101 protein-coding genes (1 of these 101 cut by a window edge) are annotated in these 114165 nt (G+C 69.8%); 56 read left to right on the plus strand and 45 right to left on the minus strand.

Annotation, left to right across the window (positions count from 1 at the left end):
* The first annotated feature begins 139 nt into the window (after positions 1–139).
* A complete protein-coding gene (locus ACWGSK_RS09450; RefSeq protein ID WP_452455624.1) occupies positions 140–937 on the plus strand; it encodes a purine-nucleoside phosphorylase in 798 nt (265 codons plus the stop codon).
* An 81-nt stretch (positions 938–1018) separates the two neighbouring features.
* Complete coding sequence (locus tag ACWGSK_RS09455) at positions 1019–2692, plus strand: phospho-sugar mutase (RefSeq protein WP_358516325.1); 1674 nt, start codon at positions 1019–1021, stop codon at positions 2690–2692.
* Between the two features lie 12 nt (positions 2693–2704).
* Here ACWGSK_RS09455 and ACWGSK_RS09460 read toward each other — a convergent pair whose 3' ends face one another.
* Entirely contained in the window at positions 2705–3199 is a 495-nt protein-coding gene (locus ACWGSK_RS09460; RefSeq protein ID WP_452455625.1) for an Lrp/AsnC family transcriptional regulator, read from the minus strand.
* 750 nt (positions 3200–3949) lie between these two features.
* Between ACWGSK_RS09460 and ACWGSK_RS09465 the strand changes: the two genes are divergently transcribed.
* The 10 genes from ACWGSK_RS09465 to ACWGSK_RS09510 all read left to right on the plus strand — a co-directional run bounded on the left by ACWGSK_RS09465 (position 3950) and on the right by ACWGSK_RS09510 (position 15033).
* A complete protein-coding gene (locus ACWGSK_RS09465) occupies positions 3950–4987 on the plus strand; it encodes a thiamine pyrophosphate-dependent dehydrogenase E1 component subunit alpha (RefSeq protein ID WP_452455626.1) in 1038 nt (345 codons plus the stop codon).
* Positions 4984–6006, plus strand: a complete 1023-nt coding sequence (locus ACWGSK_RS09470; protein WP_452455627.1) for an alpha-ketoacid dehydrogenase subunit beta — start codon at positions 4984–4986, stop codon at positions 6004–6006. Before ACWGSK_RS09465 ends, ACWGSK_RS09470 begins: the two co-directional genes overlap by 4 nt.
* 5 nt (positions 6007–6011) lie before the next feature.
* Positions 6012–6353 carry a biotin/lipoyl-containing protein gene (locus tag ACWGSK_RS09475; protein WP_452455628.1) on the plus strand — a complete coding sequence of 114 codons (342 nt, stop codon included), beginning with the start codon at positions 6012–6014 and terminating at the stop codon, positions 6351–6353.
* A gap of 158 nt (positions 6354–6511) precedes the next feature.
* Complete coding sequence (locus tag ACWGSK_RS09480; protein WP_358510851.1) at positions 6512–7243, plus strand: alpha/beta fold hydrolase; 732 nt, start codon at positions 6512–6514, stop codon at positions 7241–7243.
* Between the two features lie 342 nt (positions 7244–7585).
* Positions 7586–8641 (plus strand): BMP family lipoprotein, encoded by a 1056-nt coding sequence (locus ACWGSK_RS09485; protein ID WP_452455629.1) that lies wholly within the window; start codon positions 7586–7588, stop codon positions 8639–8641.
* A gap of 191 nt (positions 8642–8832) precedes the next feature.
* On the plus strand, positions 8833–10434 hold the full coding sequence (locus ACWGSK_RS09490) for an ABC transporter ATP-binding protein (protein WP_358510856.1): 1602 nt from the start codon (positions 8833–8835) through the stop codon (positions 10432–10434).
* A complete protein-coding gene (locus tag ACWGSK_RS09495) occupies positions 10431–12020 on the plus strand; it encodes an ABC transporter permease (RefSeq protein ID WP_452455630.1) in 1590 nt (529 codons plus the stop codon). The genes ACWGSK_RS09490 and ACWGSK_RS09495 overlap by 4 nt, the downstream gene beginning before the upstream one ends.
* Positions 12017–13273, plus strand: coding sequence for an ABC transporter permease (locus ACWGSK_RS09500; RefSeq protein WP_452455631.1), 1257 nt, complete (start codon positions 12017–12019; stop codon positions 13271–13273). The genes ACWGSK_RS09495 and ACWGSK_RS09500 overlap by 4 nt, the downstream gene beginning before the upstream one ends.
* Positions 13252–13671, plus strand: a complete 420-nt coding sequence (locus ACWGSK_RS09505) for a cytidine deaminase (RefSeq protein ID WP_452455632.1) — start codon at positions 13252–13254, stop codon at positions 13669–13671. The genes ACWGSK_RS09500 and ACWGSK_RS09505 overlap by 22 nt, the downstream gene beginning before the upstream one ends.
* Positions 13672–13743: 72 nt before the next feature.
* Complete coding sequence (locus tag ACWGSK_RS09510) at positions 13744–15033, plus strand: thymidine phosphorylase (protein WP_452455633.1); 1290 nt, start codon at positions 13744–13746, stop codon at positions 15031–15033.
* Positions 15034–15101: 68 nt separating this feature from the next.
* On the opposite strand, the gene ACWGSK_RS09515 is transcribed toward ACWGSK_RS09510, so the two are convergent.
* From ACWGSK_RS09515 to ACWGSK_RS09525, 3 genes are all read right to left on the minus strand, one after another.
* Positions 15102–16025, minus strand: a complete 924-nt coding sequence (locus ACWGSK_RS09515) for a GNAT family N-acetyltransferase (RefSeq protein ID WP_452455634.1) — start codon at positions 16023–16025, stop codon at positions 15102–15104.
* Between the two features lie 237 nt (positions 16026–16262).
* Positions 16263–16844: a hypothetical protein gene (locus tag ACWGSK_RS09520; RefSeq protein ID WP_452455635.1), complete on the minus strand. Its 582-nt coding sequence runs from the start codon at positions 16842–16844 to the stop codon at positions 16263–16265.
* Between the two features lie 101 nt (positions 16845–16945).
* Positions 16946–17371 carry a hypothetical protein gene (locus ACWGSK_RS09525; RefSeq protein ID WP_358510873.1) on the minus strand — a complete coding sequence of 142 codons (426 nt, stop codon included), beginning with the start codon at positions 17369–17371 and terminating at the stop codon, positions 16946–16948.
* Between the two features lie 161 nt (positions 17372–17532).
* Here ACWGSK_RS09525 and ACWGSK_RS09530 point away from each other — a divergent pair, with 161 nt between their 5' ends.
* The 7 genes from ACWGSK_RS09530 (at position 17533) to ACWGSK_RS09560 (ending at position 25712) form a co-directional block, all read left to right on the plus strand.
* Positions 17533–19287 (plus strand): acyclic terpene utilization AtuA family protein, encoded by a 1755-nt coding sequence (locus ACWGSK_RS09530; RefSeq protein ID WP_452455636.1) that lies wholly within the window; start codon positions 17533–17535, stop codon positions 19285–19287.
* A complete protein-coding gene (locus tag ACWGSK_RS09535; protein ID WP_358510879.1) occupies positions 19284–20882 on the plus strand; it encodes an acyl-CoA carboxylase subunit beta in 1599 nt (532 codons plus the stop codon). The genes ACWGSK_RS09530 and ACWGSK_RS09535 overlap by 4 nt, the downstream gene beginning before the upstream one ends.
* Before the next feature lie 13 nt (positions 20883–20895).
* A complete protein-coding gene (locus ACWGSK_RS09540; protein ID WP_452455637.1) occupies positions 20896–23007 on the plus strand; it encodes an ATP-binding protein in 2112 nt (703 codons plus the stop codon).
* The gene (locus ACWGSK_RS09545) at positions 23004–24176 is read left to right on the plus strand and encodes an acyl-CoA dehydrogenase family protein (RefSeq protein WP_452455638.1); all 1173 of its coding nucleotides are present in this window, start codon (positions 23004–23006) and stop codon (positions 24174–24176) included. Before ACWGSK_RS09540 ends, ACWGSK_RS09545 begins: the two co-directional genes overlap by 4 nt.
* 21 nt (positions 24177–24197) lie before the next feature.
* Positions 24198–24833, plus strand: coding sequence for a TetR/AcrR family transcriptional regulator (locus ACWGSK_RS09550; protein WP_452455639.1), 636 nt, complete (start codon positions 24198–24200; stop codon positions 24831–24833).
* A gap of 101 nt (positions 24834–24934) precedes the next feature.
* Complete coding sequence (locus ACWGSK_RS09555) at positions 24935–25504, plus strand: hypothetical protein (RefSeq protein ID WP_358510891.1); 570 nt, start codon at positions 24935–24937, stop codon at positions 25502–25504.
* Between the two features lie 22 nt (positions 25505–25526).
* Positions 25527–25712 (plus strand): hypothetical protein, encoded by a 186-nt coding sequence (locus ACWGSK_RS09560; protein WP_358510894.1) that lies wholly within the window; start codon positions 25527–25529, stop codon positions 25710–25712.
* A 6-nt stretch (positions 25713–25718) separates the two neighbouring features.
* On the opposite strand, the gene ACWGSK_RS09565 is transcribed toward ACWGSK_RS09560, so the two are convergent.
* The 3 genes from ACWGSK_RS09565 to ACWGSK_RS09575 form a co-directional block, all read right to left on the minus strand.
* Positions 25719–27011, minus strand: coding sequence for an MFS transporter (locus tag ACWGSK_RS09565; RefSeq protein ID WP_358510897.1), 1293 nt, complete (start codon positions 27009–27011; stop codon positions 25719–25721).
* A 157-nt stretch (positions 27012–27168) separates the two neighbouring features.
* Positions 27169–29136 carry an acyl-CoA dehydrogenase family protein gene (locus ACWGSK_RS09570; protein WP_452455640.1) on the minus strand — a complete coding sequence of 656 codons (1968 nt, stop codon included), beginning with the start codon at positions 29134–29136 and terminating at the stop codon, positions 27169–27171.
* Between the two features lie 197 nt (positions 29137–29333).
* The gene (locus tag ACWGSK_RS09575; protein WP_358510903.1) at positions 29334–29627 is read right to left on the minus strand and encodes a helix-turn-helix transcriptional regulator; all 294 of its coding nucleotides are present in this window, start codon (positions 29625–29627) and stop codon (positions 29334–29336) included.
* 93 nt (positions 29628–29720) lie between these two features.
* On the opposite strand from ACWGSK_RS09575, the gene map (ACWGSK_RS09580) reads away from it, so the two are divergent.
* Positions 29721–30488, plus strand: a complete 768-nt coding sequence (gene map, locus ACWGSK_RS09580) for a type I methionyl aminopeptidase (RefSeq protein ID WP_452455641.1) — start codon at positions 29721–29723, stop codon at positions 30486–30488.
* 20 nt (positions 30489–30508) lie between these two features.
* Here map (ACWGSK_RS09580) and ACWGSK_RS09585 read toward each other — a convergent pair whose 3' ends face one another.
* The 6 genes from ACWGSK_RS09585 to map (ACWGSK_RS09610) form a co-directional block, all read right to left on the minus strand.
* Complete coding sequence (locus ACWGSK_RS09585; RefSeq protein WP_452455701.1) at positions 30509–31480, minus strand: S66 peptidase family protein; 972 nt, start codon at positions 31478–31480, stop codon at positions 30509–30511.
* 60 nt (positions 31481–31540) lie between these two features.
* Positions 31541–32932, minus strand: coding sequence for a M20/M25/M40 family metallo-hydrolase (locus ACWGSK_RS09590; RefSeq protein WP_452455642.1), 1392 nt, complete (start codon positions 32930–32932; stop codon positions 31541–31543).
* 161 nt (positions 32933–33093) lie between these two features.
* Positions 33094–33927 carry a M55 family metallopeptidase gene (locus ACWGSK_RS09595; RefSeq protein WP_358510911.1) on the minus strand — a complete coding sequence of 278 codons (834 nt, stop codon included), beginning with the start codon at positions 33925–33927 and terminating at the stop codon, positions 33094–33096.
* A 58-nt stretch (positions 33928–33985) separates the two neighbouring features.
* Positions 33986–34525, minus strand: coding sequence for a hypothetical protein (locus ACWGSK_RS09600; protein ID WP_452455643.1), 540 nt, complete (start codon positions 34523–34525; stop codon positions 33986–33988).
* A gap of 27 nt (positions 34526–34552) precedes the next feature.
* Entirely contained in the window at positions 34553–34675 is a 123-nt protein-coding gene (locus ACWGSK_RS09605; RefSeq protein ID WP_358510917.1) for a hypothetical protein, read from the minus strand.
* Positions 34676–34806: 131 nt separating this feature from the next.
* Positions 34807–35658, minus strand: a complete 852-nt coding sequence (gene map, locus ACWGSK_RS09610; protein ID WP_452455644.1) for a type I methionyl aminopeptidase — start codon at positions 35656–35658, stop codon at positions 34807–34809.
* 113 nt (positions 35659–35771) lie between these two features.
* Between map (ACWGSK_RS09610) and ACWGSK_RS09615 the strand changes: the two genes are divergently transcribed.
* Complete coding sequence (locus ACWGSK_RS09615; protein WP_358510923.1) at positions 35772–35963, plus strand: hypothetical protein; 192 nt, start codon at positions 35772–35774, stop codon at positions 35961–35963.
* Positions 35964–36014: 51 nt separating this feature from the next.
* On the plus strand, positions 36015–36710 hold the full coding sequence (npdG, locus tag ACWGSK_RS09620) for an NADPH-dependent F420 reductase (protein WP_452455645.1): 696 nt from the start codon (positions 36015–36017) through the stop codon (positions 36708–36710).
* A 409-nt stretch (positions 36711–37119) separates the two neighbouring features.
* Here npdG and ACWGSK_RS09625 read toward each other — a convergent pair whose 3' ends face one another.
* Both ACWGSK_RS09625 and ACWGSK_RS09630 read right to left on the minus strand, forming a co-directional pair.
* The gene (locus ACWGSK_RS09625; protein WP_358510929.1) at positions 37120–37698 is read right to left on the minus strand and encodes a pentapeptide repeat-containing protein; all 579 of its coding nucleotides are present in this window, start codon (positions 37696–37698) and stop codon (positions 37120–37122) included.
* A 106-nt stretch (positions 37699–37804) separates the two neighbouring features.
* On the minus strand, positions 37805–38845 hold the full coding sequence (locus ACWGSK_RS09630) for an LLM class F420-dependent oxidoreductase (protein ID WP_358510932.1): 1041 nt from the start codon (positions 38843–38845) through the stop codon (positions 37805–37807).
* A gap of 195 nt (positions 38846–39040) precedes the next feature.
* On the opposite strand from ACWGSK_RS09630, the gene ACWGSK_RS09635 reads away from it, so the two are divergent.
* Both ACWGSK_RS09635 and ACWGSK_RS09640 read left to right on the plus strand, forming a co-directional pair.
* Positions 39041–39691 carry an ArsR/SmtB family transcription factor gene (locus tag ACWGSK_RS09635; protein WP_358510935.1) on the plus strand — a complete coding sequence of 217 codons (651 nt, stop codon included), beginning with the start codon at positions 39041–39043 and terminating at the stop codon, positions 39689–39691.
* Complete coding sequence (locus tag ACWGSK_RS09640; RefSeq protein WP_452455646.1) at positions 39688–40944, plus strand: MFS transporter; 1257 nt, start codon at positions 39688–39690, stop codon at positions 40942–40944. The genes ACWGSK_RS09635 and ACWGSK_RS09640 overlap by 4 nt, the downstream gene beginning before the upstream one ends.
* Before the next feature lie 17 nt (positions 40945–40961).
* On the opposite strand, the gene ACWGSK_RS09645 is transcribed toward ACWGSK_RS09640, so the two are convergent.
* Positions 40962–41843 carry a sulfurtransferase gene (locus ACWGSK_RS09645; protein WP_358510942.1) on the minus strand — a complete coding sequence of 294 codons (882 nt, stop codon included), beginning with the start codon at positions 41841–41843 and terminating at the stop codon, positions 40962–40964.
* Between the two features lie 163 nt (positions 41844–42006).
* The gene (gene panB, locus ACWGSK_RS09650; protein ID WP_452455647.1) at positions 42007–42861 is read right to left on the minus strand and encodes a 3-methyl-2-oxobutanoate hydroxymethyltransferase; all 855 of its coding nucleotides are present in this window, start codon (positions 42859–42861) and stop codon (positions 42007–42009) included.
* Positions 42862–43326: 465 nt separating this feature from the next.
* On the opposite strand from panB, the gene ACWGSK_RS09655 reads away from it, so the two are divergent.
* From ACWGSK_RS09655 to ACWGSK_RS09670, 4 genes are all read left to right on the plus strand, one after another.
* Positions 43327–44958: an MFS transporter gene (locus ACWGSK_RS09655; protein WP_452455648.1), complete on the plus strand. Its 1632-nt coding sequence runs from the start codon at positions 43327–43329 to the stop codon at positions 44956–44958.
* Between the two features lie 45 nt (positions 44959–45003).
* Positions 45004–45450: an RrF2 family transcriptional regulator gene (locus ACWGSK_RS09660; protein ID WP_452455649.1), complete on the plus strand. Its 447-nt coding sequence runs from the start codon at positions 45004–45006 to the stop codon at positions 45448–45450.
* Positions 45451–45575: 125 nt separating this feature from the next.
* Positions 45576–46781: a globin domain-containing protein gene (locus ACWGSK_RS09665; protein ID WP_452455702.1), complete on the plus strand. Its 1206-nt coding sequence runs from the start codon at positions 45576–45578 to the stop codon at positions 46779–46781.
* A gap of 124 nt (positions 46782–46905) precedes the next feature.
* Positions 46906–49890 carry a helix-turn-helix transcriptional regulator gene (locus tag ACWGSK_RS09670; protein ID WP_452455650.1) on the plus strand — a complete coding sequence of 995 codons (2985 nt, stop codon included), beginning with the start codon at positions 46906–46908 and terminating at the stop codon, positions 49888–49890.
* 22 nt (positions 49891–49912) lie between these two features.
* Here ACWGSK_RS09670 and ACWGSK_RS09675 read toward each other — a convergent pair whose 3' ends face one another.
* Together ACWGSK_RS09675 and ACWGSK_RS09680 are read right to left on the minus strand one after the other, a co-directional pair.
* A complete protein-coding gene (locus ACWGSK_RS09675; protein WP_452455651.1) occupies positions 49913–50401 on the minus strand; it encodes a hypothetical protein in 489 nt (162 codons plus the stop codon).
* A 158-nt stretch (positions 50402–50559) separates the two neighbouring features.
* Positions 50560–50910 carry a hypothetical protein gene (locus ACWGSK_RS09680; RefSeq protein ID WP_452455652.1) on the minus strand — a complete coding sequence of 117 codons (351 nt, stop codon included), beginning with the start codon at positions 50908–50910 and terminating at the stop codon, positions 50560–50562.
* A gap of 98 nt (positions 50911–51008) precedes the next feature.
* On the opposite strand from ACWGSK_RS09680, the gene ACWGSK_RS09685 reads away from it, so the two are divergent.
* The 4 genes from ACWGSK_RS09685 to ACWGSK_RS09700 all read left to right on the plus strand — a co-directional run bounded on the left by ACWGSK_RS09685 (position 51009) and on the right by ACWGSK_RS09700 (position 58080).
* Positions 51009–51800 (plus strand): helix-turn-helix domain-containing protein, encoded by a 792-nt coding sequence (locus ACWGSK_RS09685; protein WP_452455653.1) that lies wholly within the window; start codon positions 51009–51011, stop codon positions 51798–51800.
* Positions 51797–52045: a DUF397 domain-containing protein gene (locus ACWGSK_RS09690; protein WP_452455654.1), complete on the plus strand. Its 249-nt coding sequence runs from the start codon at positions 51797–51799 to the stop codon at positions 52043–52045. Before ACWGSK_RS09685 ends, ACWGSK_RS09690 begins: the two co-directional genes overlap by 4 nt.
* 112 nt (positions 52046–52157) lie before the next feature.
* Positions 52158–55169 (plus strand): helix-turn-helix transcriptional regulator, encoded by a 3012-nt coding sequence (locus ACWGSK_RS09695; RefSeq protein ID WP_452455655.1) that lies wholly within the window; start codon positions 52158–52160, stop codon positions 55167–55169.
* A 40-nt stretch (positions 55170–55209) separates the two neighbouring features.
* Positions 55210–58080, plus strand: coding sequence for a helix-turn-helix transcriptional regulator (locus tag ACWGSK_RS09700; RefSeq protein ID WP_452455656.1), 2871 nt, complete (start codon positions 55210–55212; stop codon positions 58078–58080).
* A gap of 37 nt (positions 58081–58117) precedes the next feature.
* On the opposite strand, the gene ACWGSK_RS09705 is transcribed toward ACWGSK_RS09700, so the two are convergent.
* Positions 58118–59479, minus strand: coding sequence for a glutamine synthetase family protein (locus tag ACWGSK_RS09705; RefSeq protein ID WP_358510974.1), 1362 nt, complete (start codon positions 59477–59479; stop codon positions 58118–58120).
* 243 nt (positions 59480–59722) lie between these two features.
* Positions 59723–60334: a dihydrofolate reductase family protein gene (locus tag ACWGSK_RS09710; RefSeq protein WP_358510977.1), complete on the minus strand. Its 612-nt coding sequence runs from the start codon at positions 60332–60334 to the stop codon at positions 59723–59725.
* Between the two features lie 128 nt (positions 60335–60462).
* Between ACWGSK_RS09710 and ACWGSK_RS09715 the strand changes: the two genes are divergently transcribed.
* Complete coding sequence (locus tag ACWGSK_RS09715) at positions 60463–61047, plus strand: TetR/AcrR family transcriptional regulator (protein ID WP_358510980.1); 585 nt, start codon at positions 60463–60465, stop codon at positions 61045–61047.
* On the opposite strand, the gene ACWGSK_RS09720 is transcribed toward ACWGSK_RS09715, so the two are convergent.
* The 4 genes from ACWGSK_RS09720 to ACWGSK_RS09735 all read right to left on the minus strand — a co-directional run bounded on the left by ACWGSK_RS09720 (position 61044) and on the right by ACWGSK_RS09735 (position 67500).
* On the minus strand, positions 61044–64007 hold the full coding sequence (locus ACWGSK_RS09720; protein ID WP_358510983.1) for a helix-turn-helix transcriptional regulator: 2964 nt from the start codon (positions 64005–64007) through the stop codon (positions 61044–61046). The two genes, ACWGSK_RS09715 and ACWGSK_RS09720, sit on opposite strands and share 4 nt — an antisense overlap.
* 32 nt (positions 64008–64039) lie before the next feature.
* Complete coding sequence (locus ACWGSK_RS09725; protein WP_358510985.1) at positions 64040–64186, minus strand: hypothetical protein; 147 nt, start codon at positions 64184–64186, stop codon at positions 64040–64042.
* 174 nt (positions 64187–64360) lie between these two features.
* Positions 64361–67321, minus strand: coding sequence for an ATP-binding protein (locus ACWGSK_RS09730; RefSeq protein ID WP_358510988.1), 2961 nt, complete (start codon positions 67319–67321; stop codon positions 64361–64363).
* 23 nt (positions 67322–67344) lie between these two features.
* Entirely contained in the window at positions 67345–67500 is a 156-nt protein-coding gene (locus ACWGSK_RS09735; RefSeq protein ID WP_358510991.1) for a hypothetical protein, read from the minus strand.
* A 353-nt stretch (positions 67501–67853) separates the two neighbouring features.
* On the opposite strand from ACWGSK_RS09735, the gene ACWGSK_RS09740 reads away from it, so the two are divergent.
* The 3 genes from ACWGSK_RS09740 (at position 67854) to ACWGSK_RS09750 (ending at position 71016) form a co-directional block, all read left to right on the plus strand.
* On the plus strand, positions 67854–68438 hold the full coding sequence (locus ACWGSK_RS09740) for a hypothetical protein (protein WP_358510993.1): 585 nt from the start codon (positions 67854–67856) through the stop codon (positions 68436–68438).
* 91 nt (positions 68439–68529) lie between these two features.
* The gene (locus ACWGSK_RS09745) at positions 68530–68868 is read left to right on the plus strand and encodes a hypothetical protein (protein WP_358510996.1); all 339 of its coding nucleotides are present in this window, start codon (positions 68530–68532) and stop codon (positions 68866–68868) included.
* A 315-nt stretch (positions 68869–69183) separates the two neighbouring features.
* Positions 69184–71016, plus strand: coding sequence for a carbohydrate-binding module family 20 domain-containing protein (locus tag ACWGSK_RS09750; RefSeq protein ID WP_358510999.1), 1833 nt, complete (start codon positions 69184–69186; stop codon positions 71014–71016).
* A gap of 95 nt (positions 71017–71111) precedes the next feature.
* On the opposite strand, the gene ACWGSK_RS09755 is transcribed toward ACWGSK_RS09750, so the two are convergent.
* Positions 71112–71717: a M15 family metallopeptidase gene (locus ACWGSK_RS09755; protein ID WP_358511002.1), complete on the minus strand. Its 606-nt coding sequence runs from the start codon at positions 71715–71717 to the stop codon at positions 71112–71114.
* Positions 71718–71919: 202 nt separating this feature from the next.
* On the opposite strand from ACWGSK_RS09755, the gene ACWGSK_RS09760 reads away from it, so the two are divergent.
* Complete coding sequence (locus ACWGSK_RS09760) at positions 71920–72594, plus strand: response regulator transcription factor (protein ID WP_358511006.1); 675 nt, start codon at positions 71920–71922, stop codon at positions 72592–72594.
* Entirely contained in the window at positions 72591–73775 is a 1185-nt protein-coding gene (locus ACWGSK_RS09765) for a sensor histidine kinase (RefSeq protein ID WP_358511008.1), read from the plus strand. Before ACWGSK_RS09760 ends, ACWGSK_RS09765 begins: the two co-directional genes overlap by 4 nt.
* Here the strand turns inward: ACWGSK_RS09765 and ACWGSK_RS09770 are convergent.
* Positions 73763–76807 (minus strand): bifunctional [glutamine synthetase] adenylyltransferase/[glutamine synthetase]-adenylyl-L-tyrosine phosphorylase, encoded by a 3045-nt coding sequence (locus tag ACWGSK_RS09770; RefSeq protein ID WP_358511011.1) that lies wholly within the window; start codon positions 76805–76807, stop codon positions 73763–73765. The genes ACWGSK_RS09765 and ACWGSK_RS09770 overlap by 13 nt on opposite strands.
* Positions 76808–76893: 86 nt before the next feature.
* Here ACWGSK_RS09770 and ACWGSK_RS09775 point away from each other — a divergent pair, with 86 nt between their 5' ends.
* The gene (locus tag ACWGSK_RS09775; protein ID WP_452455657.1) at positions 76894–77382 is read left to right on the plus strand and encodes a glutathione peroxidase; all 489 of its coding nucleotides are present in this window, start codon (positions 76894–76896) and stop codon (positions 77380–77382) included.
* 93 nt (positions 77383–77475) lie between these two features.
* Here the strand turns inward: ACWGSK_RS09775 and glnA are convergent, their stop codons facing one another.
* A complete protein-coding gene (glnA, locus tag ACWGSK_RS09780; RefSeq protein WP_452455658.1) occupies positions 77476–78900 on the minus strand; it encodes a type I glutamate--ammonia ligase in 1425 nt (474 codons plus the stop codon).
* 330 nt (positions 78901–79230) lie between these two features.
* On the opposite strand from glnA, the gene ACWGSK_RS09785 reads away from it, so the two are divergent.
* The 5 genes from ACWGSK_RS09785 to ACWGSK_RS09805 all read left to right on the plus strand — a co-directional run bounded on the left by ACWGSK_RS09785 (position 79231) and on the right by ACWGSK_RS09805 (position 83930).
* Positions 79231–79731, plus strand: coding sequence for an RDD family protein (locus ACWGSK_RS09785; RefSeq protein WP_358516367.1), 501 nt, complete (start codon positions 79231–79233; stop codon positions 79729–79731).
* Between the two features lie 153 nt (positions 79732–79884).
* Positions 79885–81318 (plus strand): LCP family protein, encoded by a 1434-nt coding sequence (locus ACWGSK_RS09790; RefSeq protein ID WP_452455659.1) that lies wholly within the window; start codon positions 79885–79887, stop codon positions 81316–81318.
* A gap of 225 nt (positions 81319–81543) precedes the next feature.
* Entirely contained in the window at positions 81544–82914 is a 1371-nt protein-coding gene (locus ACWGSK_RS09795; RefSeq protein ID WP_452455703.1) for an LCP family protein, read from the plus strand.
* 99 nt (positions 82915–83013) lie between these two features.
* On the plus strand, positions 83014–83703 hold the full coding sequence (locus ACWGSK_RS09800) for a DUF2975 domain-containing protein (RefSeq protein WP_358514578.1): 690 nt from the start codon (positions 83014–83016) through the stop codon (positions 83701–83703).
* Complete coding sequence (locus ACWGSK_RS09805; RefSeq protein ID WP_358514576.1) at positions 83703–83930, plus strand: helix-turn-helix domain-containing protein; 228 nt, start codon at positions 83703–83705, stop codon at positions 83928–83930. Before ACWGSK_RS09800 ends, ACWGSK_RS09805 begins: the two co-directional genes overlap by 1 nt.
* A gap of 84 nt (positions 83931–84014) precedes the next feature.
* Here ACWGSK_RS09805 and ACWGSK_RS09810 read toward each other — a convergent pair whose 3' ends face one another.
* From ACWGSK_RS09810 to ACWGSK_RS09855, 10 genes are all read right to left on the minus strand, one after another.
* Positions 84015–84725 carry a DUF4191 domain-containing protein gene (locus ACWGSK_RS09810; protein WP_358514574.1) on the minus strand — a complete coding sequence of 237 codons (711 nt, stop codon included), beginning with the start codon at positions 84723–84725 and terminating at the stop codon, positions 84015–84017.
* A gap of 215 nt (positions 84726–84940) precedes the next feature.
* Complete coding sequence (gene lipA, locus ACWGSK_RS09815) at positions 84941–85894, minus strand: lipoyl synthase (protein WP_067606887.1); 954 nt, start codon at positions 85892–85894, stop codon at positions 84941–84943.
* A gap of 97 nt (positions 85895–85991) precedes the next feature.
* Entirely contained in the window at positions 85992–86696 is a 705-nt protein-coding gene (gene lipB / locus ACWGSK_RS09820; protein ID WP_358514572.1) for a lipoyl(octanoyl) transferase LipB, read from the minus strand.
* Positions 86697–86705: 9 nt separating this feature from the next.
* Positions 86706–87638, minus strand: coding sequence for a TIGR01777 family oxidoreductase (locus ACWGSK_RS09825; RefSeq protein ID WP_358514569.1), 933 nt, complete (start codon positions 87636–87638; stop codon positions 86706–86708).
* A 354-nt stretch (positions 87639–87992) separates the two neighbouring features.
* Positions 87993–88550 carry an NADPH-dependent FMN reductase gene (locus ACWGSK_RS09830; protein ID WP_358514567.1) on the minus strand — a complete coding sequence of 186 codons (558 nt, stop codon included), beginning with the start codon at positions 88548–88550 and terminating at the stop codon, positions 87993–87995.
* A 186-nt stretch (positions 88551–88736) separates the two neighbouring features.
* Positions 88737–90467: a 2-oxoglutarate dehydrogenase, E2 component, dihydrolipoamide succinyltransferase gene (gene sucB / locus ACWGSK_RS09835; RefSeq protein WP_452455704.1), complete on the minus strand. Its 1731-nt coding sequence runs from the start codon at positions 90465–90467 to the stop codon at positions 88737–88739.
* 123 nt (positions 90468–90590) lie between these two features.
* The gene (lpdA, locus tag ACWGSK_RS09840) at positions 90591–91967 is read right to left on the minus strand and encodes a dihydrolipoyl dehydrogenase (protein WP_358514563.1); all 1377 of its coding nucleotides are present in this window, start codon (positions 91965–91967) and stop codon (positions 90591–90593) included.
* A 143-nt stretch (positions 91968–92110) separates the two neighbouring features.
* The gene (locus ACWGSK_RS09845) at positions 92111–93631 is read right to left on the minus strand and encodes a leucyl aminopeptidase (protein ID WP_452455660.1); all 1521 of its coding nucleotides are present in this window, start codon (positions 93629–93631) and stop codon (positions 92111–92113) included.
* Positions 93632–93903: 272 nt separating this feature from the next.
* Complete coding sequence (locus ACWGSK_RS09850; protein ID WP_358514584.1) at positions 93904–94653, minus strand: adenosylcobinamide-GDP ribazoletransferase; 750 nt, start codon at positions 94651–94653, stop codon at positions 93904–93906.
* A 44-nt stretch (positions 94654–94697) separates the two neighbouring features.
* Positions 94698–95690, minus strand: coding sequence for a bifunctional adenosylcobinamide kinase/adenosylcobinamide-phosphate guanylyltransferase (locus ACWGSK_RS09855; RefSeq protein ID WP_358514559.1), 993 nt, complete (start codon positions 95688–95690; stop codon positions 94698–94700).
* 207 nt (positions 95691–95897) lie between these two features.
* Here ACWGSK_RS09855 and ACWGSK_RS09860 point away from each other — a divergent pair, with 207 nt between their 5' ends.
* Entirely contained in the window at positions 95898–96107 is a 210-nt protein-coding gene (locus ACWGSK_RS09860; RefSeq protein WP_358514557.1) for a hypothetical protein, read from the plus strand.
* Between the two features lie 72 nt (positions 96108–96179).
* Here ACWGSK_RS09860 and ACWGSK_RS09865 read toward each other — a convergent pair whose 3' ends face one another.
* Both ACWGSK_RS09865 and ACWGSK_RS09870 read right to left on the minus strand, forming a co-directional pair.
* Positions 96180–97184, minus strand: a complete 1005-nt coding sequence (locus ACWGSK_RS09865) for an aldo/keto reductase family protein (RefSeq protein ID WP_358514555.1) — start codon at positions 97182–97184, stop codon at positions 96180–96182.
* A 161-nt stretch (positions 97185–97345) separates the two neighbouring features.
* Positions 97346–98017: a DUF3043 domain-containing protein gene (locus tag ACWGSK_RS09870; RefSeq protein WP_358514553.1), complete on the minus strand. Its 672-nt coding sequence runs from the start codon at positions 98015–98017 to the stop codon at positions 97346–97348.
* A 96-nt stretch (positions 98018–98113) separates the two neighbouring features.
* Between ACWGSK_RS09870 and ACWGSK_RS09875 the strand changes: the two genes are divergently transcribed.
* The 7 genes from ACWGSK_RS09875 to rpsD all read left to right on the plus strand — a co-directional run bounded on the left by ACWGSK_RS09875 (position 98114) and on the right by rpsD (position 103794).
* Positions 98114–98878 (plus strand): PspA/IM30 family protein, encoded by a 765-nt coding sequence (locus ACWGSK_RS09875; protein WP_358514551.1) that lies wholly within the window; start codon positions 98114–98116, stop codon positions 98876–98878.
* Positions 98875–99153, plus strand: coding sequence for a PspA-associated protein PspAA (gene pspAA, locus ACWGSK_RS09880; RefSeq protein WP_358514549.1), 279 nt, complete (start codon positions 98875–98877; stop codon positions 99151–99153). Before ACWGSK_RS09875 ends, pspAA begins: the two co-directional genes overlap by 4 nt.
* Positions 99154–99437: 284 nt before the next feature.
* Entirely contained in the window at positions 99438–100364 is a 927-nt protein-coding gene (htpX, locus tag ACWGSK_RS09885) for a zinc metalloprotease HtpX (protein WP_358514547.1), read from the plus strand.
* A gap of 49 nt (positions 100365–100413) precedes the next feature.
* Positions 100414–101019 carry a PspA-associated protein PspAB gene (gene pspAB, locus ACWGSK_RS09890; protein ID WP_358514545.1) on the plus strand — a complete coding sequence of 202 codons (606 nt, stop codon included), beginning with the start codon at positions 100414–100416 and terminating at the stop codon, positions 101017–101019.
* A 277-nt stretch (positions 101020–101296) separates the two neighbouring features.
* Entirely contained in the window at positions 101297–101647 is a 351-nt protein-coding gene (locus ACWGSK_RS09895; RefSeq protein ID WP_358514543.1) for a HesB/IscA family protein, read from the plus strand.
* A 233-nt stretch (positions 101648–101880) separates the two neighbouring features.
* Positions 101881–102852: a carbohydrate kinase family protein gene (locus ACWGSK_RS09900; RefSeq protein ID WP_452455661.1), complete on the plus strand. Its 972-nt coding sequence runs from the start codon at positions 101881–101883 to the stop codon at positions 102850–102852.
* A gap of 330 nt (positions 102853–103182) precedes the next feature.
* Positions 103183–103794 carry a 30S ribosomal protein S4 gene (gene rpsD, locus ACWGSK_RS09905; protein ID WP_067606537.1) on the plus strand — a complete coding sequence of 204 codons (612 nt, stop codon included), beginning with the start codon at positions 103183–103185 and terminating at the stop codon, positions 103792–103794.
* 229 nt (positions 103795–104023) lie between these two features.
* Here the strand turns inward: rpsD and ACWGSK_RS09910 are convergent, their stop codons facing one another.
* Positions 104024–104281 (minus strand): sulfurtransferase TusA family protein, encoded by a 258-nt coding sequence (locus ACWGSK_RS09910; RefSeq protein WP_067606539.1) that lies wholly within the window; start codon positions 104279–104281, stop codon positions 104024–104026.
* Between the two features lie 404 nt (positions 104282–104685).
* Here ACWGSK_RS09910 and ctaC point away from each other — a divergent pair, with 404 nt between their 5' ends.
* The 4 genes from ctaC to ACWGSK_RS09930 all read left to right on the plus strand — a co-directional run bounded on the left by ctaC (position 104686) and on the right by ACWGSK_RS09930 (position 109254).
* Positions 104686–105627 (plus strand): aa3-type cytochrome oxidase subunit II, encoded by a 942-nt coding sequence (gene ctaC / locus ACWGSK_RS09915; protein ID WP_452455662.1) that lies wholly within the window; start codon positions 104686–104688, stop codon positions 105625–105627.
* Positions 105627–107309: an aa3-type cytochrome oxidase subunit I gene (gene ctaD, locus ACWGSK_RS09920; protein WP_452455663.1), complete on the plus strand. Its 1683-nt coding sequence runs from the start codon at positions 105627–105629 to the stop codon at positions 107307–107309. Before ctaC ends, ctaD begins: the two co-directional genes overlap by 1 nt.
* A gap of 12 nt (positions 107310–107321) precedes the next feature.
* The gene (locus ACWGSK_RS09925) at positions 107322–107747 is read left to right on the plus strand and encodes a cytochrome c oxidase subunit 4 (RefSeq protein WP_358515442.1); all 426 of its coding nucleotides are present in this window, start codon (positions 107322–107324) and stop codon (positions 107745–107747) included.
* Between the two features lie 244 nt (positions 107748–107991).
* Entirely contained in the window at positions 107992–109254 is a 1263-nt protein-coding gene (locus ACWGSK_RS09930) for an Ig-like domain-containing protein (RefSeq protein ID WP_452455705.1), read from the plus strand.
* Positions 109255–109277: 23 nt separating this feature from the next.
* Here the strand turns inward: ACWGSK_RS09930 and ACWGSK_RS09935 are convergent, their stop codons facing one another.
* From ACWGSK_RS09935 to ACWGSK_RS09950, 4 genes are all read right to left on the minus strand, one after another.
* The gene (locus ACWGSK_RS09935) at positions 109278–110414 is read right to left on the minus strand and encodes a glycosyltransferase family 4 protein (RefSeq protein ID WP_358515436.1); all 1137 of its coding nucleotides are present in this window, start codon (positions 110412–110414) and stop codon (positions 109278–109280) included.
* 100 nt (positions 110415–110514) lie between these two features.
* Positions 110515–111543, minus strand: a complete 1029-nt coding sequence (locus ACWGSK_RS09940) for a C40 family peptidase (protein WP_358515434.1) — start codon at positions 111541–111543, stop codon at positions 110515–110517.
* A gap of 332 nt (positions 111544–111875) precedes the next feature.
* Entirely contained in the window at positions 111876–112868 is a 993-nt protein-coding gene (locus tag ACWGSK_RS09945; protein WP_358515433.1) for a C40 family peptidase, read from the minus strand.
* Between the two features lie 259 nt (positions 112869–113127).
* Positions 113128–114165, minus strand: the 3' portion of a protein-coding gene (locus tag ACWGSK_RS09950; protein WP_358515431.1) for an NYN domain-containing protein. 318 nt of this gene lie beyond the right edge of the window; 1038 of the gene's 1356 nt are visible here — the last part of the coding sequence; the start codon falls outside the window, past its right edge; it ends in the stop codon at positions 113128–113130.

The raw sequence follows: 114165 nt of genomic DNA on the forward strand, positions 1-114165 counted from the left end.
CTCCTGTTGTGGTGGGTTGCCTCTTTTTTTTTTTTCCCCCCCCCCGGGGGGGGGGCCCCCCCCCCCCGGGGGGGGCCCCCCCCCCCCCCCCCGCCCCCCCCCCCCACGCCGCAGACCACCGACGAACGGAGAACCCGCAGTGACTCGCACACCCCAGGCCGCCGCCGAGCAGGCCGCAACCGAATTGCGTGAACGTACCGGTGTGGACGGCTACGACATCGCCCTGGTGATGGGCTCGGGGTGGGCGCCCGCCGCCGACCTGCTCGGCGACGCCGAGCACGAGCTGCCCTCCTCGGAGCTGCACGGTTTCCTGAAACCGGCCGTGGACGGCCACAGCGGCACCATTCGCTCCATCGGTGACGGCGACCGGAACATCCTCGCGTTCTTGGGCCGCACCCACCTGTACGAGGGCCACGGAACCGACTCCGTCGTGCACGGTGTGCGCACCGCCGTCGCCGCCGGGGCCCGCAAGATCGTGCTCACCAACGCCGCGGGCGGCATCAACACCGACTACGCCGTCGGTTCCCCGGTGCTGATCTCCGACCACATCAACATGACCGCGAAGTCGCCGCTGTCCGGCGCCGACTTCGTCGACCTGAGCCGGACCTACAGCCCCGAACTGCGCGCGATCGCCCATGACGTGGTCCCGGACCTGCACGAGGGCGTCTACGCGGCCATGCCCGGCCCGCACTTCGAGACGCCCGCCGAGGTCCGCATGCTCCGGGCCCTGGGCGCCGACCTGGTCGGTATGTCCACCGTGCTGGAGGCCATCGCCGCCCGCGCGGCCGGCGCCCAGGTGCTCGGCCTGTCCCTGGTCACCAACATCGCCGCGGGTCTGGAGGGCGCCAACCTCGACCACCAGGAGGTCCTGGCGACCGGACGCGACTCCGCCCAGGCCGTCGGTCGCGTGCTGGCCGACATCGTCGCCAAGGTCTGACCGAACGATCTCGCCCGCGGCACCGCGGGCGAGATCATCGGCACGCCCCACCATCAGCGGCTCCATCCGGAAGGTTCTGCCTTGACCGCCACCGAACTCCTCGCCCGGGCCCGGGACTGGTACGCCCAGGACCCGGACCCCGTCACCCGGGACGAACTGTCCGACCTGATCGTCCGAGCCGAGACCGGGGACGACGCCGCCCTGGCCGACCTGGGGGACCGGTTCGCCACCAAGCTGGAGTTCGGCACGGCCGGTCTGCGCGGTGAGCTCGGGGCCGGGCCCAACCGGATGAACCGGGTGGTGGTCATGCGCGCCGCCGCGGGCATCGCATCCTGGCTGGGGAAGGGCGGCAAGCACGTGGTGATCGGTTACGACGCCCGGTACCGGTCGGCGGACTTCGCCCACGACAGCGCCGCCGTCCTCACCGGGGCCGGTCACCGCGTGTCCTTGCTGGCGGAGCCGTTGCCCACCCCGGTGCTCGCGTACACCCTGCGCGACCTGGGCGCGGACGCGGGGATCGTGGTCACCGCCAGCCACAACCCGCCCAAGGACAACGGCTACAAGGTGTACGTGGGCGGTCCCGGGGACGACGCCGGCAGCCAGATCGTCTCCCCGGTGGACGCAGAGATCTCCGCCGCCATCGACGCGGTCGGTCCCGTGGGCGACCTGCCGTCGGGGCGGGACTGGACGGTGTTGGGACCCGAGGCGCTGGAGCGCTATCTGGACGCGGTCACCGCGCTGCCCCTGGGCCGGGACCGGGACCTGTCGGTGGTCTATACGGCCATGCACGGTGTGGGCGGCCGGGTGCTGGTGGAGGCGGCCCGTCGCGCCGGGTTCGTCGCCCCCACGGTGGTCGCCGAACAGTTCGAACCCGACCCCGCCTTCCCCACGGTGGACTTCCCCAACCCGGAGGAACCCGGCGCCATGGATCTGGCGTTGGCCCTGGGCGAGCGGACCGGCGCGGACCTGATCGTGGCCAACGACCCCGACGCCGACCGGCTCGCCCTGGGGGTCCCCGGATACGGGATGCTCACCGGCAACGAGGTGGGCGGGCTGCTCGCGCGGTACGTCCTCGACCACACCAACGGTGCCGAACGGGTCGTGGCCACCTCCATCGTCTCCTCCAGCCTGCTGGAGAAGATCGCCCGCGCCCGTGGCGTGCACTACGAGGAGACCCTCACCGGGTTCAAGTGGCTGGCCAGGGCCGGCGCGCCGGGACAGCGGCGGGTGTTCTCCTACGAGGAGGCCCTGGGCTACTGCGTGGGCGGCGACACCGGGAGGCCGGTCGCGGACAAGGACGGGATCGGTGCCGCGCTGATGGCGATGGCCCTGGCCGCGACGGCCAAGCGCGAAGGGCGAACCCTCCTGGACCTGATCGACGAGCAGGCCCGCGAGTTCGGCCTGCACCTGAGTGATCAGCTCTCGGTGCGGGTGCGGGACCTGTCGGAGATCTCCGCGGCGATGCGGCGGTTGCGCGCCGAACCGCCCACCGCGTTCGGCCCCTTGAAGGTGTCGGGGGTCGTCGACTTCGCCGGCGGTCACGAGGGGCTGCCGCCGACGGACGCGCTGCGCTTCGAACTCCAGGGCGCGGTGTGGGGGCGGGTCACGCTGCGCCCCTCGGGTACCGAACCCAAGCTGAAGGCCTACGCCGAGGTGGTGTCGGGGGTCGGGGGCGACGTCGCGGCCATCCGCGCGCAGGGCTCGAAGGTGCTGTCCGAGCTGATGGCCTCGGTCGCCGAAGTGGTCAGGGGATGATCGGGGCGGGGTTCACTCCGTGTCCTCGGTGGGTTCGACGACGGGGCGGTGTACGACCTCGTCTATGACGGTGAGGGTCTGGGTCGAGGTGACTCCGGGGAGCGCTTGGAGCCGGGTCAGGATCAGATCGCGCAACTGGTTGGTGTTGGCGACCCGGACGAGCAGGACGATGTCGGCGGATCCGACCACGTACCAGCAGTACTCGATCTCCGGGTAGGAGGAGAGGATCTCCCGGTTGGCGCGCCAGTCGGGCTGGCTGCCGGAGATGAGCACGAGCGCGGTGACGCCCAGACCCATCTTGGAGTGGTCGGTCACCACGGAGTAGCCGCGGATGACGCCTTCATCGGTGAGCCGCTTGATCCGATTGTAGGCCGTCGCGCGGGAGACGTTGGCCAGTGCGGCGATCTCCGTGATGCCGGTTCGAGCGTCCTTGGCGAGAGCGCTCAGGATGGTCTGGTCGGTCGAGTCCGGCCGCCGGCCGTTCCTGCGCTGGTCGCCCATGGCCATTGCGTGCTCCTCGTGTGCTCTTGTCGTAGTGCTCGGCTCCTTGCTGTCAACGTTGACAGGGAGCTAAGGAAATACCAGGTGAACGTTGTTCTCGTCCATTGAAATCTCAGTCGGCGAGATACGGGCGCGGGTTCGGGCGATGAGGGTCGGGGGACGGGGGATGCGCTCCGGAACTCTTGTGCGAATCACCAAGCGGCGAACGCGTTGGTGGACGATCGACTGTACTCATGGTTGACGCGCGGGATGAGTGGTGGGTTTCCCCCGACTGGTCGGTAACTACACCGCGGTGTCCTGAATCAGACATATTTTCTCGCCGAATCGGCCATTTCGGTGCTATTTGTCGTAACTGTGTGGACATGCAACGACTCCAGTGGGCGGGGTTCCGAAGGTACGGGGCCCGGTGCCGCTCAGGCACCCCTCGTGTTCGGATCGCAACGCGTCGGTGTCCGTTCCGGGGCGAACGGGGTGCCGGCGAGCGGTCGTCGGCCGCCGCGTCGGACGGCCCGCGTCACGGGCGGTTGATCATGATTCGTGATGTTTGGCGTAGCGTGTCGTTTTCCGCTTCTCTGGACCTCAAATCTTGGACATCAGCGAACGATTCTGCTTTCAATGTGCTTGAACGTCTCGACTGTTCGGCTGTATCTAGCGGAACCGTCCAGTCGTGCGGAGAATCTAGGGCAGGAACGTGACCACCCCGAGCCCGGTGGCGTGCCACCGCGCGCCCAAGGGCCATGTTGGGAGCCGCTCGCCATGCCACCCCGAGAGTCGACGGGCCAGGACTCCATCACCGTGGAACACCTGTCACCCGAACTCACCCGCGGTCTCTATCGCGACATGCGCACCGCGAGAGACCTGGACACCGAGGCCATCGCCCTGCAACGCCAGGGCGTCTTCCCCGCCTATGTCTCCGTCCGAGGACAGGAGGCCGCACAGGTCGGCGGGGCCACCGCGCTCGATCCCACCCGCGACTTCGTCTTCCCCACCTACCGAGAGATGGCCGCCGCCCTCGCCTACGGCGTCGAGATGGTCGGCTACATGGCCACCCACCGAGCCCTGTGGCACGGCGGCCTATACGACGTCATGGACTCCCGATTCGGCGCCGTCAACGCGGTCGTGGGCGGACCGGTGCCGCACGCCGTCGGCTGGGCGATCGGCGAAAGACTCCGAGGTGGCGAGGGCGTTGCCATGGCCTACTTCGGCGACGGCGCCAGCTCCGAGGGCGACGTCCACGAGGCCATGAACTTCGCGGGGGTCTTCACGGCGCCCGTCATCTTCTTCTGCCAGAACAACCAGTGGGCGCTGTCGGTGCCCAACCACCGCCAGGTCGCCGGTGGTTCCATCGCGGCGCGCGCCCAGGGCTACGGCATCGAGGGCGTCCTGGTGGACGGCAACGACGTCGGCGCGGTCTACACCGCGACCGCCAAGGCCGTCCAGCGGGCCAGGGAGGGTGGCGGCCCCACCGTCATCGAGGCCCTCACCTACCGGGTCGAACCGCACTCCACCTCCGACGACCCCGGCCGCTACCGGGACGAGGGGGAGGCCGCCCGCTGGCGCGAACGCGATCCCCTCACACTGCTGCGCGCCGCGTTGGTCGAGGCCGGTCACGCCGACGAGGCCGACCTGGACCGGATCGACGCCGAGTCCGCCGAACGGGCCGAGGAGATCCGCGACGGTGTCGCCGAGGCCCCCGAGCCCCACGGCTCCGAACTGTTCACCCACGTGTTCCGGGAGACCACGGAGGAACTCACCCGGCAGCACCGAACCTGGCAGGAAGAGGTCGAGCTGTGACCGAGCTGATCGAGCGCGCCGCCGCCCCGGACCCGCGGGGCGAGGCGGTCGAACTGTCCATGCAGCAGGCCATCAACCGGGCCCTGCACGTCCTGCTCGCCGAGGACCCGAAGGTGCTCGTCTTCGGTGAGGACGTCGGCGCCCTGGGCGGTGTCTTCCGCGTCACCGACGGGCTTCAGAAGGAGTTCGGGGAGCAGCGTGTCTTCGACACCCCCTTGGCCGAGTCCGCCATCATGGGCATGGCGGTCGGCCTGGCCATGAACGGACTGCGGCCCGTCCCCGAGCTCCAGTTCGACGGTTTCGCCTACCCCGCCATCGACCAGATCGTGAACCAGGTGGCGCGCATGAACTACCGCACCCGCGGCGCCGCGCCCATGCCGATCACCCTGCGGCTGCCCTCCTTCGGCGGCATCCAGGCCCCCGAACACCACGGGGAGAGCCTGGAGGCGCTCTTCGCGCACACCCCCGGCCTGAAGGTCGTGGCCCCCTCCGACCCGGGCGAGGCCTACAGCCTGCTGTTGCAGTCGGTGCGCTCCGACGACCCGGTCGTGTACATGGAACCCAAGGCCCGCTACTGGGACCGCCGACCGGTCCGGCTCAGCGAGCCCACCGACCCCATCGGAACCAGTCGGATCGTCCGCCCGGGCCGGCACGCCACCCTCGTCGCCTGGGGCGCCATGGTGCACAAGTGCGTACGGGTGGCCGAACTTGCGGCCGAGGACGGTGTGGAGTTGGAGGTCCTGGACCTTCGCTGGCTCAAGCCCATCGACGCCGCCGGGCTCGTGGCCTCGGTCTCGCGCACCAAGCGCGCCGTGGTCGTCCACGAGGCACCGCTCACCGCGGGGCTCGGAGCGGAGGTCGCCACCCTGATCACCGACGGCTGCTTCCGCGAACTGGCCGCCCCGGTCCAGCGGGTCACCGGCTTCGACGTCCCCTACCCGGCCGGCCCCCTGGAGTCCCAGTACCTGCCGACGATCGACCGCGTCCTGCTCGCGGTCCAGCGAACCCTGGAGTACTAGCCCACATGGCACAAGAGAACATCACCTTCACCCTTCCCGACCTCGGGGAGGGACTGGTCGAGGCGACCGTACTGGAGTGGCAGGTGGCGGTCGGCGACGTGATCGGCCGCAACGAACCGCTGGTCGAGGTGGAGACCACCAAGTCCGCCGTGGTGATCCCCTCGCCCAAGGCCGGGCGCGTGGTGGAGCTGCACGCGGAGGAGGAAGGGATCGTTCCCGTCGGCGACCCACTGGTGACCTTCGCGGTGGAGGTGGAGGAGGCACCGCGGGCCGGCATCGTCGGCAAGGTGCCCACCGAGGAGGCGGCACCGCGACGAAGGGTCCGCCTCAAGCCCCCGACGGACTGACCGACCCATCGGTCCCAAGCCCCATCCTCATCGGAGACCCGTTCGGATGTCGACACGAGTGAGAGCCCTTGTCTCGACCATTCACTCAGAGGAACATCTGAATGGGTCTCCGTTCTCTTTGGTGAAATACCCGAACCGGGAAAGGTGCGGAACGATTCATGACAGCGAATCTCGTCGGAGACGTGACAATAAGCTATGCGGATTTGTCGCCGCAGGCACCGAGTGACTCCGTTCCGGTGCTTCTGTTGCACGGTTTCGGAAGCTCCTTCGACATGAATTGGCGGGCCACCGGTTGGCTCCGAACACTGGAGACCGAGGGGCGCCGGGTGATCGGCCCGGACCTGCGCGGCCACGGGGGCAGTGACAAACCCACCGAAAGCGGGCTTTATCTGCCCGAACACTTCGTCGCCGACCTTCTGCGGCTCCTCGACGAGCTCGGCCTGCCGAGCGTCGACGTAGTCGGTTACTCCATGGGGTCCAGGCTGGCCTGGGCGCTCGCGCTCACCGCCCCCGAGCGCGTACGCCGCCTGGTGTTGGGCGGGTTCGGCCCGGTCGACGCGCTGGCCGGCCTGGGCGAGGGCGAACCCGGAACGGGGGACGCCCCCTTCGATCACGTCTTCCGCGCGGTCGGCGGGCTACCCGGCAACGACCCCGAAGCGCTCGCCGCCTGTGCGCGGGGTCAGGCCGCCGATCCCTTCACCGTCGAACCCCGCCCCGAGGGCGTGCCGATCCTGCTGGTGGCCGGGGTCAAGGACACGGTGGCCGAGGGTGTCACCGACCTGGCCGCCTCCTGCGAGGGCGTCTTCGTGGAGATCCCCGGGCGCGACCACGCCAACGCGGTCTCCTCCCGGGTGTTCAAGCAGGCCGCGGTGGACTTCCTCGCCGGCTGAGCGGTCGGGCCCGATATATTGGGTCAGGCCGGTCTAGACCGGCCGGCTTCCACGTGGGTGTGTGACCAAAGGTGAGGGGCGCGGTACAACCGGTCGTAATCCCGTGTTCTGCCAGGGAAGAGGGGGGTCGAAAACCGAGAAAGGCCGAACGGGCGGCCCCTCCCGGAGCGCCCTCGGCAACTTTCGAGTAAGGCCCCGTGTCACTTGGCTCTCGCCTTCATAACAACTCCGACCCTGGGTTAGGTGTACTTTCCGCAACGGGATATCGTCCGGCTGCAGAACTCAGGCCGGTCCCGCGCGGAATGCGGCACCGCTGAGAGGGCGAAGGGGAGAGTTACCCAAGTGAAGCGTAGTAACGCAGCCAAGTTCGCCGCGGTCGCCGCGGCGGGCATGCTGGCACTCACCGCGTGCGACAGCGCGGTCGAAGACGGCGACAACGGCGGTGCCGAAGGCGGAGACGAGACCTCCGAAGTACGCGTGGGCCTGGCCTACGACGTCGGTGGTCGCGGCGACCGTTCCTTCAACGACTCCGCGTTCCGAGGCCTGGAGCAGGCGGCCGAGGAGCTGGGTGTGGAGACCCAGGACTTCGAGCCGTCCGACGGCGAGCCGGACTCCGCCAAGGAGGAGCGTCTGGCCACCATGGCCGATGAGGGCTATGACGTCGTCATCGCGGTCGGGTTCGCCTATGACGCCGCCATCCAGGCGGTCGCGCCCGAGTACCCGGAGGTCCACTTCGCGATCGTGGACTCCGAGATCGATGGGATCGACAACGTCACCAGCCTGGTCTTCGCCGAGGAGCAGGCCTCCTTCCTGGCCGGCGCCGCCGCGGCGTTGACCACCGAGGAGGACCACGTCGGTTTCGTCGGCGGTGTCGAGACCCCGCTGATCCACAAGTTCGAGGCGGGCTTCAGCGCGGGCGTCGAGCACGTGAACGAGGACGTCAACGTCGAGATCGACTACCTGAGCCAGCCGCCGGACATGAGCGGCTTCAGCGACCCGGCCCGTGGCCGTGAGGTCGCCCAGGCCCAGTACGACCGTGGCGCGGACGTCATCTACCACGCCGCCGGCGCCTCCGGCAACGGCGTCCTGGAGTCGGCCGTGGACAACGACTTCACCTTCATCGGTGTCGACAGCGACCAGTACGAGAACGCCGACGACGAGCAGAAGCCGCACGTGCTGACCTCCGCCATCAAGCAGGTCGACGTCTCGGTGTTCGAGCTCATCAAGGCCGCCACCGAGGACAACGTCGAGGGTGGTATCCAGCGCTTCGACCTCGAACAGGGTGGCGTGGACTACACCACCACCAACGAAGAGGCGATCGCTCCGCTCCAGGAGGAGCTCGACGAGCTCAAGGAGCAGATCATCGCCGGTGACATCGAGGTTCCCACCGAGCCCTGATGGGCACGGGACCCACCACCGAGCGGGCGCCGGGCCCGCGCCGTGACCCACCCCGGTCACGAGGAACGGAGCCGGAGGGGGCGCAGGCCCCCTTCGGCTCCGCCCGGTAGCCGCACCGCGACGAAGGTGTCCGGACGTGGTCGAACCTCGACCCGCCCGCGCCCCGCCGCAAGTTCCCCAAGAGGAGTCTGATGAGCAGCACGCCATCGGGCGGCGGGTCGAATGGACCCGCCGCCGTTGAGCTGCGCGGGATCACCAAGCGTTTTCCCGGCGTCGTGGCCAACCACGACATCGACATCACCGTGGCTCCCGGTACCGTGCACGCCATCGTCGGCGAGAACGGGGCGGGTAAGTCCACGTTGATGAAGACCCTGTACGGCATGCACAAGCCGGACGAGGGCACCATCCACGTTAAGGGTCGAGAGGTGCGGTTCCACTCGCCCTCCGACGCGATCAAGAACGGCATCGGCATGGTGCACCAGCACTTCATGCTCGCCGACAACCTGACCGTCCTGGAGAACGTGGTTCTGGGCGCCGAACGCCGTCATGGCATCGGCAACAAGGCCCGTGAACAGATCCGTGCCCTGTCCGGCCAGTACGGTCTCGGGGTCGAACCCGACCGCCTGATGGAGGACCTGGGCGTCGGCGACCGCCAGCGCGTGGAGATCCTCAAGGTCCTCTACCGAGGCGCCGAGACCATCATCCTGGACGAGCCCACCGCGGTCCTGGTCCCGCAGGAGGTCGACGAACTCTTCGACAACCTGCGCGAACTCAAGCGCGAGGGCCTGACCGTCATCTTCATCTCGCACAAGCTCGACGAGGTCCTGTCGGTCGCCGACGAGATCACCGTCATCCGACGCGGCACCACCGTCGCCACCGCGGACCCGCGCACCACCACCGCGCGGGAACTGGCCACACTGATGGTCGGTGGCGAACTGCCCGTCCCCGAGTTGCGCGAGTCCACCGTCACCGATCACGTGGTCCTGTCCCTGGACGGGATCACCGTGACCTCCGCCGACGGCCGCAAGGTCGTGGACGACGTCTCCGTGGACATCCACAAGGGTGAGATCGTCGGCATCGCGGGCGTCGAGGGCAACGGCCAGTCGGAGCTCATCGAGGCCATCATGGGCATGCGTCGGGTCTCCTCCGGCCACATCCGCCTGGAGGAGGACGACGTCACCTCGTGGTCCACGCTGCGCATCCGTGAGGCGGGCGTCGGCTACATCCCCGAGGACCGACACCGCCACGGTGTGCTGTTGGAGTCCCCGCTGTGGGAGAACCGCGTCCTCGGTCACCAGACCCGCGAACCCAGCGTCCGCGGACCCTGGATCAACAGGGCCGGTGCCAGGCAGGACTCCGAGCGCATCGTCGCCGAGTACGACGTGCGCACCCCCGGCATCGACGTCATCGCGGACGCGCTCTCCGGTGGTAACCAGCAGAAGTTCATCATCGGTCGGGAGATGAGCGGGGAACCGCGTTTCCTGGTCGCCGCGCACCCCACCCGGGGCGTGGACGTGGGCGCCCAGTCCGCGATCTGGGAGCAGCTGCGCGAGGCCCGGGCCGACGGCCTGGCCGTGCTGCTGATCTCGGCGGACCTGGACGAGCTGATCGGCATGTCCGACACGCTGCACGTCATCCTGCGCGGCCGTCTGGTGGCCGAGGCCGACCCGACCGACGTCACCCCCGAACAGCTCGGCTCCGCCATGACCGGCGCCGGCCTGCCGGGCGACCGGGAAAGCGATTCCGGTGCGGGCGACCGTACCGGCGAAGAAGAGAACGAGGGCGGCGCATGAGTAAGCTTCCCCGCCCCGACATGACCATGTCCGGGCCCGTGGCCGCCGCGATCGCGGTCGTCCTGGGCACCGGGGTCACCGTGGGGCTCGACCTGGCGCTGCTGTGGTGGGTGGCGATCATCATCGGCGTGGTGGTGGCCTTCGGCTTCGTGGCCTGGTCCGCCCCACTGGTTTCGGACGCGCGAGACGCCGGATCCGGCGGCGCAGAGGAGGAGGGGACCGCCCTCCACAAGACCCTGGTGGTGCCCACGGCGCTGCTCCTGGCCGTGGTGTCGGGTCTGCTGTCCGCCTGGCTGCTGGACCTGCAACTCCAGGAGTGGGCCGCGGCCCTGATCGGTGCCGCCATCGGCGCGGCGCTGGCGTTCCTGCTGTTCCACCGCCTGTCCACCATGTTGGCGCTGTCCTTCGCCGCGGTGTTCGCCGCGGGGATCCTCGCCATCGCGGTGACCGCGGCGGTGCTGTACTTCAGCGGCATCACGCCGCTGGCCACCTTCGAGCGGATGCTGGAGTACGGCACCAGGCCCAACAGCATGGTGCAGATCATCAACGACGGTGTCACCTACTACCTGGCCGCCGTGGCCGTGGCGATCGGCTTCAAGATGAAGCTGTTCAACATCGGCGTCGACGGTCAGTACCGACTGGCGGCGCTGCTGGCGGCCGCGGTCGGCGGTTACCTGGTCCTGCCGCCGGTGATCAGCCAGTTCGTCGTCATCGTCACCGCGGTCGCGGTCGGTGGCGTGTGGGCGGGCATCGCCGGTTACCTCAAGGTCGCCCGTGGCGTGTCCGAGGTGATCTCCACGATCATGCTCAACTCGATCGCCACCGGCATCACCGCCTACCTCTTGACCGAGGGGCGTCTCGCGGTCGAGATCAGCACCAACAACATCGGTACCCCGCCCATCCCCGAGTCCGGTTGGGTCCCCGGTATCCCGGCGACCTTCCTCGGTTCGGAGCGGGAGATCTTCGGTCTGATCCTCCTCGCCGTCGCGGTCGGCATCGGTTACTGGATCATGCTCAACCGCACCCGGTTCGGCTTCGAGCTGCGGGCCACCGGCCAGTCCAAGACGGCGGCCGAGGCCAGTGGCGTCGACGTCAAGAAGATGGTCTTCCTGTCCATGCTCTTCTCCGGCATGGTCGCGGGACTGGTGGGCCTGCCGCAGCTGCTCGGCAGCTCCCACTACTACGCCCTGGACTTCCCGACCGGGATCGGCTTCATCGGCATCGCCATCGCGCTGCTGGGCCGCAACCACCCGGTGGGCATCGTCTTCGCCTCCCTGTTCTGGGCCTTCCTGAACCAGGCGGCGGGCATCCTGCCCTTCGACGGCATCCCCCAGGAGATCGCGGTCATCGCGCAGGCCACCATCGTCCTCACGGTCGTCGTGGTCTACGAGGTGGTCCACCGCTGGGGCCGTCGCTACGAGCAACAGCAGATCGGCAGGCAGCTCGGTCAGACGATCGAGACCACACCGGAGCCCGCGGCCGTGTCCCACGGCCCGGAGAACGGTTCCGACGAGGGTGACGACAGCGTCCCCGGCCGCTCCAAGGAAGACGGCACCGACGACAAGAGCGGTGGGGAGGCACAGTGAGCCAGGAACTCAACGTGATGGAGTCGGTGACCAAGCGCCGGCCCAAGGGGTGGGCGCGCTGGCGCGTCCTCACCCTGCTGATGGCGGTCTTCGTGTCCCTGGCGGGCCTGCGGGTCATCACCGGCCAGGACATGCTGACCGACGCGGGCACCGTCCGCACCACGCTGACCTTCGCGGTCCCGATCGGTCTGGCCGCCCTCGGTGGTCTGTGGGCCGAACGCGCGGGCATCATCAACATCGGTCTCGAAGGCATGATGATCTTCGGGACCTGGTTCGGGGCCTACTTCGCGTGGAGCTTCGACAACCCGTGGATCGGCCTGCTCGCGGGGACCATGGGCGGCATGCTCGGTGGTCTGATGCACGCGGTGGCCACGGTGACCTTCGCCGTGGACCACATCGTGTCCGGTGTGGCCATCAACATCCTGGCCCTGGGCGCCATGCGCTACATGTCGATCCTGATCTACTCCGACATCCCCGGCGCGGGCGCGGCCCAGTCCCCGGTGGCGCCGTCGTTCCCCACCCTGAACGTTCCGTGGCTCCCCGAGGCCCTCGCTCCCGTCGCCCAGAGCGGGATCTTCCTGATCAGCGACCTGGCGTCGCTGGTCATTGGGCTCACCACCCGCATGTCCGCGCTCACCCTCATCGCCATCCTGCTGATCCCGATCACCTACCTGGTGCTGTGGAAGACCACCTTCGGTCTGCGGTTGCGGTCGGTGGGCGAGAACCCCGACGCCGCGGAGTCCCTCGGCGTGCCGGTGTACACCCTCAAGTACATCGCCGTGGTCGTCTCCGGTGGCCTGGCCGGTATGGGGGGGGTGTTCCTGGCGATCGTCGCCTCGCAGATCTACCAGGAGGGGCAGACCGGCGGCCGCGGCTACATCGGTCTGGCCGCGATGATCTTCGGTAACTGGCGTCCGGGTGGTCTGGCCATGGGCGCGGGCCTGTTCGGCTACACCGACGCCCTCCAGGTGCGCGGCGGCGGCGCGGCCATCCACGCCCTGCTGCTGCTCCTGGCCGTGGTGCTGCTGGTGGTGGCCGTCTGGCAGGTGCGCAAGGACCGCAAGGGCATCGCCATCGCCGGTTTCCTCACCGCGGTCGTGCTGCTGCTGTGGTACTTCAGCACCGACTCGCTGCCGCGCGAGCTGGCCACCTACAGCCCGCACATCGCCACCCTGTTGGTGTTGTCCCTGGCCTCGCAACGGCTGCGGGCACCCGCCGGGGTGGGCAAGCAATGGAGGGCGAGCCGATCATGAGCGGATCCGAGACGAGCGTGGACTGGGCGGCGCTGAGAGAGATCGCCCGGGAGGCCATGACGCGCGCCTACGCGCCCTACTCGAAGTACCCGGTGGGCGCGGCCGCGCTGGTCGACGACGGCCGGGTCGTGAGCGGCTGCAACGTAGAGAACGCCTCCTACGGCGTGGGCCTGTGCGCCGAATGCGGACTCGTCAGCGCCCTGCACGCCACCGGGGGAGGCCGGCTGGTCGCCTTCGCGTGCGTGGACGGACAGGGCGAGGCCCTGATGCCGTGCGGGCGCTGCCGCCAGTTGCTGTACGAACACGGCGGTCCCGAGATGCTCCTGGACACCCCCGAGGGGATCCTCCCCATGGAGCGGGTGTTGCCCCAGGCGTTCGGACCGCACAACCTCACCTGATCAGTCGATCGCAAGGCGTCTCCCCGGCCCCGCCCCGCGTGGCCGGGGAGACGTCATTGGAAGGGACATGACATGGACGTCATCGAGATCATCCGGGCCAAGCGCGACGGGGTGGAGCTCACCCCCGAACAGATCGACTGGGTGATCGCGGCCTACACCCGTGGCGAGATCGCCGAGGAACAGATGTCGGCGCTGGCCATGGCGATCTTCCTCAAGGGGATGAACCGCGCCGAGGTGGCGCGCTGGACCGAGGCCATGTTGGGCTCGGGGGAACGCCTGGACTTCTCCGACCTGGCCCGACCCACCACCGACAAGCACTCCACCGGTGGGGTGGGCGACAAGATCACCCTGCCGCTGACGCCGACCGTGGCGGCCTGTGGAGCGGCCGTGCCTCAGCTCTCCGGACGCGGGCTCGGCCACACCGGCGGCACCCTCGACAAACTGGAGTCGATCCCGGGGTGGAAGGCGTCGCTGTCCACCGAGGAGATGCGGCGGGTCATCGTCGACACCGGCGGGGTGATCTGCGCGGCCGGTGCCGGACTGGCGCCCGCCGACCGCAAGCTCTACGCCCTGCGCGACGTCACCGGCACCGTCGAGTCCATCCCGCTCATCTCCGCCTCCATCATGAGCAAGAAGCTGGCGGAGGGCACCGGCTCGCTGGTGCTCGACGTCAAGGTGGGATCGGGCGCGTTCATGAAGGACCTGACCGCCGCCACCGAGCTGGCCCGCACCATGGTGGACATCGGTAACGACCACGGGGTGCGTACCGTGGCGCTGCTGACCGACATGGAGAGCCCGCTGGGCCGCCAGGTCGGTAACGCCCTGGAGGTGGCCGAGGCGGTGGAGGTGCTCTCCGGTGGCGGACCGGCCGACGTGGTGGAGCTGACCGTGGCCCTGGCCCGGGAGATGCTCGCCGCCGCGGGGCTCACCCCTGGCGAGAACGGGATCAAGGACCCGGCCGAGGCCCTGCGCGACGGCAGCGCCCTGGAGTCCTGGAAGGACCTGATCCGGGCCCAGGGCGGCGACCCGGACGCGCCCCTGCCCGAGGCCGCGGAGAGCCGCGTGGTGCTCGCCCCGGCCACGGGCACGGTCACCCGCCTGGACGCCTACCAGGTCGGCCTGGCCGCCTGGCGACTGGGCGCGGGGCGGGCGCGCAAGGAGGACGCGGTGTCCTTCGGCTCCGGAGTGACCCTGCACGCCAAGCCGGGCGAGGAGGTCGTCGCGGGCGAACCGCTGTTCACCCTGCACACCGACGAGGCCGAGCGTTTCGAGTGGGCCGCCCAGGCGCTGGAGGGCGCCTGCGACATCGGTGGCGCCGACGAGTGGACCCCGAGGCCGCTGGTCATCGACCGCGTGGCCTGAGCAGGCCCGGGTGAGGGGTGGGGCGGGTGCCGGGGTTCGCGGTGCCCGCCCCACTCACTTCGGGGAGGTCACTCCCAGGTGGAGTTGAGAACGTGGGCGAGGGTGGCGTAGCCGGCCCGCTGGAAGGCCGCCGCCATGGGGGTGTTGCCCAGGTCGGTGGCGGCCCGGATCAGGGGAACGCCCTGGCCGGCCAGGAAACGGGTGCCCTCGGCGAGGATTCCGTGGATGTGACCCCGGCCCCGATGTTCGGGCAACACGGCGAGGTAGCCGATGACGGCGTTGTAGTGGTTGTGGCCGGGGGTCACGAACCCCACCGGTTCACCGTCGGGCAGAGTGGCCACCCGCCACCAGCTTCGCGGGCTGGTGTAGCGGGCCAACTCGCCTTCGAAGTGGGCGGTGGCCGCTTCCCGGGGCGACATCCGGGTCAGGTTCTGCGTGCTGTGGGCGTCCAGGGTGCCCTCCAGGACGCGGGTCATCAGGTCGAGGAGCTCCTCGGTGTCGCGCAGGGGCCGAAAACGCAGTCGTCCGTCCCGTTCCGGCAACGGGGTGCCGGGCCGCCACTCCAGACGCAGACGTTCGACGAACAACCGCGCACCGGTCCGTTCCAACGTGGTCAGCACGTCCCGCGTGACCCGGCCGGACGCCTGGCCGGTGCGCCAGTCCGGTGGGGCGTAGCGGATGTGGTTCGGTGGGATGGAGCCCTCCGGCAGGACCCGTTCCATGGCGGTGCGCAGCAACCGCACGCCCACGTCCAGGCGGTCGACGTCGTCGGCCACGTCGAACACGTCGAGCAGGTTCGGCGCGGGTCCGTCACTCCACCAGGCGAGTCGGGCGATGAGACGGTCGCCGCGCAGGGCGACCCACATGAGTTCGGGACGCCGGCGGCCGGCGTCGAGGTCCTCGGCGAGCTCCCCGTTGAGATCGTAGGGGAGCCGGTTGAAGAGGGGCAGTTCGGCGCGTCCGGTGAGCGGACGCAGAATCAGGGAAGGCACAGTTCTCTCCGGTGTGGGCGCTCGCCCCCGGAGTCGGTCAGTGGTCGGCCGTCACCCGGGGGGACGTGAGCTCGGTGGTCGTGGAAACCATGGCTTATCCCTCCCTTTGCCGTTCGTGCCCATCCATCCATGTTGTGGGCGATACCCCGTTCTACCCTGGGCCCGCAGCGGTACGCAACCGCTTTTCCCGGCCGAAACCCGGCCGGGGCCCATGGCGGGCCCCGGCGGATCGGGTGGTCACTCCATGATCGGCGGCATCATCTGCTGCTCGGCCGCCTCGGGGACCATGTAGAAGGCCACCGCCGCGATGATCACGAACAGCAGTCCCACGATCACGGTGGCGGTCGCGCCCCACTTGGCCCACGGGCGGGTTCCCGGGTTGACCAGCGCCAGCGACAGGCCCGCGAAGAGCACCGCGAGCAGTGCCACCGCGCCGCCCATCATCAGCTGGAGCTCGATGTGGCCGATCTGCTCGGGCGCTATGGGCTGGCCGCTCACCAGGATCATGCTGGTGAGCATCTCCAGGAGCTGCCCGGACATGATGGTCACGCCGAGCAGGACCAGGCCGATGATGCCGAAGGTCTCCGCCGAGAAGGCGCCCCCGGGACGCGGATCGGACGTCGCCGCGACGCCGTGCTCCGCGTCGTCGACGTTCGGGTCCCCTTCCCGCTCGGGGTCGTGTCCCCCGTCCGTCTCGTAGGGCGTTTCCTCGTCCGTCGCGGTCGTGGCCCCGGCCGGTTCGAAGTTCGGCCGGGCGGACTCGTCCGTCTCGGTCGTGGTGTTCTCGGATGCTGTGTTGTCTTCCGGTGCGGTACTCACGCGGCCAACGTACCCGCGGGTGCGTATAAGCAGTGCCTAAGAATCGCCTGGTGGGCGTAGGGATCCGGGCCGGAGGGGCCTCCGGCCCGGGGATGGAGGGGTCAGGGGGAGAGCAGGACGTAGGAGGTCACGGTCAGCAGGACCAGCAGCAGACCGACGATGACCGTGGCCGCGGCCAGGTGGCGTGCCCACGGGCGGGTGGTGGGCGCGGCGCGCAGCAATGCCACGGCGGCGCTCACCACGGCCAGGGCGGAGAACAGGCCGGCGCCGGTCAGCTGCCCCTGGACCGCCGCACTCAGGGTGCCCTGCGCGCCGGTCAGGGTGTGCTGGTTGAAGATCGCCACCAGCTCGGTGGACAAGAGGGTGGTGGCCAGTAGCAGGAGCCCGGCCACGCTGAAGGTCTCGGGTCCGAACAGGCCGGCCGGTCGGGGTTCGGGGACACCGGCGACGAAGGCTTCGCCCGCGCCGTCCTCGGCGGCTTCGGAGGTGGGGGTGGTGTCCTTGGTGTCTTCTGAGGAGGTGCTCACCCGCGTCAAAATACCGGCCCCATGTCCCGGAAGACGCCCTCCGTAACGGGATGATCGCGTCCGGTTCCGGCCATTTCATCGGATAGGGGTTCTGAACCGGGCGAATCAGAAACAAGCACAGATGCTTGTTTTTTCCTGTGTCCGGTGTCACCCTCGTTTCCATGACCGCTACAGCAGCCCCCTCCCTGCGGGTCGGCAACGCCTCCGGGTTCTACGGAGACCGCCTCGGCGCGGTGCGCGAGATGCTCACCGAAGGCACGGTGGACGTCCTCACCGGTGACTACCTGGCCGAACTCACCATGGCCATCCTCGGCCGCGACCAACTGACCGACCCCGCCCGGGGCTACGCCAGGACCTTCCTCGAACAGATGAAGGAGTGCCTGGGGCTGCTCATGGAGCGCCGGGTCCGGGTCGTCACCAACGCCGGAGGACTCAACCCCCGAGGTTTGGCCGACAAGCTCACCGAACTCGCCGACGGACTGGGCTTCGAGCCCCGGATCGCCTGCGTCACCGGCGATGACGTCCTGCATCGGGCCGAGGAATTCGAGTTCGGGCACCCGCTCACCGCCAACGCCTACCTCGGCGCCTTCGGCATCGCCCGCTGCCTGGACCTGGGCGCCGACATCGTCGTCACCGGGCGGGTCACCGACGCGTCCCTCGTGGTGGGCCCGGCCGTCTCCCACTTCGGCTGGACCCGTGAGGACCTCGACGCCCTGGCCGGCGCGACCGTGGCCGGACACGTCATCGAGTGCGGCACCCAGGCCACCGGCGGCAACTACGCGCTGATCGACGAGCTCGCCGGCCGCGACCTGGACCACCCCGGCTTCCCCATCGCCGAGATCGCCGCCGACGGCGGCAGCGTCATCACCAAGCACGAGGGTTCGGGGGGCGCGGTCACGGTGGGCACCGTCACCGCCCAACTGGTCTACGAGATCGACGGCGCCCGCTACGCCGGACCCGACGTCACCACTCGACTCGACACCGTCCGCCTCACCCAGGAGGGACCCGACCGGGTGCGGATCGACGGGGTGGTGGGGGAGGACCCGCCGCCCGACGTCAAGGTCGGCCTGACCCGGCTCACGGGCTTTCGCAACGAGGTCGAGTTCCTCATCACCGGACTGGACGCCCAGGCCAAGGCCGCGCGGGCCGAGCGGCAGATGCGCGCCGCCCTCGAACACCGTCCGCCCGCGGAGCTGCGCTTCGAGTTCACCCCCGCCGTCGACCCCCACGGCCGCACCCAGGACGACGCGACCGCACGCCTGAAGGTCGTGGCCCGTGACGGTGATCCGGCCGTCATCGGACGCCGTTTCGGCGCCGCCGCCGTCGAACTCGCCCTCGGCAGCTACGCCGGGTTCCACATCACCGCGCCACCGCGTGACGCGCGCCCCGACGGGGTCACCGCCACGCACGCCCTCGTCCCCGCCACGGAGATCGAGCACACCGTGATCACCCCCGACGGTGATCGGGAATCGGTCGCGCCGCCCGAACGCACCCGCGGGCTCGCCCCCGTACCGGAACCGGACCCGCCCGCGCCGCCGCCCGAGGGCCCCACCCGCACCGTCCCCCTCGGCCTGGTGCTGGGCGCCCGCAGCGGCGACAAGGGCGCCCACGCCAACCTGGGCGTGTGGGCCACCACCGAGGAGGGCTGGCGCTGGCTCGCCCACACCCTCACCGTGGACGTCCTGCGCGAGCTGCTGCCCGAGATCGCGGAGCTGACCGTCACCCGCCACCCGTTGCCGAACCTGCGCGCCGTCGACTTCTGGATCGAGGGGGTCCTCGCCCCCGGCACCGCCCGCCGCGAGGGCCTGGACCCCCAGGCCAAGGGGCTCGGCGAATGGCTGCGCGCGCGCCGCCTCCCCGTTCCGGTGGCCCTGCTGGAACACCTCCCGACCTCGAAGACCGAGGAGAACCCGTGAGCGTCCTGACCTCCAGACTCGACATCCGTGGCCCGGCCTACGCCGAGGCGCGGGAGGAGATGCTCGGCAGGCTCGCCGAGATCGACGCCGAACACGCCAAGGCCCTGGCCGGCGGTGGTGAGAGCTACGTCGAACGCCACCGTTCCCGAGGTGGTCTGCTCGCCCGCGAACGCGTCGAACTCCTCCTCGACGAGGGCAGTCCCTTCCTGGAGCTGTCCACCCTCGCCGCCTGGGGCAGCGACTTCCAGGTGGGCGCGAGCGTCGTCACCGGCGTCGGCGTGGTCTCCGGGGTCGAGTGCGTGATCGTCGCCAACGACCCCACCGTGCGGGGCGGCGCCACCAATCCCTGGTCCCTCAAGAAGTCCGTGCGCGCCGGGGAGATCGCCGAACGCAACCGGATGCCGATGATCAGCCTGGTGGAGTCGGGCGGTGCCGACCTGCCCACCCAGAAGGAGATCTTCATCCCCGGCGGCGGCACCTTCCGCCACCTCACACGCCTGTCGAGGGCCGGTATCCCCACCATCGCCCTGGTGTTCGGCAACTCCACCGCCGGCGGCGCCTACGTCCCCGGGATGAGCGACCACGTGGTCATGGTGCGCGACCGGGCCAAGGTGTTCCTGGGCGGGCCGCCGCTGGTCAAGGCCGCCACCGGTGAGGAGAGCGACGACGAGTCCCTGGGCGGGGCACGCATGCACGCCGAGGTGTCCGGGCTCGCCGACCACCTGGCCGAGGACGAACACGACGCCATCCGGATCGGGCGGCGCATCGTCGCCCGGCTCGACCACACCAAGGCCGGCCCCGCCCCGAGTGCCACCGCACCCGAACCCCTCCACCCGGCCGAGGAACTCCTGGGCGTCATGCCGCCCGACCTCAAGGTCCCCGTCGACCCCCGCGAGGTCATCGCCCGCGTCGTCGACGGCTCCGAGTTCGACGAGTTCAAGCCCTCCTACGGCGCCGGGCTGGTCACCGGTTGGGCACGCCTGCACGGCTACCCGGTCGGCGTCCTGGCCAACGAGAACGGCGTGCTGTTCAGCGAGGAGTCACAGAAGGCCGCCCAGTTCATCCAGCTGGCCAACCGCTCCGACACCCCGCTGATCTTCCTGCACAACACCACCGGCTACATGGTCGGCGCCGAGTACGAGCAGGGCGGCATCATCAAGCACGGATCGATGATGATCAACGCCGTCTCCAACAGCACCGTTCCGCACTTCTCGGTGCTCATCGGCGCCTCCTTCGGGGCCGGGCACTACGGGATGTGCGGTCGCGCCTACGACCCGCGCTTCCTCTTCGCCTGGCCCAGCGCCCGCTCGGCGGTGATGGGCCCCGGACAGCTCGCCGAGGTCATCTCCATCGTCTCTCGGGCCTCGGCCGCCAAGAAGGGGCTGCCCTACGACGAGGAACAGGACCGCGCCATGCGGGAGATGGTCGAGAACCAGATCGAGGCCGAGTCCCTACCGATGTTCCTGTCCGGCCGGGTCTACGACGACGGGGTCATCGACCCCCGCGACACCCGCACGGTCCTGGGACTGTGCCTGTCCTTCGCGCACAACGCGCCCGTCGCCGGCACCGACGCCTTCGGCGTCTTTCGCATGTAGAGGAGGCCAGGACATGACACGGATCGACCCCACCACCGCCGGAACCGTCCGACCCGTCACCGCCCTGCTGGTGGCCAACCGAGGCGAGATCGCCCGCAGGATCATCCGCACCTGCCGAACCCTGGGCCTGACCAGCGTGGCCGTGTACGCGCCGGGAGAGGAGGACGCGGCCCACGTGCGCGAGGCCGACGCGGCCGTCGCGCTGCCCGTCCCCGAGGGTGGCGGCCCCGTGGACGCCTACCTGGACCCCGACGCCCTGGTCGAGGCGGCCCGCACCGCCGGAGCCGACGCGATCCACCCCGGCTACGGATTCCTGTCCGAGAACGCCGGCTTCGCCCGCGCCGTCGTCGAGGCCGGACTCACCTGGGTGGGCCCCTCGGCGCAGGCCGTCGAACAGATGGGTTCCAAGACCCTCGCCAAGAAGGTCGCCCGCGACGCCGGTGTCCCGGTCGCCGACGCCCTCGACCCCACAGAGGTACGCGCCGAACACCTGCCCGTGCTGGTCAAGGCGGTCTCTGGGGGCGGTGGCCGCGGCATGCGGGTGGTCCGCGACCTGGCGGCCCTGTCCACCGAGGTCGAGGCGGCCCGCACCGAGGCGGCCTCCGCCTTCGGCGACCCCGCCGTGTTCTGCGAGCCCTACGTCGAACGCGGCCGCCACGTGGAGGTCCAGGTACTCGCCGACCTGCACGGCACCGTCTGGGCGGTCGGCGAACGCGACTGCTCGGTACAGCGCCGGCACCAGAAGGTCCTGGAGGAGACCCCCGCCCCCGGTCTGCCCGAGGACATCCGGGAACGCCTGCACCGGGCCGCCGAGGACCTGGCCACGGCCATCGGCTACACCGGGGCCGGAACCGCCGAGTTCCTCGTCCCCGTCACCGACGACGGTCTGGGCGAACCCGTCTTCTTGGAGATGAACACACGCCTACAGGTGGAACACCCCGTCACCGAGTGCGTCACCGGGCTCGACCTGGTCGAGTGGCAGTTGCGCGTGGCCGAGGGGGAACCGCTCCCGAAGGAGGGACCACCCGCCCCGCGCGGGCACGCCATCGAGGCCCGCCTGTACGCGGAGGATCCCCGCGAGGACTGGCGACCGCGCACCGGCGTCCTGCACGCGTTCGACGTCCCGGCCACGGACACCTCCTTCACTCCGCTCACCGAACCCGGGGTGCGGCTGGACCACGGGGTGGAGACCGGTGACGAGGTCGGCGTCGACTTCGATCCGATGCTCGCCAAGGTCATCGCCGTGGGCCGCGACCGCCGCGACGCCCTGCGTCGTCTGTCCGCCGCCCTGGCCGGAGCCCGCCTGCACGGCGTCGGCACCAACCGGGACCTGCTGGTGCGCTCCCTGCGTCACCCCCTCATGGCCGGTGCCCAAACCCGACCGGAGGGGTTGCACACCGGGTTCCTCACCGGCGACCGGCTCACCGAACTGGCGTCACCGTTGGCCACCCCCGCCACCGAGGACCTGGCCGCCCTGGCGGCCTCACTCGCCTCGGTCGAGGCCGCCCGCTCCACGGCCACCGTGCCCACCGGGGTCCCCTCCGCCTGGCGCAACGTGCCCTCGGCGCCGCACACCCGAAGGCACACCACCTCCGACGGTCGGGAGGTCACTACGCGGTTCCGGTCGGTGCGCGGTGCCCACCTGCCCGAACAGGAAGGTGTACGGGTGCTGTCGGCCGGGGCGGAAACGGTCGTGTTGGAGTTGCGCGGGGTGCGCCGCGCCTTCGAGATCCACCGGGTCCCCGGGCAACGGCCGGACACGACCGGCTCCGTGTACGTGGAGTCCTCGCTCGGGTCGGTCGCCCTCGTCCCCGTCGATCCGCTGCCCTCACCCGAATCCAGGGTCGACCCCGGCGCACTCCCGGCACCCATGCCGGGCACGGTCACCGCCGTGGACGTCGAGGTCGGCGAACACGTGGCCCAAGGGCGGATCCTGCTGCGGATGGAGGCCATGAAGATGGAACACCGTGTCACCGCCCCCGCCGCCGGGACCGTCCGTGAACTGCCCGTGTCGGCGGGGGAGCGGGTCGGCGCCGGCGCGCCCCTCGCGGTCCTCGACTACGACACGAACGCCGAACCGACCACAGACCCCGCCCCCAACGGCGAGGAAGGAACGAACCCGTGACCGGTGCCATGACCTTCGACGAACCCGCCGAACGCGTCGAGCTGAGGGCCGCCGTCGCGGCCCTGGCCTCCCGATACGGCCCCGAGTACACCAGGGCCAAGGCCGCTGAGGGCGCCTACATGAGCGAACTGTGGCAGGAGGCCGGCGAACTCGGCTACCTGGGCGTCAACCTCCCCCAGGAGTACGGCGGCGGCGGTGGCGGCATCGGCGACCTGGCCGCCGTCATGGAGGAGTTCGGCGCCGCCGGCTGTCCCACCCTGATGATGGTCGTCTCCCCGGCCATCTGCGGCACCGTTCTGTCCCGCTTCGGCACGCCCGAGCAGCGACGAGACCGGCTGCCCGGGTTGGCGAGCGGCGAGACCATCATGGCCTTCGCCATCACCGAACCCGACGCCGGATCCAACTCCCACCGCCTCACCACCACCGCCCGACGCGACGGTGACGAATGGGTGCTCAACGGCCGCAAGACCTTCATCTCCGGGGTCGACGTCGCCGACGCCGTGCTCGTGGTCGGCCGCGTCGAGGACTCCGACACCGGGAAGCTGTCCGCCGCGTTGTTCATCGTCCCCACCGCGACCCCCGGCTTCGAGGCCCGGCGGATCGAGATGGACATCGTCGGCCCCGACCACCAGTTCCAACTGTTCATGGACGACGTGCGCCTCCCCGCCGACGCCCTGGTCGGCGATCCCGAGGCCGGACTCCGACAACTGTTCGCCGGACTCAACCCCGAACGCATCATGGCGGCCGCCTTCTCCACCGGCTTCGCCCGACACGCGCTCGACAAGGCGGTCTCCTACGCCAGGGAACGCGTGGTGTGGCGGGACCGGCCCATCGGCGCCCACCAGGGGTTGGCGCACCCGCTCGCGCAGATCAAGATCGAGATGGAGCAGGCGCGACTGATGACCCACTACGCCGCGCTCCGCTACGATGCCGGCGACGACGCGGGCGCCGGGGAGGCGGCCAACATGGCCAAGTACGCCGCCGCCGAGGCGTGCGTGCGTTCGGTGGACCAGGCCGTGCAGACCCTGGGCGGCAACGGGTTGGCGAGCGAGTACGGATTGGGAGCGATGATCGCCGCCTCCCGGTTGGCCCGGATCGCCCCGGTGAGCCGCGAGATGATCCTCAACTACGTGGCCCAGCAGTCCCTGGGGTTGCCCAAGTCGTACTGACGTTCAAGGGAAGAGGCGCGAGTGGAGACGGCACCGGACCGTGGACCCAGACAGGAACGCAGCCGGCTCACCCGGGCCAGGTTGATGGACGCGGCCGTCGCCTGTCTGGCCGAACGCGGGGTACCCGGCGCGACGGTGAGCGCCGTCGCCGAACGCGCCGGGGTCTCCCGCGGCGCCGCCCAGCACCACTTCCCGACGAGGGAGGAACTACTGCTGGCGGCGCTGCGGCACATGGTCGACAGTCGTAGCGCCGACCTGCGTCGCCGGGCGGCGTCCGTCCAAGCGGGGCCGGGACGCACCGAGGCCGTGGTGCAGATGGTGGTGGACGCCTTCAGCGGCCCTGACTTCGACGCCGCCCTTCAGTTGTGGGCGGCCGCGGCCGGAGAGCCGGCCCTGAGCGCCCAACTCATCCCCCTGGAGGAACAGGTGGGGCGGGAGTTGCACCACGCGGTGGTGGACCTGCTCGACGCCGACGAGTCGGTCCCCGGGACCCGGGAGGCGGTCCAGGCCACCCTGGACCTGGCCCGCGGACTGGGATTGGCCAACCTCCTCACCGATGACCGGGCACGACGCCGCCGTGTCGTCGGTCAGTGGGCCCGCATGCTCGAACACACCCTGCGCGGCGAGGACGTGCCAGAAGCGGATACCAGGCGGTAACCTCCTATCCGCTCCGGCATCGCCGGGATTATGATCGTGAAGCGGGCCGGGCCTCACCTCGGCCCGGCCATGACGGGTTCGATGGACAAGGCGGTGCGTCGGTGAGTGCGGATACGGGCAGGGACCTCCCCGGCCTGGCCAGGCGGGCGGTGGACGCGTTCGCGGAGAGCGCCGCGCGGCGTCGGGACCGTGACGCCCTGATGGACACGGCCTTCGCCCGGCTCTTCGACCTGTACCGGGCCACCGACCGGTCCGAACGCCGGTCCCAGGGCGGACAGAACCTCATCGCCACCCTCTCCGAACTCCTGGTCAGCGGCAGCAACCCCGACAGGATGGGCCTGTACGTGGTGCGGACCCAGACCGCGGCCGACAACGGCAGGCACGAGGGTTACCGCGCGGCGTGCTGGCGCCGCTCCATGCTGCAGATCCTCGGTGACGAGTTCGTTCCGTGGGAACGCTGTATGCGCCCGGGCGACCTGGAGGCGGTTCCGCGCATCGACGACGCCCTGGAGGCGGTGGCGGCCGAGGCCGCGCCGACCAGCGTCGAGGAGATCCCCACCTGGGTGCCACAGACGCACTGGTGGTGGTGGGAACCGGCCCGTCGGCGCGGCGAGGAGGTCGCCGGGCTGTCCCGGTCCGACACCGGTTCGCTGGACGCCGTCACCGAGTGAAGTCCGTGCGAAGGAGCCACGCGTGTCCCCCGAACCCGCCCGACGGCCGCTGTTGAACGCGACCGGACCGGCGGTGATCTCCGCCGTCGTCCTGGTGCCGTTGCGTGCGCTGATGGGGGACACCTGGATCCAGGCGCTCGCCTACGGGGCGCTCTTCGGCGCGTTGTTCTTCGTGATCACCTACGCCTGCCTGCGCTGGGCACGTTGAGGTGGCTCAGCGGACCCCCTTGATCTTCCACACGACGGCCGCGCCGAGCAGGGAGACCAGGCCGCACACGGTGTACAGCACCGGGTATCCGCCCAGGTGCACCACGATCGGGCCGGCCAGCGCCGGGGCGATCACCTGTGGTCCGGAGCTGGCGATGTTGACGATCCCCAAGTCCTTGGCGCGCCCCTCGGCGCTCGGCAGCACCTCGGTGACCAGGGCGTTGTCCACGGACAGGAACACGCCGAAGCCCACGCCCAACACCACCGCGCACACCAGCAGGGTCGGCCAGGTGGGGGAGAGGGCCACCATGAACGCCGGTACGCCCATGACCACGCCCGCCAGGGCGACCATGACGCGACGTCGGCCGATCCGGTCGGAGATCAGGCCCGCCACCACGGTGGTGGCCACCACCGCCGCCGTGTACACCAGGATCAGCGTCAACAGGCCGTCGGTGGCCGCCGACCCGGGGAAGAGCTCCTCATAGCCCACGGCGTCGCGCAGGAAGTACAGCAGGTACAGGATGAACATGGCGTTGCCGGTGCCGATGAGGAAACGGGTCAGGAACGCCCACCCGAAGTCCGGGTGCCGACGGGGCGATACCCACAGCCCGCGCAGCATGCCGCGCCAGGGCGGGCGCGCCGCGCGCGGCAGCGGCGGATCGGGTGAGAGCAGCGCGAACGGAAGCGCGAGCACCAGCGTGAGCACCCCGATGAGCGTGTAACCGGGGGCGATCTCGGTGACCACGATGGTCACCAACACGACGGCGGCGACCACGCCGGCGGACTGGGGGATGCCGATCCACCCGGAGACCGCGCCGCGCTGGCTCCGGGGCACGTGGTCGGGGACCGCGGCGAGCAGGGTCGCGTTCAGGCAGGACAGGGCCGTCTGCACCAACGACCAACCCAGCAGGACGCCCAGGACGGTCTCCTGGGTGCCCAGCACCACCAGTCCCGCGCCGCCGAGCGCCGCTCCGGTCAGTACCCAGGGGCGTCGGCGGCCCAGGCGGCCGGTGGTGCGGTCCGACAGGGCGCCGGCCAGGGGAGTGGCGATGAGGGCCATGGTGGCGCCCACCCCGGTCACCCACGCCAGGACGGTCTCCTTGTCGGCGGGGACGATCCGGCCGATCTGTTCGGGCAACAGCACCTGGAGGGGGCCGAAGAACGCCATCCACATGCCGAGGTTGGCCAGGCTGATCCCGGCCACCCACAGCGCTCGGACGGGGCGGGTGGGCTCGGCCAACGCGGCCGGGACGGGTTGTTCGGGGGAGGAGGGGGTTCCGGGCGCGGGGGGTGTACGCACGTGTGACCTGCCTAACATGAAGATGATTCATGTTAGACGTCCGGGTGGTCCGAGGGAAGGGGAGAGGCGAGGCGGGCGCCCCACGGCCCCAGGTCGCAACCCGGTGGACATGGGGCGCCCGTGCGTTCGTACCGGGGAGTACGACGCGGGTCGGTCCTTATTCGCCCTGGCGGCGGTGTTCGGCGCCCAGCGCGATCGGGGCGCCCAACCACTCGTCGCGCAGACCGAACGCGTCCACCAGTTGGACCGCGTAGGGCCGCAGACCCTGGCACAGGTCGTTGACGGCCGCCGTGACGGCCTTGGAACGAGCGGTGGAGAGCCGCTCGTGCTCCAGGAACCAGCCGTTGTTCTCCTCGATCACCGAGAGCACGTACAGGTCGCACACCCGGTTGAGGAGCTTGGTGGTGGACTTGTCACCACAGCGGTCGATGGCCGCCACGAACGCCTCCAGGACCACCCGGTCCATGTGCGCCCGCCCGGCCGCCAACACGTGGTCCTGGGCCTGGTTGAACACCTGGAAGGCGTCGCCGCCGTCCTTGCGGGAACGGCGCAGACGCGCCGCCAGCCCTTCGAGGACGTGCTTCTCCCGGTCCTCGAACAGCTCCAGGTGCCAGCCCCGGTTGTACAGCCCCGCCTCCTCGCTGCGGCCGGGGGCGGCGGCGATGAGCCGTTCGATCAGCGGGATGGCGGCGGTGCGCTCGATGACGTTCTCGAACACCTTGCCCGCCATGAACCGGGCCAGTCCCATCTGGTCCAGGTCGCCGAAGTTGTCCTTGAAGTTGGTCAGCATCGCCTTGGCCAGCTGCTGCAACAGGACCGTGTTGTCGCCCTCGAACGTGGTGAAGATGTCCGAGTCCGCCTTGAGCTGCGGGATCCGGTTCTCCGCCATGTAGCCCGAGCCACCGCACGCCTCACGGGCGGTCTGGATGGTCGCGGTGGCGTGCCAGGTCGAGATCGCCTTCAGACCGGCCGCGCGCGACTCCAGTTCGCGCTGGGCGTGCTCGTCGCGTTCGGTGTCGCGGGAGAGCTCGTGCAGTCGGGTGACCAGCTCCTCCTGGGCGAAGTGCAGGGCGTAGGTGCGGGCCAGGGCCGGCAGCAGCTTGCGCTGTTGGGCCAGGTAGTCGAGGACCCTCACCTCCTGCTCGGGGTGGTCGTCGGTGGCGGGGCGGGTGAACTGGCGGCGGGTGTCGGAGTAGCGGATCGCGATGGCCAGTGCCGCCTTCGTGGCGGTGCCGGCGCCCCCGGCCACGCTGACCCGACCGCGGATGAGGGTGCCCAACATGGTGAAGAACCGACGGTTGGGGCTCTCGATCGGACTGGAGTAGGTCCCGTCCGCGGCGACGTCGCCGTACCGGTTGAGCAGGTCGGTGCGAGGCACCCGTACCTGGTCGAACCACAGCCGGCCGTTGTCGACCCCGTTGAGACCGGCCTTGGGGCCGCAGTCCTCGACGGTGACTCCGGGCATCGGCCGTCCCTGATCGTCGCGGATCGGCACCATCAGGGCGTGCACGCCGTGCTCGACGAGACCGTCCGGGCCGGGCGTGCGCAGCTGGGCGAAGACCACGGCCGCGCGCCCGTCTCGGGCGGCGTTGCCGATGTAGTCCTTGCGCGCCGACTCGTCGGGCGTGTGGACCACGAACTCCTCGGTGGCCGGGTCGTAGGTGGCGGTGGTGCGCAACCGCTGAACGTCCGAACCGTGACCGGTCTCGGTCATCGCGAAGCAACCGGGCAGCTCCACGCTCATGACGCTCGGCAGGTAGCGCTGATGGTGGTCGTCGGTGCCCAGGGCGCTGATGGCCCCACCGAACAGCCCGAACTGCACACCCATCTTCACCATGAGGGACATGTCGGCGACGAGCATCTCGAACGCGACCACGGAGGCGCCGACGTCGTCGGCGCCGCCGACCGACTTCGGGAAACCGTAGGCGGGCATGCCGGTCGCGGCCAACGCGTGGAGCTGTTCGAGGGTGCGGGCGCGGTGATCCTCCATGGACAGGTCGTGCACCGGGGCGTACACGTCGCCTCGGATGACGTCGCGGGCCCTCTCGCGCACGTTGGCCCAGCGTCCGTCCAACAGACCGCGTAGTTCGGCCTCGTTCGGCTTCAACGGTGCCTGTTCGCTCATGTGCTCCCCCTGTGGTCGTTCTTCGACGCGCACCCGTGTCCCCACGTGACTACCACCAGCGCGTACACCGGCGGACCGAACACGCCCGGGCGCAGGTGTGATGAGTCCAAAGGTAGTAGGTCATCGAGTGCTCCCGATGTCCTGTTTCGGGGTCACCGGGGACGGAGATCATCCGGCCACCGTGGAGGTGAGGGGTTTCAGACCGCGATGTCGCGCAACGGGGTCGCGGGGGCCGTACTGGGGGCGACGGCCGTGTCCGTGCGCCGCAACAGGTCGTCCAAGGACAGGTCCAGGGTCGCGGCGACGGCCGCGACGGTGAAGAAGGCCGGGGTGGGGATGCGTCCGCCCTCGATCTTGCGCAGGGTCTCCACGGAGATCCCGGAACGGCGGGCGACGTCCACCATGGTGCGCTCGGCCCGGGCGGCCCGCAACATGGCGCCCAGGGCACGGCCTCGCTCGATCTGCTCTTCGGTCAGTGGTTCACGAACCATGGGGATGAGTCTAACCCGGAGCCCTTCGGAGACCCGGGAGCGTATGGCATAGTTATACCGGTATATAAATTGGCTCGAAAGGTGCTCGAACCCATGGTCGAACTGAAGACCTCAGAAGAGATCGTCCTCATGCGCGAAGCGGGCCGCGTGGTCGCCCACGCGTTGGAGGCCGCACGCGAGACGGCCGCGCCCGGCCGCACCACCGCCGACCTGGACCGCGTCGCCGCGAAGGTCATCGCCGACGCCGGCGCGGACGCGCTCTTCCTCGGTTATCACCCCGCCTGGGCGCCGATGCCCTTCCCCGGGGTGGCCTGCGTGAGCGTCAACGACGAGATCGTCCACGGTGTCCCCTCCGCCCGACGGCTGGACGACGGCGACCTGGTGACCGTGGACTGCGGCGCCCGCCTGCGCGGCTGGTCCGCCGACGCCGCGATCAGCTTCGTGGTGGGCGAGGCCGACCCCGCCGACCTGGCGTTGATCGAGGCCACGGAGGCCGCCCTGGCCCGGGGCATCGCCGCGGCCCGACCCGACGCCCGTCTGGGCGACGTCGGACACGCCATCGCCAGGGACGCGCGCGCCGCCGGCTACGGGCTCACCGCCGACCACGGCGGACACGGCATCGGCCGCACCATGCACGAGGCCCCCGACGTGTCCAACGACGGTCGCCCCGGACGGGGCCTGAGGTTGCGTCCGGGGCTGACCATCGCCATCGAGCCGATGCTGGTGCGCGGCGGTTCGGACGGCTACGCCCACGCCGACGACGGGTGGACGGTGCTCAGCGACGACGGCACCCGCGCCGCCCACTGCGAGCACACCGTCGCCGTCACCGACGACGGACCCATGGTGCTCACCCTGCCCTGAACAGGCGGCCTGCCCCGGTCTCACTCCAGGCCGGGGACCGCCAGTTCCAAACGGGCGTGTTCGGTGTCCAAGGTGGCCATGACCCCCAGCGGAAGGGTGAGCTGGGCGGCGCAGTGACCGAAATCCAGCCCCCACAGCACCGGAACCCCCAGGTGGGAGAGCCGGTCGCGCATCAGGTCGGCGATCACCTCCGGGTTCGGTGGGCAGTCCGTCCAGGTGCCGATCGCCACCCCCCGCACCCCGTCCAACCAGCCGGTACGCAGCAGGTGGGTGAGCATCCGGTCCACTCGGGCGGCGTCCTCGTTGACGTCCTCCAGGACCAGGATGCCGCCGTTGGTCGCCAGACGGCTGTGCGGCGTGGCCAACCCGTCGTTGAGCAGGCTCAGGTTCCCGCCGAACAGCACACCCTCGGCCCGACCCGGCACCAGCGCGCGCGCCCCCGGTGAGGTGAGCACCATCCGCTTCTCGGGGGTGAACAGGGTGGCGCGCAACTCCGCCTGAGCCACCTCATCACCCACGAAGTAGAGGCTTCCCACCACCGGGCCGTGCACCGTCGTCACGCCCAGTTCGACGGCGAACGCCTCGTGCAGCGCCGTGATGTCGCTGAACCCGATCAGCGCCTTGGGTTCGGCCCGGCGCATCGCCTCGAAGTCCAACAGGTCCAGCATCCGGTGCGCGCCGTCGCCGCCACGGGCACAGAAGACCGCCCGAACGTCCGGGTCGCACCAGGCGTCCTGCAGGTCGGCGGCGCGGTCCCGATCGAGGCCCGCCAGGTAGGGCAGACTCGGATGCCGGTCGCGTACGTGCGGGGCCGATTCGACCTCCAGCCCCCACCCGGTGAGGATCTCCACCGACGCGTCCAACCGGTCGTCCGGTACCGGGCTGCACGGGGCCACCAACCGAACCCGATCGCCCTCACGCAGCCTCGGCGGCCGACGCAGTGTCGTCGGCCCGACCGCCGACGCCCCTCCACCCGTGAATTCCTCGCGCACCTCGGCCACAGACTCACCCACGTCGCTCCCCCACTCCTCTGTCGTCGTCCCCTCCACCGGTCAGGAACGCAGGAAATCGTCCAGCACCCGCACCCCGAACCGCAGACCCTCCAACGGCACCCGCTCGTCCACCCCGTGCAGCAGCCCCGGGTAGTCCACCCCCTCGGGCAGACGCATCGGGGAGAAGCCGTAACAATCGATGCCCAGCCGCGAGAACACCTTCGCGTCCGTACCGCCGGCCAGGCACACCGGGACCACCCGCGCCTCGGGATCGTGGGCGGTCAGCGCGTTCCGAAACGCGTCGAAGGCCAACGAGTCCACCGGCGCGGCCACCGGAGGCGAATCGTGCGCGAACTCCCAGCTCACACCGTCCCCGGTCAGCTCGTCCATGGTGGCGGCGAACGCGTCCTCGCCACCGGGCAGCACCCGGCCGTCCACGCCCGCGGTCGCCTCTCCCGGTACCACGTTCACCTTGTACCCGGCCGAGAGCATCGTGGGGGTGGCGCTGTTGCGCACCGTCGGCCCCACCAGTGACGCGGCTGTGCCCAGACGGGCCACCAGGGCGTCCACCGCCTCGTTGGTGTCGGTGTCGCCCGGGATCCGCTCCGTGCCCAGGGCGTCGGCGATCGAGTCGATCGCCGAGCGCACCACCGGGGTCAGGTGCAGTGGCCAATCGTGCCGGTCGATCCGTGCCACGGCGGCGGCCAGCGCGCCCACGGCGTTGTCCCGCGGCGGTCTGGAACCGTGCCCGGCCGTGCCGTGCGAGCGCAAGGTCAGCCACGCGCTGCCACGCTCGGCCGAACCGATCGGATACAGCCGTACCGGAGCCCCGGCGGCGTCGCGGGTGTGCACCGTGTGGCCACCGCCCTCACCGATCGCCACCGCGCAGCCCTCGAACAGGTCGGCGTGCCCGCGCACCAGGTAGTCCGCCCCGTATGCGGCGCTGTCCTCCTCGTCGGCCACGAACGCCAACACGATGTCGCGGCGCGGTCGCAGCCCCAGCTTCGACCAGTACCGCACCACCGCGGTGACCATACCGATGGTGTTCTTCATGTCCACGGCGCCGCGACCCCACAGAGAAGGCGCGCCGGTGACCGGGCAGTCGGTGATCTCACCGGAGAACGGCGGCACCGACCAGTCGTGGGCGTCGGCGGGCACCACGTCCAGGTGGCCGTGCACCAGCAGGGCGTCGGCGTCCGGGTCGGTGCCGGGGACGCGCACCACCACGTTCGCGCGGCGGTCGGCGGACTCCAGGATCACGGGGGACAGGCCGGCGGCGCCGAGGGCCTCGGCCACGAACTCGGCGGCGGCGCGCTCGTCGCCCTCGCCCTTGCCGTGGTTCGTGGAGTCGCGTCTGATCAGCTCGCGGGTCAGGTGGATGGCGTCCTCGCCTGCCGCGACCAGCGCCTCTTCTCTGGCGCTGTCGGGCAGGGAAGTGTTGGTGTGGCCCACGGGCTCGGCCTTTCTTCGGGGTTTTCGGTGGTGGGAGGTGGTGAACCGTGCTCGGGGCAAGGGTCGGCCGTTACCGGGTCCCGGGCACAGTTCTACCGGTTGTCACGTGAGATTGTCCGGTGAACCGCCCGGAAGTGGGACTTCCGAACGGCCAGGATGGTTCAGCCGTAATCCTTCTCCATGTGGTTGGAGATCATCGTGGTGACGGTCTTGAACGCGCGGATCATCTCGTAGGCGTCGGGGGAGGTGTAACGGACCCTGAGCGCGCCGGTGCGGGTCACCCCCGGCACGATCGCCGCGGCCTGGGCGAGCTGGGCGGAGTCCACCTCGATCTCCATCGCCTTGGACGAGGGGTCGACCGGGTCGATCCGGCCGGCCAGCGTCATCGACCGTTCGGCGGCCTCGCGGATGTCGGCGGCGGTGCGCGCGGGCGGGCGGCAGCGCGCGGCGTACCGACTGACGTGGTCCTTCACCGCGACCGTGCGGGCGAAGGGCGCGTAGGACTCGGCGTCCTCGCAGGCCCGGTCGTCCCCGGTGACCAGGATGACGGGGGTTCCGTACTCGGCGACCACTGCGGCGTTGAGCCGGCCCTCGCTCGCGGGCTCGCCGTCCAGCCATACCCCGGTGATGGCGTTGGGAAGGTAGGTGTGGGCCAGCACCCCGTCGTCCCCGGCCCCACAGTGGTAGCCCAGGAAAACGATCCCGTCCACGTCACCGGTCTGCACACCCTCGATCATGGAGAGTTCCTTGTGCCTGCCGGTGATCATGGAGGCGCGCTCGTCCAGCTCCTCCAACAGGAGGTTGCGCATGGTGGAGTGAGCCTCGTTGACGAGGACCTCGGTGGCGCCGCCGTCGAAGAGTCCGGCGATGGCGGCGTTGACGTCGCTGGTGAACATCCCACGACAACGCTGCCACTGTTCGGTTCCGGGTTCACAGTCCGCGGGCCAGGTGACGCCCGTGGCGCCCTCCATGTCAGCGGAGATCAGGATCTTCATTCGGCAGAGCCTAGAGCCCGATCACCTCGCGGGGCCATAGGGGCGGGGCCGGGTTCGGTCAGTCGCCGCGGACCTGTTCCGGAATGGCCCACTGGAAGTGGAGGAAGACGTCGGGCACGCTGACGGGCGGCTCGGTGGGGAACGGGGGAAGGAAGAGGTCGGGCGGGCCCGTGGGCACCGTGTGGGCGCAGGGTTCGGGGACGAGTGGCCGCGCGCCGGCCCGGCCGACCTCCCGGATGCGTTCCACCTCGCGGCGCAGCACCGGACGGGGCACCACCACCTCCCAGCCACCGGGATCCTCCAGGGACCTGACCACGCGGACCGCCTCCAAGGCGGTGACCCGGCGGGCGTCGCGGTCGTCGAAGTGGCCCACCGTCACCGGCTCGTCGTCCGGGATCCGCACGTCCACCGCGACCATGCCCTGTGGCTCGTGATGGGGTTCCAGCGCGTGCAACCACTGGTGGGTCACCGCGTAGGAGGGAAGCATGGGGAAGCAGAAGACCCCGCGGACGTTCCCCTGTCCGGGGGAGGTGCGCACACCGGACCGTTGGACGAGGGCGATGTTGGCTCGGGGGGTCAGGTGGACGAAGAACGCCATGGGGTGGATCCCTGTCGGTCGGAGGTGTCAGCTGCCGATCTCACGAGCCTTGTACAGGGTTCTCAGTAGTACACGCGGGGCCGGAGACCCTTCGGCGCATGACTCGTACCCGAAGGTACGGGTGCTCTCGACCAGCGCGCTCAGATGCATGATTCAGAATTCTAAGCCCATGCACAGAGGAAGCGCTCCGACACCCCCTGTGAGCACACGCGCCCCAGGTCGTCGCGGAGACGGGTCGGGCCCCGGCGGCGCGGCCGGGGCCCGTGGGCTCGATGGGTCGCCTAGGGAAGGGTGAGGATCTCGGCGCCGGAGTCGGTGATGACCAGGGTGTGCTCGAACTGGGCCGTCCAGGAGCGGTCCGCGGTCACCGCGGTCCAGCCGTCCTCCCACAGGTCGTACTCGACCCCGCCCAGGGTGATCATCGGCTCGATGGTGAACACCATGCCCGGCTCCATGACCGTGGTGGCGCGCGGGTCGTCGTAGTGGGGGATGATCAACCCGGAGTGGAACTCCGGCCCCACGCCGTGGCCGGTGAAGTCGCGGACCACGCCGTAGCCGAACCGCTTGGCGTAGGACTCGATCACCCGGCCGATCACGTTGATCTGGCGCCCCGGACGGCACGCCTTGATGGCGCGCATGGTCGCCTCGTGGGTGCGCTCCACCAGCAGCCGGTTCTCCTCGGCGACGTTCCCCGAAAGGAAGGTGGCGTTGGTGTCGCCGTGCACACCGTCCTTGTAGGCGGTGATGTCGATGTTGACGATGTCGCCGTCGGAGAGCACCGTGTCGTCGGGGATGCCGTGGCAAATGACCTCGTTGAGGGAGGAGCACAGCGACTTCGGGTAGCCCTTGTAGCCCAGGGTGCTCGGGTAGGCGCCGTGGTCCAGCAGGAACTCGTGGCCGATCCGGTCCAGTTCGTCGGTGGTCACGCCCGGCTCGACGCGCTTGCCGATCTCCTCCAGGGCCTGCGCGGCGATCCGGCTCGCCACGCGCACGCGCTCGATCGTCTCGGCGTCGTGGACGTCGCCCAGGACGCCCTCGACCGGATGCTTCTTGCCGACGTACTCCGGGCGGACGATGTGCGAGGGGACCGAACGTTGCGGCGAGATGCGCCCAGGAACCAGCGGAGTAGTCATGGACACTGATTGTATTCGCGGGTGGAACCGGCGGGGCGCGACGACCGGTGTGAGGAGCACCCCAGGTGCGGGTAGATGCCCCACGAGAACGGCTAGAGAAAGGTGGGTCGGCTGTGGCGGACGTTCAGGACGACGGTTGGTGGTTCTGTCTGCGGCACGACGAGGTCGAACATGGGAAGGGCTGCCCCAACAGCCAGCGACTGGGGCCCTACCCGGACCAGGCGACGGCGTCACGGGCGTTGAGCATCGCCGCCGCACGCAACGAGGCCTGGGATGAACAAGAGGAGAACGAGGGTGACCGTTGAGCACGGCCCTGCGCGCTTCGCACCGAACCCCGTTCTGACAGGATCGGCCCCATGAGCGAAGAGAAGGCGCCGCAGGGCGTGGACATCACCGGGAAGACCATCGCCGTGCTCGGTGGCACCGGCGACCAGGGCCGAGGGTTGGCCCGCCGGTTCGCCCTGGCCGGACACACCGTCTACATCGGTTCTCGCAGCGCCGAGCGCGCCGCCAAGACCGCGAACGACCTGGTCGAGGGCGAGTCCGATCAGGTGCGGGTGCACGGGCTGGACAACGGCGAGGCCGCCGCCCAGGGCGACATCGTGATCGTCGCGGTGCCCTGGGACGGTCACCGGGAGTTGCTGGTCGCGTTGGCGGACAAGCTCGCCGGGAAGATCGTGGTGGACTGCGTCAACCCGCTCGGCTTCGACAAGAAGGGGCCGTTCGCGCTGGACGTGCCCGAGGGCAGCGCCGCCCAGCAGGCCGCCGAGGTGCTGCCGGGCAGCCGGGTCACCGCCGCCTTCCACCACGTGTCGGCGAAGCTGCTGCTGGACCCGGAGGTGGCCGAGATCGACCTGGACGTGCTGGTGCTGGGCGAGGACCGCGAGGCCACGGACGTGGTGCGGGCCCTGGCCGAGCGCATCCCCGGGGCGCGTGGCGTGTTCGGTGGCCGGTTGCGCAACGCCCACCAGGTGGAGGCGCTGACCGCCAACCTCATCGCGGTCAACCGCCGCTACAAGACCCACGCCGGTATTCGTATCACCGGCCTGTAGTCGAATACGTGCGGCGCCGCTCATGGGGATTCGGGCGGCGCCGTCGCAGTTCGTGTTTCACAGCGCCTCTTGGTCCTCGGGAAACAGGGTCCTTGGGAAACAGGGCACTTGGGAAAGCGGCGGTGAAGTGTGTGGGGTACCGCCGGTTCAGCCACCTGGGATCGACGCCGGTGAGGGTGAGTGGGCGAAGGACCTCGTTCGCAGCGGCCAATAGGTCTGGGGTGGGGGACTCTCGGGGTTGTTGGGCGTTGTTCGGGTGGGTTGGTGGGGAGCCTCGGGTCGGGGCTCTTCCGGTGGCCTGGCGGGGAAGGAGGGAGAACCCACCCCACCCCGCCCGACAACCCCAAGAGCAGAGACCTCAGGCGCCCCACCTGGAAGAATCACTCCTCGTCCTCCTCAAGCGGTGTGGCTATCGCGATGCTCCAGGCCCGGATTCCAACGGAAGCTCCGTGACGGTGAGTTCGAGGTCACGGATCATCGCCACGCTCAGCTGTCGGATCTGGAACTCGGTCACCTTCGCGCCGTGCAGCGAGGCCAGCCCGGAGAACCCCGACAAATCGCTCCCGCGCAGATCGGTGCCTGACATCTTGGTGCTCTTGATCTCCGCGCCGAAGGCGCAGTCGTCGAACACCGCGCCCCGAAGGTCACTCCGGACGATCCCCGTCTCCTTGAAGGAACAGTCGACGAACGCCACGTCACCGGTGGCCTTGACGTGTTCCCAACTCGCGTAGTCGAACTGGCATCCCTCGAACAGCACGTCGGTCATCGAAACGTACGACAGCGACACCCCCATCAGGCGCGATGCGGTGAACCGGCAACGGTGGAGGTCGACGCCGGTCAGACGGTGCGAGGTCAGGTCCACGGAGGAGAAGTGGGCGTTGGCGATCCGCTCCTCCTCCGGCTCGGAGGGATAGGGCCAGGCCCGCACCGTAGGCTCGTCGTCGCTGGGCAGGAGCACCTTCGCTCCCCGGATCTCGACGGTCTCCACGAACTTCCCTTCTTCGAGTCGTCACATGAGGAATGATCTTGCTCGCAGCGCCATGTTGGGCGCCCAAATGGGCGCTGCGAGCAAGATCATCGGGGGGGGGGAGGGCTCAGGAGGCCCACTCCTTGACCTTCTCGATCAGCTTCGCGGGGTCCTCGCCGACCGGGGTGACGTTGAGGCGGGTGACCCCGGCGGCGCGGAAGGCCTCCACGCGCTCGCGCACGTACGACTCGGGGCCGACCAGGTTGGTCAGCTCCACGAACTCGTCGGGCACCGCCGCCGCGGCCTCGTCCTTCTTCCCGGCCAGGTACAGGTCCTGGATCTTCTCGGCGGCCTCCTCGTAGCCGTAGCGCTGGGCCACCGTGTTGTAGAAGTTCTTGCCCTTGGCGCCCATGCCGCCCACGTACAGGGCGATCATCGGGCGGGTGAACTCCAAGAGCTTCTTGACGTCCTCGCCCTCGCCGATGGCGAGCAGGCCGCCGGCGGAGATGTCGAGTTCGCCGAGGGAGGCGTCGCGCTTGGCCCTGCCCTGCTCCAGGGCCTTGCCCCACACCTTGTCGGCCTTCTCCGGGATGAACAGGTGCGGCAGCCACCCGTCGGCGATCTCGGCGGTCATCTCGACGTTCTTCATACCGAGGGAGGCCACGTAGATCGGGATGCGCGGGCGCACCGGGTGGTTGATGATCTTGAGCGGCTTGCCCAGGCCGGTGCCCTGCTCAGGCGGCAGCGGAAGGGTGAACACACCGCCGTCGTGGGTGAGACGCTCCTCGCGCGCCCAGATCTTGCGGCAGATCTCGATGGTCTCGCGGGTGCGGGCCAGCGGCTTGGTGTAGGGAATGCCGTGGAAACCCTCGATGACCTGTGGTCCGCTGGCGCCCAGGCCGATGATGGCACGGCCGTCGGAGAGGTAGTCGATCCCCGCTCCGGTCATCGCGATGAGGGCGGGGGTCCGGGTGTACATGGGCAGGATGGCCGAACCGATCTCCACGCGTTCGGTCCGGGCGGCCAGGTAACCCATGAGGGTGGGGCTGTCGTAGCCGTAGGCCTCGGCGACCCACACGGTGTCCAGGCCGGCCTTCTCCAGTTCGACGACCTGGTCGACGGCGGCCTTGGGCTCGCCCGCGTACTGGAGCGGCATCGAGATGCGCATCTGCTGTCCTCCCGGTGGGGCCGGGGCCCGGCCCGTGGCGATGGTGGCGATCCTGGTATCGCGTCACTGTACTGCCGAACGGCATTCGGGCCGTGACGCGCCTCACGGCTCCCGGGGGTGCGGGCACCACTGACGCCCAAGACTTCTTGGCCAACAACTCTTGGCCAAGAAGTCTTGGGCGTCTATCGTGGGGTCATGTCCGACTCTCACGACCCCGCCGACCACCGACCCGCCCCGCACGACCCCTTCGAGAACGCCGCGCACCTCGACGCGCGCTCCCTGCGTGGGCTGGCCCACCCCCTGCGCATGCGCGTCTACCAGCTGATCCAGAAGGCGCCCGCCACCGGTAAGGCCATCGCAGAACGGCTCGGCATCTCCTCGGCCTCGGCCAGCTACCACCTGCGCCAACTGGAGACCTACGGGTTCATCGCCGAGGATCCCGACCTCGGCACGAGCCGTGAACGCTGGTGGCGCGCCGCCCACAAGGGCTTCCGCCTGCCCGAACACCTGGACACCGAGGCGCCCGAACTCACCACCACGCTGCGCCACGCCATCGCCGCCCGCTGGTCCGAACGCCTGGCCGCCGCCGTGAATCTGTGGTCCGCCCAACCGGAGGGATGGCGCGAGGCCCAACTCATGGCCGACCGCACCGTCGACCTCACCCTGGACCAGATGGAACGCTTCCGCGTCGAGGTGGTCGAACTTCTGAACCGTTACTCCGACGAGGGCGGACCAGGGGAGCGCACCGTCAACGTCCAGTTCGGCGCCTTCCCCTCACCGGACCCCGACGACGACCGGGCCCCCGAGACCGACTCGCCCCCCGGCTCCGCGGAGGAAACACCATGAGACCCGTGACCGGCCTGGTCGCCGCCCAGGCCTGCGCCTACATCGGCACCCGCCTGGCCATGATCGCCATCCCCTGGTTCGTCCTGGAGACCACCGGCAGCCCCGCCCACATGGGTCTGGTCACCCTGTTCGAGATGGGCGCCTACACCCTGGCCCGGCTGTTCGTCGGCCCCGTCCTGGACCGGGTGGGCCAGCGCGCCGTCAGCATCCGGGTGGACCTGCTAGCGGCCCTCACCCTGGTCACCGTCCCCGTGCTGTTCACCGCGGGCCTGCTCCCCTTCCCGGTCCTGCTCGCCCTGGTCACCGTGATCGGCCTGGCCACGGGCCCCTCCGAGGCCGCGAAGGTGTCGTTGGCGCCGTTCGTGGCCCGCGCCGCCGGCGTACGGGTGGAACGGGTCACCGGACTCACCGGCACCGTCGACCGGCTCTCCACGACGGTCGGACCCATCGCCGCCGGCGCCGTGATCGCCGCTCTCGGCGCGCTCACCGCCCTGTACCTGAACGCCGCACTCATGTTGGCGGCGGCCGGGATCATGGCCGTGATGCTGCGCCGCGACACCGAGACCGCCGGGCACGCGGAGGGACCCGACCCGGAGGCCGACCACGGCTACCTGACCCGGTTGCACGTCGGGTGGCGCGCCATCTGGGACGATCTGCCGCTGCGCACGCTGACGACGATGATCCTGGTGACCAACGTCGTGGACGTCGCGGTGATGAGCCTGGTGCTGCCGATCTGGGCCCACGAAGGGGGTTGGGGGCCCGAGGGGGTCGGGTTGGTGGCGGGAGCGCTCGGCGGCGCCTCGGTGCTCGGCTCCCTGGTCGCCGCCTGGATCGGCCACAGCCTGCCCCGGCGCGCGACCTTCTTCGTGGCCCTGGCCGTCGCCGGCCCGCCCCGCGTCCTCGTGTTGGCCCTTGACGTACCGCTCTGGGGCGTCCTGGTGGTCTGGGGTGTGTCCGGGCTGTTCGGCGGGGTCATCAACCCGATCCTGTCGGCGCTGATCTTCGAACGCCTGCCCGCGAACATGGTGGGCCGGGGCGTGTCGATGGTCGGCGCCCTGACCCGGGTCGGCGCGCCGATCGCCGCACCCGGTATCGGGGTGGCGATCGGCGCACTCGGGGTGGCCCCGGTCCTGATGGCGGGGGCGGCGGTCTACCTGGCGGCCGTCCTGCTGCCCGTCTTCGGCCGCTCCGCCCAAGGACTGACGCGGCCTCCGGAGGAACCGGAGACCGCACCCGAACGCGCCTCACCCTGATCGGGTGGGGCACGTTCCTACTCGGGCTCGTCGCCGGTGACCAGGGGGAGCGACTCGTCGGCCGTCCAAGCCGTCATCGAACCGTCGTAGACCGCCACGTCCTCGCGACCGGCCAGGGCCAGCGCGTGGGCCACACCGGTGGCCGCGATCCCGCCGCCGCAGTAGGTGACGGGCGTGACGCCGGGGTCGAGCAGCCCCTTGGCCGCGAACAGGGTCCGCAGCTCGTCCGCCGACTTGAGCGTTCCGGTGGCGGGGTCGGTGACCTCGCTGACCGGAAGGTTGATGCTGCCGGGGATGTGCCCGGCGCGGGCGTAGCTCTTCTTCTCGCCGCTGTAGGTCTTCGGGTCCAGGACGTTGACCAGGATCGTGTTCGGGTCGCCCATGGCCGCCCGGACCTCCTCGGTGGAACGCAGCAGTTCGGGGCGTCGGCGCGCCTCGAAGGTCCGTGCGGTGGGGGCCGGCGACGCGACGTCGGTGACCGGATGACCGGCCGCCTTCCAGGCGTTCAGCCCGCCGTCCAGGACCTCCACGTCGTCGAAGCCCTCCAACCGCAGGTGCCACCACAGGCGTGTGGCCCAGAAACCGTTGGACTGGTCGTAGACCACCACCCGCGCGCCCGGGCCGATCCCCAGGGCGCCCGCGCTCGCAGCGAACCGTTCCGAGGACGGGACGGTCCACGGCGCCGGGGCGTCGGGGTCGGCGAAGTCGGTCAGCAGGTCCGCGAAGTGGGCGCCTGGGATGTGCTCGGCGCCGAAGGTGGCCCGTCCCGACTCCACGGTGTAGGGGCCCTGCTCGGGCATGCTCAGGTGCGTGGTGGCGTCCAGGAGGACGAGGTCCTCGTCGTTCAGGTGCTCCGCCAACCAGGCCACGCCCACGGTCGGCGCGGTGTTCGGTGCCATGTCCGCAAATCCCCCTTGGTTCTGACAGCTTCGCAGAGCATCAACCTCACGCGGCTCACACTTGTTCCGTCCCCGCGCGTGAGGACCCCCGCACACGAGAACGCCGGCCGGGAGAGACCCGGCCGGCGTTCGTGGAGCGTGGTGTCGGCCCTCCGGCGGAAGGTCAGCTCTTGTAGGTGTGTTCCTCGGCCGGGAAGGCGCCGTTGACGACCTCGTCGGCGTAGGAGGTCGCGGCCTCGCGCAGCGTCTCGCCCAGGTTCGCGTAGGTCTTGACGAACTTGGCCACCCGCGGGCTCAGTCCGGCCATGTCCTGCCAGACCAGTACCTGCGCGTCGGTGCCGGCGCCCGCGCCGATGCCGATGGTGGGGATGGACAGCTGCTCGGTGACCTGTGCGGCCAGGTCCGCGGGGACGGCCTCCAGGACGAGGGCGAACGCACCGGCGCGCTCCAGTTCCTTGGCGTCCTTGAGCAGGGCGGCGGCGGCCTCGCCCCGACCCTGCACCCGGTAGCCGCCCAGGGTGTTGACCGACTGCGGGGTCAGGCCCACGTGCGCCATCACCGGGATGCCGGCGGACACCAGCATCTCCACCTGTGGGGCGACGGAGTGGCCGCCCTCCAGTTTCACGGCCTGGGCGTTGCCCTCCTTCATGAAGCGCGACGCGGTCTCCAACGCCTGCTGGGGGGAGCCCTGGTAGGAGCCGAAGGGGAGGTCGGCCACGATCAGCGAACGCTTGGTGGAGCGGGTCACCGCCGCGGTCAGCGGGATGAGCTCGTCCACCGTCACCGGAACGGTGGACTCGTAGCCGTAGACGACGTTGGCGGCGGAGTCACCGACGAGGAGGACGGGGATGCCGGCCTCGTCGAAGATCCGGGAGGTGAGGGCGTCGTAGGCGGTCAGCATCGGCCAGCGCTCGCCGCGCTCCTTGGCGCGGGCCAGGTCGCGGATGGTGACGCGTCGGTTGGTGACCCCGCCGTACAGGGCGTTCCCGGCGGAGGGGGTCTGGGATGTGGCGCTCATGTTGTTCTTCCTCCGTTGTCTCGAAGCACCGCTGTGGGTGTCCCCGGACGTATGGACGAGAAGGGTTGTCGTGCGCAACCGGTGCGCGGTTGTTCCCCGGAGGGAACGGCGTGCTCGTGCGGGATGTTCCCCACCGCCGCGTCCCCGTGCCCCCCGCCGGAACGGTGGGGTGAGAACAGGCGTGCGAGGGCCGCACGGGAACATCATCCCATGCCGACCCCGTCGATTTCGACCCGGGTCAGGGGGTGAATTCACACCGACGAACAACCGGGGTATCGCCTGTGGGGTAGGGGAAACGGGGTGTCCGTACGGTCTCCGGTCGGGATATCGCGTGAATCCTTGTGATCTCGTTCCCGGATGCCGAGGCGGCTTCCCGGGGCCTCACCGGCTGAGACGTGGCTCACCCCCTCCGACTAGCATGACGGAGCGCCCGGCCGGCGGGCGTCGCGATCGAGAGGTGCCCCCTTGGACCAGCGGACGGCGTACCGGCGCAGATGGGGCGGGCTCGCCGTGCTCATCATCTGCCTGTTGGTGGTCGTGGCCGACAACACGATCCTCAACGTGGCCCTGCGGACCCTGTCGGACCCGGTGGACGGGGTGGGTGCGAGCCAGGCGCAGTTGGCGTGGGCGATCAACTCCTACACGCTGGTGTTCGCCGGGCTGCTGTTCACCTTCGGGGTCCTCGGTGACCGGTGGGGACGCAGACGTTTGCTGGCCTGGGGGTTGGTCGTGTTCGGCGTGGCCTCGGCGTTGTCGGCGTACTCGCAAAGCCCCGAACAGCTGATCGCCTCGCGCGCGGTGATGGGTTTCGGCGCCTCCATGGTGATGCCGCAGACCCTGTCGGTGATCACCAACGTGTTCCCTTCCCAGGAGCGTGGTCGGGCGATCGGGATCTGGGCCGGGGCGGTCGGTCTGGCGATGGCGATCGGGCCGTCGGCGGGCGGGCTGCTGCTGGAGAACTTCTGGTGGGGCTCGATCTTCCTGGTGAACGTGCCGTTCGTGCTGATCGGACTGGCGCTGATGTTCGTGTTGATCCCCGAGTCCCGGGACGAGAACGCCGGTCGCCCGGACGTGGTGGGCGTGCTGCTGTCCATCCCCGGTCTGGTGCTGCTGATCTACGGGATCATCACCGCGGGGGAGCGGGCGTCGCTGGCGGACTGGGACGTTTACGGAGCCCTGTTGCTCGGCGTCGCGGTGATCGTGCTGTTCCTCGTGCACGAGTCGCGGGTGCCCGATCCGTCGTTGGACGTGCGGTTCTTCCGCGACCCGCGGTTCAGCGTGTCCATCGCCACGATCATGGTGCTGTTCTTCAGCATGGCCGGGATCATCTTCTTCCTCAGCTTCTACTGGCAGAGCGTGCGCGAGTTCTCCCCGTTCATCGCGGGGCTGCTGGTGTTGCCCGCCGCCATCGGGCAGATGGTGTTCGCGCCGCTGAGCACCACCCTGGTCCGGTGGGTGGGCGCGCGTACCCTGGCCGCCATCGGTGTCGCGATCGTGTGCTGCAGTTTCCTGTTCTACACGCGGATCGAACAGGACACTCCGCTGCCGCTCATCATCACGTTCTTCTTCCTGCAGACGTCGGCGATGGCCGTGGTGCTCACCCCGGCCACGGACGCGATCATGTCGTCGGTGCCGCCGAGCAAGGCCGGTGCGGCGTCGGCGGTGCAGAACACGGTGCGCCAGATCGCCACGGCCATGGGCGTGGCCGTCCTGGGCGCGGTGATCTCCTTCCACTACAGGTCGGCGATGGCACCCACCCTGCGGCAGGTGGCGGACGAGACCGGTACCGACCCCGGTCGGGTCCGGGTGGCCGGGGAGTCGATCGAGGGCACCATGGCCTTCGCCCGGAGTCTGGGGGAGCCGGGCGCGGTGTTGGTCACACCCGCCAAGGAGGCCTTCCTGGCGGGGCTGCACCTGGCCGCGACGGTCTCGCTGGGCTTCGGGTTGGTGGGCCTGGTGGTGGTGCTGGTGTGGATGCCGCGCGGCGCTCCCGCCCCACGTCGGGGCGATGACGTGAGGCCGGGGCCGGGGTCGGGGCCGGTGCCGGAGGGGGAGGGGGAGGGACGCCCTCGGAGTGACCGTGAGAGCGGTGGGTGAGCCGGATCCGAGCACGGTCGCCGCACACGACCTACCATGGGCGACATGCGTCTGACCGCCTTCACCGACGTCTCCCTGCGCCTGGTCATGCGGCTCGCCGTCGCCCGGGAGGGTGAACTCCTCACCACACGTGACGCCGCGGGCATGTTGCACGTGCCCTACACGCACATGGCCAAGGCCGTGGCGCGCCTGTCGGAAATGGGGCTGGTCGAGGCCCGGCGCGGGCGCGGCGGCGGGCTGCGGCTCACCGATGTCGGCCGGCGTTCCTCGGTGGGCGCGATCGTCCGTGAGCTGGAGGATCCGGGAGATCTGGCCGGTTGCGAGGACGATCCGCCCTGCCCGTTGCGCGCCGCCTGCCGGCTGCGCGTGGCCCTGTGGCAGGCGCGTGAGGCCTTCTACGTCTCCTTGGACGAAGTATCCGTGGAGTCCCTGGTGAGATCGCCCACACGGCAGATGCTCACTTTGCTGCGCGAGGACGGTTCAACGGTCTGAAGCCCGTCTTGACCTGGCCTTTTCCTTAACCTGACCCCGGTGATGGGTGTCTGATTCACGCGTTTAATATGCATTTCAGATACCAATTATCGATGCTGGGACTCAGTCCCGGCTCAGGAGGAAGCGTGCTCTCCAACGAGTCCGCGGCCACGGTCCGCGCCACGATCCCCGCCGTCGCCGGAGCCCTCGACGACATCACCGCCCGGTTCTACGACACGATGCTCGGCGAGCGCCCGGAGCTCCTCGACGGGCTCTTCAACCGCGGCAACCAGGCCAGCGGCGAACAGCGCAAGGCCCTGGCCGGTTCGATCGCCGCCTTCGCCACGATGCTGCTGGAGAACCCGGACGAGCGCCCCGACGCCCTCCTGTCCCGTATCGCGCACAAGCACGTCTCCCTCGGCATCACCGAGGACCAGTACGTGATCGTGCACCACTACCTCTTCGGCGCCATCGCGCACGTCCTCGGCGACGCGGCCACCCCCGAGGTCGTCGCCGCCTGGGACGAGGTGTACTGGCTCATGGCCGGCGCCCTCATCGCCATGGAGGCCGGCCTCTACCAGCAGTCCGGCGGCCGGGACGTGTGGCGCCCCTGGAAGGTGACCGAGCGCCGCGAACAGACCGCCGACGCGGTCACCTTCACCCTGGAGCCCGGTGACGGCGCACCCGCCCCCGACTTCCGTCCCGGCCAGTACGTCAGCGTGCGCGCCCAGATGCCCGACGGCGTCCACCAGGCCCGCCAGTACTCCGTCTCCGGTTGGGACGGCAGCCGGCGACTGATCACCGTCAAGCGTCTGCGCGCGGGGGAGTGGAACCCCGCCGGTGAGGTCTCCACCCTCCTGCACGGCACCGCGGCCCCCGGCGACACCCTCATGGTCTCCACCCCGGCCGGCGACGTCACCCTCTCCGACGGCGACCACCCCCTGGTCCTGGTGTCGGCCGGCATCGGCTGCACCCCGATGGCGGCCATGCTCCGTCACCTGGTCGAACACGGCAGCGACCGTCGGGTGATCGTCCTGCACGCCGACCGCACGCCCGCCGACCACGCCCACCGCGAGGAGCTCAACGAGCTGATCGAGCGGCTGCCCGGCGCCACCGCCCACGTCTGGTACGAACAGGACCACACCGAGGCGGGCGAGCCGACGGACGTCATCGTGCGCCCCGGCACCATGGACCTGGGCCCGATCGAGATCCCCGAGGGGGCCGAGGCCTACCTGTGCGGCCCGCTGCCGTTCATGCGCGGAGTCCGCACCGGGCTGTTGGACGGTGGACTGCCCGCGCGTCGGGTGCACTACGAGGTGTTCGGTCCCGACCTCTGGTTCGGCGAGAACTGACCGTCATGGGGATGGGCGAGCGTCCAGGACCGGGCGCCCGCCTCATCCCGCCAGCGGACGCGACCCCCGATCCACGCGCGGAATACGGTGTCGGGGGCGGCGTCGACCGGACATACTCGACACCATGCGGCTTCACGATCCCCCCACCGTGTTCGTCGGGCGTCGAGCCCAGCTGTCCACCCTGGCCGAGGACGGGCGCCGCACCCGAAGAGAGGGTGCCCGCACCGTCCTCGTCCACGGCGAGGCCGGTGTCGGCAAGACCCGCCTGCTGGAGGAACACCTGCGGGGCCTGCCGTGGGACCGCGTCGCCGTCGGCGGCTGCCTGGAGACCGGCGCCGACGGCCTCCCCTTCGCCCCCTTCACCACCCTGCTGCGCGAACTCCTGCGCTCCGGTGGACCCACCGCCGACCCCGCCGTCGACCTCGGCCGGTTGCTCCCCGAACTGGGCGGGGCGAGCGGACGCACGGACGAGGGACGGGCCCGCCTGTTCGAGTCGGTCCTGACGTTCCTGGAGGAACGTGCCCGCCCCGAAGGACTCACCCTGGTCCTGGAAGACCTGCACTGGGCCGATGCCTCCACCCGTGACCTGTTGGTCTTCCTACTGCGCAACCTCGGTTCGGCCCCCGTCCACCTGTTGGTGAGCGTGCGCACCGACGACCTGCACCGCACCCACCCGCTGCGTCGACTTCTGCCCGAACTGCAACGGTTGCCCAAGGTCATCCGGTTGGACGTGGAACCCCTCTCCCGTCAGGAGGTCGACGCGCAGGCCACCGCGCTGCGTGGAGCCGGCCTCGACCCCGCCGACCTGGACCTGCTCTGGGAACGCAGCGGCGGTAACCCCTTGTTCGTCGAGTCCCTGCTGAACGGTCACGACCCCGCCGGGGCGATGCTTCCCGAGGGTCCCCGCGACCTGCTCCTGGCCTCGGTCGAACCCCTTCCCGGCCCCACCCGACGAGCCCTCGGCCTGGCCGCCACCGCAGGGAGCCGGGTCCCGCACACGCTGCTGGCCGCCGCGGCCCGCCGTGCCGGGACCACGGAAGAGGAGCTGGAGGACGCGCTGCGCCCGGCCATCGACGCCAAGGTCCTGCGCGTCACCGAGGACGGCTACGTGTTCCGGCACGCCCTGCTCGCCGAGGCCGTCCACGCCGACCTGCTGCCCGGGGAACGGGTGCGCGCCCACCGCCGCTACGCTGAGGCGCTCCGACGAGGGGTGCCCCGCATGTCCGAACGCGAACGGGCGGTCCAGCTCGCCCACCACGCCCACGCCGCACACGATCAGCCCCTGGCCCTGGAGACGGCGTGGAGCGCCGCCGACCAGGTCGCCGCCGTCGACGCCTACCCCGAACAGCTGGCCCTGCTCGAACGGGTCCTGGAACTGTGGGAGCAGGTCCCCGACGCCGGTGAACGCACCGGTCTGCAACGCGTGGACGTCCTGGTCCGCGCCGCGCAGGTGTGTCTGGTCGCCGGTTCGGTCCGACGCGCCATCGACTACGCCGACGACGGTCTGGCCGAACTCGGGGTGAGCGGCCTGTTCGGGAAGCGCGCGGAGGAGGACCCGCCCGCCGAGGCCGAACGCATCGGGCTGCTGCGCCACGCGCGGGCCCTCGCCCTCAAGGAGATGGGACTGGACGGGGCACTGGAGGAACTGACGGACGCCTCCCAGCTGCTGCCCGACGACCACCCCGAGGCCGCCGCGATCCTCGCCACCTTCGCCGCCACCCTCATGGTGCGCGGCCATCACCAGCACGCCGAGTTCAGCGCCCGCCGTACCCTCCCCATCGCCCGCGAGCTGGGCGATCGGCACAGCGAGGCCGACGCGCTCATCACCCTGGGCTCCTTGCTGGAGGACAGGGAGAGCGGCAGCGGGCTGAACGTGTTGGGCAACGGCATCCGCATCGCCCGCGAAGCCGGTGGTATCCAGGCCGAGATCCGAGGACTCACCAACCTCGGCGGGGTCCTCACGAACCACGGTCGGTTGGAGGCGAGCGCCGAGGTGGCCCTGGAAGGGCTGCGCCGCTGTCGGGAGCTGGGCCTGACCCGCACCAAGGGCGGCGTCTTCACCTACGGGCTGGCCGTCAGCCGCTTCAACCAGGGCCGGTTCGACGAAGCCGAAGACCTCCTGGACAGGATCGACGACACCTCGATCACCCGGGTTCGCGCACTCGTCCTGCGCATGCACCTGGACCTGTACCGCTGGCGACCCGACGCCGTGCGCGCCGCCACCGACCACTTCCGCCGGCTGCTGCCCGAACGCGACAGCTCCCCGCTGGAACACCTGCCGGTGCGCATGGTCCTGCAACAGCTCGCCCTGCACGAGGGGCGTTTGGAGGACGCCGGGCGGATCTCCCTGACCATGCTCACCAAGGCCCTCGGCGAGCACGGAATCCTCTCCAACACCCACGGCCTGTACCGCTCCACCCTGCCCTGGCACGCCGCCGTCGCCGCCCTGCTCAGGGACGAACCCGAAGAGGAATCCAAGCGGCTGGCCGCGCGGATCGAGGAGACCCTGGACACCCTCCCGCCCGACGCGATCCACTCCGACGCCCTGGCCGCCGACCTGGCCGCGCGCGCCTGGCGCAGCCACGACCCGGTTGCCTCCCTTCACCTGTTCGAACGGGCACTGAGCGAGCTCGCACCCACCGGGATGGTCGTCTCCACCGCCGGATACCACCTGGGCGCCGCCCGCGCGGCCCTGCGAGCCCGGAACCGGGCCGCCGCGATCCGGCACGTGGACCTCCTGCACGGCCTGGCGGTCGAACACGGAATGGTCCTGTTCGAGCGTGAAACGCTGCGCCTGCGCGCCCGCCACGCCCTGCCCGGACCGGGCGAACATCCGGCCACCGGGGCGGCACCCGAACCCGTCGCCCTCACCGGTGGCCCGAGCGGCGGACCCGTGCCGGCCCGGGCCACCATGCCGGCCGGGCTGACCCGGCGAGAGCTGGAGGTCCTGGTCGAGGTCGCCAAGGGATCCAGCAACCGGGAGATCGGCCGGGCGCTGTTCATCTCCGCCAAGACGGTGAGCGTGCACATCACCAACCTGATGAACAAGTTGGAGGTACCCAACCGCACCGCTGCCGCAGCCAAGGGCCGCGAGCTCGGCCTGGTCTGAGTGCGGGCCGGGGCAGGAGAGGTCAGGCGGTGTGGCCGGTACGGGTTCGGATGGCGCGGACGTGCTGCTCATAGGCGCGGTAGTAGGTGCGCACGAGGTCGTCTCGGGCAGTTGCGGCGGAGGGTTCCAACGCGTGCGCATGGCCGTGGGAGAGATGGAAGGTCGGCAACAGTGCCCAGGGCGTGTCCGGGGTCGAGTACATGGTCCGGGAAGAGGCCGGGAGCGGAGTCGGGCGCTGGAGGTCGACGGGGCGGCGGGGGCGGGGGATGAACGGGCCGAACTGGTCCGGGGTCTGTGCGGTGCTCGTGGCCCGGCCGGGGTTGGTGCGTGGTGTGGTGGCTGCCGGACGGGCGGGGGTGTGCTCGGGCAGGGTGTAGCGGCGGACCCGGCGGGATCGGCGCCGGTATTCGGCGGCCAGGGTGCGCAGGTAGCCGGAGGGGTCGGCGTGCAGCCCGCCGCAGGGGCGGAGCAGGCGCACCAGGGTGCACAGGGCGGCGGTAACGTACGTCATGACAGCGCTCCTTAGTGGCGTTGTCCGGGCCCGGGGTGTTACAGCACCGCCGGGCCGCTTCGGTTGTCAGGACCCCGCGTGTCCGTGCGGGGCGGGCCCCGGTGTGGCGGGGGTGGGGCGCTGGTGTTCCTGGGCCAGAGAGGTGTTCCGGTCAGGGGTCAGGGCCTGCGGGGTAGGGGCGGGGCGAACCCGGCGAACTCCTCGACCACCTCGTGCACCAGACGGCGGATCTGAGTCCGGGGGATGTAACGCCAGGTGCGGCCGTCCCGGGACTGGTAGCCCCAGTGGCTGCGGTCCTTGAGACCTAGGGTGACGTTGCCCAGGTAGGCGGGGCCGACCAGGGCGCGTTCGAGGTCGGGGCCGTGCGTCCAGGGGAAGCGCCGCCACTCCACGGTGAAGGTCAGCCCCCGCATCTCCCGGAAGGCGTGCAGGGCCTCGGCCCGAGGGTCGGTGTTCTGGCTCTGAGTGTTTCGGGTGGTCCGCGTCTGCCGCTGTCCAAAAACGTCCATGGACCCAGGGTGCGGGTGAAGCCCAGCGTTCCCTAGTTATAGGTATGTATCGCGAAGGAGATAACACACAGAGGAACACTCCTTCTAATATTGCTCACATGGAGGCACGTTACGATCACAAGCAGGAACAGACATTAGGAGAATATCTCCGCGAAGAGAGGGAAACCGCTGGCCTATCCCTCAGAGACCTGGCGAAAGAGTCTGGGTTGGCAGCGTCAACGCTTTCTCGTTGGGAGAACGACAGGGTTGCCCCTCAGCGCGCGGACGTGATCAAGCTCGACAAGGGGCTGAGTGCCCGGGGGCGGGTGGTCTCGGTCTTCGAGGTGATGACATCGGTTCGTTTTCCTCCCTGGATGCGTAGTGTCACAAGGTTGGAGGAATCGGCTGAGTTGATTGAGCTGGTCTCCCCCCACCTGGTTCCGGGGCTGCTGCAATCGCCGCTGTATGCGAGAGAGGTGTTCCGGGAGGGGCTGCACCAGGGCTCTCCGGAAGAGGTGGACAAACTGATCGCGCTTCGGACCTCTCGGCTTGCTCGGCTGAGAGTTTCCAACAACCCCCGGATCACCGCTGTGTTCCCGATGTTCGCTTTGCTTCACCTCCCTGATCGGGTACGAGAGGAGCAGGTGCGACATCTGCTGGAAATCTCTGAGAGCGAGCGCGTTGCGATCCATGTTGTTCCTGAGGGGACTCTGCTCATGGGGGTGGTGTCCATGCTCGTCTTCCTCAACCTGCGTGATGGTGGCAAAGCCGCCGTAAGCGACCACGTGGACGGCGTTACCTTGTACGAGGACCGGAAGAGTTACGCCCGCCTGGAAGGTCTGGTCAAGCAAGCGTTGGGTAGCGCGCTCCCCACCAAGCAGTCGCGAAAGGCATTGGAAGATCTACTGTGAGTGAGTGGTACAAGTCCAGTTTCAGCACATCTGGATCCAACTGCGTTGAGGTGGCTGCTGCCCCAGGCCACGAGGTGGTCGTGGAGAACAAGAGCTCTGATGGTGAGGTCTTCGTGGTCCGTGACTCCAAGAACCCTGACTCGGCCCCGCTGGTCTTCACCCGGGCCGAGTGGGATGCCTTCGTGGAGGGTGTCAAGGACGGGGAATTCGACGCCGAGCGCCTGCTCTCCGCCCTGATCGGCTGACCCCGCCTCCCCCTCCGAGGGCACGCCTCTGACCGGCGGGCCCTTTCCCATGCCCCGTTTCCGGCCCGAAAGCCTGGTGCCACGGCAGGTTCGAGTGGACATACTTGGCCGTATGCAGGTCCATGATCCTCCCTCCGCCCTCGTCGGCCGCCAACCGCAGTTGGGCCATCTCCTGACCGAGGCCGTGGCCGTCCGCGCCGGGACCGCGCACACGACCCTGGTGGTGGGCGACGCGGGGATCGGCAAGACCCGGCTCATCACCGAGTACCTGGCCCGGACCCCGCTGGCCCGGACCGTGGTCGGCGGCTGCCTGGAACTGGGAACCGACGGAATCGCCTTCGCCCCCTTCGCCACCGTGCTGCGCCAACTCGTCCGGGACGAGGACGCCAGGGAGGCAGCGAGGGAGACAGCGGGTGGAGAACTGGCCCGCCTGGTCCCCGGGCTGGGACCGGCCCCGGAGACCACCGAGGAGAGCCGGGCCCGGCTGTTCGAGGCGGTGCTCACCTTCCTGGAGGAACGCGCCCGCCCAGGCGGGCTCAGCCTGGTGATCGAGGACCTGCACTGGGCCGACGCCTCCACCCGGGACCTGCTGGTGTTCCTGCTGCGCAACCTGGACACCGCCCCCGTTCACCTGGTGGTCTCGGTCCGCTCCGACGACCTGCACCGCACCCACCCGCTCCGTCGGCTCCTGCCCGAACTGGAGCGGTTGCCGGGGGTTCTGCGCCTGGACCTGGAACCCCTCTCTCGGGACGAGGTCGCCGAACAGGTCACGGTCCTCGGACACCAGGTCGACCCCGACCTCCTGCACGAACGCAGCGGCGGCAACCCGCTGTTCGTCGAGTCCCTGCTGGCCGACCCCGACCCGCTGGGCACCGGCCTACCCGAAGGGCCGCGTGAACTCCTGCTGCGCGGAGTCGACCCCCTGCCAGAGGCCACCCGCACCGTGTTGGGCCTGGCCTCGGCGGCCGGGGACCGGGTCGACCACACCGTCCTCGCCGGGGTGGCCGAACACTTCGGGACCGGTGAGGACGCGCTCGACGCGGCCCTGCGCCCGGCCATCGACGCCCGGGTGCTGCGCGCCGCCGAGGAGGGTTACGTGTTCCGGCACGCCCTGCTCGCCGAGGCCGTCTACGCCGACCTGCTGCCCGGGGAGCGCGTGCGCGTCCACCGCCGCTACGCCGACGTCCTCGAAAGGGGCGTCCCCGGACGGGTCCCCGGTGAGACCGCCGCCCAGCTGGCCCGGCACGCCCACGTCGTCCACGACCACCCCCGGGCCCTGGCCGCGGCCTGGGTGGCCGTAGCCCACGCCGCCGCCACCGCCGCCCACCCCGAGCACCTGGAGCTTCTCGAACGCGTACTGGAGCTGTGGGAGCTGGTGCCCGACGCCGCCGAGCTCCTCGGCCTGCCACACGGCGAGCTCCTGCGCCGCGCCTGCGCGGCCGCGCACGTCTTCGGCAGTACCCGTCGCGCGGTCGCGCACGCCACCGCCGGACTGCGTGTCACCGACCCGGCCACCGATCCCGACCTCACGGGCGAACTCCTCATGGCCCGGGGCCGGGCCGGCAGCGACCAGGGGCGCGCCGACGCGCTGGAGGACCTGAAGGCCGCCGCCGAGTACCTGGACCACGACCACCCCCGGCGGTCCGCTCTGGACGCCACCAGCGCCACCGTCCTCATGCGCCTGGGACGAGACGACGAGGCCGAGTGGGCGGCCCGGGTGGCGGTCGCCTCGGCCCGGCGGGTGGACGACCGGGTCAGCGAGGTGGACGCCCTGATGACCCTGGCCAACCTGGTCGGCGAGACCCACGGCCCGGGGGAGGACCCGCTCGTGGCTCGGCGCCGACGGTCCGGCGGTGTACGCGGGACCGGTGCCGGGAGCGACGGTGGGAACGGCGAGGTGGACGCGGGAGGCGTCGCGGGCGAGGAGAGTGGCGACCGGGCGGACGAGGGGGAGGCCGTCATCACCATGCTGCGCAGGGCCATCGACCTCTCCCGGCGTACCGGGCAGGTGCGCATGGAGATACGGGCCTGGCGCAACCTGGCCGCCCACCTCGACCAGGAGATGCGGTTGGAGGAGGCCTACCGGGCGGCTCGACGAGGGGTGGAGCGCTGCGCGGAACTCGGGGTCTCCCGTAGCCAGGGGATCGGCTGCGGAACGTCGGTGGCGGCTCTGCTCACCGACATGGGGCGCCTCGACGAGGCCGAGGCGCTGTTCGCCCGGCTCCCGCGCGGCCAGGCACGCCAGGAGGCCCACCGGCAGAACCTGATGGCTCAGTTCCACGTGCTCCAAGGGCGCTGGGAACAGGCGGAGAGGGCCCTGGGAGCCTTCACCCGGCTCCTGCCCCGGGACGTCTCCTCTCCGAACGAGTACCTCAACCACTACTACGCGAGGCTCCACCTGCTGATGTTCCGGGGAGAGCTGGTCAAGGCCGCCCGGCAGGTCGAAGAGGCCCACGATGACATAGGCATGCTCGACCCCGGTCGCTTTCCGTTCCACGGACTGTCCATGGTCGGCGTACTGGTGTTCCGGCTCAGGCTCCAGGGCGACCCGGAGGGGCTCCGACGGGCCGAGAACCTCACCGCTCACCTGCGGGCCAACCTGGACCACCCTCGTGGACGGGTCTCTCCCATGGGGCGTCTGGGGCGCGAGTTGCTCAAGGGTTTCCTGGCCGAGAACCCGGCGGAGGCACTGGAGTACCTGACCGGTGCGGCGGAGACCGCCGAGCGCGCCGGGTACCAGGGGATACTGTTGCGCTCCCTCATGGGGTCCTTCTACGCCGCCCTCGCCCTGGGAGACGGGCCCCGAGCCCGATCGCTGCTGGAACGTCACGCGTCCCTCCAAGGGAAGGGGACCGCGCGGACCCTCCGTCGGGAGAACGATGAGATGCGGGCCGCCCTCGCCGAGGCCGCCCCCACCTCCGCCACGTCGCCGGCCGGGCTGACTCCTCGTGAGGCCGAGGTTCTGGCCGAGGTGGCCAAGGGGCTGAGCAACCGGGAGATCGGTCGGGCGCTGTTCATCTCCGCCAAGACGGTGAGCGTGCACATCACCAACCTGATGAACAAGTTGGCGGTACCCAACCGCACCGCCGCCGTGGCCCGGGGCCGGGAACTGGGACTGCTCTGAGGGACACCGAAGCGACCGCGCTCCGGGCATACTGGCCCGTATGCCCCTCTCAGTACACTCCGTCCTCGTGGGTCGCGAGCCCCATCTCGACCGTCTCCTCACCGACGCCCGCCGGGCGCTGGAGGGGGAGTCCCGGGCGACCCTGCTGTGCGGGGACGCGGGCATCGGCAAGTCCCGGCTGCTGGCCGAGTACCTGGAACACACACCCATGGGGCGGGCCGCGCTCGGGGCGTGCCTGGAGTTGGGTACCGAGGGGATCGCCTACGCGCCCTTCACGGCGCTGCTGCGCCACCTGGTCCGCGCGGAGGACGGCGTGCCCGAGACCGGATCGCAGCTCACGCGTCTGCTGCCTGGGCTGGGCGAGGACATCGGCCCGGACGGCGGGGACAACGGCCGGGCCCGCTTGTTCGAGGCGGTGCTGACCTTCCTGGAGGAACACGCCCGCCCCGAGGGGCTCGCTCTGGTGGTGGAGGACCTGCACTGGTCGGACGCCTCCACCCGTGACCTGTTGGTCTTCCTGCTGCGCAACCTGCACACCGTGCCGGTGCACCTGGTGGTGTCGGTGCGCACCGACGACCTGCATCGCACCCACCCGCTTCGGCCGCTCCTGCCGGAACTGGAACGGCTGCCCCGGGTCGCCCGGATGGACCTGGACCCCCTCACCCGCCAGGAGGTGGCCCAGCAGGCCGCCGCGCTGGCCGGGACCGCCCTCACCGAGACCGACCTGGACCTGCTGCACGAACGCAGCGGCGGCAACCCCTTGTTCGTCGAGTCCTTCGTTGGCGCGTCCGAGGCCGGTGGGGTTCCGGAAGGGCCGCGAGACCTCCTGATGCGCCGGGTGGAACCCCTGCCGGATACCGCCCGCAAGGTCTTGGGACTGGCCTCGGTGGCCGGGGATCGGGTCGACCACGCGCTGCTCGCCGAGGTGGCCGAACGTTCGGGGATCGACGAGGACGACCTGGACGAGGCGCTGCGCCACGCGGTGGACGCCCAGGTCCTGCGGGCCACCGAGACCGGTTACGTGTTCCGGCACGCCCTGCTCGCCGAGGCGGTCAAGACCGACCTGCTGCCCGGCCAGCGGGTGCGCGCCCACCGTCGCTACGCGGAGGTGCTCGACACCGGTGTCCCGGGGTTGCCCCGGGCGGAGACCGTCGCTCAACTCGCACACCACGCCTACACGGCCCACGACCATCCGCGCGCCCTGACCGCGGCCTGGGAAGCGGCGCAGGGGGCCCTGGCCGCCACCGCCCACCCCGAACACCTCGAACTCCTCGAACGCGTGCTGGAGCTGTGGGAACTGGTGCCCGACGCCGCCGATCGGCTCGACCTGGACCGTAGTGCCCTGCTGCTGAGGGTGTGCCTGGCCGCCCAGGTCGCCGGTGATCTGCGACGTTCGGTCGACCACGCCACGGACGGGTTGGCCGAACTCGATTCCGGAGCCGAACCCGAAGCGGCCGCACGGCTGCTCGTGGCCCGGGCCCGCGCCTACAAGGACCTGGGGCGTACCGCCGCCCTGGACGACATGCGGGCCGCCGCCGAGTTGCTGCCGGAGGGGCACTTCGAACAGGCGTCGATCGGTGCCGCGACCGCTTCGGTCCTGATGCTCCAGGGGATCCACGAAGAGGCGGAGAAGGTCGCCAGAGAAACGATCGACCTGGCCGGGAGGGTCGGAGACCGCGGTAGCGAGGCCGACGCCCTGGTCACCCTGGGGGCGCTGTTGGACACCACCGGCTTCGATGAGGCCGTGGGGATGCTCCGCGAAGGTATCCGCATCGCCCGCGAGACGGGCGAGGTCCAGGTCGAGTTGCGCGGGCTCGTCAACCTGGCCAACAACCTGGCTCTGCGCCTGGAGCCCGAGGAGGCCTTGGAAACCACGCAGCGGTCCCTGGACCGATGCGTGGACCTGGGGATCCTGCGCAGCCAGGGTGGCAACTACGCCAACGGGGCCGCCATCTACCTGAGTTCCCTGGGTCGAACGGAGGAGGCCTGGCGGGTGCTGAGGGCCCACCCCGTGGGTGAGGACCTCACCGCCGCGCGTCGACAGACCATCCAAGCCCAACTCCACTTGACACGGGGGGAGTGGGACGCCGCCGGTCGGGCCCTGGACGAGTTCGCCCGGCTCCTCCCGCGGCATCGGAGCTCGGCGATGGAGTACATGTCCCACTACTACGGTCGGCTGTGGTTGTTGATGGACGGGCCGGGGGACCGACTGGCCGAAGCCGCCCGCCTCGTTTTCGAGGGGGAGACGGACATCGGGTTGATCGGGCACGTCCGTATCAGCTTCTCGGGACTGTCGACCCTGGCGGAACTGGTGGTCCGGCTCCGGAACCGTGACGAGCCCGGGGACGTCGAGCTCGCCGAGGAACTCGCCGCGCTGCTCCGAAGGACACTGGGGCGTGAGGACTGGCCTACCTCCCCGGCCGGCAGGCTCCGCCGCCACATGGCGCTCGGGTGGCTCGCGGAGGATCCCACCGAGGCGCTTGCACACTGGGAGCGGGCGTTGCCCCTCGCCGAGAGGGCGGGCGTGGTCGCCCGGATCGATACCTGGACCGGGACCTTCTGGACGCTGCTCGCCCTAGGGGAGTGGGAACGGGCCTCAGGGATTGTGGACAGTGTCAGGCGACTGCGCGGTCGGCTGGGCCCGGCGGTGGGCTACGGCGACGTGGCCGGAATGAGCGCGGCCCTCGCCGAGGCCGCCCCCACCTCCGCCACGTCGCCGGCCGGCTTGACCCCGCGCGAGGCCGAGGTCCTGACCCAGGTCGCCAAGGGGTTGTCCAACCGGGAGGTGGGCGAGGCGCTGTTCATCTCCGCCAAGACGGTGAGCGTGCACGTCACCAACCTCATGGCCAAGCTCGGCGTGAACAATCGCACCGCCGCCGTGGCCAGGGCCCGCGAACTCGGCCTCGACTGATCCGGACCGACCCCGGTGGGCCCCCGCCCGCCGCGTCCTACAGCGTGGGCAGGTACCGCTGGAGTTCGTACGGCGTGACCTGGCGGCGGTAGGAGTTCCACTCCGAGGTCTTGTTGCGCAGGAAGAAGTCGAACACGTGCTCGCCCAGCGTCTCGGCGACCAGCTCGCTGTTCTCCATCAGACGCAGCGCCTCGTCCAGGCTCTGCGGCAGCGGACGGATGCCCACCGCCCGACGCTCGGCGTCGGTCAACGCCCACACGTCGTCCTCGGCGCCCGGGGGCAGCTCGTACCCCTCCTCGATGCCCTTGAGTCCGGCGGCCAGGATCACCGCGTAGGCCAGGTAGGGGTTGGTGGAGCTGTCCAGGGAACGGATCTCGATCCGGCTGGAGTTGGACTTGCCCGGCTTGTACATCGGCACCCGCACCAGTGCCGACCGGTTGTTGTGCCCCCAGCAGATGTAGGCGGGAGCCTCGCCGCCCATGCCGGCCGACGCGGCCGGGTCGTCCCACAGCCGCTTGTAGGAGTTCACCCACTGGTTGGTGACGGCGGTGATCTCGTCGGCGTGCCGCAGCAGCCCCGCTATGAACCCGCGCCCCACCTTCGACAGCTGGTACTCCGCGCCCGGCTCGTAGAAGGCGTTGCGGTCGCCCTCGAACAGCGACAGGTGGGTGTGCATGCCCGACCCCGGGTACTGGGTGAAGGGCTTGGGCATGAACGTGGCGTACACGCCCTGCTCCATCGCCACCTCCTTCATCACGAGCCGGAAGGTCATGATGTTGTCGGCGGTGGTCAGCGCGTCCGCGTAGCGCAGGTCGATCTCCTGCTGGCCGGGCCCGCCCTCGTGGTGGCTGTACTCCACGGAGATGCCCATGGCCTCCAGCATGTTGATGGCGTTACGGCGAAAGTCGTGCGCGCTGTTGTGCGGGGTGTGGTCGAAATAGCCGCCCGAGTCGTTCGGCTCGGGGAACTCCCCGTGCTCGGGGAACTTCTTCAGCAGGTAGAACTCGATCTCGGGGTGCGTGTAGAACGTGAACCCGAGGTCGGAGGCCTTGCTGAGCTGACGCTTGAGCACGTGCCGAGGGTCGGCGGGGGAGGGTGAGCCGTCGGGCATGAGGATGTCGCAGTACATGCGCGCGGTGCCGTGCGGTTCGTTGCGCCAGGGCAGGACCTGGAAGGTGGTGGGGTCGGGTTGGGCGAGCATGTCGGCCTCGTAGACCCGGGCGAACCCCTCGATGGCAGAACCGTCGAACCCGATGCCCTCGGAGAAGGCCGCCTCCAGTTCGGCGGGCGCCACCGCCACGGACTTGAGGTACCCGAGCACGTCGGTGAACCACAGCCTCACGAACCGGATGTCGCGCTCCTCCAACGTGCGGAGCACGAATTCCTGCTGTCGATTCACGATCAACCTTCCTCGAAGCCGGTCGGTCCCCGTCCCGGTCCGTCGATCGCGGAGCCGAGCCGGACACGATGTCCCGGCACCCAGTGTGCCGTGCGGATATTTCGGGGGTATTTCCGCTCGCTCGCGGCGGTACCCGGACGGTCGTCCGCACACGCATTATGACCGCTCACGGCGGGGGTTCGGGCCACCCTCGGCCGCGAACATGCGGTCCGTCACCCGGCCGGGTGACGGACCCGTCCGCGGTCACCTCGCGCCGGAGCGTCGGCGGAACCGGGTGTAGTCGGCGCCGTCGTCGAAGACGGTGCTCTCCACCCGTTCGAAGACCGCGGGGTCGAAGGCGGCGCCCTCGAAGAAGGACTTGCCCGCCCCGGCCACGACCGGATAGCGCTTGATCACCATCTCGTCGATCTCCGGTAGCAGGAGTCCGGCGATGGAGGGGCCGCCGACCGTGCAGATGCCCAGGTCGCCGTCCTCCTTCTTGAGTTCGCGCACGTGCCGGCGCGGGTCGGTGGCCACCACGGTCACGTTCGGGTCGACGTCGGTGGGCAGGGTGCGCGAGTAGACGTACTCGCGCATGTGCCCGTAAGGGCTGGTCAGTCCCTGGTCCAAGGCGATCTGGTAGGAACCCCGGCCCTGGAGCATGGTGTCGAAGTGCTTGTTGGGCACGTCCAGTCCGAGATGGTTCCGTGCCACGGTGGGGAGCAGTTCCGGGTACTCGTTCACGTGGAACTCGCCGTTGTCCCCCAGTTCCCCGCTGCCGTCGTCGTCGCCACCGGGGAAGAAGTCGAAGGAACCATCGGGCGCGCAGACGTAGCCGTCCAGCGAGACCGCGACGAAGTAGGTGAGCTTTCGCATGTGTCTCCTCGTAGGGGTACTCCCGTGGCCTCTTGACCACTATGGTTGAAGTACTTCAAGTAAAGTACTTCGCATGTAGTGGTTTGCCAAGAGGTTTTTCCGAAAACCTCGGAACAAGGGAGAAAGCCGTGGTCAGGAACCCGGAGCGGCGCGCCGCGCTACTGGACGCCGCCATCGAGACACTCGCCGAAGAGGGCGCGCGCGGGCTCACCTTCCGCGCCGTCGACACCCGGGCGGGCGTCCCCACCGGAACCGCCTCCAACTACTTCACCGACCGCGGCGACCTGCTCGCCCAGACCGGCGCGCGCACCTACGAGCGCTTCATGCCCGAACAGGACGAGTGGGACAACGTGTTGGTCGGTGCCCGCGACCGGGCCAAACTCGCCGAGGTCATGCGCGCCACGGTCAGGCGCCTGGCCGCCGACCCCCACGTCTACCTGGCCACCCTGGAACTCCAACTGGAGGCCACCCGCCGCCCGGAACTGCGCGCGGACATGACCGCTCGCGTGCGCGCCGACCTGGAGGCCAACTTCGCCTTCCACGAGGAGGCGGCGATGCCGGGCGGTCGCGACACCGTCCTCGTGCTCTACCTGGCCCTGAACCGGTTGGTCACCGAGTACCTGACCCTGCCCGGGGTGCTCGCCCCCGAGGGCGACCTGGACCGGCTGGTCACCCTGGTGGTCGACGGCCTCGTCCTCGACGGCGGGAACTAGGCCAGGCCCAACCCCCGGGCACGGGCGCCGGCGGTGGCGCGGTTGGGCACGTCCAGCTTGGTGAGGATGTTGGACACGTGGACGCTGGCGGTCTTGGGCGAGATGAACAGCCGCTCGGCGATCCGGGCGTTGGTGGCGCCCTCGGCGAGCAACCGCAGCACCTCGCTCTCGCGTGCGGTCAGCCCCGCCGGCGCCACCGGTGGGGCCGCCCGCTCGGTCACCCCGGCGCCGAGTCTGCGCGCCAGCCCCTCCGCGGCGCGGGACAGCGGCACGGCCCCGCACTCGACCGCGGTCTCGTACACCTGCCGGACCCGGCGCACCGCCAGGTCGCGGTCGCCCGCGGCCACCACTTCGGCCTCACGCAGCCGGGCCCGGGCCAGGTGCAGCGGCATCGGGACCGCCTCCCACGCCACCACGGCGCTCTTCCACAGGTCGGTGGTGTCCTCTCCCTCGACCTGCGCCGTCAGCGCGGCGACGGACGCCGCGTAGGCGGGCATGACCGAACCCGTGATCGACGTGCGTGCGGCGAGGTCGGCCACCTGGGACGACACTTCCGGAGCCGCTCCCCGCCGGGCCGCCTCGGCCATCACCGCCAGCAGCGGCCACGTGTAGCCGGCGCTCTCCTCCAGGACCACTCGCTCCATGAGGGTGCGGGACAGGGCCAGGGCTTCCGCGACCTCCTCCTCGGCCAGCGCGGTCTCCAGGGCGGCCAGGGACCGTAGCTGCAGAAGGTTCATCCGATGCAGGCCGAGCAGACTCCGATCGCCCAGGGGCCCGGCGGCCCGCCGGGCCGCGTCCAGGTCTCCCTGGACGACCGCGATCCGGGCCAGCACCGTCTGGATGTAGTGCAGTTTGGATCGGGTGGGGGAGGTGGCGGCGGCACGTTCGGCCAGCTCGCGCGCCCGAGCCAGGTCCCCCATCTCGAACCGGATCTCGGTCTGGTTCTGGTGGTTGAACGCACTGTGGGCCGATGCCCACCCCATCCGTTCGTGACGCTCCAGGGAGTCCTCCAACACCCGGAGTCCCTCCTCGTGGTGGCCCAGCTCTCGCAGGTAGTGACCGAGGTTGGCGGTGCCACGCGCTTCGAGCACCGGGTTGGCCATCTGCTCGCTCTCCCGGACCATCTCCTCCATGAAGGGCCGACCTCGTTCCACGTCGCCCGCTTCCAGGAGCAGGTCGCTCAGGAGGATGCGCGCCTCCACCCCACCGCAGCGATCGGCCGTGTCGTCGCGGTCGGCCACCTCGATGGCGCGTTCGGCGAGTACGCGTGGGAGACTTCCCGCTCGGGCCAACTCCTCCAGAAGACGTCGTTGCGGGGTGTCCGCACGGTCCTTGCGCAGCAGCACCATCTCTCGGGCCAGGGCGGCCAGCAGCTGCGCGTACCCCGGCATGTGCGGCGGGTGTGTTTCGAGCGCCCGCACCAGATCGAACAGGCCGTGGTCGCTCATGTCCGAAGAGCGCGCCTGGCCGCGCTTGCGCAACAACACGGCTCGTACCGTGCGCGTCTCGTCGTCGGTGGGCTCCTCGGGCAGTTCGATCAGAGCCTCCTGCACCAGCTCCAACGCACGCTTGTGTCGACCGGCGTCCAGCGCCGCCCCGGCCGCACGACTCACCACCTGGGCACGGGTGTGGCCCTGGGCACGTTCGGCGGCATCGGGTACCTGGTCCCACAGGTCCAATACCCGTTCCAGCATGGCCAGTTCCTCGTTGAAGGCGAGCGTCTCACCGGCGCGGATCGCCGCCCACCAGGCGGCCTGTAGAGCCCTGGGCAGGTCGTGCGCGGCCTGGTAGTGGTGGGCCTCCTCGGCGGCGCGTCGGTCGGCGGGGACGGTGTGGGGATACTCGTCGATGAGCTGGGCGAAGCGCAGGTGCAGCCGGGCGTGCGGTCCGGGCAGGATCTCCCCGTGTACGGCGTCGCGCAGCAGCGCGTGCCGGAAGCGGTATCCGGTCTGCCCGGCCCGCAGCACGTTGGCGTCCACCAAGGTGCGCAGGGCGGCCTCCAACTCACGTTCGGGCAACCCGACCGCGTGGTACAGCACTTCGTGTTCGACGGTGCCGCTCACCGCTCCCACCGCCGCCGCGCGCAGCACGGCCCACGCGGTGTCGTCGAACCGGTTCAGCGGCTCCAACAAAAGGTCGCGGAAGTGGTCGGGCAGGTCGGGGTCCTCGTCGGTCGGACAGGTATCGGCGGTGGCCAGTGCCTCCACGAAGAGGGGCACCCCCTCGCTGCGCCGGTACAGCGAGTCCAGTTCCGCGGGGGTGAGGTCCTCGCCCCGGATCGCCCGGGTCTGGGCGGCCACCTCCTCGCGGGAGAGCGGCTCCAACTGGATCCGACCCACCCCGGGCAGACGTTCCAGCTCGGGCAGCAGCCGGCGCAGCGGGTGCGCGCGGTGCAGGTCGTCGCTGCGGAAGGTGGCGACGATCTGGATCCCGGGCCGATCCAGGTTGCGGATCAGGAAGACCAGCAGGTCACGCGTGGCGCCGTCGGCCCAGTGCAGGTCCTCCAGCACCACGGTGGCGCCCTCGTCCCCGGCCAACAGGGTGAACAGGCGCAGTAGTTGTTCGAAGAGGATGCCCCGGTTCTCCCGACGCTCCTCGGGGACGGGGCCCAGCTCCGGCAGGAGCCGGGCGAACTCTCCCAGCCCACTGGGGGCGGCCTCCTCGAACGGTGCCCGGCCGCACTCGCGCAGTATCTGGCGGAGCACCGCGGTGAAGGGGGCATAGGAGAGTCCGTCGATGCCCAGTTGCAGGCAGGCACCGGTGAACACCGTTCCCGCCGGCCGGGTGGCGGTGAACTCGTTCACCAGGCGGGTCTTGCCCACCCCGGCGTCCCCGCCGACCAGGAGCATCTCCGGTGTTCCGGAGCGCACCCGGTCGGCCTGGTCGGTGAGAAGCCGGAGCTGGTCACGGCGACCGACGAAGACGGGACTGGTATCGGAAAGCAGGGGCATACCGCTCATTATGCTTTGTGCCCGGGACATTTCTCCGCCCGTTATTCGCCGCGGGCCCGACGCTCCTCGCGGCGTCGGGCGCGTGTCTCGGCCCGCAGCCGGCGGAGCTCTCGCATCCGCTCGGCCTGCTGGAGGCGCTCGTCCCGCATGGCGTGGGCGTTGGCGGTGCGCAGGTCGTCGTAGGTCATGTCTCCCCCTGGGTGTCGTGCGGTGCCGGACGTGTTCGGCACATCTACGACGATGTCGCTAAGACACCCGCCGCCACATGAGGAGAACTCCCGCTTTCCATCGTGGGGACACGGCCCCGGCGCCCGCTCGGCTAAGACGTGCGGGACGCCCCCTGAGCCCTTCCGGCGGTGGTCTCAGGCCAGGCCCAGATCGCGGGCGCGGGCGCCGGCGGTGGCCCGGTTGGGCACGTTCAACTTGGTGAGGATGTTGGACACGTGCACGCTGGCGGTCTTGGGCGAGATGAACAGCGACTCGGCGATCCGGGCGTTGGTGGCGCCCTCGGCGAGCAGTCGCAGCACCTCCGTCTCCCGGGCCGTCAACCCCGCCGAACCGGGCACCGGCGTGGTGGGGGAGAGGCCGAGGCGTCGGGCCAAGTCGTCGGCGGCCCGTTCCAACGCGACCGCCCCGCACGCGCGGGCACTCTCCCGTACCCGCCGGACGGGATCGGTGGCCGCGGCGCGATCACCGGCCACGGCGAGGGACTCGGACCGCCGCAACCGGGCCCACCCCTGGTGCAGCGGCATCGGGACGGCCTCCCAGGCCGACACCGCCCGCCCCCATTCCTCGACGGCCGCCGCGGGTCCTCGCGCGGCCTCGACCAGTCGGGCCCGACAATCGGCCCGCGACGCCGTCTGGACCGGGCCGTGCACCGGCATCCGCTCAACCGCGCGCGTGGTCCGTTCGACCGCTTCGGGCTCGCGTCCGCGACGGGCCGTCTCGGCCACGAGGGACAGCAGCGCCCATCCGAACCCGGGGGAGTCGGGGAACTCCAGCCGGCGCAGCGCCTCGTCGGCCTCGGTGCGGGCGGCCGACAGGTCCTCCTCGGCCAGGTACACGTCCAGGTGGGCGGCGACCACCAGTTGGGCCTGGTCCAGGCGTTCCACACTCAGCACCGACACCCGACCCAGACGCTCCAGGCTCTCCCGGGCCCTGGCCAGGTCCTCGTGTCCGAGCGCGGCACGGGCCGCGGCGGTCTCGTCCAGCGCGACCAGGGTCCGGGCCAGCAGGCTCGTCAGGAAGACCCTGTGCATCGGGGTGGAAGCGCGCGGGGCGGCTTCCTCGATCACCTCCCTGGCCCGCCGTAGACGGCCGGTGTCGTAGAACACCTCCGCCCGGTTCTGGAGGGTGAAGCCGTTGTGCAGGCTCGCCGAACCCCGCTCGTGCTGGTACCGCAGGGAACGTTCCAGCAACTCCAGAGCCTCCTCGGTGCGTCCCTGCTCGCGCAGGTAGTGGGCGAGGTTCCCGCTGGCGCGCGCCTCCATCGCCGGGTCGCCGATCTCACGGCCCAACCGCACGGACCGCTCCAACAGGGGCCGTCCCTCCTCACCGCGACCGCGACTCATGTACACCGAGCCGAGCGAGACCAGTGCCGCCGCCTCCGCGGAGCGGTCCCCGTCCCGCCGGGCCACCTCCAGGGCGCGCTCGGACAACGACACCGCCGACAGCCCCAGCCCGAGGGTCTCCCGTGGGCGGAACATGCTCTCGCGCGCCACGATCGAGAGGGTGCGTCCGTACCCGGGCATGTGCGGCGGATGGAGTCGCAGCGCTTCGGCCAGGTCGGCCTCCGCACCCTCGGCCACGCACTGGGTCCGGGCCTGCCCACGACAGCGCAGCAGCAGTGAGCGCAGGGCCAGGTCATGGTCGTCGGGGCCCTCGGGTACGTCGGGCAGCGCCGCGTCGCACAGTTCCCAAGCGCGTTCGGGCCCTCCGCTCTGCAACGCGGCCAGCGCGGCGTCGGCGCGCACCCGGGCCAGGGAACGGCCACCGACCGCCTCGCGCGCCTCGGGCACCCGGTCCCACAGGGCGAGCACCCGCTCCAGCACGGCCGACTGCTCGCCGAAGGCCAGGACCTCCCCGGCGCGCACCGCCGCGTTCCAGGCCGCGGCCAGGGCCAGGGGCAGTTCGTTCGCGGCCTGGTAGTGGTGGGCCTGCTCGGCGGCGCGGCGCTCGCCCGGCACCGCGTCGCTGTGTTCGTCCAGGTCCCGGGCGAAGCGCAGGTGCAGTCTCGAACGCGCGCCCGGCAGCAGCGAATCGTGGACCGCTTCGCGCAGCAGGGCGTGCCGGAAGCGATAGCCGTCCCCGCTGATCCGTAGGAGCCGGGCGTCCACGAGCCCTTGGAGGGCCTCCTCCAGGCTCTCCTCGGACAGGTCGGTCACCCGCAACAGTGGTTCATGGCCCACCTCCCCGGAGAGCGCGCCGACCGAGGCGGCGCGCAGTACCCGGGCCCAGGGAGCGGGCAGCCGGCGCACGGGCGCCAGCAACAGGTCGCGGAAGTGTTCGGGGACCGGGGAGGACGCCTCGTCGTCACCGGCCAGCGCCTCCACGTACAGGGGGATGCCGTCGCTGCGCCGGTACAACTCGTCCAGTCCCCGGGCGTCCAGGGCGTCGCCGGTGAGGGCGTGCGCTTGGCGTGCGACCTCCTCCCGGGTGAGCGGGGCCAGGTCCAGGCGGGTCACCTCGGGCAGACGTTCCAGCTCGGGCAGTAGCAGGCGCAGCGGGTGCGCGCCGTCCAGTTCGACGAACCGGTGGGTGGCGACGATCTGGACCCCGGGCCGGTCCAGCGCCCGGACCAGGAAGACCAGCAGGTCACGGGTGGCGCCGTCGGCCCAGTGCAGGTCCTCCAGGAGCAGGGTCAGGCCTCCATCCCCGGTCGGCCCCGCATCCTCGGCCAGTGATCGGATCAGCGTCAGCACCTGGTCGAAGAGCACGCCACGGGACTCGGGACGCTCGGTGGGGATCGTCCCCAGTTCGGGCAGGATCCGGGCGAGCTCGCCCACCCCGCCGTCGGCGGCGAGCTCGAAGACACCGCGGCCCCGTTCCCGCAACACCTGACGCAGCAGCGTGGTGAACGGGGCGTAGGCCAGGCCGTCCACGCCCAGTTCCAGGCAGCCGCCCGCGAACACGGTCCCGGCCGGCAGGGTGGCCGCGAACTCGGTGACCAGGCGGGTCTTGCCCACGCCGGCGTCGCCGCCGATCATCACCGTCGCCGAGGTCCGGGTTCGGCAGTGGCCGGTGTGGGCGGACAGGGCGCGGAGTTCCTCGGAGCGGCCGACGAGGTGTGTGGTGGTCGCGGGCAGCAGGGGCATGTCGGTCATTATGTCCCCACCACGAAGGTGGGTCAGGTGCCGGTGGAACGACGGGATCGGCGTTCGGCCCGGCGGGCCGAACGGAGGCGGCGCCGCTCCCGCAGGACCTCCCGGACCTGAAGGTGCTCCAACATCACCTTCGGTCCGGGGCGGTCGACGTAGTTCCGCAGGGTCTCGATCTGGAACATGGGGCTTGCCTCCTCTCCTCGGCGGTCGACTCTCGGCCGCCTCGGGTTCCAGCTTCGATCTAAGAGGACGGCCCGCGCATCGGGAGGGATCCGTATCTTGCGCGCCCTTCGCCCGGTGGACGTCGAGGCCACGCGACCAAGAGGCCGTTCCCGGACCTAAGAGGGCACTTCGGGTGGTGAGGCGGTGGTGTGCGGCGACGAGGGTGTGTCACGTAACGTAATCGAACGAGTACTCGTAGTTGTCTTGAGGTGTCACACAGCGCGAAACAGTGAGACCGGGGAGACGTGGGATGGATGTGGCCGTTTTCGAGGGTGTTCGTGGACGTGGTCGAACGAGAGGGGCCGGGCGGGCGATGGTCGGCGCCGTCGCCGGGGTCGCCGCCGTGGCGCTTTTGACCGCCCCGGCCTCCGCCGGTGGTGAGGGAGGGGCCGGGGCCGAGGCGGAGCTCGTCGGACTGGCTCTGTCCGGGGCGCCCGAGCCGCCGCCGGCGGGGGAGGAGTTCGTCTACCGGGCGACGATCGCCAACGACGGCGGTGAAGAGGTGGTGGGGGGCCTGCTCGCCCAGCACGTGCCCGAGCCCCTGGAGGTGGTCGAGGTCGGTCAGGGCGGGGTGTTGGAGGAGGGCGTCGCCAACTGGCGAGTCGACGTCCCGGTGGGTGGAGAGTCCGAGTTCACCGTGCGGGTCCGGGTGCCGGAGGAAACGTCGGGGGAGGCGCGCGTGGTGAGCACGGCGTGCCTGCTGCTGGAACGGGACGACGAACCCTCGGCCTGCGCCAGCGACACGCTCCTGGTCGCCGAACCCACGGTGCTGTCCAAGGTGGGGGCGGCGATCGACCGTGAGGCGGTGGTGCGCGCGGTGGGGGTGGGGGTCCTGATGCTGATGGTCTGGCTGCTGTGGCGACAGTGGCGCCGATGGGGAACCCGGCGGTACGGCTGAGCGTTGACCTCACCGAGCCGGTGGTCCGATTGTTACGTCAGGGTGTCATGAAGGCGGAGGCGAGAACTACGTCGCGTAGTAGTCTGTCGACATGGACTTTCTCTACTCCGCGCTCGTCTTCCTGCACATGCTCGGCCTGGCCGGCATCATCGCCGGTTTCCTGATGCAGCTGATGACCGACAACGTCAAGGCCACCAAGGTTCTGCTGCACAGCTCCCTGCTCCAGTTCGTCACCGGGCTGCTCCTGGTGGGGGTCGCCGAGATGGCCGACCTCGGCGACATCGACCACATGAAGATCGGCGTCAAGCTCGTCATCTCCCTCGCCGTGGTGGTGGTCGGTGTCCTCAACCTCCGCAAGCCCGCCAAGAACCTGGCGATCATCGCCGGGGTGCTCGCCATCGTCAACATCGGCGTGGCGGTCTTCTGGTGAGGCATGGGGGCGCGGGGCGCCCCCGACCCCGCCCGTGAGGGGTCGTTCCGCCGGTGGCGGGTCGGAGTGCACCGACCCGCCACCGGCTTTTTCGTGTCCGTTCCCGGTTCACCCCGACGCTGCCTTTCGGAAAACTTGCAAGAGCTTTCGGCGAGGTCAGTGGTAGGGAGCCGTGCTGCGACCGAAAAACACCGGTTCACAAGGGCAAGACTGCGTGTTACGTTCGTCACTCCTACGCAAATTCTTGCAGGATATGCAAGAGATTGGCGATGGGGCAGTGTGGCCCCATCGCGGAACCTCCCCCAAGGAGCGCACATGAGAACGTCCCGACTCGGCGCCCTCGCAGGTGCCGTGGTGCTGGGAGCCGGCCTGCTAGCGGCTTCCGGACCCGCGATCTCCCAGGAAGCACCCGACGCGGCCCCCGTCTCCGACGTGACCCCCGCCGCCGAGGGCACGGGCGACACCATCGTCCACCTGTTCCAGTGGAACTGGGACTCCGTCGCCGCCGAATGCGCCGACTTCCTCGGCCCCAACGGCTATGGCGGCGTGCAGGTGTCCCCACCCCAGGAACACGTGGTCGTCCCCTCCTCCGAGGGCGGCGACTATCCCTGGTGGCAGGACTACCAGCCGGTGTCCTACAGCATCGAGAACACCCGGCGCGGCACCGCCGAGGAGTTCGAGAACATGGTCGGCACCTGTGCCGACAACGGCGTTCGCATCTACGTCGACGCCGTCATCAACCACATGACCGGCCCCGCCGAGGTCGACCTGCCCGGCAGCGCGGGCACCGAATGGGAACAGTACGAGTACCCCGACCTGTTCGGCGACGGCGAGGCCTCCTACTCCTATGGCGACTTCGCCCCCTGCTACGACACCATCGAGAACTGGAACGACAAGTCCGAGGTGCAGAACTGCCAGCTCCTGGGCCTGTCCGACCTGGACACGGGTTCGGAGCACGTACGCGCCCAGATCGCGCGCTACCTCAACGGACTGGTCGACATGGGTGTCGGGGGCTTTCGCGTGGACGCCTCCAAGCACGTCCCCGAGGAGGACATGGGCGCCATCATCGGCTCCCTGAACGAGGTGCCCGGCTTCGGCGGCGCCCCGCACGTCTACCACGAGGTCATCGGCGACGCGACGGTCCCCTACACCGCCTACACGCCCTACGGACAGGTCACCAACTTCGACTACCAGCGCGACATCGCCCACAGCTTCGCCAACGGCGACATCGCGAACCTGACCTCGATGCCCGACCACGGCGGACTCACCTCCGAGGAGGCCGTGGTCTTCATCGACAACCACGACACCCAGCGGTACGAACCCGCCCTGACCCACGTGGACGGCGACCGCTACTACCTCGCGACCGCCTTCATGCTCGCCCACTCCTACGGAACCCCCGTGGTGATGTCGAGCTACGACTTCCAGGGCAACGAGGCCGCGGGCCCGCCCAGCGTCGGCGAGGTCGAGGGGAACCCGGCCGGTTGGATCACCGCGGACAGCGACTGTGCCTCGGCGGAGTGGATCTGCGAGCACCGTGACGAGACCGTCGGCGGCATGGTCGCCTTCCGCAACGCGGTGGACGGCGCCGAACTGATCGAACGCGCCACGGACGGTTCCTCGCGGGTGGCCTTCGACCGCGGCGACGTGGGTTTCGCCGCCTTCAACGCCTCCGGTGAGAGCTGGTCGCTGACCGCCGCCACCTCCCTGCCCGACGGTGAGTACGACAACGTCGCCGGTTCCGGCGGTGCCACGGTCTCCGGTGGAGAGGTCACCGCGACCGTCCCCGCCGAGGGCGCCCTGGCGCTGCACGTGGGCGGCGAGTGCGTCGAGGACTGCGAGGGTGGCGGCGACCCGGGAGACCCCGGCGAGCCCGGTGACCCGGACACCATCACCGCCACGGTCGAGACCGAACCCGGCCAGGAGGTGCACGTGGTCGGCTCCACGCCCGAACTCGGTTCCTGGGAACCCGCCGATGGCGTGGCGCTGAGCACCGACGCCGACACCTACCCCCAATGGACCGGCGACGCCACCATCGAGGCCGACACCGAGTGGAAGCTCGTCAAGGTCGGTCCCGACGGCAGCGCCGACTGGGAACCCGGGGACAACCGCGTCGGCCCGGCCACGTCCGTGACCTGGGGCCGACTCTGATCCCTCGGTACCGACGCCTCGCCATCGCCCCCTGACCCGAGCCCGGGCACCCTCGCGCCGCGCCCCCGCGGCGCGAGGGTGCCCTTTCCCCTGGCTCAGCCCGCGGACGCGTCCGTCAAGGGCGAGGGGCAGGTGCCGCCGGGCTCCACGGTGAGTTCGTAGTGCCAGACCTCGTTGTCGTAGGTCTGACACAGCCCGAACCGCGAACCGTGCCGGGCGAACCAGTAGGCCGCGTCCGTGCGGCCGATGTCCACGGCCTCGCCGGTCACGTGCGAGGACTCCTCGGGAAGGGCCACCCATGCGGCAGCCTCCTCCTCACTCCCGTACACCTCGACCGCGGAGTCCAGCAGGAACCGCTGGTAGCGCTCACTACGCCACCCGCTCGTCACCAACACCTCGATCCCGTCCTCCCGCAGAGCGGCGTCGGCGGCCTCGCGCACGGCCGCCAGCAGCTCCGAGTCGAGTCCGGCCAGGGCGGGCACCTCCTCGGACGGGTCCAGGGCCTCGCCCTCGGCGACAAACCCGTCCTCCTCGCCCAGTGGGCTGAATCGGGTCACCGGAAGTTCCGAGGTCCACCCCCGATCATTGCCCTCCTCGGACGCGCCACCGCCGTTCGCGCCCGCCGCCGCGCAGCCCGCCAGAGCAGACATCACCAGCGCGGCGGAGAGGAGAACAGCCGGTCGAAAACGTGCACGGCGCATGGAAAATCCCTCCTCCGGGCCCGAGCCCCGCGCTCGGCACCGAGGGGCAGACCACCACGAGGGATGTTGCGCGGATGTCGGCCGCCGAGCCAACGTTTTCGCAACACGGCCCCCACCTACACTGAGGCTCCGCGACTCGACCACCGTGCCCGTGCCCCGACCCGGCACGACCGAGCGGTCCGGCCGAACAGGGGAGGACCACATGCGTGTACTGGTCGTCGAGGACGAGGTGTTCATGGCCGAGGCCCTCCAAGCGGGGCTGCGCCACGAGGCCATCGCCGCCGACGTCGCGCTGGACGGCGACGCCGCTCTGGAACGGCTCGGGCTCAACGACTACGACGTGGTCGTCCTCGACCGGGACATCCCCGGCACCCATGGCGACCAGGTGTGCGCGCTCATCGCCCGCGACCGCCCCCACACCCGGGTGCTGATGCTCACCGCCGCCACCCGGCTCAGGGACAAGGTGGACGGATTCTCCCTGGGAGCCGACGACTACCTCACCAAACCGTTCGCGGTGCGGGAGCTGGTCATGCGCTTGCGCGCGCTCGCGCGGCGGCCCGCCGCCACCGTCCAACCGGTGCTGGAGTGGGCCGACCTGCGCCTGGACCCCTACCGTCGCGAGGCCTACCGGAGCGGCCGCTACTTGAAGCTGCCCCGTAAGCAGTTCGCCGTCCTCGAACTGTTGATGCGCGCCGACGGGGGAGTGATCAGCGCGGAGACACTTTTGGAGAAGGCCTGGGACGAACACGCCGACCCCTTCACCAGCGCGCCCCGTGTCACGGTGTCCCAGCTGCGCAAGGCACTCGGCGAGCCGGACCCCATCGTCACCGTGTCCGGCGTCGGCTACCGCCTCGTCGTTCCCGAGGAGGGTCGGTGAACCGCCTCGAAGGGGATCATGGATCGGTTCGGGGGAGCGCACGCCTGCGACTGACCCTCGGCTACGCCGGGTTCCTGGTCTTCGCCGGTCTGGCCGTGCTGGTCGGCGTCTACGTGGTCCTGCGATACGTCCCCGACTATCCGCTCACCGCCGCCAACCCCCGCGACGCCGACAACGTGATCCCCGCCCGCCCGGAGATCCTGCGCGCCGTCGTCAACGTCTCGGGGGTGGTCCTGCTCATGTTGGCGGTGATCGGGCTGGTCGGCGGCTGGTTCCTGGCGGGTTGGGTGCTTCGCCCCCTGCGGCGGATCAACGAGGCCGTGCTGGTCGCCGCCACGGGGCGCCTGGGGCACAGGGTCGCGCTCTCGGGGCCCAACGACGAGTTCCGCCGGCTCGCCGACGCCTTCGACCACATGCTCGACCGCGTCCAGGACGCGTTCGAGGCACAGGAGCGCTTCGCCGCCAACGCCTCACACGAACTCCGGACCCCGCTGGCGGTCAACGCGACGCTTCTGGACGTGGCCCGCCGCGACCCCGAGGGGCAGGACCACCCCCGTCTCCTGGAGCGGCTCGACATCACCAACGCCCGCGCGATCGACCTCACCGAGGCGCTTTTGCGGCTGGCCGACGCCAACTCCGTCACCGCGGCCTCCGCGCCGACCGACCTCGCCGAGATCGCCCGCGGTGTGGTCACGGAGAGCGAGGACGAGGCGCGACGGTTCGGGGTACGACTGTGCCCGGCACTCACCCCGGCGCCCGCCATCGGCGACACCGTCCTACTCACCCAGCTCACCGAGAACCTGGTGCGCAACTCCCTGCGCCACAACATCGGCGTGGGCGGCGCCGGGACGGGTGACGACACCGAGGCGGGCACCGCGTCCGTGACCACCGGTCGCGATCCCCGCACGGGCGAGGCCGTCCTACGAGTCGAGAACACCGGACCCGTGTACACGGCGCGGACGGTCGCCCGTTTCCACGAACCCTTCCTCCGTGGCCAGGGGAGGATCGGCTCCGGTCAGGGCCATGGCCTGGGCCTGGCCCTGGTGGCGCGGGTCGTCGACGTCCACGGTGGCACCCTGGACCTGCGTCCGCGCGCGGGGGGAGGCCTGACCGTCACGGTCGTGCTGCCGCCGCCCTCGGATCGGGCCCCCGTCACGAGGCCGGTGCCTCAGTCGTCGTAGAAGGCCCGCTCCATGACCGCGCGGGCACGGCGGGTCGCCCGCAGGTACTCCTCGGTCAGCTGCTCCGCGGGTCCCACCGTCTCGGAGTCCTCGTCCTCGGAGTCGTCCCGGTAGCCCATGGCCTCGGCCAGGGCCGCACGCACCCGCAGGTCGGAGGGGAGCGAGTCGCCGCCCCGGCCGCGCTCCAGCATCACCATGCCGCGCACCCGGGACGCCAGCCGCCAGGCCTCCTCCAGCACCACGCCGTCCTCGGCGGCCAACAACCCGTGCGCCACGGCCACGCGCAGCGCCGCCAAGGTCCCGTTCACGCGCAGGTCCGGTTGTTGGTGGGCGTGCCGCAACTGGATCAGTTGGGCCACCCACTCCACGTCCGACAGGCCGCCCCGCCCCAGCTTCGTGTGCAGGGTCGGGTCGGCCCCGCGCGGCAACCGCTCGGCCTCCATCCGTGCCTTGAGCTTGCGGATCTCCAACACCGAGGCCGAGTCGATCCCACCTCGCGGGTAGCGCAGCGGGTCGATCAGGGCGATGAAGGCCGAGCGCAGCCCGTGGTCCCCGGCGATCGGCCGGGCCCGCAGCAGCGCCTGGCTCTCCCACACCTGTGACCAGCGCCCGTAGTAGGCCGCGTAGGAGGCCAGGGTGCGCACCACCGGTCCGCTCCTACCCTCCGGACGCAGATCGGTGTCCACCTTCAACGGTGGTTCCGCCTGCGGCATCTCCAACAACCGGGCCAGTTCCCGAACGATCGCCAACGCCTGCCTGGTGGCCGCCCCGGTCTCCACCCCCGGCATCGGGTCGTGCACGTACATCACGTCGGCGTCGCTGGTGTAGGTCAACTCACCGCCGCCGAACCGGCCCATCGCGATCACGCACACCCGGGTGAGCTCCTCACCGCCCGAGTCGGCCACCACCTTGGTGTAGGCGGCGCGCAGCGCGGCGTCGATGGTGACCGCGGCGATGTCGGTCAGCGCGCCGCCGACCTCCTCCACCGACGACACCTCCAACAGATCCGCCGAGGCCGTGCGCAACAGCTCCCGGCGGCGCAGCGCGCGCACCGCCGAGACCGCCTTCTCCGGGGTTTCGTACCGGCGCAGTGCCGCGTCCGCCTCCGCCATGAGCGTCTCGATCCGTCGACGTCGAAGGTGGGCGTCGTCGGCCAGGGTCGCCACCGACTCGGGGGCGCGCAGCAGCAGCTCGGTCACGTAACGACTGGTGCCCAGCAACCACGCCATCCGCTCGGCCACCCGCACGTCGTCACGCAGCAGCCGCAGGTACCACGGGGTGGTGCCGAGCGCCTCGCTGACCTGCCGGAACCCCAGCAGGCCCGCGTCCGGGTCGGGGGAGTCGGCGAACCAGCCCAACATCACCGGCAGCAACGTGCGCTGGATGGACGCCCGTCGGGACAGACCCGAGGTCAACGACTCCAGGTGCCGTAGCGACCCGCGCGGATCGGCGAAGCCCAGGGCGCCCAACCGGTCGACGGCCTGCTCGGGGGACAGGCGCGCCTCCTCGTCGGGCAGTTTGGCGACCGCGTTCAACAACGGTCGGTAGAACAACTTCTCGTGCAGGCGCCGCACCTCCGCCGACACCCGCTTGCGCGCACCGGTCAGCTCCCGCACCGGGTCCGCGCCGAACCCCAGCGCCCGACCCAACCGGCGCAACTGCGCGGGACCGTCCTGGGTCTTGGGATCGGGTATCAGGTGGGTGCGCCGCAACCGCTCCAACTGCAGCAGGTGCTCCATCCGACGCAGGAACCGGTAGGCGTCGGTGAGTCCCGCCGCGTCCTTGCGCCCCACGTACCCGAACTCCGACAGCGCGGTGAGCGCCTGGAGGGTGTTGCCCGAACGCAGCCGGTCGTCGGTACGGCCGTGCACCAGCTGCAACAATTGCACGGAGAACTCGATGTCGCGCAGGCCGCCCGGGCCCAACTTCAGCTCGCGGTCGGCCTCACCGGTGGGGATGTGCGCCACCACCCGGCGGCGCATCGCCTGTACGTCCTCGACGAAGTCCTTGCGGCCGGCGGCCTCCCAGACCATCGGCGCGATCGCCTCGGTGTAGGCGCGGCCCAGCGCCACGTCACCGGCGATGGGACGGGCCTTGAGCAGTGCCTGGAACTCCCAGGTCTTGGCCCACCGGTCGTAGTAGGCCACGTGGCCGGCCAACGAGCGCACCAGGGGACCGCTCCGACCCTCGGGCCGGAGCGCGGGGTCGACCTCCCACAGGGTGCCCTCGGTGTCGGTCGCCGATGGGATCCGCATCATCGCCGTCGCCAGACGGGTGGCCGCGCGCAACGCGTCCTGCTCGTCGGCGTCCCCGACGGGCTCGGCCACGAACACCACGTCCACGTCACTGACGTAGTTGAGTTCGCGACCACCGCACTTGCCCATGCCGATCACGGCCAACCGGCACAGCTCGGCGTCCTCGGGCGACTCCGCCCGCGCCACCGCCAGCGCCGCGTCCAGTAGGGACGCGGCCAGGTCGGAGAGCTCCGCGGCGACCTCCTCCACCGAGTTCGTCTCGGTCAGGTCACGCCCGGCCAGACGCAGCAGCCGACGACGGTACGCCACCCGAACGGTGTGCCGCAGCGCCGTCCACGGATCCTCGTCCACGCCCTCGACCACCACCGGGTCGGCGACGGGTACCGCGTCGTCGGGCCGGGCGCCCACGGTGTGCAACAACCCCCGGCGCAGCTCCTCCGGTTGCGGGGTGCGCGCGGCGTCGGCGCCCCGCAACTCCCGCCAGTCCTCGGGGTAGCGCACGAGGTGGTCGGTCAGCGCGGTGCTGGCGCCCAGGATCCGGCACAGCCGCGCCCGCAGGTCCGGCTCCTCCCGCAGGGCGAGCAGCACGTCGTCGGGATCGGGGGAGACCTCCAGCACCCGGAGCAGACCCAACAGGGCCTGGTCCGGGTCGGCCGCCGCCGCGAGGGAGGTGAGGACCTCGGTGTCGGCCCTGGCGTCCAGCCCGGCCTGTTCCACCAACCTCAGGGCCTTGGGGCTGTCGCTGAAACCACGCCGGGCCAGCGCTCCTACTGTCATGTCGGTGCTTCCCTCCCTTGCCACGCGTCAACGGTAGCCGTCGATGGATAGCATGCCCCGGTCACCTCTACTCCCAAGGAGCGCACATGTCCGTTCTGGACGTCGAGATCGCCGACCTCACCGGGGGCCCGGCAGGCCTGGACCGGTACGCGGGCCAGGCGGTGCTGGTCGTCAACGTCGCCTCCCGGTGCGGACTGACCCCGCAGTACGCGACCCTGGAGAAGCTCCAGCGGAGTTACGCCGATCGGGGCTTCACCGTCCTGGGCGTGCCGTGCAACCAGTTCATGGGCCAGGAACCCGGCACCCACGAGGAGATCGCCACCTTCTGCTCCACCACCTATGGGACGACCTTCCCCATGACGGAGAAGGTCGACGTCAACGGCGAGGACCGTCACCCGCTGTACGCGGCCCTGGTGGAGACGGCGGACGCAGAGGGCCACACCGGCGACGTGCGGTGGAACTTCGAGAAGTTCCTCGTCGCCCCCGACGGCACCGTCGCGGCGCGCTTCGGTCCCCAGGTCGAGCCGGACTCCGGCGAGGTCACCAAGGCCGTCGAGGCGGTTCTGCCGAACTGACCCGGAGACCAGGGACGAGGGAGGCCACCGGCGACGTGGAGAACGTCATCGGTGGCCTCCCTCATGCCCGGAGCCTCTCTCCAGGCCCACGCACTAGATGTCGTAGTACAGCTCGAACTCGCGCGGGTGCGGGCGCAGACGCAGGGAGTCGATCTCCTCGGTGCGCTTGAAGTCGATGTAGGTCTCGATCAGGTCCTTGGTGAAGACGCCGCCCTCCAGCAGGAACTCGTGGTCGGCCTCCAGGGCCTCCAGCGCCGCGTCCAGGGACGCCGGGACCGTCTCGATGTTCTCGGCCTCGGCCGGGGGCAGCTCGTACAGGTCCTTGTCGAGCGGCTCCGGCGGCTCGATCTTGTTCTTGACGCCGTCCAGACCCGCCATGAGCATGGCGGAGAAGGCCAGGTAGGGGTTGGCCGACGGGTCCGGCACCCGGAACTCGATGCGCTTGGCCTTGGGGTTGGAGCCGGTGAGCGGCAGACGGATGCAGGCCGAACGGTTGCGCTGGCTGTAGACCAGGTTGATCGGGGCCTCGTAACCCGGGACCAGGCGGTGGAAGGAGTTCACCGTCGGGTTGGTGAAGGCCAGCAGCGCCGAGGCGTGCTTGAGCAGACCACCGATGTAGTGACGCGCCGTGTCGGAGAGCTGGCCGTAGCCGGACTCGTCGAAGAACAGCGGCTCGCCTTCCTTCCACAGACTCTGGTGGCAGTGCATGCCGGAGCCGTTGTCACCGAAGAGCGGCTTGGGCATGAAGGTCGCCGTCTTGCCCGCGGCGTTGGCGACGTTCTTCACGATGTACTTGTACAGCTGCACGTTGTCGGCGTGCTTGAGCAGGGTGCCGAACCGGATGCCGATCTCGGCCTGACCGGCGGTGCCGACCTCGTGGTGCTGGAGCTCGACCTCGATGCCGGACTCGATGAGCGTCTTCACCATGTCCGAGCGCAGGTCGCTGTAGTGGTCGACCGGCTCGACCGGGAAGTAGCCGCCCTTGAAGCGCGGACGGTACCCGCGGTTGCCGCCCTCGATCGTGGAGCCGGTGTTCCAGGCGCCCTCGATGGAGTCGATTTCGTAGTAGCCGGTGTTCGCGCTCGTCTTGAACTTGACGTCGTCGAAGATGTAGAACTCGGCCTCGGCACCGAAGAAGGCGGTGTCGGCGACGCCGCTGCCGCGCAGGTAGGCCTCGGCCTTGCGGGCGACGTTGCGCGGGTCGCGGCTGTAGGACTCCAGCGTGAGCGGGTCGTGGACGAAGAACGTCATGTTCAGCGTCTTGTGCTTGCGGAACGGGTCCAGCACGCCGGTGCTCAGGTCCGGCAGCAACAGCATGTCGGACTCGTGGATGGCCTGGAAGCCGCGGATCGAGGAACCGTCGAACATCTGGCCGTCGGTGAAGGTGGACTCGTCCACGTTCTCGGTCGGGAGGGTCACGTGGTTCACGCCCCCGAACAGGTCCGTGAAACGGACATCGAGGAATGCGACGTCCTCGTCTCGGATGTAGGCGAGGACCTCATCGACGCTGCTGAACAAAACGGAACCTCCGTGCAGGTGGCTGAGACGGCGGGTCGGTGGGTCCGCTCCATCGCGGGGCCCGTCGACCACACGCCGTCTCCCGGCTTCGCTCTCGAAGCTAGGAGCGCGTGATTTCCACGCCATGTCTCGATTGTTTCTTGCATGTTACGGAGCGAGGTGATCACGTGGACGACCCCCATGGGGCGGTGATTCCGCCTGTTTCAAGGGCGAATCGGCCCGTCGGCGTGGTTCGGGGGTGATCGGTCCCACCCGGGTTCGCGGCCGGCGTCACACCATCCGTGCCCACCCGGGTGCGGGTGTCCGTGACGTGCCTATACCGTGAAAACCATGAGTGACGAGAGCCGGTCCACCGCCGACCCCGACGACGACTTCCGCTACCGGGGGAACCGGCTCGGGCTGCCCGAGGAAGGTCCTCGATCGGTGCCGGGCGTGGTCCGTCGACTCGTCGGCCTGGCCCTGGACTGGGCCGTGGCGAGCCTCCTCGTCTGGGGGGCCATCAACGCGGGTCTGATCGGCCGGGAACTCGCGGCGGCCGCCGCGAGCGGTGGGGAGCAGGAGGCCCTGGCCCTGACCAACTTCACCACCCTGTCCACCCTGGTGGTGTTCGCGGCGATGAGCATCGTGCTGCTGACCCTGTTCGGTACAACGATCGGGCGGCGGATCGTCGGCGTCGGGATCACGGCCACGGGAGAGCGTTCCTGGCCCTGGTTCGTGTCCATGACGGTGCGGACCCTGCTGTTGTGCCTGGTGATTCCGGCCGTGGTCTACGACCGTGACACACGTGGTCTACACGACCGGGCCGCGGGCACCATCGCGACCCGTTACTGATCCCTCACGGGACGCGTCGGACCGGCGCCGAGTGCGGTGGGGGCGCCCTTCGAGCTGCTGTTAGCATCCTGAACAGCTTTTCCCGGGGCCGCGAGCCTTCTGGCCGCCCTGACCCCGCCCCCTCCAAGGTCTTCTTCGTATCCGAAGGTTCGCATGGCTGGAAAACGTTCCGCCCCTCACTCGTCAGGTGCCCTGGGCGCCACAAGAATGTCCGGGGGACAGTGGATCGCCTGTGTCGTCACGGCGTTGACCATCGTCGCGAGCCTGGGCGGCTACGGCTGGTACCAGGGGTTGATCGGCAACATCACCACCACGCAGGTGGACACCGACGAATGGGATCGACCCACCAGCGTGGAGGGGGTCATGAACCTCCTCATCATCGGGTCCGACGTGCGCTCGGGTGAGAACGCCGACTACGGCGAGGCCGAGGGCGAGCGCCCCGACACCATGCTCATCGCCAGCGTCAACGTGGACAACGGCGCCGCCACCCTGGTCAACCTGCCCCGCGACCTCATGGTCGATCTGCCCGGCTGTGAGGCCGTGGAGGGCTACGAGGGCATGGACCCCCACCAGGGCATGGTCAACTCCGCGATGACCTTCGGCGGGGTGGGCTGCCAGTGGAAGGCCGTGGAACAGGTGACCGGTGTGCACCTGGACCACTTCGTCATGATGGACTTCACCGGGTTCAAGGACATGGTGGACGCCCTGGGCGGGGTACAGATGTGCATCCCCGAGGCCGTCGACGACCCCAAGGCCCACCTACAACTGGACGCCGGACTCCAGACACTCGATGGCGAAGACTCCCTGGGCTTCGTGCGTTCCCGCTACGCCCAAGGGGACGGCAGCGACCTGTCGCGGATCGACCGGCAACAGGAGTTCATGGGCGCCATGCTCCGCGAGGTCCTCAGCAGCGATGTCATGACCAACCCGGTCACCATCACCAACTTCCTCGGCGCCGTCACCGACTCCATCAGTACCGACGACGACCTCACGGTCGACATCATGACCGACCTGGCCATCTCCATGCGCGAGGTCGACCTGGACCGGGTCCAGTTCGTCACCGTCCCCAACGGGGCGCATCCCGACGACGAGAACCGCATCATGATGAGCCAGCCGCAGGCCTCGGAGCTGTTCGAGGCGATCAACGCGGGTGTGGACCTGGCGGGCGAGGACGACGACACCTCCGACAACAAGGACGGCGAGGAGGGGACGGAGTCGGTCGATCCCGCCGACGTCACGGTCCAGGTGGTCAACAACACCGGTATCGACGGGCTCGCCCTGGAGATCCAGGCCGTCCTGGTCCAGGAGGGTTACGTGGTCACCGGTACCGGTAACCCCGAACTGCGCGCCCCCGCCGCGACCACCGTCTACCACGGTCCCGGCGACGAGGCGGCGGCCGAGCTGCTCGCCGGTTCCCTGGAGAACGCCGTGACCGAGGAGGCCGAGGGGCTGGAGCAGACCCTCGAAGTGGTGGCCGGGTCCGACTGGAACGGTTTCTCCGGGAGTTCCTCCGCCGAGACCGACCTGTCCATCACCGACGATCTCGGCGGCGTCACCGCCGAAGAGGCCGAGGAGAGCGCTTGCTGAGGTGAGCGGTCCGGTCATCGCGCCCGGTGGCCGGACCGACGGCCGGGGTCTGACACAGGGATACCGTTCCGGTAGCATCCGGGGGGTTACGTCCGAGTACACCACCGCGGTCCCTCCCGTGGCGGATCCCCTCCCGGACACTCCCACCTCTCTCGTGCCCCAGATCGGATCGCAGGTGCCCTCTTGGCCCCAAGAAACGTGTCCAAGGCCGCCGTCGCAGGCAAGATGACCCTTGGGAAATGGGCGGCGTGCGTCGCGACCGGTGTGCTCATCGCCGCGAGTCTGGTCGCCTACACCGGTTACCAGGGAATCTTCGGTATCGACACCGCGGACGTGGACCCCGACGGCTGGGGTGACCGTCCCGCCCAGGTCGAGGGACTGCACAACATCCTGCTGCTGGGCACCGACGAGCGCGCGGGGGACAACGCCGAGTACAACGAGCTCAACGGCATCCGCCCCGACGTCCTGGTCGTCGTCAGCATCGACGTGGACAAGGGCGGGGTGACGATGGTCAACCTCCCGCGTGACACGATGGTCGAGATCCCCCCGTGCGAGGCGACGGAGGGGGAGGGTGCGGGCTGGTCGGGCGGCGTCGACCAGCTCAACCACGCCATGACCTACGGCGGGATGGACTGCCAGGGCAACACGGTGGAGACCATCACCGGGATCCACCTCGACCACATGGTCCTGGTGGACTTCGCCGGGTTCGAGCACATCGTCGACTCCATCGGTGGCATCAAGATGTGCGTTCCCGAGCCCGTGGACGACCCCAAGGCGCACATCGAGCTGGACGCGGGGGAGCAGAGGCTCAACGGGGAACAGGCACTCGGCCTGGCCCGCTCCCGGGACAGCGCGGCCAACGGCAGCGACCTGGGGCGCATCGAGAACCAGCAGCGCATGATGGGTGCCATCCTGCGCGAGGTCACCTCCGGGGACATCCTGGCCAAACCCAACAACCTGATCTCCTTCCTGGACTCGGTCACCGACAGTCTCACCACCGACAGTGAGTTCACCGTCGACAAGATGACCGAGCTGGCCATCGCCATGCGCGAGGTCGACCTGGGCCGGATGAACATGGTCACCGCGCCCGTCGAGGACTACCCGGTCGACCCCAACAAGGTGCAGTTCCAGGAGACCGCCGCGCAGGACCTGTTCACCTCCGTGGCCGCAGGCGAGCTCGTCGAGGAGGAGGGCTCCGAGGAATCCGGGGACGACTCGGTCGCCGTGGAACCCTCCGACGTGTCCCTGCTGTTGCTCAACAACACCGGGGTCGACGGTCTGGGAAGTCAGGTCGAACCCCTGTTGGTCGAGGAGGGGTTCACGGTCACCGACACGACCAACCCCGAACTGCGGGTCCCGGAGGCCACCACCGTCTACCACGGGCCCGACAGGGCCGAACACGCCGAGGTCCTGGCCGAGGCCGTCCAAGGCGGCGCGGAGATCGTGGAGGAGCCTTCCCTGGGGGAGGACCTGGAGTTGGTCATGAGCGGCGGCTGGGAGGGCATCGCCGGTGCGGGCGGTGGTTCCGGCGGCGGTTCCAGCGTCGAGGACCTGGGGGGTACCAGCGCCGCGGAGGACAAGGTCAGCTGCGACTGATCCGGCACCTGCTTCTCTTCGCACGAAGGGCCCGTATCCGTCTTCGCCGGGTGCGGGCCCGCTTTCGTTTCCACGGTTTATCGTTTATCGTTAATATCGATGAACGATAAGGAGGCGATCGTGTCCCTCGAAGCATCGACCCGTCGATCCCGTCTGCGGTGGAGTCGTACCGACTCCGTGGCCATGCGGTTCGTCCTGGTCCTCGGCATGATCCTGGTGTGCGCGACCATGGCGCTCTCACTGCTGTGGATCACCACCGGCCTCTCCGTGGGCGGTTTCGGACAGACCGACCGGGTCACCGTGCACCAGCCGATCGACGCCCCGGGCACGGTTCCCGACGTCGAACTGTCGGTAGACGACGTCACTATCGCCGCCGAGTCCACGATGACGCTCGTCTTCGAGGACCCGAGTGTCACGGAGCGCCTCATGCTGGTGCTGCCCACCCTGCTCGTCCAAGCCGCGGCCCTGGTGGTGCTCTACCTGGTGCTGCGGGTGGTCCGCAGCCAGGAGAAGGGCGATCCCTTCGTCCCGGCCAACGTGCGACGCGTCCACACCATCGCGTTCACCGTCATCGTCGCGTCGATCCTGGTCCCCGTCGTGCGGGGCCTGGCCGGGCTCTTCCTCCAGGACGGGGTGGTGCCTACCGAGGGGATGGTGCTCGTGGCCTTCGAGATCACCCTGGGGTCGGCCCCGCTGGTCGGACTACTGACAGGTCTGACGCTGGCCGCGCTCGCCGAGGTGTTCCGTCGGGGCGCGCGTATGCGCGACGACGTCGACGGTCTCGTCTGATGCCACCGGAAGAGGCCACCGGCATCCGGATCCACCTGGACAAGCTCCTCGCCCGGCGCGGAATGACCCTCACCGAACTCTCCGAGCGGGTCGGCGTCACCGTGGTCAACCTGTCCGTGCTCAAGAACGGGCGGGCCAAGGCGATCCGCTTCTCCACCCTGGCCGCCCTGTGCCGGGAACTGGACTGTCAGCCCGGGGATCTCATCGGCCACGAACCGGACCCTTGAGTCCGCCCACGTGAACGGGGCCGCCGCACCGGTCGGTGCGGCGGCCCCGTGGAAGGCCCGTCGACGGGGTGGAGGCGGCCCCGATCAGCCCATCTTGCCGCGCATGCCCTTCGGCATCTTGGCGCCCTTGGGCATGGGGCCCTTGGGCATCTGCATCGCGGCCGGAAGCGCCTTGAGGCGGTAGTTCAGCTCGGCGGTGCCGGACTTGTCCAGGTTACGGGGCAGCTTCACCAAAGCCCGCTGCAGCTTGGAGACGGGCACCTGGTCCTCGCCGTTGCCGACCTTGAAGTCGTAGATGGGCGTGTCGTTGGCCACGCGCGACACCCGCTTCTTCTCACCGGCGATGAGGCCGCGCAGGCGACCCGGGTCGCCCTCGCCGACCAGGACCACGCCGGGGCGGCCCACCACGCGATGGACGACGTCCATCTGCTTGTTCGCGGCCACACCGGGCTCGACCACCCAGTTGCCGCGCATGTTCTCCAGGATCGCCATACCGGCGCCCAGCCGGCCGTCGAGCATCTTGTACTGCACCTTCTGGGCGGATCGGGTGAACATGATGAACCCGACCAAGAAGGCGATCGGCAGACCGGTCAGCGGCCAGATGATCCAGGAACCGGTCCAGATGCCGATACCGATGAAGACGGCGAAGATCACGAGCGCGACGGTGATCGCGAGCGGGATCGTGCGCGGGCTCTGCTGGTGGACGACCTTGGCGACCATGCCGATCTGCTTCAACCGGCCCGGCTGCTTCTCGCCACCCTTACCGGCGGACGTGGTGTCGGACTTCTTCGCCATGGTTCTTTCAGGCAGCGCACACCGAGTGACTCGGTGGGGAAGGGTCCCTCTGCTGCCTTGCCTCCTCTACGCGGTCGACCTTCGGTGCGGCGCCTTGTCGGCGCCACGAACAGGGCGCCTCGGAACCACCAGGATATGCGTCCGAGCACCCACATGCGGAACGGTGGCCCGCGGGCCACCGTTCCAGGTTGGTCACGACTGTGACGAAACGTTCGTTATGCGTTGTTCGTGGCCGCCGCGGCCTGGGCCTCACGCTTCTCGCGCGCCTGCTTGTACAGGGTGCCCGCGCGGTAGGACGAACGCACCAGCGGACCGGACATGACACCGGCGAAACCGATCTCCTCGGCCTCCTTGCCCAGCTCCACGAACTCCTGCGGCTTCACCCAACGGTCGATCGGGTGGTGCAGCTTGGAGGGACGCAGGTACTGGGTGATGGTGAGCAGGTCACAGCCGGCCTCGTGCAGGTCGCGCATGGCCTCGCTGATCTCCTCACGGGTCTCGCCCATGCCCAGGATCAGGTTCGACTTGGTGACCAGGCCGTCCTCGCGGGCCATGGTGATGACGTCCAAAGAGCGCTGGTAGCGGAAGCCCGGGCGGATGCGCTTGAAGATCCGCGGCACCGTCTCCACGTTGTGGGCCAGCACCTCCGGACGCGAACCGAACACCTCGGCCAGCTGGTCGGGGTCGGCGTTGAAGTCCGGGATGAGCAGCTCGACGCCGGTGTCGGGGTTGAGCTCGTGGATCTTGCGGACCGTCTCGGCGTACAGCCAGGCGCCGCCGTCCTCCAGGTCGTCACGGGCCACACCGGTGACGGTGGCGTAGCGCAGCTCCATCTTCTGGACTGAGGTGGCGACCTTGGTCGGTTCCATCTTGTCCAGGGCGGTGGGCTTGCCGGTGGCGATCTGGCAGAAGTCGCAGCGGCGGGTGCACTGGTCACCACCGATGAGGAACGTGGCCTCCCGGTCCTCCCAGCACTCGTAGATGTTGGGGCATCCCGCCTCCTGACAGACGGTGTGCAGGCCCTCGCCCTTGACCAGGGACTGGAGCTCGGTGTACTCGGGCCCCATGTGCGCCTTGATCTTGATCCACGGCGGCTTTCTCTCGATGGGGGTCTCGCTGTTGCGCGCCTCCACGCGCAGCAGCTTGCGGCCCTCAGGAGCGATGGTCAACGCGAACCCGTTCCCTTCTGTACCCCTGTGACGGGGACCCTCGCGCCCCTTGTGGGGGCGGCACGTCCCGGTGGGGACTGGCTCTTGGTGTGGACTGTCATGCTCGGGCGGTGGCGTCGGTGAGCAGTTCGGCGCCGTCGGTGTGGCTGAATCCCGCCGCGCCGAGCACGTCGGCCAGATGCCGTTCGAGGCGCGGTCGCACGTCGGCGACGGTGACGGCGCGCCCCAGTTCGTTGGTGAGCGAGGTGACCCCCGCGTCGGAGATCCCGCAGGGGACGATCCGGTCGAACCACGACATGTCATTCTCGCAGTTGAGGGCGAGTCCGTGCATCCCGACCCCGCGGGCGATCCGACAACCGATCGCGGAGACCTTGCGTTCGATGAGGCCGCGCTCGGGATCGGCGTCCAACCACACTCCGCTGCGATCCTTCACGCGCTTACCGGTGAGGCCGTACTCCGCGATGGTGCGGATGACGGATTCCTCCAGCATGCGGACGTAGGCGATCACATCGATGGGTTGATCCAGCTTGACGATGGGGTACACCGTGAGCTGTCCGGGGCCGTGCCAGGTGATCTTGCCGCCTCGATCGATGTCCACGACGGGTGCGCCGGGGTCGGTGATGGGACGATCCCACCTCCCGGTGCGTTTGCCCGCGGTGTAGACGGGTTCGTGTTCGAGGAACAGGACGGTGTCGGGCAGCTCGTCGGCGACGCGGCTCTGGTGGAGTCGCTTCTGCAGATCCCAACCCTGGTGGTACGGGACGGGAGTGTCGCCCAGCCATGCGTAAACGAGATCACTCACACCCCCACCTTACGCCCCGACGGAAGGGGAGGGTCGGGGCAGGATGTCGGAAAGCGCACTGTCGATGTCGGGCAGAAGGAAGGAATAGCCGGCCCTCTCCAGGCGTTCGGGTCGGGCCCTCAGATCGACGAGCGCGCTCTCCTCGGTGAAGCCGCCCAGGGCCAAGCGGACCGCGGGCGGGGAGAGGGGCACGACGGCGGGGCGCCCCAAGGCCCTGGCGAGCGCCCGGGTGAAGTCGGCGTTGCTCACCGGTTCGGGCGCGCACAGGTTCACCGGGCCGGTCACGTCCGGCCGCTCCAACAGGAACCGGATGGCGCCGATCTGGTCGATCAGCGAGATCCACGTCAGGTACTGGGTGCCCGACCCCAGCCGACCGCCGAGGCCCACGCGGTACAGCGGCAACAGGGAGCGGAGTATGCCGCCCTCCCGGGCCAGGACCACCCCGCTGCGCAGATGGGCCACCGACATTCCGGCCTCCCGCGCGGGAAGCGTGGCCTCCTCCCAGCCCCGACACAATTCGGCGAGGAAGCCCTCGCCGGCGGGACCGTCCTCGGTGGCCACGGCGTCGCCGGTCGCACCATAGAAGTGGGCGCCCGAGGCGCTCAGCAGGCGCGTGGGCGGGTGCCGCATCCCGGCCACGGCCCGACACAGGCCCAGGGTGCCCTCCACCCGGCTACGACGGATGAGACGGCGTCGACGTCGGGTCCACAACCCGGGGCCGAACGGTTCACCGGCCAAGTGGACGACGGCCTCGGTCCCGGCCAGGGCCACGGAGTCCACCCGCCCCAGTTGGGCGCGCCACTCGGCCTCCTCCAAACCGGGCGTCTCGCTCCGTCGCGGAGGACGCCGGACCAGGGCCACCACCGTGTGTCCGTCCGCCAGCAGGGAGGCGGTCAGCGCGCGACCGACCATCCCGGTCGCACCCGTGATCGCCACTCTCATGCCCAGGGGTTTACCCGCTGGTAGGAGACCACTCGAAGTTTTCTCGACCTTTTTCGGCGAAAGCCCTGCGCGGGGTCCCCGGGTCTTCTAGGTTGAGTCGTGGGACAGGGAACTCCGCGTCAGCGCGGAGATACCCTGGGCGATCCTCGGATCGTCCAGGCGGGCGAGAGCCCGCGCACAGACCTTTGATGATGGGGATCATCAGGGGATGGTGATTGGTGGGGTAGAAAGGCGGGGCGGTGCCGGAAACGGCGCCGCCCCGCTTCCATGTTCTCTCGGCGACCCCTGGGGGCGGGTGCCGACCGAGTCGGGAACGGGCGGCGGGAGACGCCGCGGTGCCGAAGGCGGGGATCGTCAGCCGGGGTAGGGGCGGTCGCGTCTGGCGTGGCGCAGGGACTCGCCCCACCAGGCCAACTGGTCGAGCATCTCGTCCACCGCGGCCTCCGCGCCGCGCAGCTCCTCGCCCCCGGTGCCGGCCACGAACAGACCTTGGGCGTTGTGCAGGCTCACCGAGGTGCGCACCGACGTCATGTGCAGTTCACTGAAGACCCCGCGCAGCTGCTCCACGGCGCGCAGGCCGCCCGACATCCCTCCGTAGGAGACGAAGGCGACCGGCTTGGCGAACCACTCCTTGCGGGCCGAGTCGATGGCGCTCTTGAGCGGACCGGGATAGCCGTGGTTGTACTCGGGGGTCACCACCACGAAGGCGTCGGCGGCGTCGATCGCGCGGGAGAACCCGGTGGCTTCGGGACCCTGGTCGTCGGCCCAGTGATCGCCCACGTCCAAGACGTCGACATCCACACCGGGGCGGGCCGCCACGAGGTCGAGGAACCAGGCCGCGATGACCGGCCCCGTGCGTCCCCGGCGACCGCCTCCGAGGAGGATGGCCACTCGAAGGTTCTCCTGGTGCATGTGGGTCCTTTTCCTGGGCGCGAAGGGACATACGCCCCCAGCGTACGAGCTCAAGTTAGCTTGAGGTCAAGGCCATGGAAGGTGACACCATGCTCACCATGAGGGCGCTCCCGGCACGGGAACGGCCCGGGGCCGGCACCGTACGCGGTGCCGGCCCCGGGCCGTTCCAGGCGCTGCGAGAAAGGGTCAGGCCAGACCCAGCTCGCTCTCGAAGGCGCCCTCCTCCAGGCGTTCCTTGACCGTCTGCAGGAAGTGGCCGGCGTCGGCGCTGTCGATCAGACGGTGGTCGTGGGCCATCGACAGGTAGACCATCGAACGGACCGCGATGACCTCGCCGCCCACGGCCTCGTCCTCGACGACGACGGGACGCTTGACGACGGTGCCGGTCTCCAGGATGGCGACCTGCGGCTGGTTGATGATCGGCGTGCCGAACAGTGCGCCGGTGTGGCCGGTCTCGGAGATCGAGAACGTGCCGCCGCCCAGCTCGTCCGGGCCGAGCTTGCCGGTGTGGGCGCGCTCGGTCAGGTCGGTCAGGCTACGGGCCAGGTCACCGAGGCCGAGCTCGCCGGCGTTCTTGACCACCGGGGCGAGCAGGCCCCGCTCGGTGTCCACCGAGACGGCGAGGTTCTCCACGTCGTGGTAGGTCACCGTCTGGTCGGCGGCGTTGATCACCGCGTTGACCTTCGGGTGGGCCTTGAGGGCCTCCACCGTGGCGGCGGCGAAGAACGGGAAGAAGTTCAGCTCGACGCCCTCGCGCTTGGCGAAGTCCGCGCCGACCTGCTCGCTCAGACGCGCCACCTTGCTGACGTCGACCTCGATGACCTGGGTCGTCGTGGCGGAGATGCGCAGCGACTCGACCATGCGGTCCGCGATCGACTTGCGCAGACGGCTCAGCTTCTCAGTGCGGCCGCGCAGCGAGGTGTCCGAGGAGGCCTTCTTGGCCGGGGTCGACGCGGCGGGCGCCGACGCGGCGGCCTTCTGCTCCTCCGCGGCCTTGAGCACGTCCTGCTTACGGACACGACCGCCCACACCGGTACCGGAGACACGGCTCAGGTCGACACGGTGCTCGGAGGCCAGCTTGCGCACCAGCGGCGTCACGTAGGCCTCGGTCACGGCGTCGGTGCCGGAGGCGCGACCCGTTCCGCTGAGCGTCTCGATGTCCACCGAGGGGCCGTCCGTGGAGTCCTGCTCCTGTGCGGCGGGAGCGGGCGTGGACGGGGCGGGGGCGCTCGCGGGCTTCGGCTCGGGCTCGGGCTCGGCCGGGGCGGCGGGAGCGGCCGGCTCCTCCGTGGCAGCGGCACCGGAACCACCGATGAGGGCGATCTGGGCGCCGATCTCGACGGTGTCGTCCTCCTCGACGAGGATCTTGGTGAGCACCCCGGAGACCGGGGACGGGATCTCGGTGTCCACCTTGTCGGTGGAGACCTCAAGGAGCGGCTCGTCCACCTCGACGGTGTCGCCCACGCTCTTGAGCCACTGGGTGACGGTCCCCTCGGTGACGCTCTCACCCAGGGCGGGCATGTTCACCGGGGTACCGGTGCCCTCGTCGCCACCGGACGCGGACGCGGGCGCGGGGGTGGGCTCGGACTCGGGAGCGGACTCGGCGGCGGGCTCCTCGGCGGGCGGGGCGGGCTCCGGCTCGGCCGCCTGCGCGGGCTCTTCGGCGGCGGGCTCGGCCGGGGCGTCGGCGGACTCGCCCTCGCCACCGATGATCGCGATCTCCGCGCCGATCTCGACGGTGTCGTCCTCCTCGACGAGGATCTTGGTGAGCACCCCGGAGACCGGGGACGGGATCTCGGTGTCCACCTTGTCGGTGGAGACCTCAAGGAGCGGCTCGTCCACCTCGACGGTGTCGCCCACGTTCTTCAACCACTGGGTGACGGTCCCCTCGGTGACGCTCTCACCCAGGGCGGGCATGGAAACGGAAGTCGGCATGGGTTCCTCGTTGGATCTGGACGCGGTACCTGCCCAGGCCTTGATGGGCAGCGCGGATGTGGTCGGGGGCGGGCCTCCGGGGAGGCCCGCCCCCTGGCGAAACGATCAGTCGTGGACGTGCAGCGGCTTGCCGGCCAGTGCGAGGTGCGCCTCGCCCAGTGCCTCGGACTGGCTCGGGTGCGGGTGGATCAGCTGGGCCACCTCGGAGGGCAGGGCCTCCCAGTTGTAGATCAGCTGCCCCTCGGCGATCAGCTCGCCGACACGGCTGCCCACCATGTGGACTCCCAGCACGGGCCCGTCCTTCTCGGCGATGACCTTGACCGCGCCCTGGGTCTGCAGGATCTGGCTCTTGCCGTTGCCCGCCAGGTTGTAGTTCATCTCGACGACGTCGTGACCGCGCTCCTTGGCCACCTCGGTGGTCAGACCGACGGACGCGACCTCGGGCTCACAGTACGTGACACGGGGAACACCGTCGTAGTCGATCGCCGGCGGGTTCTGCCCGGCGATGTGCTCGGCGACGAAGATGCCCTCGGCGAAGCCCACGTGCGCGAGCTGCAGGGTCGGGATCAGGTCGCCGACCGCGTAGACATCGCCCACACCGGTGTGCAGGTTCTCGTCGACCTGGACGAAGCCGCGGTCCAGGGTGACGCCCTGCTCCTCGTAGCCCAGACCCTCGGAGACCGGGCCGCGACCGATGGCCACCAGCAGGACCTCGGCCTCCAGGGTCTTGCCACCCTCAAGGGTGACGACCACGCCGGAGTCGGTGGTCTTGACCGACTCGAACGGCTTGCCGAGCTCGGACTTGATCTTGCGCTTGCGGAAGGCCCGTTCCAAAAGCTTGGAGCTGGACTCCTCCTCGACGGGGACCAGGTGCTTGAGGGCCTCGACGATGGTGACGTCGGCGCCGTAGGAACGCCACACGCTGGCGAACTCCACACCGATCACGCCGCCGCCCAGGACGATGACGGACTCGGGGACGCGGTTCAGCTCCATGGCCTGGTCACTGGTCATGACCTTCTCGCCGTCGATCTCCAGCCCGAGGGTCTTGGGCTTGGAACCGGTCGCCAAGAGGACGTTCTTCCCCTTGTAGACCTTGCCGTCGACGGTGACCTCGTCCTTGCCGGTGAGCTTGCCCTCACCCTCGACGACGGTGATCTTGCGGGCCTTGATCAGGCCGCTCAGGCCCTTGTACAGGCCGTTGATCACCTTGTCCTTGTACTGGTGCACGGCCTCGATGTCGATGCCCTCGAAGGACGCCTTGACACCGAAGGTCTCGCTCTCCTTGGCGGAGTCGGCGACCTCGGCCGAGTGCAGCAGGGCCTTGGTGGGGATGCAGCCGCGGTGCAGGCAGGTGCCGCCGAGCTTGTCTTTCTCGATCAGGACGACGTTCATGTCCAGCTCGGCGGCGCGAAGCGCCGCCGCGTAGCCGCCGCTGCCGCCGCCAAGGACGACAAGGTCGAAGGTACCGCCGCTCTCACTCACGGGAACGAACTCCTAGTTCAGTGGCTGATGGTGGTGGGTCCCCACGGCCGTTCGGGGCCGAAGTGGTCCGCCGTCGAGGGACCGTGGGGTGCCGTTTTGGGACGGCGCTCGGGCTCGTTGTCGTCGAGCGCCGCCCCGACCGACTACTTGCTCGCGTAGTCCTCGGCGATGCGGACGAGGGTGCGGGTACCCGCACCCGTGCCGCCCTTGGGGGTGTATCCGTGCGGACCGCCCTGGTTGAAGGAGGGTCCGGCGACGTCGAGGTGGGCCCACTTGTTGCCCTCCTCGATGAACTCCTTGAGGAAGATGCCCGCGGAGAGCATCCCGCCCCAGCGCTCGCCCGCCACGTTGGCGATGTCGGCGACCGCGGAGTTGAGACCGGCGCGCAGCTCGGCCGGGAGCGGCATCGGCCAGGAGGCCTCGCCCTCGGCGGTCGCGGCCGCGACGACCTCGTCACGGACGGCGTCGTCGTTGGACATGACCGCGAAGACGCGGGTGCCCAGGGCGACGAGCTGCGCGCCCGTGAGGGTGGCGATGTCCACGACCAGGTCCGGCCCGTCCTCCTGGGCGCGGACCAGGGCGTCGGCCATGACCAGACGGCCCTCGGCGTCGGTGTTGAGGACCTCGACGGTCTTGCCGCCGTAGATGCTCAGCACGTCCGAGGGGCGCTGGGCGGTGCCACTGGGCATGTTCTCGGCCACGGCCAGGTAGCCGACGGCGTTGACCTTCAGGCCCAGGGTGGAGATGGCCCGCATGGCGGCCAGCACGGAGGCGGCGCCGCTCATGTCCGACTTCATCCAGTCCATCGAGCCCGCGGGCTTGAGGGACAGACCGCCGGAGTCGAACGTGATGCCCTTGCCGACGAAGGCGACCTTCTTGGTGGCCTCCGGGTGGCTGTAGGCCAGACGCACCAGGCGGGGCGCGTTCGACGAACCCTGACCGACGCCGGTGATGCCGCCGTAGCCGCCCTCGGACAGGGCCTGCTCGTCGAGGACCTCGATCTCCAGGTCCGCCTGCTGGGCGATCTCCTGCGCCGCGAGGGCCAGGTCCTCGGGGACCAGGTCGGCCGGGGCGGTGTTGACGAGGTCACGGGTGTAGGAGACGGCTTCGGCCAGGACGGCGGCGCGCTCGACGGCGTCCTCGGCACCGGAGGCCTCACTGACCAGGGTCAGCGTGGCCTCGGCGTTCTTGGTCGCCTTCCTCTGCGCGGCCTCGGTGGTGCGGTAACGGTCGAAGGCGTAGGCGCCGAGTCGGGCACCCAGGGCCACGGCACCGACCTGATCGGTGGTGGTCGCGGGCAGGGCCAACACGACACGGCCCGCGCCCTCGGGACGCGAGCTCAGCGTACGCAGCGCGGCACCGGCCGCGCGGGAAAGCACGTCGGAGTCGACGGGACCGTCGGTGGGCGCCGGGCCGAGACCGACCGCGACGACGACCGGGGCCTTGACGGCTCCGAGGGAGGCAAGAGTGTGCACCTCCTCAGGGGCGCCGCTCGCTCCCAGGAGCGACAGGGTCGTGCCGAGGCCGCCGGAGAAGGCGGCGTCGACGGAATGAGCGCCCGACGCGGGCTCCGGAGCGTCGCCTCCGGAGTGATAACCGACGACAACCGCGTCGGCGTCGAGCGAACTGGGGGACTCCGTGTTTACTGACAACGTCGTGCTCACGTCCCTGATGCTAGTCCTCTCGTGGCCCCGGCGGCGACGCGGCGCCCCGCTTCGCCGCGGCCCTGACACGGCGTTCCGCGGCTTGGCGCGTCGCGAGCCGTCCCCCCGGTGGGTCGGATCCCTCCCGCGCGATGTGGGCGCCTTTGGTCACTTTCCGGGGGTGTCGCACGGGATCGGCGGCGCCGCGGTTGGTCGCCCCCGCGAAGTCTCGCCGAAACTCCGTGTGAATAAATGTGATCATGGCTACACCGGTTCCCTCGCGGGGGTTTCGATCAGGCGCAGGCGGCCGTCACCAGCAGCGCCGTCGTCACGGCGATCTCCACCAAGGCCCCCAGAACGTCCCCGGTGATCCCGCCCAACCGACGTACCGCGTGCCACAACATCCCGCCGGCCACGACGACCCCCAGCACGACGCCGGCCGCGCAGGCGAGCGCGAACCCGGGGGAGTGGACCAGTCCGAGGGCGCACAGCGCGAGCACACCCGCGGCGATCGACATCGCCGTCGGAACACCGACCGTGCCCGCGACGAACGCGCCCAACCCGTCCGGGCGGGCCGAGGGTACCCGGCGCAGGCACGCGAGCGTCGCCGCCAGCCGCCCCGCGGCCCCGGCCGTCGTCGCGCCCACCACCGCCGCCCAGAAAGAGACCTCCGTCAGCTCCGCCAGGGCCAGCGACTGCGCACCGACCGCCACCAACAGGGTCAGCACACCGAAGGGTCCGATGTCGGAGCGTCGCATCACCTCCAGGGCGTCCGCGGCGGGCCGACCACTGCCCAGCCCGTCGGCCAGGTCGGCCAGACCGTCCAAGTGCAGCCCACGGGTGAACAGGGCTCCGGCGCCCACCGCCAGGAGCGCGGCCAGCGGAGCGGACCACCCCAGCCACGTACCGAAGCCGGCCACGGCCCCGATCGCCGCGCCCAGCAGGGCGCCCAGGACGGGGGCCCACAGCATCGCCCGACCGGCCACCGCGCGATCCACCCGCTCCACGCGCACCGGCCACACGGTGAAGGTGCCCACCGCCATGCGCAGCCCCGCCACCGTGTCGCCGTCGCCGTCGCCCGTACGGCTCACCGAAGCTCCACCACGCGACCGGCCGTGGCCAGGACGACCTCCTCGGACTCGGCGCCGACCCATTGGTTGAGCAGTCCCAGCCGGTCCCGGAAGAGTCGCCCGGCGCGGGTCGCCGGAACCACCCCCGAACCGACCTCGTTGGTCACCGCCACCACGTACGCCCGGGTGGAGCGCCAGGCGGCCAACAATTCCTCGATGGCCGCGTCCACGTGGGCCTCGGCGTCCGGGGGAGGTTCCTCCTCCCACAGGCCGCTCCGGTCCATCACCGCCGTCAGCCAGGTCCCCAGGCAGTCGATCAACACCGCGCCCCGCCGTTCGCGCAGCAGGTCGGCCAGTTCGATGGTCTGCTCGGTCCGCCACCACCAGGGGCGACGACTGATGTGCAGGGCGATCCGTTCCGCCCATTCGGGGTCGCTCGCGGCGTCGGGGGCCGGGCCGGTGGCGGCGTACACGACCTTCGGTTCGGCCAGCAGCCGGAGTTCGGCCTCGGTCGACTTGCCCGATCGGGCGCCGCCGGTGACCAGGGTCCGGTGCGGGCCGCGCGGTCGGGACTCGGGCCACACCGAGGGCGGGCACGTCATCGTCGTGCCGTCGGTGGGCGCCAGCGCACCCCACAACCGGGCTCGACGGGCGAACTCGCGGGGCGAACGGATCCGGTGGTCGCCGCCGACCGCCACCACCGCGGTGGTCACCCCGATCACACCCGAGCGGCGCAGCTCACCGATCACCTCCGGGCGCTGCGCGGCGTCGACGATGACCATGTCCACCTGGTTCTCGGAGGCCGAGGTGTAGGCCGACGCGCCGTCCGGAAGTTCCTCGGCGGGCGGCCCGCCGGGTCGTGTCCCCGGGCCGGAACGGGCGTACAGCAGCCGGCCGCCGTCGGGCGCCTCCACCCGGATCCCCTCGGGGGTGGGCGTGACCGTGTAGTCGGGCGGCACCGGGCCGACGGTCCCCGACTCACGAATACGGAACCGGTCGTCGACGGTCACCCTCAGCGGAAGTCGACGGTCCGAACGAGCCTTGTTGCAGGATGCACAGGTGCATTGAGGTGCGGGCCAGCCCGCGGGGCCCGCTGTCCCCAGAAATCGGATACGCACCTGGGAAAGTAAACCGCATTTCGGGCCGGGCCTTGGTTAAGCTCGGCGCAGGATCGCGGTGACGACCACCGTGGCAGAGGCGACGAAGGGCGGTCGGACATGACGTGGACGTGGCGATACCACGGGGCTGACGGTGCACCGGTGGAGGCGGCGGACGTACCCGCGGAGACGTTCACCTCGCGTGGCGACGCCGAGAGTTGGCTGGGCGAGAACTGGTCCGAGTTGGCGGAGGAGGGTGTGGGCACCGTCGCCCTGCTGGAGGAGGACCGCGAGGTCTACACGATGCCCCTCACCGGCGACGAGGACTGACCCGACGCAACAGCGAGGGGCCCGATCGCGTCGGCGATCGGACCCCTTCGTGTTCGGCTCGCGCACCCTTGGCTAGCCGCGGATGTTCTCCGGGCTCTTGGTGAGCGCGGGGTCGCTCCGGACGCTGTCACCCAGGACCTCGTCGATGCGGGCCATGAGCGCGGCGTCGAGCTTCACACCGGCCGCCTTGACGTTGCTCTCCACCTGCTCGGGGCGGGAGGCGCCGATGATCGCGGCGGACACGTTCCGGTTCTGTAGGACCCAGGCCACGGCCAGCTGCGACAGGGACAGCCCGGCCTCGGCGGCCAACGGCTCCAGCTCCTGCACCCGTTCCAACATCTCCTGGTCGGCGACCTTGTCCGCGAGGAACTTCTCGCTCTTGGGGTCGGCCGCGCGGGAACCGGCGGGCAATTCCCGGCCGGGCTTGTACTTGCCGGTCAGGATGCCACCGGCGATCGGAGACCACACGATCTGGCCGACGCCCTCACGCTCGGACAGCGGCACGATCTCGGACTCGATGACCCGCCAGAGCATGTTGTACTGCGGCTGGTTGGAGACGATCCGGTCGAAGCCCATCTCGTCGGCGATCTTCAGCGCCCGCTCGATCTCCTCGGCGCGCCACTCGGAGACACCGATGTAGAGGGCCTTGCCCTGACGGACCAGGTCCTCGAAGGCCCGCATCGTCTCTTCGAGCGGGGTGGTGTAGTCGAACCGGTGCGCCTGGTACAGGTCCAGGTAGTCGGTTCCCAGCCGCCGCAGGGAGTCCTCGCAGCCACGGATGATGTGCTTGCGGGACAGGCCCCTGTCGTTCTTGCCCTCGCCCATGGGCCAGTAGAGCTTGGAGAAGATCTCCAGCCCGTCGCGACGCTCGCCCTTCAGAGCGCGTCCGAGTACCTCTTCGGCCTTGCCCTGCGCGTAGCCATCGGCGGTGTCGAAGGTGGTGATGCCCGCGTCGAGCGCGGCCCGGACACAGGAGGTCGCGGTGTCCTCCTCGACCTGGGAACCGTGGGTGATCCAGTTCCCGTACGCGATCTCGCTGATGATGAGACCGCTGTTGCCCAAATGCCGAAATTCCATGCCAGAACTCTAGTGGTGCGGCCCTGGGATGACCACAACCGGCCCCACGGCTCCGGGGAGCGCTCCCGGGAACCGTCGCGGTGAGGGGTCGGGCGAAGGAAGGAGGACCGGTGCGCGCACCGGTCCTCGGGTCTTCGGGATGACGGGGATGGGGTGGGCGCTCAGCGTGCGCTCTTCGGGGTGGGGTCCTCGCCGACCTTGAGCCGGGGCTTGGGCAGACGCAGCCGACGGAACTGCAGCTGGCGCATGGCGGCGTACATGCCGATGCCGCGAAGCAGGTCGTCGTCGGGGAAGTACTGAGTGGCGCGCTTCTTCACGGTGCGGCCCACGAAGATGCCCTCGGCGATGATGGTGACCATCATCAGCGGCCAGATCACGTACGCGACACCCACCTGGAATGCGGGATTGTTCACGAAGAGCAGCAGGATGATCAGGATCGAGAACGGCAGGAAGAACTCACTGGCGCTACGGCGTGCGTCGATGAAGTCACGCGCGTAGGCACGGGCCGGGCTCAGGTCCTGGGGCCGGTAGTGCCGGGTGTCCTCACCCTTCGGTGCGCCGGGAACGGAACGTGTGACGCCTTTGGAGCGTTGGCGATCCAGACGGTCCCGGTAGGCGCGGTAGGCCTCCTTCCGTGTCTCGGGGGCCTTCACCGGCCGGCGCGGGACCGGTTCGGATTCCCTGCGCTTGGGGGTGGGCACACCCTTCTTGGGGGTATATCCCTTAGGTTGGGTGGCCTCAGAGGCCTCAGGGCTGGCGGATTCGGCTGAGGCCGAATCCGTGGCTGCGGAAGCGGAGCGACGTCGGAACACACCCTCAGGGTAGCCGGTCATAGCTTTATGGCGACCGCGGGCCAGACCGCGTAGGGTTGGGCAAAGCGCCCGCTGGGAACTGCCGATGTACGCAGCGAGAAGGGGACGGCCACGCCGATGAGCGTGTTTCAGCGACTTTCGATGATCTTCAAGTCGAAGGCCAACAAGGCCTTGGACTCCGTCGAGGACCCAAGGGAAACCCTCGACTACTCGTACCAGAAACAACTCGAGCTCCTGCAGAAGGTGCGCCGAGGCGTCGCCGACGTCGCGACCTCCCGTAAGCGCGTCGAGCTCCAGATCCAGCAGCTCGAACAACAGTCCGACAAGCTGCAGAACCAGGGCAAGGCGGCGCTGGGCCAGGGACGCGAGGACCTCGCCCGCGAAGCCCTCACCCGACGCTCCGGTCTGACCGGTCAGATCGAGGGCCTGCGCGAGCAGCACGCCAACCTCCAGGGCGAGGAGCAAAAGCTCACGATGGCCGCCCAGCGCCTGCAGGCGAAGGTCGACGCCTTCCGCACGCGCAAGGAGACCATCAAGGCGACCTACACCGCCGCCCAGGCCCAGACGCAGATCAGTGAGGCGTTCTCGGGCATCTCCGAGGAGATGGGCGACGTGGGCATGGCCGTGCAGCGGGCGGAGGACAAGACCGCCGAGATGCAGGCCCGTGCCGGCGCGGTCGACGAGCTGCTGGCCTCCGGCGCCCTCGACGACGTCACGGGCACCGGTCCGCGTGACGACATCCAGAGCGAGCTGGACCGCATGGCCAGCACCAGCGGCGTCGACGCCGAGCTTGAGCGGATGAAGCTCGAACTGGGCGGCGGCAGCGGTGGTTCCGCTCCGCAGCAGATCGAGGGTGGTAACGGTAGCCGGGAGGGCCAGTGATCGTCCGCATCATGGGTGAGGGTCAGGTGGACCTCACCGACGCCGACCTCGACGTACTCAACTCCTTCGACGCCGCTCTGGAGACCGCGATCGAGTCGGGCGACGAGGAGAAGTTCCGCAAGGCCCTGAACGACCTCCTGACGAAGGTGCGGGAGGACAGCAGGCCCCTGCCGGCGGACTCCCTGGAGCCCTCGCAGTTCATCCTGCCGCACGCCGACGCGAGCATGGACGAGGTCCGCAAGATGCTGCAGGACGACGGGCTCATCCCCGGATAGCCCATCCCCGGACAACGGACGCGGACATGTGTCCTCATGGGATTCACCACCACCGTCCGGGTGGGTCCCGTGCCGACGACGCGGATCAGGATCGGTTCCCTTCCGGCCCGGCCCGCGCCCAGTGCCTTCGCGCGTGTTCTTCGACCACGGCCGCCGTGACCCGTCACGGCGGCCGTGGTGTTTCTCGGTGACACCGGGACGACGAACACGCGACAATTCCGCTTTAACCCTTTTCTCACCTGGCCGAACTACACTCCGGAACAAACATCGTGGAGGGGAAAGCCGTGGCTGGTTCGAAGTTCCGTCCGGACCGTGGGCTGACGGCCCGGATGGTCACGACCATGTTCCTCCTGATCCTGGTCTACGTGGCGTTCATCGTGGGGCTGGTACTGGCCGGACTCAACATCTGGCTGGTGTTGATCCTGGTCGGCGCGTTCGCGCTGTTCTCCTACTTCTCCGCCGACAAGATCGCCATGTTCTCCATGGGAGCCAAGGAGGTCACCCCCGAACAGGCCCCCGACCTGCACGCCCTGGTCGACCGGTTGTGCGCCATGGCCGACATGTCCAAGCCCAAGGTCGGTATCGCCGACACCGACGTGCCCAACGCCTTCGCCACCGGCCACAGCGAGAAGTCCGCGGTCATCTGCGTGACCACCGGGTTGACGCGCCGCCTCGACGGCCCCGAGCTGGAGGCGGTCATCGCCCACGAGCTCTCCCACATCGCGCACCGCGACGTCATGGTCATGACCATCGCCGGGTTCCTGGGCATCGTCGCCGGGTTCCTCACCCAGGCCGGACTGCGCTTCGCCATGTTCGCCGGGGCCAGCGGCGGCCGGAGCAACAACAACGGTCCCGCGCCCGCCGTCATCGCCCTGCTCGTGGTGCTGGTCAGCGCCATCGCCTGGGCCCTGAGCTTCCTGCTCACCCGCGCCCTGTCCCGCTACCGGGAACTGTCCGCCGACCGTGCCGCGGCCTACCTCACCGGCCGCCCCTCGATGCTGGGCAGCGCGCTGTCCAAGATCACCGGCGACATGGCGGCCATCCCCACCCGGGACCTGCGTCAGGTCGAGCCGTTCAACGCCTTCTTCTTCGCCCCGGCCTTCGCGAAGAAGGGATTCAGCATGAGTCAGCTGATCGCCACCCACCCGCCGGTCGAACAGCGACTGGCCCAGCTCTCCGACATCTCCCGCCAACTCGGCCGCGGAGCCTGAGACGGGGGCGGGTCCGGGGAACCGGGACCGGGACACAGAGAGGACCCTCATGAGCTTCTGGCGCGCACTGCTGGGACGGTCGAAGCCGGCCGAACCCGATCTCGACGCGCTCTTCGGTCTGCCCACCGCGGCGCTGACCCTGCGGGCCGGGGTGGGCCTGGCGCCCACCGGCAGCGGTTCGGTGGCCTTCCGGGCCGCGGAGGGCGCCGCCTTCGCCGACGTCGAACGCGACGTCACCGCATTGCTGGACGCCGACGAAGGTCCGCCGGTGGAGCAGACCACCGACGACTACGGCTACACGTGGCTGGTGGTGCGCGGCGCCTCGACCTCGGAGGAGGCGAGCGGTGACGCACTCGCCGACACCGACATCAGCGGCCTGGTCACCGACCTGCACGCGGTCAACTCCACCCTGGAGGTCAACGGGTACGGCCCCTCGCTGCTCTGCTCGTTGGTGGGCTTCACCGACGGTTCCGGTCGTTCGGTGGGCCTGGTGTACCTGTACAAGCGGGGCACCTTCTATCCCTTCGCGCCCGCGGGCGGCAAACGCCGGGACAACGCCTTGGAGCTTCAGGTGGAGGCGGCGATCGGCGACGACCTGCCGATGGAGAAGGATCGGTCCCGCTGGTTCCCCGTCTACGGAGCGCCGGGACTTTGACGCCCACCCGGAACGGCCCGGAGTGACCTTCGGAAGATGGCATTGGGACGCGGCCCGGATTACCCTGGTGCATACGGGCAGGCCCGTACGTCGCCCAGGTCACACGTACACCGTGGGGCCTGGCGGTGACAGGGCGAACACAGCGGCCGAACGGTGGAATGCCTCATCGGTCCCCGGTGTTGGGACCCGTTGAAGAGGACAGGACCCTCGGGGCCTGCCTCGTGAGCGACCGGGGTCGCCAGGCGGCCGCAACCCCTTTTCAGAGGAGCTTTACGACATGACGGTTCAGACCGAGGACACCGCGCAGGGAGTCATCCTCACCGATGAGGCGGCCGGCAAGGTCCGGTCCCTGCTCGACCAGGAGGGCCGCGACGACCTGCGCCTTCGCGTGGGTGTGCAGCCCGGTGGTTGCTCGGGGCTGCGCTACCAGCTCTACTTCGACGAGCGCGACCTCGACGGTGACATCATCACGGACTTCAGCGGGGTCGCGGTCGTCACCGACCGCAAGAGCGCCGCCTACCTCACCGGGGCGACCATCGACTTCGTCGACACGATCGAGAAGCAGGGCTTCACCATCGACAACCCGATGGCCACCGGCTCCTGCGCCTGCGGCGACTCGTTCAACTAAGCGCCGCCGCTTCGTTCGGGGGTGTTCGGTCACCCCCGTGGTTCGGAACCGGGTCGATGGGGAGGATGGACGCGCGTCCGCGTCCATCCTCCCTTTCCGTTTTTCGGGTCGGGAAGGCCATTCGGCCCGCGTGATGGGTACCCTTGGCAGGTCCGAACGGGCGCGTGCCCGTGGCGGCTCGGCCGGCTCGCCCCGAGCGCCGATCCCTCTTCCCACCAAGGAGCCCACCTCCCGTGCGTATCGCGGTTGCCGGATCCATCGCCACCGACCACTTGATGTCCTTCGAGGGTCGGTTCGCCGAGCAGATCATCCCCGAGCAGATCCAGCAGTTGTCCCTGTCCTTCCTGATCGACGAGCTGGACGTGCGCCGCGGTGGCGTCGCGGCCAACATCTGCTTCGGTCTGGGCGCCTTCGGCCTGAACCCCGTCCTGGTCGGCGCGGCCGGACAGGACTTCGAGGAGTACCGCTCCTGGTTGGACCGACACGGAGTCGACACCTCCTCCGTGCTCATCTCCGAACTGCGCCACACCGCGCGCTTCGTGTGCACCACCGACCGTGACCAGAACCAGATCGCCTCGTTCTACGCCGGCGCCATGGCCGAGGCCCGCAACATCGAGATCCAGCCGATCTCCGACCGGCTCGGCGGACTCGACCTCGTCCTGATCGGCGCGGACGACCCGGCCGCGATGGTCCGCCACAGCGAGGAGTGCCGTACCCGCGGCATCCCCTTCGCAGCCGACCCCTCCCAGCAGCTCGCTCGGATGGAGGGTCCTGAGGTGCGCACCCTCATCAAGGGCGCCGACCTGCTGTTCTCCAACGAGTACGAGAAGGCCCTGGCCGAGCAGAAGACCGGCTGGTCCGACGAGGAGATCCTCAACGAGGTCGGTACCCGCGTCACGACCCTGGGCGCCAAGGGTGCTCGGATCGACCGCCGGGGCGAGGAGAGCATCCACGTCGGGGCGGCGGCCGTGGACGAACTGGTCGACCCCACCGGCATGGGTGACTCCTTCCGTGCCGGGTTCCTGGCCGCGCACTCCCGAGGCCTGTCCCTGGAACGCGCCGCCCAGGTCGGCAACGCCACCGCCGTGCACTGCCTTGAGGCCGACGGCCCGCAGGAGTACACCCTCACCCCCGAGAGCCTGCTGGAGCGGATCGAGCGCTCCTACGGCACGGACGCCGCCACCGAGGTCAAGCCGCACCTGTAGTTCCGGGACTTCGTTAGCGCTTCGGCCCGGAATCCGGGAGCCGGGCACCGCCCACGGCCACGAGAACCACGGTTCTGGTCGGGGTGGTGCCCCGGACCCCGTAAAGTGGATGGTCGCGACCCGCACAGGTGCACCTGTGCCGCCCCGGTGCGCTGAAACGCGTACCGGTTCATTCGCCCAAGCCGTTCGCGCGGGGTCGCGCGCGGCGGTGGGGAACCCGCCTTCCGTTCGCCTCGCATTCGCGGGCACGGGGCTCGGGCGCCTCCGGCGCCTCCCAGTTCTAGGCCAGCCTTACCTGGGATTCCCTGATTCATCCTGAAAGGACTATGCATGCGCTACACCGGACCGAAGGTGCGGTTGTCCCGGCGCGCCGGCACTCCGCTGACCCGTAAGGCGGTCAGCTACTTCGAGAAGCGTCCGTACCCGCCTGGTGAGCACGGCCGTCGTGTTCGTCGCAACAGCTCTGACTACTCCGTTCGTATGGCGGAGAAGCAGAAGGTGCGCTGGTACTACGACCTGACCGAGAAGCAGCTGCTCCGCGTCTACGAGAACGCCAAGAAGCGCGCCGCCCGTACCGGTGAGGAGATGCTCACCGAGCTCGAACTGCGTCTGGCCACGGTCGTCCTGCGCTCGGGTCTGGCCGCGTCGATCTACGCCGCGCGTCAGTTCGTCAACCACGGTCACATCACCGTGGACGGCAAGAAGGTCGACATCCCGTCGTACCAGGTCAAGCCGGGCCAGATCATCAGCGTTCGGGAGAAGTCCCGCTCCATGGTCCCGTTCGTCGAGGCCGCCGAGGGCGTCCACGCCGACGACAAGATCGCCGGTTACCTGGCCGTGAGCCACAAGGACCTGCGCGTCGCGGTCATCGACCGCCCCAAGCGTGAGCAGATCCCGGTTCCCTTCGACGAGCAGCTCGTCGTCGAGTTCTACGCTCGCTAGGCACCTCCCGCACCGATGGGATCGGCCCCTGACGGGGCGGGCCCCGTCCGCGGGACAGGCCGCGCGGACCCCGGTCCGCGCGGCCTTCGTGTTGTGCCCGCCCGTCGCCTCATCTTCGGGGGAGGGGCGGGCGGGTGCTCCGCGCCGTGCCGAGAACACCGGCCGGCGCCAATCGTTATCGCAACGGGACCGAAAGTCCCGTTCCGGTGCGGAGGGCGTCTTCGGGCGGTCAGTACATCCGTCGGATGTGAAAAGCGCTACCCCGCGCCAAGGGCCGCTCCGCGACGAACTCGTGCATCTTCATCCGGCACCAGGACGGTATGTCCGCGCTCGCGGCGGGATCGTCCGCGGTGACCGCGATGACCGCACCGATGGGCACTTCGTGCAATCGGGCGGCCAACATGATGATCGGAACAGGGCACTTGCGGCCCACCGCCTCCACGGTGACCAGGGGTCGCTGTTCGGTCGGTCGCTCGGGCACGTCCACTCCTCGTCGGTCGTCGTCCTGTGTCCTTATCTTGACCTGGGCCGCTCGAAAAGGCGCACCCGGTTAAGGGTGTCGTAAACCCAGCGATACGCTCGCCTTAGTCTCGTGCCGAGAACGCGCGCACCCCCGCCCATGGCGGTGATGTGCGGGAACCCGGCCGAGGGTCCGGGGATACGCCGGGCCGCGCCTCGTAGCCAGCCGGGAGGAAGTCCCTCGCGGGCGACCTGGCCCGGCTCCGCGAGACGGACGAGCGTTCCGGGAGGCACGCCTGGCACAACACGCTGACCAGGTGAGCCCATGAGCGGCACCTCGACCGGTTCGCGATAATGTTTCCCCCTGAAAAGCTTTGGATACTTAGGCCGCCCGTGGAGGATCCGCGGGCTTCACCGCTGGGAAGGCAATCCGTGAGTCCGACCCGCCAAAAAAATCGGCGCTCGACACTGCGCCGATGGGCACCACGCGGCGCCGCGCTCGCCGTGTTGGGGCTGGCCGCGACCGGCTGCGCGTCGAACGAGCTCACTCGTTTGGGCATGCCGGAACCGATCACCGAGCAGGCCGAGCGTGTTCTCGCGCTCTGGCAGGGCTCGTGGGTCACCGCTTTCGCGGTCGGCATTCTCGTATGGGGACTGTTCATCTGGACGATCCTCTTCCACCGCAAGCGCTCTGAGCAGTTGCCGCCGCAGGTGCGGTACAACATGCCCATCGAAGCGCTGTACACCGTGTTGCCGATCGTCGTCATCTCGGTGCTCTTCTTCTTCACCGCCCGAGACCAGGCGTACCTGATGGAGACCGAAGAGCCCGCGGACGTGCATGTTGAGGTCGTGGCCTTCCAATGGGCCTGGCAGTTCAACTACATGGACGACACCAAGGAGAACGGTGGGGAGGTGCTCCACTCCGAGGTGGGTATCCCCAACCCGGACGGCACCGCCGACCGCTCCACTCAGCCCACCCTCGTCCTGCCCGAGAACTCGGTCGTCCACTTCGACCTCCACTCTCCCGACGTCATCCACTCCTTCTGGATCCCGGCGTTCGGTTTCAAGATGGACGTCATCCCCGGACGCGACAACGCGTTCCAGGTCGACATGACCGAGGGCACCGAGGGCACGTACGTCGGTCGTTGCGCCGAGCTGTGCGGTGTCGACCACACCCGCATGCTCTTCAACGTCGAGGTCCTGCCGCAGGACGAGTACGAGGCCTGGGACGCCGAACAGGAACAACTGGCCTCCGAGGAGGCCGACGCCGAGGGTCTGGTGGAGGATTCCACCGACTCGGCCGAGGGTTCCGGGGCCGAGGGCACCGGGGCCGAGGGCTCCGGCGCCGAGGCGACCGAGGAGAATGACGAGTGATGAGTACGACGGCAACCGAGGCGACCAAGCCTCGCACCGATGGTCAGGCACCGTCGCGCAAGGGGTCGCTCCTCGTCAACTGGATGACGTCGACCGACCACAAGATCATCGGGTACATGTACCTGATCACCTCCTTCGCCTTCTTCCTCTTCGGCGGGGTGCTGGCGGTCCTGATGCGTCTGGAGCTGTTCTCGCCGGGCATGCAGTTCATGTCCAACGAGCAGTTCAACCAGCTGTTCACCATGCATGGCACGATCATGCTGCTGATGTTCGCGACCCCGCTGTTCGTCGGGTTCGCGAACGTCATGATGCCGATTCAGATCGGTTCGCCCGACGTGGCGTTCCCGAGGATGAACCTGTTCGGCTACTACCTGTTCCTCTTCGGTAGCCTCATCGCGATCAGCGGGTTCCTGACCCCGGGTGGCGCGGCCAGCTTCGGTTGGTTCGCCTACACCCCGCTGTCGGACGCGGTGCGCTCTCCCGGACTGGGCGGCGACCTGTGGATCCTGGGCCTGGCCGTGTCCGGTCTGGCCACCATCCTCGGTGCGGTCAACTTCATCACCACCGCCCTGTGCATGCGCGCACCCGGTATGACGATGTTCCGCATGTCGATCTTCACCTGGAACGTGGTCCTGACCAGCGTCCTGGTGCTCATCGCCTTCCCGGTCCTGACCGGAGCCCTGATCGCGCTGGGCGCCGACCGCATGGTCGGTACCCACGTGTTCGACCCGGCGCACGGCGGCGCCATCCTGTGGCAGCACCTGTTCTGGTTCTTCGGTCACCCCGAGGTGTACATCATCGCGTTGCCGTTCTTCGGTATCGCGACCGAGATCCTGCCGGTGTTCAGCCGCAAGCCGATCTTCGGTTACAAGAGCCTGGTGGCGGCCACCATCGCCATCGCCGGCCTCTCCGTGACCGTGTGGGCGCACCACATGTTCCCGACCGGCGCGGTGTTGTTGCCGTTCTTCTCGTTCATGACGTTCCTCATCGCGGTACCGACCGGTGTGAAGTTCTTCAACTGGATCGGCACGATGTGGCGGGGGCAGCTCTCCTTCGAGACGCCGATGCTGTTCACGATCGGCTTCCTGGCGACCTTCCTCTTCGGTGGTATCACCGGCGTCATCCTGGCCTCGCCGCCGCTGGACTTCCACGTCACCGACTCCTACTTCGTGGTGGCGCACTTCCACTACGTGGTGTTCGGCACCGTGGTGTTCGCGATGTTCGCGGGCTTCTACTTCTGGTGGCCCAAGTTCACCGGCAAGATGCTCAACGAGAAGCTCGGCAAGTTCCACTTCTGGCTGCTGTTCCTGGGTTTCCACGGCACGTTCCTGGTGCAGCACTGGCTGGGTGTGGCGGGCTTCCCGCGTCGTTACGCCGACTACCTGCCCGACGACGGGTTCACCGAGCTGAACCAGATCTCCTCGATCTCCTCGTTCGTCCTCGCCGCCTCGACGCTGATCTTCTTCTGGAACATCTACGTCACCGCGAAGAAGGCGCCGATGGTGGAGGTGGACGACCCGTGGGGTTACGGCTGTTCCCTGGAGTGGGCCACGTCCTGCCCGCCGCCCAGGCACAACTTCACGTCGCTGCCGCGGATCCGGTCCGAGCGTCCGGCCTTCGACCTCAACCACCCGCACGTCGCGGCCCCCGGTGCCGTCGCCGCCGGTGCCGAGAAGAAGTAGGAGGCGGCCCATATGAAGATGCAGGCCTACCTGTTCATGGGGATCGCGACCTTCTTCGGTCTGGTCGGTGCCCTGTACATCTACTGGTCCTACCTGGAGACCGGCCAGATCGAGTGGGCCGGTTCCACCATCCTGATCATCGGCATCGGCTTCGGCTGGATGATCGGGTTCTGGCTCTGGCAGTCGGCTCGCCGTAGTGAGCACCACCACGGGCTTCCCCCCGAGGAGCGCCTCGACGGTGAGATCGCCGAGAACTCCGGCGAGTACGGGTTCTTCAGCCCGCACAGCTGGTGGCCGATGTTCGTCGCGCTGGCCGTCGCCTTCACGGCGGTCGGTATGGCGATCGGTTGGTGGATGCTGTTCCTCGGCTTCCTGGCCATCATCCTGACCACGATCGGCTGGGTCTTCGAGTACTACCGCAAGGAGTTCCAGCACTGAGATCGACCCCGGAGGCGATTGCTCTTCGAGGGAAGATGATCACCCAGGGTAAGATGTGAGTGTCACCGCCCCGGTGGCCGGCCACGCGTCCGTGTGACGCGTGCCGGGCACCGGGGCCGTTGTTTTATCGTTGCCCGAAGGGCACGGAAAGGCTCCGGCCCTGGCCGGACGCTCCGGTGCGCCGACCGAATGGACGTTGGAGGACTGTGTGAAGCGACGAGCCCACTCACGAGGGGCCCTGGCCATGGCCGTGCTCGTCCTGCTCACCGCCTGCAGCACCGATGAGGAGCCGGAGACGGACGAGCAGGCCACCGAGGAGGCCGGTCCCGAGGTCACCATCACCCCCGAACCGGGAGCCACCGAGATCGCGCCGAACACCCCGGTCCGGGTCGCGGCCGAGGGCGGGACCATCACCGACGTGCGGATCGACCAGGTCGACCCGTCCGAGGCGTCCGAGGCGGGCGACGGTGAGGCGGAGGGGGCGGAGGAACCCACGGTCCACGACGTCACCGGCACCCTCAACGAGGCCGAGGACGCCTGGGTGGCCGATTGGAACCTGCATCCCGGTTCGGCGATCACCGTGACCGCGACCGCCACCGACGCCGAGGGCGAGGAGACCGAGGTCGTCTCCGAGTTCACCACGCAGGACACCACGGAAGGGCAGAGCCTCGAACTGGTCTCCAACTTCCCCACCTCGGGGCAGACCGTCGGGGTGGGCATGCCCGTGATCATCAACTTCGACCTGCCCGTCACCAACAAGGAGCAGGTGGAGAACTCCATGGAGGTCATCTCCGAGGAGGAGGCGCAGGGGGCCTGGAACTGGGTCTCCGACCAGATGGCGGTCTTTCGACCGGAGGAGTACTGGGAGCCCTACCAGGAGATCGCGGTCGACCTGCACCTGGCCGGGGTGGAGGCCTCCGACGGTGTCTTCGGGGTGAGCGATCACCGCATCGAGTTCGAGGTCGGTAGGGAGATGATCTCCACGATGCATGTCCCCGACCACGAGATGGAGGTGTCCGTCGACGGTGAGAACGTCCGCACCATCCCGGTGAGCAACGGGGCCGCCGACGAACGCTTCAACACGACGACCTCCGGTGTCCACCTCACCATGGAGAAGTACGAGTCCCTGGTGATGGACTCCGCCACCGTCGGAATCGAGGAGGGGGAACCCGGTCACTACCGACTGGACGTCGACTGGGCGGTGCGCACCTCCAACAGCGGCGAGTTCTCCCACGCCGCCCCTTGGAACGCCGGCAACCTGGGCAGCGCCAACACCTCCAACGGGTGCACCAACATGACCGTCGAGGACGCTCGTTGGTTCCACGACGAGTCGCTGATGGGCGACGTCCTGGAGACCACCGGTACCGACCGCGAGCTGGAATGGGACAACGGCTGGGGCTTCTACCAGCGCTCCTGGGAGGAGTGGCTGGAGCAGAGCGCCACCGGTGAGCCCCAGGGCACCGACGGGTCGGGAACCCCCGGGGACGTCCATGGGGAGGACCTCTAGGAGGCAGGGGCCACGGGGACGCCTCAGATCCCCTCAGGGCCTCTCAGGAGGTCGTCAAGGCGACTCAGGGTCTGATCCCAACCCCACTCCCGGGTAACCCATTCGCGGCCGCGTGCGCCCATCAGGGCGGCGCGGTCGCGGTCTTTCAGGAGTCGAATGAGCGCTCGGGCTGCGGGACCGGGCAAGGATCCGTCCACCACGTGCCCGGTCTCGCCCTCCAGGACCGTGTCCGGGGCGCCGCCCGAGGACCCCGCCACCACCGGCAACCCGGTGGCCGACGCCTCCAGGTAGACCATCCCCAGGCCCTCCACGTCCAGCCCGCCCCGCCGGGTCCGACACGGCATGGCGAACACGTCGCCCGCGTCGTAGTGGGCGGGCAGGTCCTCGGCCCGGACCGGGCCGGTGAAGCGCACCGAGTCCAGCCCGGCGGCGGCCGAACGCAGCCGGGAGGCGTAAGGACCCTCGCCCACCAAAAGCAATACCGCGTCGGGGACGTCCGCCAGCACCCGCGGCCAGGCACGGATCAGGGTGTCCTGCCCCTTGCGCGGCACCATGCGCGAGACGCACACCACCACGGGGCGTTCGCCCAACCCCAGACGTTCGCGCACCTCCTCGCCTCCGGCGCCGGGCCGGAAACGGTCGGTGTCCACGCCGGGGGCCAACCGGCGCATGCGCGCGCCGGCGGCGGGGGACAGGGAGCGCGCCAACCGGCGTCGGGTGTATTCGCCCAGGTAGGTGACGGTGTCCACGGTGTCGCCGATCCGTCGCAGCGCCGTGGCGGGCCCGGGTAGGACGGTCCAACCGGTCTCATGCCCGTGGGTGAGCGCGACCTGCCGCAGGGGACGCAGGTGGGCCGCGGCCAACCCCAACGGGGCCGCGGCGCCGTAGAGCACGGAGTCGCACCCTTCGAGTTCGGCGATCACCCGCGCCCGTCGCACCACTCGTGGAGTGGGCAGCAGCACCTTGGCCGCGTCCCGCACGATCGGGAAGGGCTGACGGAGGTCGAAGTGGGGGTCGGCCGCCTGGTCGGCGGCTTGGGGGGAGGAGCAGTAGACCACGACCGACCCGGGCCGGTGGCGCAGGGCGAGCTCGTGCACGAAGGACTCGATGCCGCCCGCGCGGGGTGGGAAGTCGTTGGTGATGATCAGGGTTCGCGACACCCTGGTGAGTCTAGGGGGAGTTTCCTCGGGGGTTGCGGAAAGACGCCTCGGGCCCGTGGCGAACGCACCACGGGCCCGGGCGAAGCGGAGAGGCGACAGGTCACGGCCGCACGGCGGTGGTGAAGCTGGAGCGGTAGTAGTCGTTGAGGGTGACCGTGCCGATGGGGCGCGAGGACGTGGAGGCGTGCACCATCACGTTGTCGCCCGCGTACAGGCCCACGTGGGTGGGGCTGGCGCCGTAGAAGAACATCAGGTCTCCGGGCTGCATGTTCTCCCAGGACACCCGCTGTCCGGCGTTGACCTGGTCGTAGGTGGTGCGCGGCAGGTTGACGCCCGCCTGGGCCCAGGCGGCCTGGGTCAGCCCGGAGCAGTCGTAGCCGCCCGGTCCGGTGCCGCCCCAGACGTAGGGCTTGCCGATCTGGGCGTAGGCGAAGTCCAGGGCGACCTGGGCGTTGCCGGTGGCCGGGCCGGTGTAGTTCGCACCGCCGCCGCTGTCGCCGCCGCCGCTCCCACTGTCGTTGCCGACGTTCTCGGTGGCCTCGGCCTGTTCCTCGGCGGAGAGTTCTTCGAGCAGTTCCTCCTGCTCGGCGATGGAGGCCTCGGCCTCCTCGGTGGCCTCCTCCGCGTCCTCCAACGCGTCGGCGGCGCTCTCCTCGGTGGACTCCGCCTCCTCGCGCAGGGACTCCAGGTGCTCCAGCTCGTCGACGTACTGATCCAGGCCGGCCTGCTGCTGCTCGGACAGGTACGTGAGATCGGCCTGGTGCTCCAGGGCCTCCTCGGGGCCGGTAGCGCCGATCAAGTGGGTGGGCGAGGTCGGATCGACACCGGTGTAGGCGATGTTGGCCAGGCTACGTACCCCGCCGCTCAGCTCGTCGATGGTCTCCTCGGCGGTCTCGATGTCGCCGAGCAGTTCTTCGAGCTTCTCCTCCGCGGCCTCGTGCGCCTCCTGGGCGTCGTTGTAGGCCGCGTTGAGCTCGATGAACTCCTCTTCGAGACTCTCGATCTCCTCTCGCACCTCGTCGGCGGTCGGCTCGGCGTGCGCCACGGCGGTGGGGGCGAGGAAGGCCCCGACGCAGATCGAGGCGATGACGGCCGATCGGCGACCGGAGGCGCCACGGAATGCAGACACTGGCAACACCTTTCTCCCCTCGTCCCGGATGAGGCGGGAACAAGGGAGTGCACCGGGCGGGACCAAGTCGAAGAGGTCGACCGAAAGGCTGCGGGGAGTGACCCGGCCCGGACGTGGTCGTCACCGACGGGGTTCGGTGAAGAGGAGCGACCACGCTCGGCGATGAACATTAGTGCATCCCTTGGGCCGCTCTCAACTGATTCGTGACGTTCCGGTGCATCAGGCGGCCTGTCCGAAACTCCTGACTTGCCGTTACCCGGTGTCACCGCGAAACGAAAAAAGGCCGCCGTCCCGGAAGGGACGACGGCCTCGACGAGTGTCGGCGCGGCGCGCTACAGGCGCACGGCGAACTCGAACTGACCGGCCCAGTAGGCGGCCAGTCCCACGACCTCGATGTTGCGGCCCGTGCGAGGGGCGTGCACCATCTGGTTGTTGCCGGCGTAGAGACCGTTGTGGGCCTGGCCGGAGAAGAACATGATGTCGCCCGGCTGGAGCGAGCCCATGTCGTTGATACGGGTGCCGAGCCCGGCCTGGGCGTAGGTGGTACGCGGCAGGTCCACGCCCGCGGCCCGCCAGGACGCCTGGACCAGACCGGAGCAGTCGTATCCGTTGGGGCCGGTGCCGCCGTAGACGTAGGGCAGGCCCACCTTCGAGTAGGCGAAGTCCAGGGCGCTGGAGGCGTTGCCGCTGCCCTCGTGGGACTGCCCGGCGCTGTCGTCGGCGCCCTCGCCGGAGCTGTCCGCGTCGGGGAACTGCGCGAGGAGTTCCTGCTGCTCCTCGATGGCGGACTCGACCTCGTCCTTGGCCTCCTCGCTCTCCTCCAAGGTGTCCTCGGCCTCGTCGAGGGACGTCTCGGCCTCGTCCTTGAGTGCGAAGAGACGCTCGGAGGAGTCACCGAAGTCGTCGAGTTGGGACTGCTGGGCGTCCGACAGGTAGTTCAGGTCGGCGTTCTGCGCCAGCAGGGCCTCGGGGCCGTCGGAGGTGAGGATGTTCGTGGTGGAGTCGAGCTCGCCGCCCTGGTAGGTGGCGTTGGCGAACTGCTGGACCTGCTCGCGCAGCTCGTCGTAGCGATCCTGCTCGTCCCCGACCTGTTCGTCGAGTTCGTCGTAGGCGGCCTTGGCCGTCTCGTAGTCCTCTTCGGCCTGGTTGTAGGCCTCGACTGCCTCCGAGGCCTCCTGGTTCAGTTCCTCGATGCGGTCCTCGACCTCGTCCTGGGTCGGTTCCGCATGGGCGATGCCGGGGGCGATGAAGGTGCCGGCGGCGACCACACCGAGGCCGGTCGTAGCGATTCGGCGAGCAGTACGCCGACCACCGGGGTTCTTCATGGCGGTCCACGCTCCTTGAGTGTCTGAGAAGTCCGCAGGGGTGACTGGGAGACGGAAAGGGTAGGGGGCCCACGCCTTGAGGCGGGCCGACATGAGTGTGCGGGCCCTCGCCGGGGTGGGGTGGCACAAAGGTGGCCTTCTACCCGACGAAGCACTCACGTTCGGGATGAACCTAGCGGACGCGCCTTCCCCTCTCAACCACAACGAGCCTCGGTCACCACCACGCTCGGTGGTGACCGTGGTCACAACAGGCGCGTTCTCAATCGAGTCTTCGCAGGAAGATCAGGGAGGGGACGGCCCGAGCGCCGACCCCGCGCACCGCCTGGACGATCTCCTTGTCGGATGTCACAACGGCGATCGGCCGGCCCGGGGGCTCGGCCCGCACCAGCCGGACTATGACCTCGTCCGCGGTCTCCCCGGGCGCGCTGAACAACAATCGGACCCGGCGGCTGGGCGTCACCGGGGGAGTGTCCACGTCCGCGCCATCGAACACACAGGTGATCTCCGCCTTGGTGCGACTCGCCAGCCCCTCCAACGAGGCGAGCAGGCGATTGCGCTGATCGGCCAACGGCAGGTTTCCGTAGCCGGTCTTGGTGACGTTGTAGCCGTCCACCAGCAGATGAACCCGAGGCACGGTCAACAGGTGGTCCAGCAGACCCGGGTCGTCGTCGGGCAGCCCGCCCAAGGACACCCGACGCTGTTCCTCATGGGCCTCGGCGACCAGGTCGGCGGGGCTGTCCAGGCCGGTGGGAAGCGCGAGCTCGCGACGCAGTCCGTGTGAGGCGTCCACCAACACGTCCAACAGCACACGCAGACGCGCCTCGTCGGCGTTGCGGCCGGCGCGCACCGCGCGGCGGGAGTTCTCCACCTGGGCCTCGGCGTCGGCCAGCCGGGAACGCAACCGACGGTTCTCCACTTCGAGGCCGCTGATCCGCCCCTCGGTCTCGTCCCGACGGTCCCGGATCTCGGACAGGACCTGTTCGGCCTCGGCGGTGGCCGTCTTGGCGCGTTGACGCTCGTGATGCACCTTGCGGCGCAGCTCGGCGATCTCGGCGCGCTGCTCGACGATGGTGGCGCGCTGTCGCTCCAGGTCCGTCTGGAGGCCGCGGCGGGCCTCCTCCAGCTCCCGGCGTACGCTCTCCAGCGCCTCGGCGGCCTCATCCACCTCCTTGGCGCTGTGCCGACGGTCCAGTTCGAGGTGGACGTCCTCGATGATCCCGGCCCACCCGGGGGGACGCAGCAGGTACGCGCAGGCGGCCACCGTCACCGGATCGGCGGCGGGCGGGACCACCCCGGA

The organism is Nocardiopsis sp. NPDC055551 (assembly GCF_053619415.1).

What these genes read in the sequence shown, in the direction of transcription:
- ACWGSK_RS09830 (WP_358514567.1), bottom strand. Translation starts at nt 88,550, where the DNA reads ATGCACCAGGAGAACCTTCGAGTGGCCATCCTCCTCGGAGGCGGTCGC.
- ACWGSK_RS09495 (WP_452455630.1), top strand. Translation starts at nt 10,431, where the DNA reads ATGAGTAAGCTTCCCCGCCCCGACATGACCATGTCCGGGCCCGTGGCC.
- ACWGSK_RS09685 (WP_452455653.1), top strand. Translation starts at nt 51,009, where the DNA reads ATGGAGGCACGTTACGATCACAAGCAGGAACAGACATTAGGAGAATAT.
- map (WP_452455644.1), bottom strand. Translation starts at nt 35,658, where the DNA reads ATGACTACTCCGCTGGTTCCTGGGCGCATCTCGCCGCAACGTTCGGTC.
- ACWGSK_RS09725 (WP_358510985.1), bottom strand. Translation starts at nt 64,186, where the DNA reads ATGACCTACGACGACCTGCGCACCGCCAACGCCCACGCCATGCGGGAC.
- ACWGSK_RS09595 (WP_358510911.1), bottom strand. Translation starts at nt 33,927, where the DNA reads ATGAAGATCCTGATCTCCGCTGACATGGAGGGCGCCACGGGCGTCACC.
- ACWGSK_RS09870 (WP_358514553.1), bottom strand. Translation starts at nt 98,017, where the DNA reads ATGACCGGCTACCCTGAGGGTGTGTTCCGACGTCGCTCCGCTTCCGCA.
- ACWGSK_RS09680 (WP_452455652.1), bottom strand. Translation starts at nt 50,910, where the DNA reads ATGGACGTTTTTGGACAGCGGCAGACGCGGACCACCCGAAACACTCAG.
- ACWGSK_RS09465 (WP_452455626.1), top strand. Translation starts at nt 3,950, where the DNA reads ATGCCACCCCGAGAGTCGACGGGCCAGGACTCCATCACCGTGGAACAC.
- ACWGSK_RS09540 (WP_452455637.1), top strand. Translation starts at nt 20,896, where the DNA reads ATGACACGGATCGACCCCACCACCGCCGGAACCGTCCGACCCGTCACC.
- ACWGSK_RS09695 (WP_452455655.1), top strand. Translation starts at nt 52,158, where the DNA reads ATGCAGGTCCATGATCCTCCCTCCGCCCTCGTCGGCCGCCAACCGCAG.
- ACWGSK_RS09530 (WP_452455636.1), top strand. Translation starts at nt 17,533, where the DNA reads ATGACCGCTACAGCAGCCCCCTCCCTGCGGGTCGGCAACGCCTCCGGG.
- ACWGSK_RS09930 (WP_452455705.1), top strand. Translation starts at nt 107,992, where the DNA reads ATGGCCGTGCTCGTCCTGCTCACCGCCTGCAGCACCGATGAGGAGCCG.
- map (WP_452455641.1), top strand. Translation starts at nt 29,721, where the DNA reads ATGGTCGAACTGAAGACCTCAGAAGAGATCGTCCTCATGCGCGAAGCG.
- ACWGSK_RS09745 (WP_358510996.1), top strand. Translation starts at nt 68,530, where the DNA reads ATGGACTTTCTCTACTCCGCGCTCGTCTTCCTGCACATGCTCGGCCTG.
- ACWGSK_RS09675 (WP_452455651.1), bottom strand. Translation starts at nt 50,401, where the DNA reads ATGACGTACGTTACCGCCGCCCTGTGCACCCTGGTGCGCCTGCTCCGC.
- ACWGSK_RS09575 (WP_358510903.1), bottom strand. Translation starts at nt 29,627, where the DNA reads ATGGTTCGTGAACCACTGACCGAAGAGCAGATCGAGCGAGGCCGTGCC.
- npdG (WP_452455645.1), top strand. Translation starts at nt 36,015, where the DNA reads ATGAGCGAAGAGAAGGCGCCGCAGGGCGTGGACATCACCGGGAAGACC.
- ACWGSK_RS09740 (WP_358510993.1), top strand. Translation starts at nt 67,854, where the DNA reads ATGGTCGGCGCCGTCGCCGGGGTCGCCGCCGTGGCGCTTTTGACCGCC.
- ACWGSK_RS09770 (WP_358511011.1), bottom strand. Translation starts at nt 76,807, where the DNA reads ATGACAGTAGGAGCGCTGGCCCGGCGTGGTTTCAGCGACAGCCCCAAG.
- ACWGSK_RS09640 (WP_452455646.1), top strand. Translation starts at nt 39,688, where the DNA reads ATGAGACCCGTGACCGGCCTGGTCGCCGCCCAGGCCTGCGCCTACATC.
- ACWGSK_RS09490 (WP_358510856.1), top strand. Translation starts at nt 8,833, where the DNA reads ATGAGCAGCACGCCATCGGGCGGCGGGTCGAATGGACCCGCCGCCGTT.
- panB (WP_452455647.1), bottom strand. Translation starts at nt 42,861, where the DNA reads ATGAGCGCCACATCCCAGACCCCCTCCGCCGGGAACGCCCTGTACGGC.
- ACWGSK_RS09860 (WP_358514557.1), top strand. Translation starts at nt 95,898, where the DNA reads ATGACGTGGACGTGGCGATACCACGGGGCTGACGGTGCACCGGTGGAG.
- ACWGSK_RS09505 (WP_452455632.1), top strand. Translation starts at nt 13,252, where the DNA reads ATGGAGGGCGAGCCGATCATGAGCGGATCCGAGACGAGCGTGGACTGG.
- ACWGSK_RS09805 (WP_358514576.1), top strand. Translation starts at nt 83,703, where the DNA reads ATGCCACCGGAAGAGGCCACCGGCATCCGGATCCACCTGGACAAGCTC.
- ACWGSK_RS09700 (WP_452455656.1), top strand. Translation starts at nt 55,210, where the DNA reads ATGCCCCTCTCAGTACACTCCGTCCTCGTGGGTCGCGAGCCCCATCTC.
- ACWGSK_RS09735 (WP_358510991.1), bottom strand. Translation starts at nt 67,500, where the DNA reads ATGTTCCAGATCGAGACCCTGCGGAACTACGTCGACCGCCCCGGACCG.
- ACWGSK_RS09825 (WP_358514569.1), bottom strand. Translation starts at nt 87,638, where the DNA reads ATGAGAGTGGCGATCACGGGTGCGACCGGGATGGTCGGTCGCGCGCTG.
- pspAB (WP_358514545.1), top strand. Translation starts at nt 100,414, where the DNA reads ATGAGCTTCTGGCGCGCACTGCTGGGACGGTCGAAGCCGGCCGAACCC.
- ACWGSK_RS09760 (WP_358511006.1), top strand. Translation starts at nt 71,920, where the DNA reads ATGCGTGTACTGGTCGTCGAGGACGAGGTGTTCATGGCCGAGGCCCTC.
- ACWGSK_RS09800 (WP_358514578.1), top strand. Translation starts at nt 83,014, where the DNA reads ATGAACGATAAGGAGGCGATCGTGTCCCTCGAAGCATCGACCCGTCGA.
- ACWGSK_RS09660 (WP_452455649.1), top strand. Translation starts at nt 45,004, where the DNA reads ATGCGTCTGACCGCCTTCACCGACGTCTCCCTGCGCCTGGTCATGCGG.
- ACWGSK_RS09645 (WP_358510942.1), bottom strand. Translation starts at nt 41,843, where the DNA reads ATGGCACCGAACACCGCGCCGACCGTGGGCGTGGCCTGGTTGGCGGAG.
- sucB (WP_452455704.1), bottom strand. Translation starts at nt 90,467, where the DNA reads ATGCCCGCCCTGGGTGAGAGCGTCACCGAGGGGACCGTCACCCAGTGG.
- ACWGSK_RS09850 (WP_358514584.1), bottom strand. Translation starts at nt 94,653, where the DNA reads ATGGCGGTGGGCACCTTCACCGTGTGGCCGGTGCGCGTGGAGCGGGTG.
- ACWGSK_RS09605 (WP_358510917.1), bottom strand. Translation starts at nt 34,675, where the DNA reads ATGCATCTGAGCGCGCTGGTCGAGAGCACCCGTACCTTCGGGTACGAG.
- rpsD (WP_067606537.1), top strand. Translation starts at nt 103,183, where the DNA reads ATGCGCTACACCGGACCGAAGGTGCGGTTGTCCCGGCGCGCCGGCACT.
- ACWGSK_RS09635 (WP_358510935.1), top strand. Translation starts at nt 39,041, where the DNA reads ATGTCCGACTCTCACGACCCCGCCGACCACCGACCCGCCCCGCACGAC.
- ACWGSK_RS09785 (WP_358516367.1), top strand. Translation starts at nt 79,231, where the DNA reads ATGAGTGACGAGAGCCGGTCCACCGCCGACCCCGACGACGACTTCCGC.
- ACWGSK_RS09460 (WP_452455625.1), bottom strand. Translation starts at nt 3,199, where the DNA reads ATGGCCATGGGCGACCAGCGCAGGAACGGCCGGCGGCCGGACTCGACC.
- ACWGSK_RS09480 (WP_358510851.1), top strand. Translation starts at nt 6,512, where the DNA reads ATGACAGCGAATCTCGTCGGAGACGTGACAATAAGCTATGCGGATTTG.
- ACWGSK_RS09670 (WP_452455650.1), top strand. Translation starts at nt 46,906, where the DNA reads ATGCGGCTTCACGATCCCCCCACCGTGTTCGTCGGGCGTCGAGCCCAG.
- ctaD (WP_452455663.1), top strand. Translation starts at nt 105,627, where the DNA reads ATGAGTACGACGGCAACCGAGGCGACCAAGCCTCGCACCGATGGTCAG.
- ACWGSK_RS09630 (WP_358510932.1), bottom strand. Translation starts at nt 38,845, where the DNA reads ATGCGCATCTCGATGCCGCTCCAGTACGCGGGCGAGCCCAAGGCCGCC.
- ACWGSK_RS09570 (WP_452455640.1), bottom strand. Translation starts at nt 29,136, where the DNA reads ATGAGCGAACAGGCACCGTTGAAGCCGAACGAGGCCGAACTACGCGGT.
- ACWGSK_RS09510 (WP_452455633.1), top strand. Translation starts at nt 13,744, where the DNA reads ATGGACGTCATCGAGATCATCCGGGCCAAGCGCGACGGGGTGGAGCTC.
- ACWGSK_RS09730 (WP_358510988.1), bottom strand. Translation starts at nt 67,321, where the DNA reads ATGACCGACATGCCCCTGCTGCCCGCGACCACCACACACCTCGTCGGC.
- ACWGSK_RS09790 (WP_452455659.1), top strand. Translation starts at nt 79,885, where the DNA reads ATGGCTGGAAAACGTTCCGCCCCTCACTCGTCAGGTGCCCTGGGCGCC.
- ACWGSK_RS09875 (WP_358514551.1), top strand. Translation starts at nt 98,114, where the DNA reads ATGAGCGTGTTTCAGCGACTTTCGATGATCTTCAAGTCGAAGGCCAAC.
- ACWGSK_RS09810 (WP_358514574.1), bottom strand. Translation starts at nt 84,725, where the DNA reads ATGGCGAAGAAGTCCGACACCACGTCCGCCGGTAAGGGTGGCGAGAAG.
- ACWGSK_RS09865 (WP_358514555.1), bottom strand. Translation starts at nt 97,184, where the DNA reads ATGGAATTTCGGCATTTGGGCAACAGCGGTCTCATCATCAGCGAGATC.
- ACWGSK_RS09925 (WP_358515442.1), top strand. Translation starts at nt 107,322, where the DNA reads ATGAAGATGCAGGCCTACCTGTTCATGGGGATCGCGACCTTCTTCGGT.
- ACWGSK_RS09710 (WP_358510977.1), bottom strand. Translation starts at nt 60,334, where the DNA reads ATGCGAAAGCTCACCTACTTCGTCGCGGTCTCGCTGGACGGCTACGTC.
- ACWGSK_RS09775 (WP_452455657.1), top strand. Translation starts at nt 76,894, where the DNA reads ATGTCCGTTCTGGACGTCGAGATCGCCGACCTCACCGGGGGCCCGGCA.
- ACWGSK_RS09750 (WP_358510999.1), top strand. Translation starts at nt 69,184, where the DNA reads ATGAGAACGTCCCGACTCGGCGCCCTCGCAGGTGCCGTGGTGCTGGGA.
- ACWGSK_RS09755 (WP_358511002.1), bottom strand. Translation starts at nt 71,717, where the DNA reads ATGCGCCGTGCACGTTTTCGACCGGCTGTTCTCCTCTCCGCCGCGCTG.
- ACWGSK_RS09895 (WP_358514543.1), top strand. Translation starts at nt 101,297, where the DNA reads ATGACGGTTCAGACCGAGGACACCGCGCAGGGAGTCATCCTCACCGAT.
- ACWGSK_RS09945 (WP_358515433.1), bottom strand. Translation starts at nt 112,868, where the DNA reads ATGAAGAACCCCGGTGGTCGGCGTACTGCTCGCCGAATCGCTACGACC.
- ACWGSK_RS09475 (WP_452455628.1), top strand. Translation starts at nt 6,012, where the DNA reads ATGGCACAAGAGAACATCACCTTCACCCTTCCCGACCTCGGGGAGGGA.
- ACWGSK_RS09720 (WP_358510983.1), bottom strand. Translation starts at nt 64,007, where the DNA reads ATGAGCGGTATGCCCCTGCTTTCCGATACCAGTCCCGTCTTCGTCGGT.
- ACWGSK_RS09795 (WP_452455703.1), top strand. Translation starts at nt 81,544, where the DNA reads ATGACCCTTGGGAAATGGGCGGCGTGCGTCGCGACCGGTGTGCTCATC.
- ACWGSK_RS09600 (WP_452455643.1), bottom strand. Translation starts at nt 34,525, where the DNA reads ATGGCGTTCTTCGTCCACCTGACCCCCCGAGCCAACATCGCCCTCGTC.